The sequence below is a fragment of the Kitasatospora sp. NEAU-CNBT7 genome (assembly GCF_057220535.1).
The window spans coordinates 342,392-455,472 of the sequence record NZ_JBXQQB010000001.1 but is presented as its reverse complement, the minus strand read 5'-3'; the positions used below and the strand labels follow the sequence as shown (position 1 = coordinate 455,472).

At 72.5% G+C, this 113,081-nt stretch carries 101 protein-coding genes, 3 tRNA genes and 1 pseudogene (2 of these 105 running past the window's edge); 51 read left to right on the top strand and 54 right to left on the bottom strand.

Annotated elements, in window-relative coordinates; genetic code table 11:
- Nucleotides 1-597 carry the 3' portion of a hypothetical protein gene (locus AC2TEW_RS02060; protein ID WP_484621507.1) on the top strand. Its footprint begins 219 nt before the window's first position, so 597 of the gene's 816 nt are visible here — the last part of the coding sequence; the start codon falls outside the window, past its left edge; it ends in the stop codon at nt 595-597.
- Nucleotides 598-665: 68 nt separating this feature from the next.
- On the opposite strand, the gene AC2TEW_RS02055 is transcribed toward AC2TEW_RS02060, so the two are convergent.
- Together AC2TEW_RS02055 and AC2TEW_RS02050 are read right to left on the bottom strand one after the other, a co-directional pair.
- Nucleotides 666-1,214 (bottom strand): Uma2 family endonuclease, encoded by a 549-nt coding sequence (locus AC2TEW_RS02055; RefSeq protein WP_484621506.1) that lies wholly within the window; start codon nt 1,212-1,214, stop codon nt 666-668.
- 60 nt (nt 1,215-1,274) lie between these two features.
- On the bottom strand, nt 1,275-2,114 hold the full coding sequence (locus tag AC2TEW_RS02050) for a hypothetical protein (RefSeq protein ID WP_484621505.1): 840 nt from the start codon (nt 2,112-2,114) through the stop codon (nt 1,275-1,277).
- 151 nt (nt 2,115-2,265) lie between these two features.
- On the opposite strand from AC2TEW_RS02050, the gene AC2TEW_RS02045 reads away from it, so the two are divergent.
- Nucleotides 2,266-2,829 carry an HD domain-containing protein gene (locus tag AC2TEW_RS02045; RefSeq protein WP_484621504.1) on the top strand — a complete coding sequence of 188 codons (564 nt, stop codon included), beginning with the start codon at nt 2,266-2,268 and terminating at the stop codon, nt 2,827-2,829.
- On the opposite strand, the gene AC2TEW_RS02040 is transcribed toward AC2TEW_RS02045, so the two are convergent.
- Together AC2TEW_RS02040 and AC2TEW_RS02035 are read right to left on the bottom strand one after the other, a co-directional pair.
- On the bottom strand, nt 2,817-3,284 hold the full coding sequence (locus AC2TEW_RS02040; protein ID WP_484621503.1) for an NUDIX hydrolase: 468 nt from the start codon (nt 3,282-3,284) through the stop codon (nt 2,817-2,819). The two genes, AC2TEW_RS02045 and AC2TEW_RS02040, sit on opposite strands and share 13 nt — an antisense overlap.
- Complete coding sequence (locus AC2TEW_RS02035; RefSeq protein ID WP_484621502.1) at nt 3,271-4,044, bottom strand: DUF5919 domain-containing protein; 774 nt, start codon at nt 4,042-4,044, stop codon at nt 3,271-3,273. Before AC2TEW_RS02035 ends, AC2TEW_RS02040 begins: the two co-directional genes overlap by 14 nt.
- A 96-nt stretch (nt 4,045-4,140) precedes the next feature.
- On the opposite strand from AC2TEW_RS02035, the gene AC2TEW_RS02030 reads away from it, so the two are divergent.
- The 5 genes from AC2TEW_RS02030 to aspS all read left to right on the top strand — a co-directional run bounded on the left by AC2TEW_RS02030 (nt 4,141) and on the right by aspS (nt 9,934).
- Nucleotides 4,141-4,833: an HAD family hydrolase gene (locus AC2TEW_RS02030; protein ID WP_484621501.1), complete on the top strand. Its 693-nt coding sequence runs from the start codon at nt 4,141-4,143 to the stop codon at nt 4,831-4,833.
- A 355-nt stretch (nt 4,834-5,188) separates the two neighbouring features.
- Complete coding sequence (locus tag AC2TEW_RS02025; RefSeq protein ID WP_484621500.1) at nt 5,189-6,181, top strand: TauD/TfdA family dioxygenase; 993 nt, start codon at nt 5,189-5,191, stop codon at nt 6,179-6,181.
- 35 nt (nt 6,182-6,216) lie between these two features.
- Complete coding sequence (locus AC2TEW_RS02020; protein WP_484621499.1) at nt 6,217-7,398, top strand: amidohydrolase family protein; 1,182 nt, start codon at nt 6,217-6,219, stop codon at nt 7,396-7,398.
- Entirely contained in the window at nt 7,382-8,497 is a 1,116-nt protein-coding gene (locus tag AC2TEW_RS02015) for a radical SAM protein (RefSeq protein WP_484621498.1), read from the top strand. The genes AC2TEW_RS02020 and AC2TEW_RS02015 overlap by 17 nt, the downstream gene beginning before the upstream one ends.
- Nucleotides 8,498-8,626: 129 nt before the next feature.
- A complete protein-coding gene (gene aspS, locus AC2TEW_RS02010; RefSeq protein WP_484621497.1) occupies nt 8,627-9,934 on the top strand; it encodes an aspartate--tRNA(Asn) ligase in 1,308 nt (435 codons plus the stop codon).
- Between the two features lie 145 nt (nt 9,935-10,079).
- Here aspS and thiC read toward each other — a convergent pair whose 3' ends face one another.
- On the bottom strand, nt 10,080-11,906 hold the full coding sequence (thiC, locus tag AC2TEW_RS02005) for a phosphomethylpyrimidine synthase ThiC (protein WP_484621496.1): 1,827 nt from the start codon (nt 11,904-11,906) through the stop codon (nt 10,080-10,082).
- Nucleotides 11,907-12,198: 292 nt separating this feature from the next.
- On the opposite strand from thiC, the gene AC2TEW_RS02000 reads away from it, so the two are divergent.
- Entirely contained in the window at nt 12,199-12,411 is a 213-nt protein-coding gene (locus AC2TEW_RS02000) for an NfeD C-terminal domain-containing protein (protein WP_484621495.1), read from the top strand.
- Nucleotides 12,412-12,576: 165 nt separating this feature from the next.
- Complete coding sequence (locus tag AC2TEW_RS01995; protein ID WP_484621494.1) at nt 12,577-14,043, top strand: SPFH domain-containing protein; 1,467 nt, start codon at nt 12,577-12,579, stop codon at nt 14,041-14,043.
- A gap of 76 nt (nt 14,044-14,119) precedes the next feature.
- Here AC2TEW_RS01995 and AC2TEW_RS01990 read toward each other — a convergent pair whose 3' ends face one another.
- Nucleotides 14,120-14,803, bottom strand: a complete 684-nt coding sequence (locus tag AC2TEW_RS01990; protein WP_484621493.1) for a VC0807 family protein — start codon at nt 14,801-14,803, stop codon at nt 14,120-14,122.
- A gap of 200 nt (nt 14,804-15,003) precedes the next feature.
- Here AC2TEW_RS01990 and AC2TEW_RS01985 point away from each other — a divergent pair, with 200 nt between their 5' ends.
- From AC2TEW_RS01985 to AC2TEW_RS01965, 5 genes are read left to right on the top strand one after another with little or no spacing between them, the layout of a single operon-like run.
- Complete coding sequence (locus AC2TEW_RS01985) at nt 15,004-16,014, top strand: 3-oxoacyl-ACP synthase III family protein (RefSeq protein WP_484621492.1); 1,011 nt, start codon at nt 15,004-15,006, stop codon at nt 16,012-16,014.
- The gene (locus AC2TEW_RS01980) at nt 16,011-16,751 is read left to right on the top strand and encodes a glycosyltransferase family A protein (RefSeq protein ID WP_484621491.1); all 741 of its coding nucleotides are present in this window, start codon (nt 16,011-16,013) and stop codon (nt 16,749-16,751) included. Before AC2TEW_RS01985 ends, AC2TEW_RS01980 begins: the two co-directional genes overlap by 4 nt.
- Nucleotides 16,752-16,766: 15 nt before the next feature.
- Entirely contained in the window at nt 16,767-18,221 is a 1,455-nt protein-coding gene (locus AC2TEW_RS01975) for an AMP-binding protein (RefSeq protein WP_484621490.1), read from the top strand.
- Nucleotides 18,221-19,273: a cytochrome P450 family protein gene (locus tag AC2TEW_RS01970; protein WP_484621489.1), complete on the top strand. Its 1,053-nt coding sequence runs from the start codon at nt 18,221-18,223 to the stop codon at nt 19,271-19,273. Before AC2TEW_RS01975 ends, AC2TEW_RS01970 begins: the two co-directional genes overlap by 1 nt.
- A complete protein-coding gene (locus AC2TEW_RS01965; protein ID WP_484621488.1) occupies nt 19,273-20,169 on the top strand; it encodes an NAD-dependent epimerase/dehydratase family protein in 897 nt (298 codons plus the stop codon). Before AC2TEW_RS01970 ends, AC2TEW_RS01965 begins: the two co-directional genes overlap by 1 nt.
- Before the next feature lie 23 nt (nt 20,170-20,192).
- On the opposite strand, the gene AC2TEW_RS01960 is transcribed toward AC2TEW_RS01965, so the two are convergent.
- Together AC2TEW_RS01960 and tenA are read right to left on the bottom strand one after the other, a co-directional pair.
- On the bottom strand, nt 20,193-20,393 hold the full coding sequence (locus tag AC2TEW_RS01960) for a DUF5326 family protein (RefSeq protein ID WP_033820829.1): 201 nt from the start codon (nt 20,391-20,393) through the stop codon (nt 20,193-20,195).
- A 199-nt stretch (nt 20,394-20,592) separates the two neighbouring features.
- Nucleotides 20,593-21,255: a thiaminase II gene (gene tenA, locus AC2TEW_RS01955; RefSeq protein ID WP_484621487.1), complete on the bottom strand. Its 663-nt coding sequence runs from the start codon at nt 21,253-21,255 to the stop codon at nt 20,593-20,595.
- Nucleotides 21,256-21,499: 244 nt separating this feature from the next.
- Here tenA and AC2TEW_RS01950 point away from each other — a divergent pair, with 244 nt between their 5' ends.
- Nucleotides 21,500-21,874 carry a phage holin family protein gene (locus AC2TEW_RS01950; RefSeq protein WP_484621486.1) on the top strand — a complete coding sequence of 125 codons (375 nt, stop codon included), beginning with the start codon at nt 21,500-21,502 and terminating at the stop codon, nt 21,872-21,874.
- A gap of 18 nt (nt 21,875-21,892) precedes the next feature.
- On the opposite strand, the gene AC2TEW_RS01945 is transcribed toward AC2TEW_RS01950, so the two are convergent.
- A complete protein-coding gene (locus tag AC2TEW_RS01945) occupies nt 21,893-22,324 on the bottom strand; it encodes an SsgA family sporulation/cell division regulator (protein ID WP_484621485.1) in 432 nt (143 codons plus the stop codon).
- Between the two features lie 198 nt (nt 22,325-22,522).
- Here AC2TEW_RS01945 and AC2TEW_RS01940 point away from each other — a divergent pair, with 198 nt between their 5' ends.
- Nucleotides 22,523-23,047 (top strand): NUDIX domain-containing protein, encoded by a 525-nt coding sequence (locus AC2TEW_RS01940; RefSeq protein ID WP_033820833.1) that lies wholly within the window; start codon nt 22,523-22,525, stop codon nt 23,045-23,047.
- A 27-nt stretch (nt 23,048-23,074) separates the two neighbouring features.
- On the opposite strand, the gene AC2TEW_RS01935 is transcribed toward AC2TEW_RS01940, so the two are convergent.
- From AC2TEW_RS01935 to pdhA, 4 genes are all read right to left on the bottom strand, one after another.
- Complete coding sequence (locus AC2TEW_RS01935) at nt 23,075-24,544, bottom strand: globin domain-containing protein (protein WP_484621484.1); 1,470 nt, start codon at nt 24,542-24,544, stop codon at nt 23,075-23,077.
- A gap of 439 nt (nt 24,545-24,983) precedes the next feature.
- Nucleotides 24,984-26,288, bottom strand: coding sequence for a dihydrolipoamide acetyltransferase family protein (locus tag AC2TEW_RS01930; protein WP_484621483.1), 1,305 nt, complete (start codon nt 26,286-26,288; stop codon nt 24,984-24,986).
- Between the two features lie 4 nt (nt 26,289-26,292).
- The gene (locus tag AC2TEW_RS01925) at nt 26,293-27,297 is read right to left on the bottom strand and encodes an alpha-ketoacid dehydrogenase subunit beta (RefSeq protein ID WP_484621482.1); all 1,005 of its coding nucleotides are present in this window, start codon (nt 27,295-27,297) and stop codon (nt 26,293-26,295) included.
- Complete coding sequence (gene pdhA / locus AC2TEW_RS01920; protein ID WP_484621481.1) at nt 27,297-28,436, bottom strand: pyruvate dehydrogenase (acetyl-transferring) E1 component subunit alpha; 1,140 nt, start codon at nt 28,434-28,436, stop codon at nt 27,297-27,299. Before pdhA ends, AC2TEW_RS01925 begins: the two co-directional genes overlap by 1 nt.
- A 228-nt stretch (nt 28,437-28,664) precedes the next feature.
- On the opposite strand from pdhA, the gene AC2TEW_RS01915 reads away from it, so the two are divergent.
- Complete coding sequence (locus tag AC2TEW_RS01915; RefSeq protein WP_484621480.1) at nt 28,665-29,120, top strand: Lrp/AsnC family transcriptional regulator; 456 nt, start codon at nt 28,665-28,667, stop codon at nt 29,118-29,120.
- Between the two features lie 68 nt (nt 29,121-29,188).
- On the opposite strand, the gene AC2TEW_RS01910 is transcribed toward AC2TEW_RS01915, so the two are convergent.
- From AC2TEW_RS01910 to AC2TEW_RS01900, 3 genes are all read right to left on the bottom strand, one after another.
- The gene (locus AC2TEW_RS01910) at nt 29,189-32,131 is read right to left on the bottom strand and encodes an N-acetylmuramoyl-L-alanine amidase (RefSeq protein WP_484621479.1); all 2,943 of its coding nucleotides are present in this window, start codon (nt 32,129-32,131) and stop codon (nt 29,189-29,191) included.
- A gap of 145 nt (nt 32,132-32,276) precedes the next feature.
- The gene (locus tag AC2TEW_RS01905; protein ID WP_484621478.1) at nt 32,277-32,888 is read right to left on the bottom strand and encodes a TetR/AcrR family transcriptional regulator; all 612 of its coding nucleotides are present in this window, start codon (nt 32,886-32,888) and stop codon (nt 32,277-32,279) included.
- 48 nt (nt 32,889-32,936) lie between these two features.
- Nucleotides 32,937-33,926 (bottom strand): glycosyltransferase family 2 protein, encoded by a 990-nt coding sequence (locus tag AC2TEW_RS01900; RefSeq protein WP_484621477.1) that lies wholly within the window; start codon nt 33,924-33,926, stop codon nt 32,937-32,939.
- A 170-nt stretch (nt 33,927-34,096) separates the two neighbouring features.
- Here AC2TEW_RS01900 and AC2TEW_RS01895 point away from each other — a divergent pair, with 170 nt between their 5' ends.
- Both AC2TEW_RS01895 and paaN read left to right on the top strand, forming a co-directional pair.
- Complete coding sequence (locus AC2TEW_RS01895; protein WP_484621632.1) at nt 34,097-35,365, top strand: putative hexosyltransferase; 1,269 nt, start codon at nt 34,097-34,099, stop codon at nt 35,363-35,365.
- Between the two features lie 122 nt (nt 35,366-35,487).
- On the top strand, nt 35,488-37,188 hold the full coding sequence (gene paaN, locus AC2TEW_RS01890) for a phenylacetic acid degradation protein PaaN (protein WP_484621476.1): 1,701 nt from the start codon (nt 35,488-35,490) through the stop codon (nt 37,186-37,188).
- A gap of 67 nt (nt 37,189-37,255) precedes the next feature.
- On the opposite strand, the gene AC2TEW_RS01885 is transcribed toward paaN, so the two are convergent.
- Entirely contained in the window at nt 37,256-38,488 is a 1,233-nt protein-coding gene (locus AC2TEW_RS01885; RefSeq protein WP_484621475.1) for a glycosyltransferase, read from the bottom strand.
- Between the two features lie 145 nt (nt 38,489-38,633).
- Between AC2TEW_RS01885 and AC2TEW_RS01880 the strand changes: the two genes are divergently transcribed.
- Nucleotides 38,634-40,124: an FAD-dependent monooxygenase gene (locus tag AC2TEW_RS01880; RefSeq protein WP_484621474.1), complete on the top strand. Its 1,491-nt coding sequence runs from the start codon at nt 38,634-38,636 to the stop codon at nt 40,122-40,124.
- Between the two features lie 14 nt (nt 40,125-40,138).
- On the opposite strand, the gene AC2TEW_RS01875 is transcribed toward AC2TEW_RS01880, so the two are convergent.
- On the bottom strand, nt 40,139-40,684 hold the full coding sequence (locus tag AC2TEW_RS01875; RefSeq protein WP_484621473.1) for a CGNR zinc finger domain-containing protein: 546 nt from the start codon (nt 40,682-40,684) through the stop codon (nt 40,139-40,141).
- A gap of 200 nt (nt 40,685-40,884) precedes the next feature.
- Here AC2TEW_RS01875 and AC2TEW_RS01870 point away from each other — a divergent pair, with 200 nt between their 5' ends.
- From AC2TEW_RS01870 to AC2TEW_RS01850, 5 genes are all read left to right on the top strand, one after another.
- Nucleotides 40,885-43,035: a S53 family peptidase gene (locus AC2TEW_RS01870; protein ID WP_484621472.1), complete on the top strand. Its 2,151-nt coding sequence runs from the start codon at nt 40,885-40,887 to the stop codon at nt 43,033-43,035.
- A 259-nt stretch (nt 43,036-43,294) separates the two neighbouring features.
- On the top strand, nt 43,295-44,320 hold the full coding sequence (locus tag AC2TEW_RS01865; protein ID WP_484621471.1) for a hypothetical protein: 1,026 nt from the start codon (nt 43,295-43,297) through the stop codon (nt 44,318-44,320).
- Between the two features lie 123 nt (nt 44,321-44,443).
- Entirely contained in the window at nt 44,444-44,920 is a 477-nt protein-coding gene (locus AC2TEW_RS01860) for a VOC family protein (RefSeq protein WP_484621469.1), read from the top strand.
- The gene (locus AC2TEW_RS01855; protein ID WP_484621468.1) at nt 44,920-45,780 is read left to right on the top strand and encodes a pyridoxamine 5'-phosphate oxidase family protein; all 861 of its coding nucleotides are present in this window, start codon (nt 44,920-44,922) and stop codon (nt 45,778-45,780) included. Before AC2TEW_RS01860 ends, AC2TEW_RS01855 begins: the two co-directional genes overlap by 1 nt.
- Before the next feature lie 113 nt (nt 45,781-45,893).
- On the top strand, nt 45,894-47,228 hold the full coding sequence (locus AC2TEW_RS01850; protein ID WP_484621467.1) for a peptidoglycan-binding protein: 1,335 nt from the start codon (nt 45,894-45,896) through the stop codon (nt 47,226-47,228).
- On the opposite strand, the gene AC2TEW_RS01845 is transcribed toward AC2TEW_RS01850, so the two are convergent.
- The 5 genes from AC2TEW_RS01845 to AC2TEW_RS01825 form a co-directional block, all read right to left on the bottom strand.
- On the bottom strand, nt 47,221-47,898 hold the full coding sequence (locus AC2TEW_RS01845) for a TrmH family RNA methyltransferase (protein ID WP_484621466.1): 678 nt from the start codon (nt 47,896-47,898) through the stop codon (nt 47,221-47,223). The two genes, AC2TEW_RS01850 and AC2TEW_RS01845, sit on opposite strands and share 8 nt — an antisense overlap.
- A complete protein-coding gene (locus AC2TEW_RS01840; RefSeq protein ID WP_484621465.1) occupies nt 47,895-50,030 on the bottom strand; it encodes an FUSC family protein in 2,136 nt (711 codons plus the stop codon). Before AC2TEW_RS01840 ends, AC2TEW_RS01845 begins: the two co-directional genes overlap by 4 nt.
- 9 nt (nt 50,031-50,039) lie before the next feature.
- Nucleotides 50,040-51,137 (bottom strand): HTTM domain-containing protein, encoded by a 1,098-nt coding sequence (locus AC2TEW_RS01835; RefSeq protein ID WP_484621464.1) that lies wholly within the window; start codon nt 51,135-51,137, stop codon nt 50,040-50,042.
- On the bottom strand, nt 51,134-51,763 hold the full coding sequence (locus AC2TEW_RS01830; RefSeq protein WP_484621463.1) for a DUF5819 family protein: 630 nt from the start codon (nt 51,761-51,763) through the stop codon (nt 51,134-51,136). Before AC2TEW_RS01830 ends, AC2TEW_RS01835 begins: the two co-directional genes overlap by 4 nt.
- Nucleotides 51,764-51,891: 128 nt before the next feature.
- Nucleotides 51,892-53,040: a rhodanese-like domain-containing protein gene (locus tag AC2TEW_RS01825; protein ID WP_484621462.1), complete on the bottom strand. Its 1,149-nt coding sequence runs from the start codon at nt 53,038-53,040 to the stop codon at nt 51,892-51,894.
- Nucleotides 53,041-53,405: 365 nt separating this feature from the next.
- Between AC2TEW_RS01825 and AC2TEW_RS01820 the strand changes: the two genes are divergently transcribed.
- Entirely contained in the window at nt 53,406-56,192 is a 2,787-nt protein-coding gene (locus AC2TEW_RS01820) for a SpoIIE family protein phosphatase (RefSeq protein ID WP_484621461.1), read from the top strand.
- A 55-nt stretch (nt 56,193-56,247) separates the two neighbouring features.
- Here the strand turns inward: AC2TEW_RS01820 and AC2TEW_RS01815 are convergent, their stop codons facing one another.
- Both AC2TEW_RS01815 and AC2TEW_RS01810 read right to left on the bottom strand, forming a co-directional pair.
- Entirely contained in the window at nt 56,248-57,000 is a 753-nt protein-coding gene (locus AC2TEW_RS01815; RefSeq protein ID WP_484621460.1) for a hypothetical protein, read from the bottom strand.
- A gap of 300 nt (nt 57,001-57,300) precedes the next feature.
- A complete protein-coding gene (locus AC2TEW_RS01810) occupies nt 57,301-59,142 on the bottom strand; it encodes a phosphatidylglycerol lysyltransferase domain-containing protein (RefSeq protein ID WP_484621459.1) in 1,842 nt (613 codons plus the stop codon).
- Between the two features lie 246 nt (nt 59,143-59,388).
- Here AC2TEW_RS01810 and AC2TEW_RS01805 point away from each other — a divergent pair, with 246 nt between their 5' ends.
- On the top strand, nt 59,389-60,057 hold the full coding sequence (locus AC2TEW_RS01805) for a response regulator (protein ID WP_484621458.1): 669 nt from the start codon (nt 59,389-59,391) through the stop codon (nt 60,055-60,057).
- A complete protein-coding gene (locus AC2TEW_RS01800; protein WP_484621457.1) occupies nt 60,057-61,205 on the top strand; it encodes a sensor histidine kinase in 1,149 nt (382 codons plus the stop codon). Before AC2TEW_RS01805 ends, AC2TEW_RS01800 begins: the two co-directional genes overlap by 1 nt.
- A 105-nt stretch (nt 61,206-61,310) precedes the next feature.
- Here AC2TEW_RS01800 and AC2TEW_RS01795 read toward each other — a convergent pair.
- Nucleotides 61,311-61,397 (bottom strand) — tRNA-Leu (locus AC2TEW_RS01795).
- A 403-nt stretch (nt 61,398-61,800) separates the two neighbouring features.
- Between AC2TEW_RS01795 and AC2TEW_RS01790 the strand changes: the two genes are divergently transcribed.
- The 6 genes from AC2TEW_RS01790 to pknB all read left to right on the top strand — a co-directional run bounded on the left by AC2TEW_RS01790 (nt 61,801) and on the right by pknB (nt 70,174).
- Nucleotides 61,801-62,667: an FHA domain-containing protein gene (locus tag AC2TEW_RS01790; protein ID WP_484621456.1), complete on the top strand. Its 867-nt coding sequence runs from the start codon at nt 61,801-61,803 to the stop codon at nt 62,665-62,667.
- Nucleotides 62,668-62,679: 12 nt separating this feature from the next.
- Nucleotides 62,680-63,192: an FHA domain-containing protein FhaB/FipA gene (locus AC2TEW_RS01785; RefSeq protein WP_033820250.1), complete on the top strand. Its 513-nt coding sequence runs from the start codon at nt 62,680-62,682 to the stop codon at nt 63,190-63,192.
- Nucleotides 63,193-63,243: 51 nt separating this feature from the next.
- Nucleotides 63,244-64,746 carry a PP2C family protein-serine/threonine phosphatase gene (locus AC2TEW_RS01780; RefSeq protein WP_484621455.1) on the top strand — a complete coding sequence of 501 codons (1,503 nt, stop codon included), beginning with the start codon at nt 63,244-63,246 and terminating at the stop codon, nt 64,744-64,746.
- Nucleotides 64,747-64,788: 42 nt separating this feature from the next.
- Entirely contained in the window at nt 64,789-66,234 is a 1,446-nt protein-coding gene (locus AC2TEW_RS01775; protein ID WP_233289013.1) for an FtsW/RodA/SpoVE family cell cycle protein, read from the top strand.
- A 97-nt stretch (nt 66,235-66,331) separates the two neighbouring features.
- Nucleotides 66,332-67,792: a peptidoglycan D,D-transpeptidase FtsI family protein gene (locus tag AC2TEW_RS01770; protein ID WP_484621454.1), complete on the top strand. Its 1,461-nt coding sequence runs from the start codon at nt 66,332-66,334 to the stop codon at nt 67,790-67,792.
- Between the two features lie 318 nt (nt 67,793-68,110).
- Nucleotides 68,111-70,174 carry a Stk1 family PASTA domain-containing Ser/Thr kinase gene (pknB, locus tag AC2TEW_RS01765; RefSeq protein WP_484621453.1) on the top strand — a complete coding sequence of 688 codons (2,064 nt, stop codon included), beginning with the start codon at nt 68,111-68,113 and terminating at the stop codon, nt 70,172-70,174.
- Nucleotides 70,175-70,263: 89 nt separating this feature from the next.
- Here the strand turns inward: pknB and AC2TEW_RS01760 are convergent, their stop codons facing one another.
- Complete coding sequence (locus AC2TEW_RS01760; RefSeq protein ID WP_484621452.1) at nt 70,264-71,178, bottom strand: BRO-N domain-containing protein; 915 nt, start codon at nt 71,176-71,178, stop codon at nt 70,264-70,266.
- Nucleotides 71,179-71,348: 170 nt separating this feature from the next.
- Nucleotides 71,349-72,299: an NADP-dependent oxidoreductase gene (locus AC2TEW_RS01755; RefSeq protein ID WP_484621451.1), complete on the bottom strand. Its 951-nt coding sequence runs from the start codon at nt 72,297-72,299 to the stop codon at nt 71,349-71,351.
- 100 nt (nt 72,300-72,399) lie between these two features.
- On the opposite strand from AC2TEW_RS01755, the gene AC2TEW_RS01750 reads away from it, so the two are divergent.
- Nucleotides 72,400-73,440 (top strand): GlxA family transcriptional regulator, encoded by a 1,041-nt coding sequence (locus AC2TEW_RS01750; protein ID WP_484621450.1) that lies wholly within the window; start codon nt 72,400-72,402, stop codon nt 73,438-73,440.
- On the opposite strand, the gene AC2TEW_RS01745 is transcribed toward AC2TEW_RS01750, so the two are convergent.
- The 5 genes from AC2TEW_RS01745 to AC2TEW_RS01725 all read right to left on the bottom strand — a co-directional run bounded on the left by AC2TEW_RS01745 (nt 73,359) and on the right by AC2TEW_RS01725 (nt 77,034).
- A complete protein-coding gene (locus tag AC2TEW_RS01745; RefSeq protein WP_484621449.1) occupies nt 73,359-74,108 on the bottom strand; it encodes a class E sortase in 750 nt (249 codons plus the stop codon). The two genes, AC2TEW_RS01750 and AC2TEW_RS01745, sit on opposite strands and share 82 nt — an antisense overlap.
- A 26-nt stretch (nt 74,109-74,134) precedes the next feature.
- A complete protein-coding gene (locus AC2TEW_RS01740; RefSeq protein ID WP_484621448.1) occupies nt 74,135-75,250 on the bottom strand; it encodes a class E sortase in 1,116 nt (371 codons plus the stop codon).
- 13 nt (nt 75,251-75,263) lie between these two features.
- The gene (locus AC2TEW_RS01735) at nt 75,264-75,923 is read right to left on the bottom strand and encodes an aminodeoxychorismate/anthranilate synthase component II (RefSeq protein WP_484621447.1); all 660 of its coding nucleotides are present in this window, start codon (nt 75,921-75,923) and stop codon (nt 75,264-75,266) included.
- Between the two features lie 56 nt (nt 75,924-75,979).
- Complete coding sequence (locus AC2TEW_RS01730; RefSeq protein WP_033820433.1) at nt 75,980-76,150, bottom strand: hypothetical protein; 171 nt, start codon at nt 76,148-76,150, stop codon at nt 75,980-75,982.
- 116 nt (nt 76,151-76,266) lie between these two features.
- Entirely contained in the window at nt 76,267-77,034 is a 768-nt protein-coding gene (locus AC2TEW_RS01725; protein ID WP_484621446.1) for a DUF881 domain-containing protein, read from the bottom strand.
- 202 nt (nt 77,035-77,236) lie between these two features.
- Here AC2TEW_RS01725 and crgA point away from each other — a divergent pair, with 202 nt between their 5' ends.
- Nucleotides 77,237-77,488, top strand: coding sequence for a cell division protein CrgA (gene crgA, locus AC2TEW_RS01720; RefSeq protein WP_033820434.1), 252 nt, complete (start codon nt 77,237-77,239; stop codon nt 77,486-77,488).
- A 272-nt stretch (nt 77,489-77,760) separates the two neighbouring features.
- Here crgA and AC2TEW_RS01715 read toward each other — a convergent pair whose 3' ends face one another.
- Nucleotides 77,761-78,663 carry a rhomboid family intramembrane serine protease gene (locus AC2TEW_RS01715; RefSeq protein WP_484621445.1) on the bottom strand — a complete coding sequence of 301 codons (903 nt, stop codon included), beginning with the start codon at nt 78,661-78,663 and terminating at the stop codon, nt 77,761-77,763.
- 81 nt (nt 78,664-78,744) lie between these two features.
- Nucleotides 78,745-79,269 carry a peptidylprolyl isomerase gene (locus AC2TEW_RS01710; RefSeq protein ID WP_484621444.1) on the bottom strand — a complete coding sequence of 175 codons (525 nt, stop codon included), beginning with the start codon at nt 79,267-79,269 and terminating at the stop codon, nt 78,745-78,747.
- Between the two features lie 155 nt (nt 79,270-79,424).
- Here AC2TEW_RS01710 and AC2TEW_RS01705 point away from each other — a divergent pair, with 155 nt between their 5' ends.
- On the top strand, nt 79,425-80,330 hold the full coding sequence (locus AC2TEW_RS01705; protein WP_484621443.1) for a DUF5324 family protein: 906 nt from the start codon (nt 79,425-79,427) through the stop codon (nt 80,328-80,330).
- A gap of 88 nt (nt 80,331-80,418) precedes the next feature.
- Here the strand turns inward: AC2TEW_RS01705 and AC2TEW_RS01700 are convergent.
- The 6 genes from AC2TEW_RS01700 to AC2TEW_RS01675 form a co-directional block, all read right to left on the bottom strand.
- A tRNA-Ala gene (locus AC2TEW_RS01700) sits at nt 80,419-80,491 on the bottom strand.
- 160 nt (nt 80,492-80,651) lie between these two features.
- Nucleotides 80,652-80,780 carry a DLW-39 family protein gene (locus AC2TEW_RS01695; RefSeq protein WP_014137031.1) on the bottom strand — a complete coding sequence of 43 codons (129 nt, stop codon included), beginning with the start codon at nt 80,778-80,780 and terminating at the stop codon, nt 80,652-80,654.
- Nucleotides 80,781-81,103: 323 nt separating this feature from the next.
- Entirely contained in the window at nt 81,104-81,844 is a 741-nt protein-coding gene (locus tag AC2TEW_RS01690) for a hypothetical protein (protein WP_484621631.1), read from the bottom strand.
- A 246-nt stretch (nt 81,845-82,090) separates the two neighbouring features.
- Entirely contained in the window at nt 82,091-82,309 is a 219-nt protein-coding gene (locus AC2TEW_RS01685) for a hypothetical protein (protein ID WP_484621442.1), read from the bottom strand.
- Nucleotides 82,310-83,774: 1,465 nt separating this feature from the next.
- Nucleotides 83,775-84,458, bottom strand: a complete 684-nt coding sequence (locus AC2TEW_RS01680) for an HAD family hydrolase (protein ID WP_484621441.1) — start codon at nt 84,456-84,458, stop codon at nt 83,775-83,777.
- Nucleotides 84,448-85,314, bottom strand: coding sequence for a GntR family transcriptional regulator (locus AC2TEW_RS01675; RefSeq protein WP_484621440.1), 867 nt, complete (start codon nt 85,312-85,314; stop codon nt 84,448-84,450). Before AC2TEW_RS01675 ends, AC2TEW_RS01680 begins: the two co-directional genes overlap by 11 nt.
- A 171-nt stretch (nt 85,315-85,485) precedes the next feature.
- Between AC2TEW_RS01675 and AC2TEW_RS01670 the strand changes: the two genes are divergently transcribed.
- The 5 genes and pseudogenes from AC2TEW_RS01670 (at nt 85,486) to AC2TEW_RS01650 (ending at nt 88,820) form a co-directional block, all read left to right on the top strand.
- Nucleotides 85,486-85,677, top strand: a complete 192-nt coding sequence (locus AC2TEW_RS01670) for a hypothetical protein (protein ID WP_484621439.1) — start codon at nt 85,486-85,488, stop codon at nt 85,675-85,677.
- Between the two features lie 86 nt (nt 85,678-85,763).
- Entirely contained in the window at nt 85,764-86,081 is a 318-nt protein-coding gene (locus AC2TEW_RS01665) for a hypothetical protein (protein ID WP_484621438.1), read from the top strand.
- Nucleotides 86,078-87,499 (top strand): annotated as a pseudogene (repSA, locus tag AC2TEW_RS01660) (replication initiator protein RepSA). The gene AC2TEW_RS01665 and the pseudogene repSA overlap by 4 nt, the downstream one beginning before the upstream one ends.
- On the top strand, nt 87,481-87,660 hold the full coding sequence (locus AC2TEW_RS01655; RefSeq protein WP_484621437.1) for a helix-turn-helix domain-containing protein: 180 nt from the start codon (nt 87,481-87,483) through the stop codon (nt 87,658-87,660). The pseudogene repSA and the gene AC2TEW_RS01655 overlap by 19 nt, the downstream one beginning before the upstream one ends.
- The gene (locus AC2TEW_RS01650) at nt 87,660-88,820 is read left to right on the top strand and encodes a tyrosine-type recombinase/integrase (RefSeq protein WP_484621436.1); all 1,161 of its coding nucleotides are present in this window, start codon (nt 87,660-87,662) and stop codon (nt 88,818-88,820) included. Before AC2TEW_RS01655 ends, AC2TEW_RS01650 begins: the two co-directional genes overlap by 1 nt.
- Nucleotides 88,821-88,915: 95 nt before the next feature.
- Here the strand turns inward: AC2TEW_RS01650 and AC2TEW_RS01645 are convergent.
- The 10 genes from AC2TEW_RS01645 to dnaA all read right to left on the bottom strand — a co-directional run bounded on the left by AC2TEW_RS01645 (nt 88,916) and on the right by dnaA (nt 103,368).
- Nucleotides 88,916-88,989 (bottom strand) — tRNA-Ile (locus AC2TEW_RS01645).
- Nucleotides 88,990-89,005: 16 nt separating this feature from the next.
- Nucleotides 89,006-90,409 carry a class I SAM-dependent methyltransferase gene (locus AC2TEW_RS01640; protein WP_484621435.1) on the bottom strand — a complete coding sequence of 468 codons (1,404 nt, stop codon included), beginning with the start codon at nt 90,407-90,409 and terminating at the stop codon, nt 89,006-89,008.
- Between the two features lie 281 nt (nt 90,410-90,690).
- Complete coding sequence (locus AC2TEW_RS01635) at nt 90,691-91,383, bottom strand: DUF3566 domain-containing protein (RefSeq protein ID WP_484621434.1); 693 nt, start codon at nt 91,381-91,383, stop codon at nt 90,691-90,693.
- A gap of 142 nt (nt 91,384-91,525) precedes the next feature.
- Entirely contained in the window at nt 91,526-94,132 is a 2,607-nt protein-coding gene (gyrA, locus tag AC2TEW_RS01630; RefSeq protein ID WP_484621433.1) for a DNA gyrase subunit A, read from the bottom strand.
- Nucleotides 94,133-94,187: 55 nt separating this feature from the next.
- On the bottom strand, nt 94,188-96,188 hold the full coding sequence (gene gyrB / locus AC2TEW_RS01625) for a DNA topoisomerase (ATP-hydrolyzing) subunit B (RefSeq protein ID WP_484621432.1): 2,001 nt from the start codon (nt 96,186-96,188) through the stop codon (nt 94,188-94,190).
- 268 nt (nt 96,189-96,456) lie between these two features.
- Complete coding sequence (locus AC2TEW_RS01620; RefSeq protein ID WP_484621431.1) at nt 96,457-96,969, bottom strand: DciA family protein; 513 nt, start codon at nt 96,967-96,969, stop codon at nt 96,457-96,459.
- Between the two features lie 82 nt (nt 96,970-97,051).
- On the bottom strand, nt 97,052-98,185 hold the full coding sequence (gene recF / locus AC2TEW_RS01615; RefSeq protein ID WP_484621430.1) for a DNA replication/repair protein RecF: 1,134 nt from the start codon (nt 98,183-98,185) through the stop codon (nt 97,052-97,054).
- Between the two features lie 42 nt (nt 98,186-98,227).
- Nucleotides 98,228-99,103: a phosphogluconate dehydrogenase (NAD(+)-dependent, decarboxylating) gene (gnd, locus tag AC2TEW_RS01610; protein WP_484621429.1), complete on the bottom strand. Its 876-nt coding sequence runs from the start codon at nt 99,101-99,103 to the stop codon at nt 98,228-98,230.
- A 158-nt stretch (nt 99,104-99,261) separates the two neighbouring features.
- Nucleotides 99,262-100,392 carry a DNA polymerase III subunit beta gene (gene dnaN / locus AC2TEW_RS01605; protein ID WP_033818862.1) on the bottom strand — a complete coding sequence of 377 codons (1,131 nt, stop codon included), beginning with the start codon at nt 100,390-100,392 and terminating at the stop codon, nt 99,262-99,264.
- A gap of 1,056 nt (nt 100,393-101,448) precedes the next feature.
- The gene (gene dnaA, locus AC2TEW_RS01600) at nt 101,449-103,368 is read right to left on the bottom strand and encodes a chromosomal replication initiator protein DnaA (protein WP_498041430.1); all 1,920 of its coding nucleotides are present in this window, start codon (nt 103,366-103,368) and stop codon (nt 101,449-101,451) included.
- A gap of 520 nt (nt 103,369-103,888) precedes the next feature.
- Between dnaA and rpmH the strand changes: the two genes are divergently transcribed.
- The 9 genes from rpmH to AC2TEW_RS01555 all read left to right on the top strand — a co-directional run bounded on the left by rpmH (nt 103,889) and on the right by AC2TEW_RS01555 (nt 110,543).
- Nucleotides 103,889-104,026, top strand: a complete 138-nt coding sequence (gene rpmH, locus AC2TEW_RS01595; RefSeq protein WP_033823201.1) for a 50S ribosomal protein L34 — start codon at nt 103,889-103,891, stop codon at nt 104,024-104,026.
- A gap of 19 nt (nt 104,027-104,045) precedes the next feature.
- Entirely contained in the window at nt 104,046-104,474 is a 429-nt protein-coding gene (rnpA, locus tag AC2TEW_RS01590) for a ribonuclease P protein component (protein ID WP_082526890.1), read from the top strand.
- Complete coding sequence (gene yidD / locus AC2TEW_RS01585) at nt 104,471-104,785, top strand: membrane protein insertion efficiency factor YidD (RefSeq protein ID WP_484621427.1); 315 nt, start codon at nt 104,471-104,473, stop codon at nt 104,783-104,785. The genes rnpA and yidD overlap by 4 nt, the downstream gene beginning before the upstream one ends.
- Nucleotides 104,786-104,788: 3 nt before the next feature.
- Nucleotides 104,789-105,946, top strand: coding sequence for a membrane protein insertase YidC (gene yidC / locus AC2TEW_RS01580; protein ID WP_484621426.1), 1,158 nt, complete (start codon nt 104,789-104,791; stop codon nt 105,944-105,946).
- 79 nt (nt 105,947-106,025) lie between these two features.
- Nucleotides 106,026-106,556, top strand: a complete 531-nt coding sequence (locus tag AC2TEW_RS01575; RefSeq protein ID WP_033823198.1) for a Jag family protein — start codon at nt 106,026-106,028, stop codon at nt 106,554-106,556.
- A 156-nt stretch (nt 106,557-106,712) separates the two neighbouring features.
- Nucleotides 106,713-107,501, top strand: coding sequence for a 16S rRNA (guanine(527)-N(7))-methyltransferase RsmG (gene rsmG / locus AC2TEW_RS01570; protein WP_051813616.1), 789 nt, complete (start codon nt 106,713-106,715; stop codon nt 107,499-107,501).
- Nucleotides 107,502-107,685: 184 nt separating this feature from the next.
- Nucleotides 107,686-108,675 (top strand): ParA family protein, encoded by a 990-nt coding sequence (locus AC2TEW_RS01565; protein ID WP_484621425.1) that lies wholly within the window; start codon nt 107,686-107,688, stop codon nt 108,673-108,675.
- Entirely contained in the window at nt 108,672-109,781 is a 1,110-nt protein-coding gene (locus AC2TEW_RS01560; protein ID WP_484621424.1) for a ParB/RepB/Spo0J family partition protein, read from the top strand. Before AC2TEW_RS01565 ends, AC2TEW_RS01560 begins: the two co-directional genes overlap by 4 nt.
- A gap of 144 nt (nt 109,782-109,925) precedes the next feature.
- Nucleotides 109,926-110,543: a GNAT family N-acetyltransferase gene (locus AC2TEW_RS01555; RefSeq protein WP_484621423.1), complete on the top strand. Its 618-nt coding sequence runs from the start codon at nt 109,926-109,928 to the stop codon at nt 110,541-110,543.
- Nucleotides 110,544-110,731: 188 nt separating this feature from the next.
- Here the strand turns inward: AC2TEW_RS01555 and trxA are convergent, their stop codons facing one another.
- From trxA to AC2TEW_RS01540, 3 genes are all read right to left on the bottom strand, one after another.
- Complete coding sequence (trxA, locus tag AC2TEW_RS01550; RefSeq protein ID WP_484621422.1) at nt 110,732-111,064, bottom strand: thioredoxin; 333 nt, start codon at nt 111,062-111,064, stop codon at nt 110,732-110,734.
- A 217-nt stretch (nt 111,065-111,281) separates the two neighbouring features.
- On the bottom strand, nt 111,282-112,247 hold the full coding sequence (trxB, locus tag AC2TEW_RS01545) for a thioredoxin-disulfide reductase (RefSeq protein ID WP_484621421.1): 966 nt from the start codon (nt 112,245-112,247) through the stop codon (nt 111,282-111,284).
- A gap of 248 nt (nt 112,248-112,495) precedes the next feature.
- On the bottom strand, nt 112,496-113,081 hold the 3' portion of the coding sequence (locus tag AC2TEW_RS01540; protein WP_484621420.1) for a zf-HC2 domain-containing protein. It continues 443 nt past the right edge of the window; only the last 586 of its 1,029 coding nucleotides appear in the window; its start codon lies beyond the right edge, outside the window; its stop codon occupies nt 112,496-112,498.

Here is a 113,081-nt window from a genome sequence, read left to right as displayed (position 1 = left end):
GGCGGCCCGGCGACCACCCCCTCGGGCGGGCCCGAACCGGGGCCCGGGGCCGGCCTGCTCCCGGTCCTGACCACCCTCACCCCGGTCCTCGCCGGGGCCGGCGGCGGCATCCTGCTGCTGATCGGCTACACCGTGCGGACCGCCGAGCCGGCCGTGACGCTCGGCCGCACCCTGGTCACGGCCGGCTGGGTCGCCGTCGTGATCGCCGTCGCCGCGCTGCTGATCGGCGGCGTCGGCCTGCTCCTGACCGCCCACCGGGACGGCTCACCCACCCCGGCCGGGCAGGACCCGCACCTGCACGCCGATCTGGCCGAGGCCCGCCGCGCCTGGCTCACCGCCCTGCGCGAGCGCGCCCTGATCCCCTACCTGCTCGCCAACCTCGACTCCGAACCCGCCCTCTCGCCCCAGCCCGGCGGCCGGCCCTCCCCGCCCGACCTGCTCAGCCCCGGCTACAGCAGCGCCCGCTACTCCAGCCCCGGTTTCTCCAGCCCCGGCGTCGAAGGCGTCACCGACCCGCAGGGCCGCATCCCCCGCCCGGCCGAGTTCACCGGCCCCGGCTACACCTCCCCCGACTTCACCGGCCCGGACGAGGTCTGACGCCGGGTCGGCCGTCCGGCCGGCGCCGGTGGACTCGGCCGGTCCCCTGCCGCGGGCCGCCGGGGCGTTCAGTACGGCAGCAGGACGGTGGTGTCGAGGACGAACCCGAACGGCGCGGGAATGTGCACCGTCTCCCCGAAGGCGGCGTCCTCCCGCATCCGGTAGCGGCCGGCTTCGGGCTCCCGGAAGAGGGTGACCGTCTTCTGTGCGGCGTCCACCAGCAGGTAGAGGGGGATCTGCATCAACGGGTAGTCCCGGAGCTTGCCGACCCAGTCGTTCTCCGGGTTGGACTGCGAGACGATCTCGACGGCGATGAGGGCCAGCTCGGCAGGGACCTCGTTCGCCGTGGTGGTCATGGCGTCTTCGGGAAGGTACGTGAGGTCCGGGTTCCGCAGCTTCGCGACCTCGGGGGAGACGAGGTCCATGTTTCCGGTGGAGAGGTGGCCGGCCGGAGCGTGGGCCTCGAACTGTCGGCGGACGACAGAGAGGTTGCGCTCGTGGATGGCCGACGGCGGCGCCTGGACGATGATGACGTCGCCGGAGAATTCGATCTTGAAGTTGGACGGGGCGGACCGGCGCAACTCCCCGATCAGGGCGAGATGGCGGTCAGGGATCATCTGTCCCCCAGGGGTACGGCCTGCGGCCACGGTACCGGCCGCCGCACCGCCCGTGCGTCCTCACTCGTCGCTGCGGTCGAGGGTCAGCCGGCTGCCCCAGGCCTCGCTCCAGCGGCTGCCGCGCCAGAGCGCCAGTCCCGCGTACGTGAAGACGCAGCCGAACCCCACCCCCCAGTCGTCGCCGTCGTCGTGGCGCAGCGAGCGGTCGGCGAAGGCGGTGCGGAGGCCGTCGGGCGGTATGACCGTGAAGCCGTCGGCGGGCTCCGCGGCGAAGTGGCGGACCTCGATCCGGCCCTCGCGCACGAACGGGAGCAGCGGGGCGAGCTGCCGGTCGAGCCAGGCGGCGAGTTCGGTGCCGGTCAGTTCGGGCGGCAGGTCCTCCCAGATGCCGAACGGGCCGGTGAGCAGGCCGCTGGCCTCCGAGGCGCAGACCAGGAGCTCCCGTTGCCCGTCGGTGAGCTCGTCCCAGGCGGGCAGGCCGGTGCCGTCCTCCTCCGGGAACGCGCTCCCGTGCCACCAGGTGCGTGACTGTTCGGTGGCGTCCAGGTCGAGCGTCACCGCGGGGTGCGGGTTCCACAGCCAGTTGGCCGGCTCGGCGAGGGTGTCCCGCAGCGCCGGGCCGGTCAGGGCCGGGTCGGACGGTGCGGCGCCGAGGCCCTGCCTGGCCCGGACGGTGAGCAGGCCGCGTTCGGCGAGGCCGGTGGCGGCTGCGGCCAGCCTCGGTACCAGCGCCAGCTGTTCCTCGCGGGTGTAGCTCCGCAGCGGCGGGGCGCCCTCGGCGCCGGCCCAGCGGAGGTCGGTCCCGTACTGCTGAACGGTCCCGGCCAGGCGCGACTGCCACAGGCCGCGGCGCATCAGGGTCTGCTCGGCCGGGCTCAGGTCGTTCCAGGGCTGCTGCACGCCACGGATCATCCCAGGCTCGACCAGTCCGGCCGTCGGACGGTCTCGGAGGTTACGTCCAGTCTCGGAGGAGAGACGACCGCGATGCCTCCGGCCTCGTGAGATCCCGCGACGTCACCGAGACCGGCCCCGACTCCGACATCATCGAGGCATGACCAAGCAATTGGGGACATGGGCATGGTCGGTGGCCGAGGCGGAGCTTGCGGCTCCTCTTCCCCGTCGGTGGGTCCACTCCCGTGGGGTCGCGAATCGCGCTGCCGGGTTGGCGCCGCTACTTGGCGGCCTGACCGACCTTCTCTACGCCGCTGCTGTACTGCATGACGTGGGCTACTCGCCGAGGCTGGCGAAGACCGGCTTCCATCCACTCGACGGAGCCCGATACCTCCGTGACATCCACGGCGCCGATGAACGACTGGTCCGTCTGGTTGCGAACCACACGTTCGCGCTGCTGGAGGCGGAGGAACGAGGGCTGCGGGAGGTGCTGGAGGCGGAGTTCCCGCTGCTGGGGGACCATTTGCTGGTGGACTCGCTGGTGTGGTGCGACATGACGACGACGCCCGACGGTGAGCCGACGACCGCCGAGGCCCGGGTGGACGAGATCCTCGGTCGTTACGGGACGGAGAGCGTGGTGGGGCGGTTCATACGTCGGGCGTCGCCGGAGATCCTCGCGGCGGTCGCACGAGTGGAGACGGCGCTGGCGGCTCAGCCGAGGTAAGGGTAGGTACCGGCGAGGTAGTCGCCGATCTGCTGGCGCATGCTCGGGTGGATGTCGTAGTGATCGAGGTCGGCGGGCCGGACGAATCGGACACCGTCGGCCTCGTCGTTGACCGTGGGCTCACCGCCGATGGGGCGGCCGATGTAGGTGTTCTCGTACTGCTGGCGGATCTCACCATCGGTGTAGGCGACGATGTGCTCGGGGTTGGTGTAGACACCCAGGAAGCCGGTGACCTCGGCGACGATGCCGGTCTCTTCCAGGCACTCACGCACGGCGCATTGGGCAGCGGTCTCGCCGATGTCCTGGGCACCGCCGGGCAGGGCCCACTGGCCGGTGTCACGGCGGCGCTGCAGCAGGATGGCGCCCTGATCGTCCACGACGAGCAGGTTGCTGGCGGGAATGAGGGTGTTGGCCTTCGGGGCGTCGGGGTCGTTGTAGTACTCAGTCCTGCCCATGGGTGTCGGACCCCTCCTGGTCTGGCGTCCAAGGCCGTGCGCCGGCCCAGACGGCTTCGAAGCTACGAACGTAGTTGTCGAACCATCCTGCAGCGTCGACTCGCTTCAGGTGAAGCAGCGGATTGGCGCTGGCCGGCTGTCCGAAGACGTGCGGATTGACCAGGAGGGTGTCGTCGTACCGGAAGAGGGAGTTGTACAGGGTCGTGTCATGCAGCCTCACCTCGCAGCCGGTTTCGGGCAGGAGCGGACGGTAGTAGGTCAGCGAGGCGCGGACTTTGGCGGCGAGCGTGTTGCCGATCCCTTCTTCCCTGCCCCGTACGGCAACGGCATGGCCGGTGGGATCGCCGAAGCAGAGGCGGACGCGCACACCGGCGTGGGAACGCTCGACGAGCATCTTCGCGACGTGGGGGTTGGACTGTGCGAAGAAGGTACCGGAGAAGACAAGGACGTCGATCTGTTCCCGGGTCTCCTGCAGCAGGGTCAGCCACATCTCCCTGGGTACGCAGGCCCGGTTCGGGTAGGTGCCGACCAACTCGAGGCCTGACCCAGTGCGGGAGTGACCGGCTCGGGCCTGTGGTGCCGGCCAGAGAAACGTCTCCTCCACGCGAAGGTGCTGCGCGACACGGAAACGGTGCCGCGGATGGGGCACACGCCCACCAAGCCAACGGCCGACGGTCTTCGGGTCGACCTCGCAGACCTCGGCAAGCGACTCGGGCTCGATTCCACGCTGGGCGAGTACGGAGTGAAGTCGCTCGTTCACGGAAGCCATACAAGCCGAGCAGCAGGCGGGCGCGCAAGGGCGTTACGAGACGCTTCGACCTCTCTGGCGGTGCGCCACCGTACCTACGCTGGAGAGATGCGCCTCATTGTCCTGTGGGACATCGACCACACGCTCATCGAGAACGCGGGAGTGAGCAAGGAGATCTACGCTGCGGCCTTCACCGCTCTGGCCGGGACCGTGCCCGAAGCTCCCGCGTCGACGGAGGGCCGAACGGATCGCGCGATCATGCGAGACATGTTCCACCGGCACCGTCTCTCGGAACCGAAGTGGCCGGTGATCGAGACCGCCTTGGTCCAGGCGGGCCGGGCGCGTTTCACTGATCTCCGCGAGCGGGGCGCAGCTCTTCCAGGTGCACGAGATGCGATCAAATATGCTGCGAGTCAACGTAGTTGGACGTCCACGGTACTGACGGGGAATATCGCGGCGAACGCCGAGGTGAAGTTGTCCGCGTTCGGACTCGACGCACTGCTGGACCTGCCCGTCGGAGCGTACGGCGCCGACGCCGAGCGACGCCCCGACCTCGTCGCCGTCGCGCGCAGGCGGATCCGGGAGACTCACGGCATGCCGGACGGAACTCCCGTGGTCCTGGTCGGGGACACTCCGAGGGACATCGAGGCAGCTCTCGCCACGGGATCCGGGATCCTCGCGGTCGCGACCGGCATTCACAGCCGAGATGAGTTGGAGGCCGCCGGCGCTCCGGTCGTATTGCCCGACCTCTCGGACACTTCCGAAGTCCTCCGCCTCCTTTCGGCCTTCGAGGCTCGCTGAGAACGTCCCAGGACGTCCTCGGGCTGTCCGCGTACGCGGTGACGCCGTCCTCGCACTCTCCGCCACCATCAGGTTCTCCACCAGGGAAGTGCGCAGAGAGGGGGCTGATTGTGCTCGAGGAAGTCACCGGGATCCTCAAGCTCCGGCACACCGCTGTGGCCCCTTGCCTCCTGAGCCTCACGAGCGGGTCCGCCGCTGAGTCTCCTCAACCATGGACCGACCCGCTTGGCCCACGTCACCCATCACCGCAGTGCACCCGCCGAGCACCTGGCAGAACTGATTGAGCCAGAGCCGGCCCCGCCGGCTTGGCCTGTCCATCACTGACGTCTGGAAGGGCACCACCATGCCCATGCCCATGCCGATCACCACACTCCACCTGTCCGCTCATGCCACTGCTCAGCTCGTGCTGGCCGCAGGGCGCATCACAGCGGATCCGTACAAGGAAGCCGATGCCTTCGCTACCCAGGCCTGCGCCGCCGCCGAACTCCTCGACCACGGCCTTGCCTCCGTGCTGGACCGGTTCTCCGCCGGACAGAGCCACTCGGCGTTGCTTCTCCGTGGGGTTCCCATTCCGACCGGCTTGCCGCGGACTCCGGCAACAAGCTTCCACCGGCTCCAGGACCCGAGGCCGACGCACGCGGAGCCGCTGATCGCCACCTTGGGAGCCCGGCTCGGCAAGATCTTCGCCTACCGCGAGTGGGACGGCGGGCAGCTCGTGCAGAACCGCTACCCGATCGCCGCCCACCACGATGTCCAGACTGCTTCAGGCGCGAGCGGCCTCGTCCTCCACACCGAAGCCTGCTTCACGGCCTACCCGCCCGACCACCTCGCCCTGCTCTGCCTGCGTCCCGACCCAAAAGGCGAGGCATGCACCCTGGTTTCCGACATCCCGCATGCGCTGACGCTGCTCGCGCCGTCCGAGCGTGGAATCCTGCGGGATCCGCTGTACGTGTTCGCGACCGACCGCGGTCCCCACATCCACGAAGGCCGGCGCACAACGACACCGGCTCCGATCCTGCGCGACAGCAGGCGGGGTCCGGTGCTGGAGTACTCAACCCTGCTCTTCGCCGTCACCCCAGGTGGTGCCTCCGCCCTCGCCGCGTTGGAGGAAGCCCTGAACCGGTGCTCGGTCACGGTCGAACTCAAGGGCGGCGACCTGCTGATGATCGACAACCGCAGTGCAGTCCACGGCCGCAATGCCTTCCGACCGGCCTACGACGGCACCGACCGCTGGATCCAGCGGGTCCTGATGATGCGCCAGCTTCCTTCCAGCAGAAGGGTCGTACCGGACACCCGCCTCCGGCACTATCCGACCGACTACCTCAAGGCCCTCGCGCTGCCCGCCTGAGCACTGCCGGAATACCGACCTGGAGGACGAATCGCATGTGGAACGGACAGACCGTGGTCGACACCGACGGCCACATCATGGAACCGCTCTGGGACTGGGAGCAGTACCTCGACCCGGCCCACCGCAGTGAGCGGTTGCGTGTTCTGCGGGACTCCGCGGACGGTGACAAGCTGCTCGTCGAGGGCCGCCCCTCCACGCTCATCCGCCGTCTCGGCGGGCTTCCCGCCCCCGCGAACGGTGAGATCCGGGACTGGAACACCCTGCCCGACCAGGGGAAGTTCGCCTCATACCGAGAGTCGTGCACCCGTGCCTCGTGGAACGGCCCGGCCCGGCTGGCCTGGCTCGATGCGGCCGGCATCGATGCCACTCTGCTCTTCCCCTCACTCGGCCTGATCTGGCCCAGGGAAACCGACCCCACGAGCCCGTGGGCGGTCGCGCACTTCGACGCCTACAACCGCTGGATCTCCGAGATGACCAGTGCCGACCCGGCACGGCTGTACCCGGTCGCACAGGTGCCGCTCACCGACGACGCCCCGCAGCGGTTACGGCGCCTGGCAGCCGCCGGATTCGCTCACGCGATGATCCCTGGTGGCTTCGGCGCGGACCCGTCCCACGGCGAGGCGGTCTTCGCGGCTGCGGAGGAGTGCGAGGTGACGCTCCACCTTCACAAGGTCGCCATCCCTCATTTCCTGCCCGTCACCGAGAGCACCACCAGCCTCCGCGCGCCGGGGATGAACGCCCTCTACAACCACGTCAACGAGACACTCCCCGGGCAGCTTCACCTCGCCGCGCTCATCGGCGCCGGAGTCCTGGACCGCCACCCGCGCCTGCGCTTCGCCTTCCACGAGTGCAATGCGGGCTGGATCCCGGCCTGGCTCGACCGTGCGGACGAATCCTGGCAGACACTGCGCACGAACAAGGTCCCCAAGCTGCCGGCTCTCCCGCCCCGCGAGTACCTGATCGGCCGCGACACCCTGTTCTTCTCGGTCGGTCTGGGCGAGGACCTGGCCGGCATGCCCGGCTGGCTGGTGTCACACCTGATGCTGGCCACCGACTACCCGCACCCCGGGACGCCCAAGGACCCCGCCGCCGCCTGGGCCGAGGTCCTGCCTTCCCTACCCGCCGCAACGGTCACCGGACTGCTCGGTACCAATGCAGGTCGCATGTCCCCCAGCCTTGTGCCCCGGAAGGAGAGCAGCCGTGCCCTCACGAACTGACCGCGCCGCCCGGTTCAACCTCACCCTCACCGGCTTCGACAAGGTCTCCGTCGAGGAGGTCTTCCGCCTCGGTGTGCTCCGGGACGGCGTCCAGCTCACCACCGCCGACATCAAGTTCCCGATCCTCGGGCAGGTCATCCCCCGCATCGAGATTGAGATCAGCGGCCCCGGCTTCCTCAAGAAGGTGACCGTCCGGGTCAACCAGGAATCCCCCTTCGTCTTCGACGGCAACCAGCTCAGTGCACACATCAACAACCAGCCGTTCGTGGTGGCCTGCTCCCAGTTCGTCGACGACGGCCGCGCGCCCACCGGGATGTACAACTTCGGTCTCCTGCGCGAGAACGGGATGCGCTCCTTCGTCTTCGACTACCACACGTACTGCGCCTACTCCTGCGACTTCTGCTTCAAGGAGTCCGAGTGGGAGGTCCTGGCTGTCCAGGGCAGCGCCTCCGCCAGCTACAGCGCGAACTTCGACGCGTGCCTGGCGTACATCGACGAGCACAGCGCGGCCTTCCGCACCAAGTACGACATCGTCTGGCTCTGCACCGGCAGCATCACCAGCGAGACGCTTGAACTGAAGCGCCACCGCCGTATCGCCACCGCGCTGCGTCAGGCAGGCTACGCCGAAGGCATCTATGTATCTCAAGTCATCCCGCCCGCCCTCCGCAACGAGCCCACTCGTCGCCGCGCTTACCTCCAAGCCCTGCACGAGGCCGGCGTCAGCCGGTTCAACAGCGGCGTGGAGATCGTGCGCACCGACTTCCGGCAGCGCTACATCCACGGCTACAAGGCCACGCTGACCTTCCAGGACTACACCGATGTCTTCGCGGAGGCCGTGGAGATCTTCGGTCGCCACGAGGTCGGCAGCTGCCTGCTCGCCGGTATCGAACCCGCCGAGGACACCCTGCGCGGTCTGGAGACGATCGCGGACCTCGGCGTCGTCCCTTCCCCGACGGTGCTCACGCCCTTCGTCGTCAAGCAGCACGCGATCCCCTTCCACTACGACCTGGACGGCCTGATCGACGTACACGTGGCCTTCAACCGGCTCATCGATCGCTACCAACTCCCAGTCTTCTCGGGGGTGTTCAGCTTGGCTTGATCACGTACGGAGTAATCACCGCTCCACGGCGGGCCTGATCCGTTATGGTGAGCAGGTCCCCCCGGGCGGCCGTCTACCGCCCGACGCCTTGGCGCGACCAACGCGCCCGCAACCAGGGAGTTGCCAGCCATGACGCGCACCCTCGTCGCAGACCTTCGCTCACACCTCGACGAGACGGTCACCGTCTACGGCTGGGTGAACACGCTCCGGCTGCAACGGCGCATCCAGTTCGTTCTCGTCCGGGACCACACCGGCCTCGTCCAGGTGACCCACCTGCGCGGTGGCGCCGGTGACGTGATCGAGAACGCATTCGAGAACGTGACGGTGGAGTCCGCCGTAAGGATCACCGGGAAGGTGGTCGACAACCCCCAGGTCAAGCTCGCCGGCCTGGAGATCATCCCGGAACACGTCGAGATCGTCTCTCCCGCCGAGCCCAAGCTCCCCATCGACGAGAACACCGGACTCGACCAGCGCCTGGACTGGCGCTTCCTCGACATCCGGCGGCCCTCCCAACACCTGGTCTTCGACGTTCAGACCACAGTCGAACAGGCCATGCGCGAGGTCACCGCGGAAGAGGGCTTCACCGAGCTGCACACGCCCAAGCTCATGGGCACCGCCTCCGAGTCCGGCGCCGAGGTCTTCAAGGTCGGCTACTTCGACCGCACCGCCTACCTCGCCCAATCCCCGCAGTTCTACAAGCAGATGGCCATCGCCAGCGGAATCGACAAGGTCTTCGAGATCGGCCCTGTGTTCCGTGCCGAACCGTCCTTCACCTCACGGCACTCCACCGAGTTCACGGGCGTCGACGTCGAGATCGCCTGGATCGACGGTGTCGAGGACGTCATGGCATTCGAGGAGCGGATGCTGCAGCGGGTCCTCGCTGCCGTGGCGGAGCGGCACGGCGATGCGATCGCCGAGCACTTCGACACTCGGGTCACCGTCCCGGAACTGCCCTTCCCCCGCATCACGATGGCCGACGCACTGGCAAGACTCCGGGCTACCGGATGGGACCCGGAAGGCATCAAGGACGATCTCGACCCCGAGGGCGAACGGACACTGTGCGCCCTGATCGCCGAGGAGACCGGGCACGAGTTCGTCTTCGTCACCCGCTTCCCTGCCTCGGTCCGCCCGTTCTACCACTTGCGGCCGGACGACGACCCAACTGTCACCGAGTCCTTCGACCTCCTGTGGAAGGGCGTAGAGATCACCACCGGTGCCCAGCGCGAACACCGCTACAGCCGCCTGGTCGACCAGGCCCACGCGAAGGGCATGGACACCGAACCGCTCTCCGACTACCTCAACTGCTTCCGCTTCGGCACGCCCCCACACGGCGGCCTCGGTCTCGGTCTTGGACGGCTTCTGATGCTCGCGCTCGGCCTGCCGTCGATCCGCGAGGCCACCTTCCTGTTCCGCGGCCCGCACCGCCTCGAACCCTAGTCCGCCCCTAGTCCGCCGCCGGGCTCCATGGTTGTCCGAGCCGTCGGATCTCATGACGCCGGCACCAGTGCGGCCGTGTGGTCGGCGCCGCGCCGGGAAGCCCCCTCCTGCCTCCCGGTGCGGCGCCTGGTCAGGTGGCTGCCGGTCAGTCGGCCAGCGGCAGGTAGACCCGGTTGCCCTGGGCGGCGAACTCCTCGGACTTGGCCTGCATGCCGGCCAGGGCCTCGGCTGCGTAGCCGGAGCCGTCGACCGCGGTGGAGCCGTCGCCGTGTTCCGCGCGGATCTGCTGGGAGATCTTCATCGAGCAGAACTTGGGGCCGCACATGGAGCAGAAGTGCGCGGTCTTGGCGGGTTCGGCCGGCAGGGTCTCGTCGTGGAACTCGCGGGCCGTCTCCGGGTCGAGGGCCAGGTTGAACTGGTCCTCCCAGCGGAACTCGAAGCGGGCGTCGGACAGTGCGTCGTCCCAGGCCTGTGCGCCGGGGTGGCCCTTGGCGAGGTCGGCCGCGTGGGCGGCGATCTTGTAGGTGATGACGCCGGTCTTGACGTCGTCGCGGTTGGGCAGGCCCAGGTGTTCCTTGGGGGTGACGTAGCAGAGCATGGCGGTGCCCCACCAGGCGATCATCGCCGCGCCGATGCCCGAGGTGATGTGGTCGTACCCGGGCGCGACGTCGGTGGTGAGCGGGCCCAGGGTGTAGAACGGCGCCTCGTCGCAGATCTCCCGCTGGAGGTCCATGTTCTCGCGGATCTTGTTCATCGGGACGTGGCCCGGGCCCTCGATCATCACCTGGACGTCGCGTTCGCGGGCGATCCGGCCGAGCTCGCCGAGGGTCTGGAGCTCGGAGAACTGGGCGTCGTCGTTGGCGTCCGCGATCGAGCCGGGCCGCAGGCCGTCACCGAGCGAGAAGGTGACGTCGTAGGCGGCGAGGATGTCGCACAGCTCCGCGAAGTTGGTGTACAGGAAGTTCTCCTGGTGGTGCGCCAGGCACCAGGCCGCCATGATCGAGCCGCCGCGCGAGACGATGCCGGTCTTGCGGCGGGCGGTCAGCGGGACGTACCGCAGCAGCACGCCGGCGTGGACGGTCATGTAGTCGACGCCCTGCTCGCACTGCTCGATGACGGTGTCGCGGTAGACCTCCCAGCTCAGTTCCTCGGCCTTGCCGTCGACCTTCTCCAGTGCCTGGTAGAGCGGCACGGTGCCGATCGGCACGGGGGAGTTGCGCAGGATCCACTCGCGGGTGGTGTGGATGTTGCGGCCGGTGGAGAGGTCCATGACGGTGTCGGCGCCCCAGCGGGTGGCCCAGGTCATCTTCTCCACCTCCTCCTCGATCGAGGAGGTGACGGCGGAGTTGCCGATGTTGGCGTTGATCTTCACCAGGAAGTTGGTGCCGATGATGGCCGGCTCCACCTCGGGGTGGTTCACGTTGACCGGGATGACGGCCCGGCCGCGGGCCACCTCGTCGCGGACGAACTCCGGCTCCAGCCCCTCCCGGATGGCCACGAACTCCATCTCCGGGGTGATCACTCCCCGCTTCGCGTAGGCGAGTTGGGTGACCGCCGCGCCGGCCCGGCCGCGCAGCGGGCGGCGCGGGCGGCCGGGGAAGACGGCGTCCAGGTTGCGGAGGTTGCCGCCGCGCGGGGCGGTGTGTTTGATCCCGTCGTCCTCCGGGCGGGCCTCGCGTCCGTCGTACTCCTCGACGTCGCCGCGCTGGCGGATCCACGGATCGCGCAGCGCCGGCAGGCCGCGGCGGACGTCCGGCTCGTAGGCGGCGTCGGTGTACGGGCCGGAGGTGTCGTAGAGCGGTACGGTGCGGCCGTTGGTGAGGTGGACCTCGCGGTACGGGACCCGCAGGTCGGGGCGGGACCCCTCGCGGTAGGCCTTGCGCCAGGCCGGGGTCGGGTAGCCGGTGGCGGCGCTGCTGACCTGGCCCGACGTGCTGCGGGCAGACTCCTGCTGTGCATCAAAGATGGTCATCTGACCTTCTACTCCCTACGCCGGCATTACCCGGTCCAGGTTCCTGCGGTCGGCGCAGCGGCTGGCCCGTCGTCCGACGTGCCGGTCAGCGCCCTCTCAGCCCGGTGCTCCGAGCTCCCGTTGTTCGCAGACGGTTTGCCTGCGTAAGACGTCCAACACGGTAGCGGGCCGTCCGGTCCAGGTCCAGACGTGTTCCGGCCACCGGACGCGGGTGCGGCCGGTGCCGGGGCCTGGGCCGCGGCCGCGGCCGGGAACACCGCCCGTCGGCGGTGCCGGTGGGAGACTTGGCCGCATGGTCGGGTTGACGGGACGGGTGACGGGCCGGGTCGGGGCGGGCCTGGTCGGCGAGGTGCTGGTCCATGTGCCGCAGCGGCAGGGGTCGGAGGCGTTCCTGGCGTACCTGGCGGTGCCGGGGGACCCGCTCGCACCGGGCACGCCGGTGGTGGTGCTGGAGTACCAGCCGCCCCGCACGGTCTACGTCGCCGCGGCGTATCCGGCGTCCTGACCTGGCTCTTGACGCAATCTTGACGCCCTTGGAGCACGATCAGGACACCCGGCTCTTCCCAAGCGATCACGGCAGGCGAAGAATCGGCTGCTGCCACCGCGTTCCGCGCCGTCCTGCACAACAGCGCGCAGCCACGGAACCGGTGTGCCCGAAGGGGGAAAGCCGATGCTGATCGGCATCGCGGGGGCCGTGGTGGCCTCCATCGTGATCGTGATCGTGCTGTTCAAGCTGATGTGGCGGGTGGCGGAGCCCAACGAGGCGCTGGTCATCTCCGGGTCGAACCACCGCACCGAGGGCGTGGCGGACGGGTTGGGCTTCCGGATCGTCACCGGGCGCGGCACCTTCGTCCTGCCGGGCGTCCAGGTGGTCCGCAAGCTCTCGCTGGACCTGAACGAGGCCGACCTGGACGTCGAGTGCGTGACCTCGCAGGGGATCCCGGTGCACGTCAAGGGCGTGGTGATCTTCAAGGTGGGCGACGACACGGTGTCGATCGCCAACGCCGCCCGCCGCTTCCTGGACCAGCAGAAGATGATGGGCCAGCGGGTGCACAACGTGTTCGCCGGTCATCTGCGGTCCATCGTCGGCGGGTTGACGGTCGAGGACATGATCCGCGACCGGGAGCGGCTGACCGGGGAGACCCGGGCGGCGTCCGGGTCCGAGATGGAGAAGCTCGGCCTGATCATCGACTCGCTGCAGATCCAGGAGATCCTGGACCCGACCGGCTACATCACCAACCTGGCCGCGCCGCACGCCGCCGCCGTCCAGCGCGATGCCCGGATCGCGGCCGCCGAGGCCGACCGGCGGGCCACCGAGGCGGAGCAGGAGGCGTTCGCCCGCAAGGCCGAGGCGACCCGCAACTCCGGTATCCAGCAGGCCGGTTACCAGGCCGAGCTGGAGACGGCGACGGCCCGGGCGCTGCAGGCCGGTCCGCTGGCCCAGGCGGCCGCCCGGCAGGAGGTCGTGGTCCAGGAGACCAAGGTCGCCGAGCTGGAGGCGCACCGCAAGGAGCAGCAGCTGCAGGCGGACGTCCGCAAGCCCGCCGACGCCCGGGCGTACGAGACCCGGACCAAGGCGGAGGCCGACCGTGACGCGCGGATCTCCGCGGCCGAGGCGCTGGCCCGGGAGACCGAGCTGAAGGCGGGCGCGGAGGCGAACCGGGTGAAGATCGCGGCGACCGCGGAGGCGGAGGCGACCAGGGCGCGCGGACTGGCCGCGGCCGAGGCGACCAAGGCGACCGGTCTGGCGGAGGCGGCGTCGGCGGAGGCCCGTGGTCTGGCGCAGGCCGAGGCGGCGCGGGCGCTGGGTCTGGCGGAGGCGGAGGCGATCAAGGCCCGGGCGGCCGCGCTCGCGGAGAACCAGGAGGCGGTGGTCGCGCAGCAGCTGGCCGAGAACTGGCCGGAGATCGTCCGGGCCGGTGCGGAGGCCTTCGGCAATGTCGAGCACATGGTGCTGCTGAACGGCGCGGACGGGATGTCCGACATGTTCGCCAAGGCGCTGACCATGGGCGGTACCGGCCTCGGGCTGGCCCGGCAGCTGCTGGGTGCGATGAGCAACCCGAAGGAGGGGGTGAAGGACGGGCCCGCCGCCGAGAAGCCGGTGAGCCTGCCGATCCCGGTGCAGGACGCGTCCTGATCCTCAGAAGCCCGACGTGCCCGTCCACCGGTCGCGGTGGGCGGGCACGGGTGTGCGCGGGGTGGGGCGGGAGGGGTCAGCGGGTCTCGGTCCTCGCCTCGGCGATGACCTGCTCGGCCATCCGGCCGGCGAAGACGTTGCCGACCAGGACGCCGAGGCCGATCGCGCCGACCAGCATCACGGTGCTCAGCCAGACCATGGTCTCCAGCGGCACGGTGTAGGCGCCGACCACCTTGGCCACGCACTCGGCGACCAGCAGGGAGCCCCAGGCGAGCGAGAAGTTGCGCTCGTTGCGGCGGAAGGCGGCCGAGGTCGCCAGCAGCCGGTCCCAGGCGGCGGACCGGGCGGCGTCGCCCTTGACGATGAAGGGCCGCAGTCCGGCGGTCATCAGCGGCCGGCCGAGCAGCGCGGTGACGATCATCGAGCCGCCGATCACGCTGCTGACCGCGCCGTCCTTGGCGAGCATCAGCCGGGGGTCGCCGGCCAGCGTGGACAGGGCCAGCCCGGCCACGTTGACCAGCAGCATCAGCAGGGCGAGCGGGTTGACCGAGCGGTCCCGCACCAGGGCGCCGACGGTCCGGACGACCGGCACCGCGCTGCTGACCGCCAGCGAGGCGACCAGGCCGAGGCCGAACACCGCGTGGGCGGCGTAGTAGGCGCCGAGCGGCACCGCGACGTCGACGGCCAGCGGCCGCAGGGCGGCGAGCGCCCCGGAGTTGGCCTTGCGGCGGATGTCCGTGCTGGTGGTGATGGTGGCCATGGTCCCGTTCCCCGTTCGTCCCGGTGCTGCTCGGCTCGCTCTCTGCGATGTCCCAACTCTCTCCTGCGGCAGGGGGTCCGGGTCAGTGTGCGCTGTGCGGGAAAGGGCATGACGGATGTCACGGCCGAGCCCGATCGCCTGTCACCGGTGAGTACGGGTACTCAGGCCCGCCCCCGCGCCGACCGGCCAGGATGGCGGTCATGGACCTCCGGATACCGAAGGTCGGCATCACCGCCGTGGGCGCCTGCCTGCCGGCCGGGGTGCTGACCTCGCAGCAGCTGCAGGACGAGGTGACGGGCGGCAGCGGACTGCGGCTGCCCGAGGGGGTGTTCGAGAAGGCGACCGGCATCCGCACCCGGCACGTCGCAGCGGACGGCGAGTACGCCTCCACGCTGGCGCTGGGGGCGGCCCGGCAGGCGCTGGACGGTGCGGGGCTGGACCCGCTCGACCTCGATCTGCTGGTGTTCGCCTCGGCCAGCAGGGACGTCTGCGAGCCCGCCACCGCGCACCTGGTGCAGGCCGAACTCGGCTCCCGGGCACACGCGTTCGACCTCTCCAACGCCTGCAACAGCTTCCTCAACGGCATCGACACCGCCCGGGCGATGATCCTGGCCGGCCGGGCCCGGCGGGCCCTGGTGGTCACGGGGGAGACGCCGAGCCGGGCGATGCGGCGCGACCCGGGCGGCCTGGCCGACTTCCGGGACTCCTTCGCCGGCTACACCTTCGGCGACGCGGGGGCGGCCGTGGTGGTGGAGGAGGTGGAGCGCGGCGGCATCCTGGACGTGGAGACCGAGACCGCCTCCGAGCACTGGGAGGTCGGCGGCATCCCGGGCGGCGGCTCGCGCCATCCGCGCGGTGACGAGTACAGCTACTTCCGGGGCGGCGGAAAGGAGTTGCGCGGTGTCTTCGAGCGGATCGGCGCCGACATCCTGACCCGGACGGCCGCCCGCACCGGCTTCGGCTGGGACGCGTACGCCCGGGTCCTGGTGCACCAGGTGACGCTGCCGTACCTGGAGCGGTTCGTGGAGCTGACCGGGGTGCCGGCCGGGAAGCTGGTGGTCACGGTGGACCGGCTGGGGAACCTGGCCAGTGCCTCCATCGGCATCCAACTGGAGCTGATCAGGCCCGGGTTGCGGACCGGGGACCGGGTGCTGATGGTGGGTCTGGGCGGCGGGGTCAGCCTGACCACGATGGTCTGGGAGGTGTCGTGACCGAGCTGTGGGTGGTCGTCCCGGCGTACCAGGAGGAGGCCCGGATCGAGGGCGCGCTGCGGGCGCTGGCCGCCCAGCGGGACCTCGGCTTCACCCTGCTGGTGGTGGACAACGGCTCGACGGACCGGACGGTGGAGCTGGTCCGGGCCTTCGCCGGGCGGGCGCCGTTCCCGGTGGAGGTGCTGGTGGAGACCGAGAAGGGGGTCGGCTGCGCGGTCGACACGGGCTTTCGGCACGCCATCGCGCGGGGGGCCGTGCTGCTGGCCCGCACCGACGCGGACTGCCTGCCGCAGCCGGGCTGGACGGCCGCCGCCCGGGCCGGGATGCTCGCCGGCGGCGGCCTGGTCTGCGGGCACATCACCGCGCGCCACGACGAGCACGGGCCGGTCGGGCGGGCGGTGTTCCGGGTGCTGGTGACGCTGGGCGCCGCGTTCGGGCGGATCCGTCCGGCGCACCGCCGCCGGCACGGCTACCTGGTGCCGTACCGGATGCACGCCGGGAACAACATGGCGGTCACCGCGGAGCTGTACCGGGAGGTCGGCGGGATGCCGCGCCGGCCCTCGCCCACCGACCGGGCGTTCATCAACCGGGTGCGCCGCCGCACCACCGCGATCGTGCACCGCCGGGACATGGTGGTGCAGAACTCCACCCGCCGGATCCGCGCCTACGGCGTGCTCGGCACCGCCCGCTGGTACCTGGAGCGCGGCGCCGGGCCGCGCTCCACCGACCCGCGCTGACGAGGGGACCGGACCATGCTCGACCGGCTCGACCGCACCCTGCGCGAGGGCGCCGACCGGCCCGCCCTGCTCGGCTGCACCCGCACCGGGGCCGTCACCGTACGGGCCCGCTGCGGTGAACTCGCCGACCTGGCGGACGCCTTCGCCGCCGCCCTGCACCACCGGTACGGCCTGCGGCCCGGGGACACCCTCGGCGTCGCCGTCCGGCCGGGCCCGCGTGCGCTCGCCGTCCTGCTCGCCGCGCACCGGCTCGGCCTGCGGGCCGCCGTGCTCGACCCGTCCGCCGGGCCCGAGGTGCTGCTGGCCCGGCTCGCGCTGGCCCGGCCCGCCCTGGTGCTGGCCGACGCCGCCGCCCAGGCGGTGGCCGGCTGGGCCCGGCCGCTGGCCCGGCGGGCGCACCTCGCGCTGCCGCCGCTGGCCGAGCTCGGGCCGGTCGCCACCGTCGGCCCGCGCCGGCCGGGCTGCGCGCCCGCACTGACCGGCGGGCCGGGCGGGCCGCCGGCGCGGTACGACGGTGACGGCGACGCCGTGATCGTGTTCACCTCCGGCACCACCTCCGCGCCGCGCGCCGTGGTGCACACCCGGGCCACGCTGGCCGCCGGGATGCGCACGGTGGACGGCCTGGTGCGGCCGGGGCCGGGCGCGGCGGTGCTCGGCGGCACCTTCTTCGTGCTGGTCCCGGCGCTGGCGGCGGGGGCGTCGGTGGCGCTGCCGGCCCGCTCACCGAAGGTGCTGGGCCGTCAGCTGGCCCGGCTGCGGCCGGACGAGACCTATCTGACGCCGCCGCAGCTGCGCGGGATCGGCTCGTTCACCGGCCGGGTGTGGACCGGTTCGGCGCCGGCCGGCGCCGAACTGCTGCGCCGGGTCAAGCGGTCGGGCGCCCGGGAGGCCTGGGGGGTGTACGCGCTGACCGAGCTGTTCCCCGCGGCGGCCGTCGAGGAGGGCGAGAAGTCGGCGTTCGACGGCGACGGCGACCTGCTCGGCCATCCGCTGCCCGGGGTGCGCACCGCGCTGACCGGCGACGGCGAACTGCTGCTCGCCGGCCCGGCCGCCCGCGACCGCTACCTGGGGGAACGCCCCGACCCGTGGGTGGGGACCGGCGACCGGGCGCGGCTCACCGCGGACGGCCGGATCGTGCTGGCGGGGCGCTGCAAGGACATGGTCCTGCGGCGCGCCGAGAACATCTACCCCGGCCTGTACGAGCCCGCGCTGCACCTGCCCGGGGTGGAGCTGGCGGTGCTGGTCGGCGTCCCGGCCGGGGACGGCGACGAGCGGCTGGTCGCGCTGGTGCAGCCCGCGCCGGGTACCGACCGGCGGCGGCTGCGGGGCGCGTTGCAGGGCCCGCTGGAGCGGATGGGGTCGGCCCGGCCGGACGCCCTGCTGTTCGCGGACGTGCCGCTGGCCGGCCGCTCCCGCAAGCCCGACCGGGCCGCCGCCGCGCGGCTGTGCGCCGAGGAGCTGGGGCTGTGATGAGCGGCGTCCCGGCCGCGGCGGCGGACCGCGCGGCCCGTCGGCGGGACCGGCTGGTCTACCTGCGCAGCCACCCCGTGCTGTTCGCGCTGCTGTCCGCGACCCGGGGCCGGCCGGTGGTGCGGCTCGGCCGTACGGTGCTGGTGCACGGCCCGGACGCGTACCGCGAGGCGCTGACCTCGCTGCCGCTGGACCGGACCGCCGAGGGCACCACGGGCGGGGCGGCGGCCCGGCTGACCGGCGGCGGGCTGCTGTTCGACCAGGACGGCGCCGGGCACCGGGCCGTCCGGCGCCCGCTCGCCGCGCGGCTCGGCCGTGAAGGCGTGGAGCGGCTGCGGCCGGTGTGGCAGGAGGTGCTGGAGCACCGGCTGGCCGTGCTCGACGGGCCGGTGGACCTGGTGCCGGTGGTCCGCGAGCTGGCCGGGGCAGGCGCGGCGGCGCTGACCGGATCCGACGCCGATCCGCTGGTGCTGGCGCGGGCGGCGGCCGGAGCGGCCGCGGCCGCCGCCGGGGAGCACCTGCCCGGGCTGCTCCCCCGGCGGCGGGGCGACGGCGCCGCGGCGGCGGCCCGGCTGGCGGAGCTGCTGCCCGACCCGCTGGACGCGATGGTCGCGGTGGCCGCCGTCAACACCACCGTCGCCGCGCTGCCGCGGGCCGCCGCCTGGTGCGCCCGGGCGGGCCTGTGGCCGCAGGTCTCGCCGGAACTCGCCGTCGAGCTGCTGCGGCTGACGGCCGCTTCACCGGTCCTGCCGCGGGTCGCGGCGGCGGACGGTGCGGTCGCGGGCCGCCCGGTCCGGCGGGGCGACCGGCTGGTGCTGGTGGCCCGGCACGCCGCCGAGGCGCACCGCGCGGTGCCCGGGCGGCCGGCCGCCGCCGCGCAGGCGGTCTTCGGTGCCGGCCCGCACGCCTGCCCGGGGGCGGCGCTGGCCCGGGCGCAGCTGGCGGACTTCCTGGCGGCGCTGGCCCCGCACCGGCCGCGGGTGCTGCGGGCGCGGGTGGACCGCCGTTCGGCGCTGCCCGGGTACGCGGTGCTGCTGGTGGGGAGGGGTTGATGATGCGGATCGCGGTCACCGGGGCGAGCGGTTTCTGCGGCTCGTACGTGGCGCGGGCGGCCGCCGCGGGCGGGGCGGAGGTGCTGTGCGTGGGGCGCCGGCCGGGTCCGGTGGGCCGGCACCTGTTCTGGGACGCGGCGGCCGGGGTGCCGGAGCTGGGCGCGGCCGATCTGGTGGTGCACTGCGCCGCGGCGGTGGGCGATCATCCGGTGGGTTCCCCCGCCGAGGCCCGGCAGTACGAGGTGAACGTCGGCGGCGCCGGGCGGCTGCTGGCGGCGGCGGCCGGCCGGCCGGTGGTGTGGGTGAGCAGCGCCAGCGTGTACAGCCCCCGGCCGGGTGGCGCGCCGGTCCGCGAGAGCGACCCGACCGGGGACGGCCACCTGAACGGGTACGGGCGCAGCAAGGCGCTCGGTGAGCGGCTGGCGCTGGACGCGGGCGCGGTGGTGCTGCGGCCGCGGGCGGTGTACGGGGTGGGGGATCCGCATCTGGTGCCGCGGCTGCTGGCGCGGGTGCGCGGGGGTGTGCTGGCGCTGCCGGGCCGGGACGTGGCGCTCAGCCTGACGGCGGTGGAGAACCTGGCGCAGGCGGCGATGGCGGCGCCCGGGTGGCCGCCGGGTGCGTACAACGTGGCCGACGCGGTGGCGTACCGGCGGGACGAGGTGGTGCGCCGGGTGCTGCGGGCGTACGGGGTGCGCGCCCGGCTCGTGCAGGTGCCGCTCGCGCTGGCGCGGTTGGCGCGTTCGGCGGAGCTGACGCCGTACGCGCTGGACCAGTTGGCCCGCAGTGTGGTGCTGGACACCGGCCGGGCGCGGGCGCAGGGGTGGGTGCCGCGGTACGGCCTGGCGGACCACCTGGCGGCGGTGGTGCGGACGGCGGAAGGCGCCCGCACCCGTTGAGGGGTGCGGGCGCCGACGGCGGTTCAGCTCTTGGCGGCCTTCTTGACCAGGATCACCACGGCGGCGGCGACGCCGACCACCACCAGGACCTTGAGCAGCAGCGCGACCAGGGTGCCCACGACGCCGACCACGAACCAGATCAGGTTCCAGGCCAGCACCAGCACCAGGATCGGGACGACGATGTTGCGCACCCACGAGGGCAGCGACTTCCAGAGCTCGGCCATGTCTGTTCCTTCTCTCCCCTCGGGCTCGGCGCCGGTTCGTCCGCCGCTCTTCCCGGTTGCTTTCGGTACTTCGATCGTAGGCGGCGGCAACCGGTGAAACGAGGGCCGTCGCCCCCGAGAGAACCCGGAGATCACCCCGAGCCCCGGCCTCGGGGCAGTCCCCGAGGCCGGTCCCCGGGGCGGTCCCGGACGGCTGCCGTCACACCGGCCAGGTCTCGCCGCGCCAGGCGGCGTCCCAGAACATCCACTCGTACCGGGAGGTGGTCGAGAAGTGCTCGACCATGCGGCGGCGTTCGGCCGGGGAGATCTCCTCGCCGAGCCGGTCGGTGAGGGCGAGGACCCGCCGGACCACGGCCTGGAAGGCCTCGTCGCCGTAGGTGGAGATCCACTTGGCGTAGAGGGGCTCCGGGGAGGAGTGCGCGAGCAGCCGCTCGCCGACCCGGGCGTAGATCCAGTAGCAGGGCAGCACGGCGGCGACCGCTTCGGCGAAGGAGCCGCCGTAGACGGTGGCCAGCAGGTAGCTGGTGTAGGCGCGGGTGGTGGGCAGGACCGGTGCGGCGGCGGCCTGTTCGGCGCTCTCGCCGAAGGCGGTCAGGAACTCGGCGTGCATGCCCTGTTCGGCGGCGATGGCGCCGACGGCGTCGTCGGCGAACGCCTGGACGTCCTCCTCCGAGGGCGCCTTGGCGGCGCAGACGGCCAGGGCCCGGGCGTAGTCGCGCAGGTAGTGCGAGTCCTGGACGACGAAGTGCCGGAAGGCCTCGCGCGGCAGGGTGCCGTCGGTGAGGCCGGCGATGAAGGGGTGGTCGAGGATCTCCGCGTAGACCGGCTCGATGGCCGCCCAGAGTTCGTCGGTCAGTGCCACTGCTGTTGCTCCCTCCCCGACCCGGGCTGCGGTGGTGCCGCGCCACGGCCAGGTTCTGGCGGTCGGCGCGGCGGTGGCCGGGTGGCCGTCAGCGCCCTCTCAGCCCGCTGCGGCGGGCTCCCGCGGTGTCGTTCTCTGTCCGGCCGACCCTATCGGGTGGTCCGCCGCGGCCGGTCCGGGGCTGCGGCGGACCGGGGCACCCGGCGCTTCCCAGCGGCGCCGCGGCCTGCCACCATCCCGAGTCATGAAGAACTTCACGATCAAAACCCTGATCAACGCGGCGGCCATCTGGGTCGCCGCCTGGATCGTCGGCGGGATCACCCTGTCCGGGAACGACTGGTGGCACAAGGCGGTCACGGTGATCGCGGTCGCCCTGGTCTTCGGTGTGGTGAACTTCCTGATCAAGCCGCTGGTGAAGCTGCTCTCGCTGCCGCTGTTCATCCTGACGCTGGGCCTGATCACCTTCGTGATCAACGCGTTGATGCTCTGGCTGACCTCGTGGGCCTCGGACAAGCTCGACCTGAGCTTCCACGTCGAGGGCTTCTGGGCGGCCCTGCTGGGCTCGCTGATCATCAGCATCGTCTCCTGGGGGCTCAACCTGGCCTTCGGCGACGACTGAGGCCGGGTGCGGCGCCCGTCAGCCGGCGTCCTGCCGGCCGGGCGCCGACAGGATGCCGGCCAGCTGCGCGTCCAGGTCGCCGGCGACCTGCTCCGCACCGACCGGCACCAGGCGGTCGGTGCGGGCCAGGAAGGCGATCAGCGGCGCGGCGGGCGCCCGCAGCACCGCGTCGTGGCCGGGGGCGTGCAGCACCAGGCGGACCTCGGCGGGTCCGCCGCCCTCCGGGTGGACGTGGACGTCGCCCTCGCCGGCCGGGCGCCTGATCCCGTCGACGAGCAGGTCGCGGCCGAACACCCAGCTGACCGGCCGGTCGCCGGGCAGGTGGAAGGTGAGCCGGACGGCGCAGGGATCGGCCGCGTCGTACTCCAGGTCGACCAGGATGCGGAGGGAGAGCCGGTCCGAGGCCACCAGGTGCATGACGGTGTGGTCCTGGACTGTGGTGCTGCTCATGCGCCGGTACCTCTCGTTCGGCCCGGCCCGGGCGGGCCGGGGGTCCGCCCCGGGGTGGGGGCTGCGGTTGGCTGTGGTGGCCCGGCGTCCCGGCGCCGGCCGGCGGAACCCGATCCTCCCGATCGTGCAGCTGTACGGGTTTCGGCCCCGCCCCGGCGCGGCAGAATCCCGCACAACGCCAGCCCTCCGGAGGTGGCCATGCCCGGCCCGGCCCGCCCAGTCGTCAAACGCACCGCCCGGGCGATCCTGCTGGAGCTGGATCCCGAGCGGCCGCACGCGCAGGCCGCCATCGTGCTGATCAAACGCACCCGCCCCGGCCGCCCGCCGTACTGGATCACCCCCGGCGGCGGGGTCGAGCCGACCGACCGCACCGTGGTCGACGCCCTGCACCGCGAGGTGGACGAGGAGCTCGGCGGCAAGGTCGAGGACGTGGTGCCCGCCTTCGTCGACACGGTGTCCCACTCCCATCACGAGGACGGCACCCTGGCCCACCCGCACGGGGTCAAGGTGCAGCACTTCTTCGTCTGCCGGCTGTCGGCCATGGACCCGTCGCTGCGCCACGGTCCCGAGGTGGACGAGCCGCGCGGCGAGTACGAGATCGTCCGGCTGCCGTTCACCCGCGAGGGCGTCACCGCGGTCAACGTGGTGCCGCCCAGCCTGCGCGCCTACCTCGCGGCCAACATCGAGGGGGTCCGCGCGCTGCTCGCCCCCGACCTGGGCTGACGCCCGGCCGGGCCTGGCGGCGGCCGGTCAGCCCGCCGCCAGGTCGCCGACCAGGTCGTGCCGCACCCGCTCGGCGGGCACCCCGGCACGGGCCAGCGCCGCGGCGCCGCGCCGGACCATCGCCGCCGGTCCGCTCAGGTACGCGCAGTACCCGTGCCAGGGCGCGTAACGGGCGACCACCTCCGGCAGCTCGCCGGCCAGCGCGACACCGGGCGCCTGGGCCGGCGGGGACAGCACGGGGTGCACCGACAGCCAGCGGTGCCGCTGCTCGATCCGGCGCAGCGCGTCCAGTTCGTACAGCTCGGCCCGGCTGCGGGCGCCGTAGAACAGCTCGACCGAGCGGCCGTCCGCGCCGCGCTGCGCCAGTTCCTCGACCAGTGCGTGGACCGGGGCGATCCCGGTGCCGCCGCCGAGCAGCAGCAGGTCGCTGCCGTCGGCCTCGTCGAGCACCATCCGCCCGGCCGCCGGGCCGAGCCGCAGGACGTCGCCGGGGGCGGCGCGGTGGACCAGCGCGCCGCTCACCCAGCCGGCCTGGACGGCCTTGACGTGGAAGGTCAGCAGTCCGTCGGGCCGGGGGGCGGTGGCGAACGAGAAGTGCCGCCAGACCCGCGGCCACCAGGGTGTCTCGACCGTCGCGTACTGGCCGGCCCGGAACGGGTAGGCCTGGTCGGGGCGCAGGGTGATCACGGCGATGTCCCGGGTGCGCTGCTGGTGCGAGACCACCTCCGCCTGCCACCAGGGCGGCGAGGTGCGGGCGGAGTTCTCGGCCGCCTCGATCATGATCCGGGAGACCAGGCCGTAGACCCGGCGCCAGGCCAGTTCGGTCTCGGCGTCCCAGCGGCTGCCGCAGAACTTGGCCAGCGCGGCCACCAGGCACTCGCCGACCGGGCCGTAGTGGCCGGTCAGGGTGCCGTACTTGCGGTGGCCCTCGCCGAGCCGGGTCAGGTAGCCGGTCAGTCCGGCCGGGTCGTCGGCGCTGCGGGCCGCCAGCAGCAGGGCCCGGAACAGCCGGTCCCGCTGGACGTCCATGGCCGCCGGGAACAGCGCCCTGACCTCGGGGTGGTGCAGGAAGATCAGTGCGTAGAAGTGGGCGGTGGCCCGGTCGGCGACCGGTTCGACCACGGCCAGGCTGGCCCGGATCAGCTGGATGTCGCGCGGGGTGGGCGGCGCGGTGGCCGCCGCGTCGGGGGCGGCGGCCGCGGCGGTGACGGCGGGCGGGGCCGACGGCGGTTCGGCGGCGGGCAGCCCGGCGGGCGGGCGCGGTGGGGCGGCGGGGGCCGCGGCCACCGTCTCCAGGGCCCAGGCCCGGCTCCAGTGGTCGCCGGGGCCGGACCAGTTGAGCCCGGGGGCGTCGGTGAACAGCGGCTCGTACCGGGGTACGGGCGCGGGCGGGGCGGCGGGCGCGGGGGACCCGTCGGGTGCCTCGGGACCGGGGGCAGGCGCGGACGGCGCGGACGGCGCTGCCGGTGCGGGGATGCGCGGCGGCTCGGTGGGCATCGGCGGGGCCGCGGTGACCTGCGGGGCTCCGGGGGCCCGGGGTGCCTCGGGGGCCGGGGGGTCCTGCGCGGCCCGGGGGCCCTGCGGGCCGGGGGCGGGCGACGGGCCGGGGGCCGGTGACGGGCCGGGGGCCGGTGACGGTTCGGGGGGAGTGTGCGGGAGGCCCGGCACGGCCGCGGCCGCCGTCGATCCGTGTCCGGCCCTGACTTTCAGCGGGCGTGCCTTCACCGCGAGTTGACGAGTGCCCAAGAGAATCGTTTCGCTTCCGGTCGTCCCAACCACATCTGGTCTGTCTCTGCTGACGCCTTCAGCAGGGTGGCACGCCCGAACAGCTCATCCGACAAGACGGACGAAGGCCGGACAACCGGCCCGCCCGCACGCTACGCTCGCCCGACCTATGGCCACCGTGCGCGCCGGGCAGGGCGCGCACGGTGACGGTTCACAGCTGTCGCAGCAGCATTCCGGGCTGCTCCACGCAGTCGGCGACGAAGCGCAGGAACCCGCCCGCCGTCCCGCCGTCGCAGACCCGGTGGTCGAAGGTGAAGGACAGCTGGGTGACCTGGCGGACCGCCAGCTCCCCCTGGTGCACCCACGGCTTGGGGGTGATCCGGCCGACCCCCAGCATCGCCGCCTCCGGGTGGTTGAGGATCGGCGTCGAGCCGTCCACCCCGAACACGCCGTAGTTGTTCAGCGTGAAGGTCCCGCCGGTCAGCTCAGCAGGGGTCAGCGAGGCGGCCCGGGCCGCCTCGGTCAGCCGGGCCAGCTCGGCGCCGAGCCGCTCGGTGCCCAGCGCGTGGGCGTCCCGCACCACCGGTACCACCAGACCGCGTTCGCCCTGGGCGGCGAAGCCCAGGTGCACGGCGGCGTGCCGGCGGATCGCCGAACCGTCCGGCTCGACGCTGGAGTTGAGCTCCGGGAAGCGGGCCAGCGCGACCGTGCAGATCCGGGCCAGCAGCGCCAGCACACTGATCTTCGGGCCGGCGGCGCGGTTCAGCTGGGCGCGCAGCTCCATCAGGGCGGTGGCGTCCGCGTCGACCCAGCAGGTCGCGGCGGGGATCTCGTGGTGGCTGCGGGTGAGCTTCTCCGCGACGGTGCGGCGCAGGCCGCGCAGCGGGACGAGCTCGTCCCCGGCGGCGCCCGGCAGCACCGCCGGGACGGCCGCCGGGACGGCGGGGGCGGCGACCGCGCGGTCCACGTCGGCCCGCATGATCAGCCCGTCCGGGCCGCTGCCGGTGAGCGCGGCCAGGTCGACGCCGTGCTCCCGGGCCAGCCGCCGGACCAGCGGCGAGATCACCGCGACCACCGACGGCGCGGCGGGGGCGGCCGCCACCGGTACGGGCGGAGCCGGAGCGGTGACCTGCACGGCGGCCGGAGCGGCAGCCGAAGCGGCGGCGCCGGGGCGGACCCGGCCGCGCCGGGCGCCCTTGGGCCCGTCCGCGACCCCGTACCCGACCAGCGGGCGCTCGTCCGCGCCGCCGGTCACCCGGGGGCCCTCGCCGGGCGAGACCGCGACGGTCACCAGCGGCGCGCCGACCGGCACCTCCTCACCCACGTCGCCGAACCGGGCGGTGACCACGCCGCCGTACGGGCAGGGCACCTCCACCACGGCCTTGGCGGTCTCCACCTCGACCACCGGCTGGTCGACGGCGATGACCTCGCCGACCTCGACCATCCAGCGCACCACCTCGGCCCCGGTGAGGCCCTCACCGAGGTCCGGCAGGGTGAACTCGCGTACCACGGGCATCACGTCAGTCCTCCCACTGCAGCCGGGCGACCGCGTCCAGGATCCGGTCCACCCCGGGCAGGTGGTGGTGCTCCAGCATCGGCGGCGGGAACGGGATGTCGAAGCCGGTGACCCGCAGCACCGGCGCGGCCAGGTGGTGGAAGCACTTCTCGGTGACCCGGGCGGCGATCTCCGCGCCCGCCCCGCCGAAGCCGCTCGCCTCGTGCACCACGACGGCCCGCCCGATCGAGCGGACCACCTCGCAGACGGTCTGCTCGTCGAACGGCACCAGGCTGCGCAGGTCCAGCACCGCGAGGTCCCAGCCCTCCGCCCGGGCCGCCTCGGCGGCCTCCAGGCAGACCGGCAGCGAGGGCCCGTAGGTGATCAGCACGGCGGAGCGGCCGGTGCGGCGCAGCACCGCCCTGCCGATCGGCTCGACCGGCAGCGCCGGGTCGAACTCGGTCTTGCCCCAGTAGAGCCGCTTGGGCTCCAGGAAGACCACCGGGTCGTCGGAGGCGATCGAGGCGCGCAGCAGCCCGTACGCGTCGGCGACGGTGGCCGGGGTGACCACGTGCAGGCCGGGGGTGTGGGTGTAGTAGGCCTCGGAGGAGTCGCTGTGGTGCTCGACGCCGCCGATGCCGCCGCCGTAGGGGATCCGGATGGTGATCGGCAGCGGGAGCCGGCCGGCCGTGCGGTTGCGCATCTTGGCGACGTGCGAGAACAGCTGCTCCATCGCCGGGTAGGCGAAGGCGTCGAACTGCATCTCGACCACCGGCCGCAGGCCGTACATGGCCATGCCGACGGCGGTGCCGAGGATGCCGGCCTCGGCGAGCGGGGTGTCCAGGCAGCGGTCGGCGCCGAACTCCTCGGTCAGGCCGTCGGTGATGCGGAAGACACCGCCGAGCTGTCCGACGTCCTCGCCGAGGACGTGGACCGCCGGGTCGGCCTGCATGGCGTCGCGCAGGGCCGAGTTGAGCGCCTGCGCCATGCTGGCCGTGCGGGCGCCGCGGACGGGGGTCGCGGTGGTCATCAGTGGTGCACCTCGGCCTCGGCCGCGAGTTCGGCGGCGAGCTGGTCGGCCTGCTCGCGCAGTTGGGGGGTGGGTTCGGCGTAGACGTGGGCGAACAGCGACATCGGGTCGAGCGCGGCGTCGGCGTGGAACTCGGCGCGCATCCGGGCGGCGAGGTCCTCGGCCTGGGCGGCGCAGTCGCGGACCAGGGCGTCGTCCAGCATCCCGGCGGCGGCCAGGTGGCGCTCCATCAGCAGGATCGGGTCGTGCTCGCGCCAGGCGGCGACCTCGTCGTCCTCGCGGTAGCGGGTGGCGTCGTCGGCGTTGGTGTGCGCCTCGATGCGGTAGGTGAGTGCCTCGATCAGGGTCGGGCCGCCGCCGGAGCGGGCCCGCTCGACGGCCTCGGTGAGGACGGCGTGCAGGGCGGGGGCGTCGTTGCCGTCGACCAGCCGGCCGGGGATGCCGTAGCCGACGGCCTTGTGGGCGAGGGTCGGCGCGGCGGACTGCTGGGTGAGCGGCACGGAGATGGCGTAGCCGTTGTTCTGCACCAGGAAGACCACCGGGGCCTGCAGGACGGCGGCGAAGTTCAGTGCCTCGTGGAAGTCGCCCTCGCTGGTGCCGCCGTCGCCGAGCATGGCGAGCGCGACCACCGGGTCGCCGGCCAGCCGGGCGGCGTGGGCGAGGCCGACGGCGTGCGGGGCCTGGGTGGCCAGCGGGGTGGCGAGCGGGGCGGTCCGGGTGGCCTTGGGGTCGTAGCCGGTGTGGGCGTTGCCGCGCAGCAGGGTGAGCGCCTCGAGCGGGTCGACGCCGCGGGAGACCACCGCGAGGGTGTCGCGGTAGCTGGGGAAGAGCCAGTCCTGCTCGCCGAGCGCCATCGCGGCGGCCACCTGGCAGGCCTCCTGGCCGGTGGAGGCCGGGTAGACGGCGAGCCGGCCCTGCTTGGTGAGGGTGGTGGCCTGCTGGTTGTAGCGGCGGCCGACCACCAGCCGGCGGTAGAGCTCGTGCAGCAGCTCGGGGTCGGTCTTCTCCAGGGCGGGGGTGCCGAGCACCCGGACCGGGGCGGCGTCGGGCAGCAGCGGCGCCGGATCGCTCCGGGGTCCGGTGGCGCCGGGCAGCCAGCCGGGGACGGCGGCCGGGTGTCTGTGATCGAGAACGGTCATCTCGGGCACCTCCAAGGGTCGGGGAGGGTGCTGCAGGGGCAGTGGTGATGCCGTGGTGCGGGTGCGGCGGGCGGCGGCGTGGGGCGCCGTCGCTCCCTACCGATTGTTCGGTCGACTGGTCATTCTGGCCACAGTCGCGACAAGGTGGTGGACATTCGGCCTCAACCGGGGTCTCCTGGGATCAGCACGTCCAATCGGGGAGGGTAGGGGGCCATGTCGGCTGAACAGATGTCCAGACTCGACCGTGTCGACCGGTCGATCCTGCGGCTCCTGCAGCAGGACGGTCGCGCCTCCATCCGCTCGGTGGCCGAGCGGGTGCACGTGTCACGGGCCAACGCCTACGCCCGGATATCCAGGATGGTCGAGGACGGCATCATCCGCGGCTTCACCGCGCGGGTCGACCACGAACGGGCCGGGCAGGGGGCGTCCGCCTACATCACCCTGAAGATCGTCCAGAACTCCTGGCGGACGGTGCGCGAGCAGCTGCTGCAGCTGCCCGGGGTGGCGCACATCGCACTGGTCGGCGGCGAGTTCGACGTCCTGCTGCTGGTCCACACGGCCGACAACCGGGCGCTGCGCGAGCTGGTGCTGAACCGGATCCAGTCCATCCCGCAGGTGCTGACCACGCAGACCCTGCTGGTGTTCGAGGAGACCGACCAGGTCCCGCCGGACCCGGCGCCGTAGGCCCCGGGAACGGCCGTGTCCCGGCCGAAGGGTTCGGCCGGGACACGGGACGGGTCGTGGTCGCCGGATCAGCGGCCGGCGACCGCCAGCGAGGAGACCGCGGGGACCGGGCCGCCGGCGCCCGCCACCTCGGTGTCGTACCAGGGGGACCAGCGGCCGGCGGAGTAGTCGCCGTTCGCGTTGTGGATCCGGCCGTCGATCACGCCGTACAGGCGCAGGCTGTTGCCGGTGGCGGCGGCGGCGATCGCGGTGATCGACCCGGACTGGCCGGTCGCCGCGGAGACGTCGCCCCACGGGTACCAGCGGCCGGCCGTGTAGTCGGCGGTCGCCTCGCTCAGCCGGCCGCCGGACAGCGCGACCACGTGCAGCTTGTTGCCCATCGGGGCGACGGCCAGGGCGGTGATCCCGGTCAGCGGGCCGACCTGGGCGGTCACGTCGCCGTAGCTCCAGCGGCCGGCGCCGTAGTCCCCGTCGGCCATCCGGACCCGGCCGTCGGCGCTCAGCCCGACGACGTGCAGGACGTTGCCGGTGGTGGCGGCGGCGATCCCGGTCAGCGCCCCGGTGGTCAGCCCGAGCGCGCCGGAGACGTCGCCCCACTGCTGCCAGGTGCCGGCGGTGTAGTCGCCCGAGGCCTCGTAGAGCCGGCCGCCGGACAGCGCGACCACGTGCAGCCGGTTCCCCCGGGCGGCCACCGTCACCTCGCCGACCGTGCCCAGGGCGCCCGCGGCGCCGGCGCCCTGCAGGTCGTACCAGCCGCTCCACAGACCGGTCGAGACGTTGCGGTCCGCGGTGTAGAGGTGGCCGCCGGCGAGTGCCACGGCGTGCAGCTGGCCGTCCGCGGTGAACGCCTCGGCGAAGGTCCCGGCCGGGTCGGCGGTGCCGCCGGCCGGCGCGATCGGGCGGTACTGCTCCCAGGCGCCCCGGGTGTAGTTGGCCGCCGCGGCCACCGGGCCGTCCGCGCTCCGGGCCAGCAGCTGGACCCGCTCCCCGTCGGCCACCAGGTTGGTCGCCGCCGGGGTCCACTGGACGTCGTCGGCCCGCAGGTAGGCGAGCCGGTGGTTGTAGCGGATCGGGTAGTAGCGGCTGCCGTCCGAGACCGTGGTGCGGTCGTGCGGGGCGTCGCCGTTGATGTTGCTGGTGTAGTAGAAGTCGCCGGGCAGCGGGTCGGCGGTGACCGGGACGTACGCCTGGCCGGCCTCGACGGTGGCGTCCAGGGGCACCACGTTCGGGCTCGGGACGGGCACGCCGGCCGCCGTGAACGCGGCGTCCTGCGGGTACGTCCTGCCGTACACCGGGATGCTGCCGAGCCCCGCTCTGGGGGTCAGCACGCTCTGGCCGGGCCGGTTGTCCGCCGTGACGTTGCCGGCGCCGTAGAACCAGGCCTTGCGGCCGTTGTACCAGATCGCCGTCCACGGGTACTGCTGGTCGGCGACCACGTAGCTGCCGCCCGCGACGGCCTTGTCGGACCAGTCGGCGGCGTTCATCGTCCCGTTGCCGATCAGCGGACCGCCGGGGGAGCTGTACAGGTAGACGAAGTTGGCCGGCTGCGGCGTCACACCGTTGATCTGCGGCCGGTAGGCGTTGGAGAACGGCGGGCTGACGGTCACCCGGCCGCCGACCGCGACGGCCTGGTCGGCCGGGGGCTGCACGCCGAGCAGCGCCATGTAGTGGTTCCAGTCCCAGAACGTGCCCGGGTCCCAGTGCATGCCCGCCACGCTGCTCTGCACCGGAGCGGGAACCTCGTCGTGGCCGATCACGTGCTGCCGGTCGAGCGGGATGCCGAAGCGGCCGGACAGGTAGCGGGTCAGGGTGGCCGAGGACTGGTACAGCTGCTCGGAGTACCAGCTCGCCCCGCTGAGCGCGAAGCCCTCGTGCTCGATCCCGATGCTGTGCGTGTTGACCGTCTTGTTGCCCGCGTGCCAGGCCACGTCCTTGGTCGCGACCAGCTGGCTGACATGGCCGTCCGAGGACCGCACGATGTAGTGCGCGCTGGCCTGCGTCGCGGGCTTCTGGAAGGTCGCGACGGCGCCGGCGAAGCCGCCCTCGGTGTCGTGGATGACGATGTACTGGATGTCCCCGGGGCCGCGCGAGGCCACCGAGTAGTTGCCGTACGAGGTCGGGTCGGACGGGTCGGTCAGCGCGTACGCGGCCGGCTGGACGTCGCAGCCCAGCGCGGCCGGGCACTCGGGCGTCGCGCCGGGCGCGAGGGCCGGCCGGACGGCCGAACGGGACGCCGCCTCCGGCAGGGTGCCGCGGTCCACGGCCGGGCTGTGCGCGACGGCGGCCGGAGCGGCCGGCAGTGCGACCTGCTGCCCCTCGGAGGTGGTGCGGGCGGCGCCGGCCCGGATGGTCCCGAACACCCGGTCGGCGAACTCCTTGCCCTCGGCCGCGGCCGCCGGGTCCTGGCCGCCGCTGCTGAACCGGGCCACCGCGTCGTACCACTGGGCCGGGTCCTTGGGCAGGCCGCCGGAGACCCGCTTCTGCTGGTCCGCCAGCAGCGCGGCACCGCCCCGGATGCTCTGCAGGGTGTCCGAGCGCAGGTCGCCGGCGGGCCGGCCGAGCAGCTTGGCGGCGGCGTCCAGGGTGTGCAGGGCGGGGCTGTCCACGGGGGGCTCGGGCCGCGGGGCGGGCCGGCGGTTCTTCGGCGCGTCCTCGCCCCGCAGGTCGGCCTCGGGCTGCGCGGCGGCCTGGGCGGCGGCGACGGCCGCCAGGTCGACCTGGGTGAGGCCCATCACGTTGTAGTTGCCGGTGGTGCTGGGCAGTCCCTGGTGCGACTCCCACCGGGTCTCCTGGTAGGAGACCGCGAGCAGGATGCTCTCCGGGACCTGGAACTCCTTGGCGGCGGCCGCGAACTGACCCTGCAGGGCCGGCGCGGTGGCCGCGGCCGGCGCGGGAGCCGCGACCGCGGGCGGGCCGCCGGCCGTCAGGCCCAGCAGGGCCGCGGCGGCGAGTCCCGCGGTGGCGGCGACGGGTCTGCGGCGCCGGTCTACGGCGTCGTGGTACTGACTCAAGGGGGTGTCCGGCCTTTCCCTTCGCGGGTGGTCCAGCGCTGCTGCGCTGCACCCGCCGCGACATGCCGGGAGCGGCCTGCGGCGGCCGGGACGACCCGCTTCCCCCAGGGCCCTCCGGGCGGGGGCGCGGCAGGCTGAGCAGACGTTAGCAGCCCTGCGGGCCCGCTCCGCGGCCGGTGGCCCGCAGGCCGTCGAAGGCGAGGTGGACCACCGCGTCGGCGACCCCGTCGGCGCTGCGGCTGCCCGGGCGGTACCACTCCACGATCGAGTTGATCATGCCGAACAGCAGCCGGGTGGCCAGCCTCGGCTCGACGTCGGAGCGCAGCGAACCCTCGGCCACGGCGGCGCGCAGCAGCTCGGCCACCCGGTGGTCGAAGTCGCGCCGGCGCTCCAGCGCCCACTGCTCGGTCCCGGTGTTGCCGCGCACCCGCAGCAGCAGGGTCACGTAGGGGAGTTCGGCGAGCAGGACCTCGGCGGTGCGGCGCACCACGTGCTCCAGCCGGTCCACCGAGCGGCCGGTGGCCGCCGCGGGCTCGTCGAGGATGCCGAACAGGGCGTCCAGGGCCCGTCCGACGGCCAGCCTGAGCAGCTCCTCCTTGCCCCGGACGTGGTGGTAGATCGAGGACTTGGAGATGCCGGCCGCCCGCGACAGGTCCTCCATGGAGGTGCCGTCGTAGCCCCGCTCGTTGAAGACCTCCACCGTGACGGCGAGCAGCGAGTCGACGGTGTAGGCGGTGCGGGTGGAGTTCTCGGCCATGTGCACGAGTATCCCCGGCGTCCGCGGGCCCGGGGAGCCGGGGCCGGGTCAGAACTCCCGGACCGGCCCGCCGGCGGGGCCGTCCGCGCAGGCGTCCGCGGAGTCGTCGGCGATGAAGTAGGTGGGCCGCCGCTGCACCGCGGTGTAGATCCGCCCGATGTACTCGCCGAGCAGGCCGACGCAGATGAGCTGCACCCCGCCGATGAACAGGATGCCGGTGAACAGCGAGGTCCAGCCGGGCACGGTGTGGCCGGCCAGGTAGGCGGTCATGGTGAAGACCAGCATCGCCAGGCAGGTGAAGAAGCTCACCACCCCCAGCCAGGTGGCGATCCGCAGCGGCGCCGCGGAGAAGCCGGTGACGCTGTCCAGCGCGAGCCGGACCATCTTGCTGAGCGGGTACTTGGTCTCCCCCGCCACCCGCTCGTCGCGGTGGTAGTGCACCTCGCCGCTGGGGAAGCCCAGCCACGGCACCAGCAGGCGGTAGACCTGCTGCTGGTCGGGCAGCGACTTCAGGGCGTCGACGGCCTCCCGGCTGAGCAGCCGGAAGTCCCCGGCCTGGGCGGGCACCTGCTTTCCGGCCAGCCGCCGCATCAGCCAGTAGTAGGCGCCCGCGGTGCGGCGCTTGAAGCCGCTGTCGGTGCTGCGGTCGCCGCGTACGCCGTAGACCACGTCGAGCTGCCGGGTGCGGGCCAGCTCCAGCATCTCGGGGATCTTCTCGGGCGGGTCCTGGAGGTCGGCGTCGATGCTGGCGACGTAGGCGCCGGCCGAGCGGTGCAGGCCGGCGGTGAGGGCGGCCTGGTGGCCGCTGTTGCGGCGCAGCCTGATCACCCTGAGCTCGGGCCACGCGGCCCGGGCGTCCCGGAGCAGGGCCGGGGTCTTGTCGGCGCTGCCGTCGTCGACGGCGACCACCTCGTAGCGCACGCCGATGCCGTCGAGGACCGGCCGCAGCCGCTCGACCAGGGCGGGCAGCGCCTCCTGCTCGTTGAACATCGGCACGACCACGGAGAGTGTGACGGCGGGCGGCGGCACTGAAGTCATCGGACCCTCCCGGTTCGGGGCCTCGGCCCGGCGGTGCTGGGAGTTTACCCGCGCCCTCCGGCACACCGGCAGGACGGATTGGTACGGACCACTGTTCGGCCTTGGGGGCGCACGGCACACTGGGGGATCATCTCCGGGTGACCACCAGCGGAAGTCAGGACCACATCCCCATGGACGTGATGGCCGAAGCGGACGTCGAGGGACCTCCGCACACCGACGGACCGGGCCCCGCCCCGGCCGGGCGCCCCGGGCGGCTGCGCGCCGGGGCCCGTGCCGCGGCGCGGGAGTACGGCCCGGCGCTGGCGCTGTACGGCGCGGTGAAGCTGATCGGCTTCGCGGTGTTCATGCGGTTGCTGGAGTGGTCCGGCGAGTACCTCACCAAGGACCCCCGGTTCGGCGGCGGCAGGCACCCGTGGGACGTGCTCGGCGGCTGGGACGGCTGGTGGTACCAGCAGGTGGCGCAGAACGGCTACCACCCGCACCTGGTGCCGCTGGTCGACCAGGTCTGGTCGTACCAGCAGGACTCCTCGGCGTTCTTCCCGCTCTACCCCGGCCTGATCAGGATGGTCTCGGCCGCCACCGGCCTCGGCCTGTACGGCGCGGGGATGCTGGTCTCGGTGGTGGCCTCGTTCGTCGCGGCGGCGGGGATCTACCGGCTCACGGCGGCGCTGACCGACCGCCGCACCGGGGTGATCGCGGCGGCGCTGTGGGGCGTGTTCCCCGGCTCCGGGGCCGAGTGGGCGGTCTACTCGGACTCGCTGTTCGTCGCGCTGGCGGTCTGGGCCTGCTGGTTCGTGCTGGACCGCAACTGGCTCGCGGCCGGGGTGACCACCTTCGTCGCCGGGCTCAACCGGCCGACCGCCGCGGCCCTGGTGGCCGCGCTCGGGGTGGCCGCGCTGATCGCCCTGTACCGCCGCCGGGACGGCGTGCTCGGCCCGCTGGCGGCCGGGGCGGTGGCCCCGCTCGGCCTGTTCGGCTACATCACCTGGGTCGGCTGGCAGATGGGCGACCTGACCGGCTACTTCAAGCTGCAGCGCGGCGCCTGGCTGCACTACTTCGACAGCGGCGCGCACACCCTGAACGTCTTCGAGGGCGTGCTGCTCGGCCACAACAACTACCTGTTCGCCTACCCGACCGAGGACCTGATCGGCGTCCTGCTGGTGATCGCCCTGCCGATCCTGCTGACCCTGCTGGTCCGGCTGCGCCTGCCGGTGTACCTGCTCGTCTACACGGCGGTCACCATCGTCCTGGTGCTGGGCAGCCAGCAGATCTTCGGCAACACCTCCCGCTACCTGCTCCCCGCCTTCCCGCTGTTCATCCCGGTCGCGGTGGCCCTGCGCCGGCTTTCGCGCACCTCGCTGGCCGTGGTGCTCGGCACCGCGGCCGTCGCCTCCGGCTGGTACGCGGGGTACGTGCTGTTCGAGCTCGGCATCCCGTAGGCCGCGGACGGGCGGGCGCCGCGGATGCGACCCCCGGGGGGTCTTGCCCCGACCGATCGTTCGGTTACGCTGAGGTGTACCCTGCACCGCCTCACCGAGCCCGCCCCTATGAGGAGCGCACCATGGCTGCTGCGACCCCGACCCCTCCGGTCGCCGAACTGATCGAACGCCACCAGGAGACCCTCGACCGCGCCCTCGCCGCGATCGGGAGCCGCGACTACTGGTCCCCGTACCCGGAGTTCCCGAAGGCCTACGGCGAGAGCGGCCCGGCGGACGGCAAGGCCGCCTTCGAGGCCCGCCTCGGCCGGCTGTTCGAGATCGCGGGCCAGCCGGCCGGCGGCGACCCGGTCAGCGGCGAGGCCTCGCCGTACGGGATCGAGCTCGGCGTCAGCTACCCGCACGCCGACCCGGACGCGCTGATCGCCGCGCTGGAGGCGGCCCGCCCCGGCTGGGCGGCGGCCGGCCCGGCGGCCCGGGCGGCGGTCTGCCTGGAGATCCTGGCCCGGATCAACGCCCGCTCGCACGAGTTCGCGCACGCGGTGATGCACACCACCGGCCAGGCGTACGGGATGGCCTTCCAGGCCGGCGGCCCGCACGCCCAGGACCGCGGCCTGGAGGCCGTCGCCTACGCGTACGCCGAGCAGACCCGGCTGCCGCAGAGCGCGCCGTGGACCAAGCCGCAGGGCAAGCGCGACCCGCTCACCATGGTCAAGGAGTTCACCGTGGTGCCGCGCGGCCTGGCGCTGCTGATCGGCTGCAACACCTTCCCGACCTGGAACGGCTACCCGGGCCTGTTCGCCTCGCTGGCCACCGGCAACCCGGTCCTGGTCAAGCCGCACCCGCGGGCCGTCCTCCCGCTCGCGATGACCGTCGAGGTGGCCCGCGAGGTGCTCGCCGAGGCCGGCTTCGACCCCAACCTGGTCTGCCTGGCCGCCGAGCACGAGGGCGGCACCATCGCCAAGGTGCTGGCCGTCCGCCCCGAGATCAAGCTGATCGACTACACCGGCTCCACCGCCTTCGGCGACTGGCTGGAGGACAACGCCCGCCAGGCCCTGGTCTACACCGAGAAGGCCGGCCTCAACACGGTGGTGGTCGACTCCACCGACAACTACCGCGGCATGCTCGGCAACCTGGCCTTCGCGCTGTCCCTGTACAGCGGCCAGATGTGCACCACCCCGCAGAACCTGCTGATCCCGCGCACCGGCATCCGCACCGACGAGGGCTCCAAGTCCTACGACGAGGTGGTCGCGGACCTCGCCGCCGCCGTCCAGGGCCTGCTCCGCGACGACGCCAAGGCCGCCGCCATCCTCGGCGCCGTGGTCAACCCGGGCGTGCTGGCCCGCACGGTCGCCGCCGCCGGCGGCGAGTACGGCGACCCGGTGCTGGCCCCGCGGGTGGTGGAGTCGGCCGAGTTCCCCGGCGCGACCATCCGCACCCCCGCGCTGATCACGGTCGACGCGGACAAGCCGGACGACCGGGCGGCGTTCCTCGGCGAGTGCTTCGGCCCGGTGGCGTTCGCGGTCGCGGTGGACTCCACCGAGGCGGCGGTCGAGCTGCTGCGCCGCACCGTCAAGGAGCACGGCGCGATGACCGCCGGGGCGTACACGGTCTCCGAGGAGGTCGAGGCCGCGCTGGTCGACGCCTGCCTGGACGCCGGTGTCTCGCTCTCGCTGAACCTCACCGGCGGGGTCTTCGTCAACCAGACCGCGGCCTTCTCCGACCTGCACGGCACCGGCGCCAACCCGGCGGCCAACGCGGCCTACTGCGACGGCGCCTTCGTCGCCAACCGGTTCCGCACCGTCGAGATCCGCCGGCACGTCTGACACCGGTCCGGTGGCCCGCTCCCGGGGGGAGTCGGAGCGGGCCACCGGAGCCTCGCGCGGCGGGGCGTCAGGACCGCCGGGCCCGGCGCGGGTTGAACACCCACACCCGCAGCAGCAGGAACCGCACCACCGTGGCGAGCGCGTTCGCCGCCACCAGCGCGGCCAGTTCCGCCGGGTGCGCCGAGCCCGGCGCCAGCAGGTGCAGCAGACCGATCGCGGCGCTGCTCAGCACCAGGCCCAGCAGGAACGCGATACCGCCCTCCACCTGGTGTTTCAGCGCGTCCCGGCGGCCGGTCACGCCGAACGTGAAACGCCGGTTGGCCGCCGTGTTGACCACCGCCGTCGCCGCCAGGGCCAGCGCGTTGGCGAGCAGCGCCGGCACCGCCTGGCGCAGCATCAGGAACAGCAGCACGTAGGCCAGCGTGGACAGGGTCCCGATCACCGCGAAGCTGGCCAGCTGCCAGCCGAGGCCCGGCGGCAGCTGTGCCTGCCGGACCCGCTCCGGCAGCTCCACCCGGCCGGTGCCGGCCAGTGAGCGGCGGGCCACCCGGGCCATCCCCCGCAGGTCGTCCAGCGCGGTGCGGACGATGTCCACCCGGCTGTCCGGGTCGTCCACCCAGTCCACCGGCACCTCGTGGATCCGCAGCCCGGACCGTTCGGCCAGCAGCAGCAGCTCGGTGTCGAAGAACCAGGCGTTGTCCTCCACCTCGTCCAGCAGCCGGCGGACCACCTCGGTGCGCCCGGCCTTGAACCCGCACTGCGCGTCCGAGAACTTGGCCGCCATGGTGGCCCGCAGCAGCAGGTTGTAGGTGCGCGAGATGAACTCCCGCTTGGGCCCGCGCACCACCGCCGAGCCGCGGTGCAGCCGGCTGCCGATGGCCAGGTCGCTGTGGCCGGACAGCAGCGGCGCGACCAGCGGCAGGAACGCCTCCAGGCCGGTCGACAGGTCGACGTCCATGTAGGCCACCACGTCGGCCTCGCTGGCACCCCAGACCTGGCGCAGCGCCCGGCCGCGGCCCTTGAGGTCCAGGTGGACGGCGTTCACCCGGGGGAACTCGGCGGCCAGCGCGGTGGCCACCGCCCAGGTGCCGTCGGTGCTGGCGTTGTCGGCGACGGTGATCCGGTACGGGTAGGGGAAGGTCTCGTCGAGGTAGGCGTGCAGGCGGCGGACGCACCGCTCGACGGTGTGCTCCTCGTTGAAGACGGGGACGACCACCTCGACGGTGCCCACGCGCGGCTTGCGCCGGTCCGTGGACGCCGGATCGACCAGGGCCGTGCCGTGCGTCAGGGGCTGAGTCATGGGAAGGACATTCACAGCCCCGGATGGGGCCGCGATGATGGGAGGCTGAGAGCACCCTGAGAAGCCGGACCGCGCCGCCCGCCCGCTCGCACCGCGTTCCGACGCGCAGCCCTGAAGTGCCGTGCCGACCACCGGGAGATGGCCCATGTCAGACAAGCAGATCGGCTCCGACGTGCTGGTCGTGGGAGCCGGCCCGACCGGCCTCCTGCTGGCCGGCGACCTCGCCGCGGCCGGGCTGCGGGTGACGGTGCTGGAGAAGCGCGACACCGAGTCCGACCTGACCCGGGCCTTCGCCGTGCACGCCCGCACCCTGGAGCTGCTGGACGCCCGCGGGCTGGCCGACGACCTGGTGGCGACCGGGACGGCGCTGCGCTCGCTGCGGCTGTTCGGCCGGCTGCGGATCGAGCTGGGGCAGCTGCGCAGCCGCTTCCCGTTCGTGCTGATCACCCCGCAGTCCAACACCGAACGCCTGCTGCAGGAGCGGGCGTTGAAGGCCGGCGCGACGATCCTGCGGGGCGCCGAGGTGACCGGGCTGCGGCAGGACGGCCGGTCGGTGACGGTGACCTGCCGCCGGGGCGGCGCCGGCGGGCCGGTGGAGGAGCACCGGGCGCGGTACGCGGTCGGCGCGGACGGGGTGCGCAGCGCCGTCCGGGACCTGCTGGGCATCCCGTTCCCCGGTGAGTCGGTGGTGGACTCGGTGCTGCTGGCCGACGTGCGGCTGGAGCGCGAGCCCGAGGAGGTGCTGACGGTCGGCGCCACCGAGGCGGGGTTCGCCTTCCTGGTGCCGTTCGGCGACGGCTGGTACCGGGTGATCGCCTGGGACCGGCACCGGCGGCTGCCGGACGACGCCCGGCCCGGCCTGCCCGAGCTGGCCGAGCTCACCCGTACGGTGCTCGGTCGGGACCTCGGTCTGCACGACGCGCGCTGGCTGTCGCGCTTCCACAGCGACGAACGCCAGGTGCCCAGCTACCGCTCGGGCCGGGTGTTCCTGGCCGGGGACGCGGCGCACTGCCACTCCCCGGCCGGCGGCCAGGGCATGAACACCGGCCTGCAGGACGCCGCCAACCTGAGCTGGAAGCTGGTCGCGGCCTGCCGGGGCGAGGCCACCGACGCCCTGCTGGACAGCTACCAGCAGGAGCGCCACCCGGTCGGCCGGGCGGTGCTGCGCAGCTCGGGCGCGCTGATCCGGGCCGCGCTCGCGCAGTCCGCGCCGACCCGGGCGCTGCGGTCGGTGGTGGTCTCGGCGGCCGACCGGCTCGGGCCGCTGGCCCGGCTCGGTGCCCGGCAGGTGTCGGGCCTCGCGATCCGCTACCCGGCGCCGGCCGACGCGCACCCGCTGGCCGGGCGGCGGGTGCCGGACCTGCGGCTGGCGGTGGACCGGCCGGGCGGTCCGGCGCGGCTGTACGAGGCGCTGCGGGCCGGCCGGGCGGTGCTGGTCGCCAACGACGAGCTGCCGGTGGCGGCGCCGTGGGCGCAGCGGCTGGTGACGGCGGCCCCGGCCGACCCGCACGGCAAGCTGCGGGACACCGTGCTGCTGGTGCGGCCGGACGGCTACGCGGCCTGGGCGGCCGTCGACCCGACCGAGGGGGAGCTGCGGGCGGCGCTGACCGAGTGGCTGGGCGGCGCGTCCGAGTAGCGTTCCCCCACCGGTCAGCGGGTGGCCTTCTCGTAGTGTCTGGCGGCTTTCGCCCGATTTCCGCAGACGGCCATCGAGCACCACCGGCGGCGGCCGTTCTGGGATGTGTCGAAGAAGTGAAGAATGCAGTTGGGGTGGGCGCAGGGCTTGATGCGGTGCGCGCCCCGGCCGAGGAGTTCGAGGTAATTGTCGGCGGCGAGCCAGGCGGCCAGCCACTGCTCGCCGTCCACCTCGACGTGCTGCTCGGGACCGTCCGGGGTCAGGCTGTGGCGCAGCCGGCCGTGGGCCAGGATCCCGTTGAGCGCCCGCGGGTCGGCGGCCCGGCCGGCCGCGGCGTCGTCGAGGAGCGACTGCAGCGCGTCGCGGGTGGTCCGGACGGCGTCGAGGCCCTGCTGGTCGGCGGGGCAGCGGTCGGCCAGGCCGTTGGAGGAGAGCCAGGTACGGTAGCCGTCGAGGTCGGCGAGCAGGTCGTTGACGGGGGTGCCGGCCCAGCGCGTGTTGAGCAGATCGAGCGAGAGCGGTTCGCCGGTCAGCGGGCGCGGGTCGCGGGGGTCAGCCATGGGGCCGAGTGTAACTCCGTTCTGCTCGGCCACTATTCACTGTATTCATCGGCGCCCATTCTGTTCATGAATTCACCGTCCACACTTGACTGTTCTTTAGTAAGCAATTGCCGGGCCATGGGCCCATTCGCTCGAATTCTCTGCGAGGGTCTGGAAAGCGTTTTCGAACCCGGAACGCCCCACACTTTCCGGAGGAGCCCGTGCGACCCCGCTCGCTCGCCCTTTCCGCGGCTATCGCCGTCCTGCCGCTCACCGCCTTCTCCTTGGGCGTCTCCACCGCCCAGGCCGCGCCGGTCCCCAACGCCAGCGCCCGTGTGTCCCTGCCCAACACCGTCACCCCCGCGGTGGCCCGCTCGCAGAAGCAGGGCGACGTCCCCGCCGCGCAGCAGCTCTCGGTGTCGGTCAGCCTCAAGCTGCGCAACACCGCCGATCTGGACCGCTTCCTGGCCGCGGTGTCCACCCCGGGCACCCCGGAGTACGGCCGCTACCTGACGCCGGAGCAGTTCACCGCCGCGTACGGCCCGACCCAGGCCGACGTGGAGCAGGTCCGCGCGTTCCTCACCTCGCAGGGGCTGTCCGTCTCCTCGGTCAGCGCCAACCGCCAGGTGGTCAACGCCCAGGGCACCGCCGACCAGCTGGCCAAGGCCTTCGGCACCCACGAGAGCTCCTACGCCGACCCGGCCCAGGGCGGCCGGACCTTCTTCGCCAACGACTCCGCCGCCTCGGTGCCGGCCGCGCTGGCCGGTGTGGTCGACGGCGTGCTCGGCCTGAACAACCACACCGTGCGCAAGGCCCAGCTGGCGAAGCCGAACGGCTCGACCCCGAAGGCCGCGCCCAGCGGCTTCGGCCCGGCGCAGTACGACGGCGCCTACAACCTGGGCAAGGTCGGCGCCGACGGTACCGGGGTGACCGTCGCGCTCTGGGAGTTCGACGGCTACAAGTCCTCGAACCTGACCACCTACGACGGCCAGTACGGCCTGTCCGGCCCGGCGGTCTCCACCGTCTCGGTGGACGGCGCGAGCTACGACAGCAAGCCGGGCGAGGGCCAGGGCGAGGTCGAGCTGGACAGCGAGATCGTCCGCGGCGTCGCCCCGAAGGCCACCCAGCTGGTCTACGAGGCCCCCAACAGCGACCAGGGCGAGATCGACATGGCCGCCAAGATCGTGGCGGACAACCGGGCCTCGGTCATCTCGATCTCCTGGGGCTCCTGCGAGCCGGACACCACCGCGGCCTCGATGACCGCGGTGAACAACTCCTTCAAGCAGGCCGCCGCCCAGGGCATATCGATCTTCTCGGCCTCCGGTGACGACGGCTCGCGCGACTGCACCCGCTCGGACAGCGGCTCGAGCGTCAAGGCGGTCGACTTCCCGGCGTCCAGCCCGTACAACACCGGCGTCGGCGGCACCAACCTCAAGGTGAGCGGCAACGCCTACTCCTCGGAGAGCGCCTGGTCCACCGCGGGCGGCGGCGTCTCCACCCAGTTCGCCAAGCCGTCCTGGCAGACCGGCACCGGGGTGAGCGGCACCATGCGCACCGTCCCGGACGTCTCCTCCAACGCCGACCCGGCGAGCGGGTTCGCGATCTACACGGTGGGCGGCTGGCAGACCTACGGCGGCACCTCGGCGGCCGCGCCGCTGTGGTCCGGCTACACCGCGCTGTACAACCAGAAGGCCAAGGCGGCCGGCCAGACGGTGCTCGGCGAGGCCAACCCCAAGCTGTACGCGCTGGCCAACTCCAGCAGCTACGGCTCGGTCTTCCACGACGTCACCTCCGGCAAGAACCAGGACTTCTCCACCAAGGCCGGCTACGACCAGGTCACCGGCTGGGGCACCCCGGTCGCCGACCAGCTGACCAGCGCGCTGCTCGGCGGCGGCACCACCACCCCGCCCACCGGCGGCTGCACGGCCGCCCAGCTGATCGGCAACGGCGGCTTCGAGACCGGCACCGCCGCCCCGTGGACCGCCTCCAGCGGCGTGGTCGACAACGCCTCCGGCGAGGCCGCGCACGCGGGTTCCTGGAAGGCGTGGATGGACGGCTACGGCTCCTCGCACACCGACACCCTGTCGCAGACCGTGTCGATCCCGGCCGGCTGCAAGGCCTCGTTCAGCTTCTGGGTGCACATCGACACCGCGGAGACCGGTTCGACCGCGTACGACAAGCTGACCGTCCAGGCGGGTTCGACCACGCTGGCGACCTACTCCAACGCCAACGCGGCCACCGGGTTCGTGCAGAAGACCTTCGACCTGTCGGCCTTCGCCGGGCAGACCGTGACGCTGAAGTTCACCGGCGTCGAGGACTCCTCGCTGAAGACCAGCTTTGTCGTCGACGACGCCGCACTGACCATTTCCTGACTTCCGCTCAGCGGGTCAATGTGGTTTAGACCTCAGCACCTGCCCGGACCTGCAAGGGTCCGGGTGGGTGCTGTTGTTTCCGCAATGTTTCAAGATCGATTGATTTTCCGATTCCTTGTCGTGACCACTGTCATATGTCCAAGTTGATGACGTAACCTCTGGCCGTGCGTAGGGTTCCCACAGCTCGGTGGCACAACTCCCGGCGCAGGTGCGCGCCGGGCTGAACCCGCCGAACTCACCTGGTGGGGAAGGTGTCGGGATGGGCTCACAGCAACCGCAGCAGGCCGGTCGCCTCCGGCTGGTAGGCCGACGGGACAACGGGGCGGCAGCCCCGCCCGGCCCGGCACCGGCCGTCCCGGGGCAGCCGGCCCCCAGAACGCCGCCCGCCGCCCCGCCGAGCGGCTTCGCCGAGACCCTCAACCTCGCGATCGAGGCCAGCGGCCTCAGCCTCGACCGGATCCGGGCCGCCCTCGCCAAACAGGGCGTCAGGGTCAGCGTCACCACGCTCAGTTACTGGCGCCGCGGCCGCAGCCAGCCCGAACGGGCCACCTCGCTGCGCGCCGTCCTGCTGCTGGAACAGCTGCTCGGCCTGCCCGCGGACGCGCTCACCGCGCAGCTCGGGCCGCCCCGGCCGCGCGGGCGCTGGGTCACCCCGGCCTGCCCGGACGCCCTGCGGGTGGAGGACGTCTGGCCCGGCGAGCAGGAGATCAGCGAGGTCTTCGTGGAGCTCGACGCGCCGCCCACCGGACAGCTGGAGCGGCTGTCCATCCACGACTCCTACTTCGTCGACGCCGGCCGGCGCGGCTACCTGCTGCGGATGCGCCAGGTGGTCCGGGCGACGGTGGCCGACGTGGCCCGCCTGGTGGTGGTGCACAAGGCGGACGAGGGTGCGGCCGGCTGCCCGGAGATCACCTCGGTGCGGCACGCCCGGCTCGGCCGGGTGCGGCGCCGCCCGGACAACGGCCTGCTGGTCGCCGAGCTGCTGCTGGACCGGCCGCTCGGCCTCGGCGACTCCACCGTCTTCGAGTACGAGGTGGCGATCCCCGACACCGGGCCGACCACCGACTACGGGCGGTTCTTCGCCGCGCCGGTGCGGGAGTACGTGCTGCAGGTGCACTTCGACCCGGCTGCGGTACCGGCCCACTGCGAGCGCTTCGACCGCGATCCGGGCGCCGAGGTGGACCGCCACCACCAGCAGCTGTGGATCGGCGCCTCGGCCAGCGCCCACGTGCTCTCGCCGGACCAGCAGCCCGGCCAGGTGGGGATCCGCTGGCAGTGGGAGTGACCGGGAGCGACCACCTAACCGGTATACAACTCCAGAACGGTTTGACGCCCGACCGGCCTAACCCCTACTGTCATCAGTAATGGTTAGCACGGTCGAGCCGGCCCGTCCTGGGAGTGTGTCCGCATGTCCGGTACCGCAGCACCCGTCCTCCCCACCCTGCAGACCGGCCACGTCGGTCTCAACGTCACCGATCTCGACCGCTCCACCGCCTTCTACCGGCGGCTGCTCGGCCTGGAGGTGACCGCCGAGGGCACCGACCCCGAGCGCCGGTACGCCATGCTCGGCCGCGACGGACGGCTGGTCCTGACGCTCTGGCAGCAGTCCACCGGCGACTTCGGGACGGACCGCCCCGGGCTGCACCACCTGTCGTTCCAGGTCGACTCGCTCGACGAGGTCCGGGCCGCCGAGCGGACCCTGCGGGAGCTGGGCGCGGCGTTCGCCCACGACGGCGTGGTGCCGCACCGCGAGGGCTCGGCCTCCGGCGGGGTGTTCTTCACCGACCCGGACGGCATCCGGCTGGAGGTCTACACCCCCGCGGGCGTCGCCGACACCGCCGCCGAGGCACCCCACGGCACCGCCCCGACCTGCGGGTTCTTCTAATGGCCGGGCCAGGGGCGCGCTACCACCGGGGCGAGCGGGCGGTCCAGCGGCGCACCGGGCAGCTGGAGCGGGCCGACCACGTGGGGCGGTCCATCGGCGCGGCCATCCCTCCGGTGGCCGCCCGGTTCCTCACCGAGCGCCGCACCCTGGTGGTGGGCGCAGCCGACCGCGCGGGCCGGCTCTGGGCGACCACGCTCAGCGGCCCGGCGGGCTTCCTGCGGGCCCCCGACGAGCACACCCTGGCCGTCGCCGCCGGGCCGGTGGCCGGGGACCCGCTCGCCGAGACCCTGGCCCGCGGCGCCGAGGTCGGCACCATCGCGCTCGACCCGGCCGGCCGCCGCCGGATGCGGGTCAACGGGCGCGCCGTCCCGGACGGCCGGGGCGGCCTGCTGATCGCCACCGAGCAGGTGTACGCCAACTGCCCGAAGCACATCCGCCGCCGCAGCCCGCACGACGCGCCCGCCCAGGCGGCCGCCGCCACCACCGGCACCGCCCTGACGCTCCCCCAGCAGCTCGCGGTGGGCTGCGCCGACACCTTCTTCGTGGCCACCGCCGACCCGGACGGCAAGGTCGACGCCTCGCACCGCGGCGGCGCGCCCGGCGTGCTCACCGTGCACGGCCCGGACCGGCTGAGCTGGCCCGAGTACCCCGGCAACACCATGTTCATGACCCTGGGGAACCTGGAACTGAACCCCGCCGCCGGCCTGCTGGTCCCCGACTGGGAGACCGGGGCCGCACTCCTGCTGACCGGGCGCGCCACCGTCGACTGGGCCGACCCCGACGCCCCGGTCGTCCACTACACGGTCGCCGCGGTGGTCGACCTCCCCCACGCGACCGCACTGACCTGGACCGATCACTGAGGCCCGCCGCCGGACACCCGGAGCGATGTCCTATTTGTTATATCTTCAGGTGATATTCCCTCAATCCGGCGTGGAATGAATGCCCACTCCCACGACGGAAGGGCAGGCTCACCGTGCTGATCGAGTTCACCGAGGCCGCACCGGACGACGGCTGCGCCTGCCGGGGCTGCGGCGCCCGCCGGCTCGCCCGGCTGCACGCCGCCCGGGCCGAGGACGGCGGCCACCCCGCCGCCCGCGGCGCCCGCCGGGCCGCCGTCCTGCTGGCCGCCCTGGGCACCGTACTCGGCGGCCCCGCCGCCACCGCGGGCGCCGTCGGGGCCCCGATACCCGGGGACGGCACCGACGCGCCGATACCCGACGCCCCGCAGGGCGAGGTCAGCGGGCTCTACGGCGGCCAGGGCGCCACCCCCCGGCTGCGCGCCGCCACCCCCGCCACCACCCGGACCGAGATCCTCGCCCGGGCCCGCCGCTGGGTCGACCAGCACGTGCCGTACAGCATGAGCAGCTACTGGACCGACGGCTACCGCCAGGACTGCTCCGGCTTCGTCTCGATGGCCTGGGGCCTGGGGACCAGTCAGACCACCTGGACCCTGCCGGACTTCGCCGACCGGATCACCAAGGACGACCTCCAGCCCGGCGACATCCTGCTGTACAACAACCCCGCCGACCCCGAGGGCGGCTCGCACGCCGTCCTGTTCGGCGGCTGGACGGACGCCACCCGCACCCGGTACACCGCGTACGAGCAGACCAGCCCGGCCACCGTGACCCGCGCGACGCCGTACGCCTACTGGAGCAACTCCGCCTCGTACCTGCCGTACCGCTACCGGGGCCTGTCGGCACCCGTCCCCGACCCCGCGCCCGCACCGGCGCCCGCCCCGGCCCCCGCTCCCGACCCCGACGCCTTCCCGGGCGCGGGCCTGTTCGGGCCCGGGCAGTCCAACGCCTACGTCCAGCGGCTCGGCGAGATGCTGACCGCCCGCGGCGGCGGCCGGTTCTACCGGGTCGGGCCGGGCCCGCAGTGGGGCGAGGCCGACCGGCTGGCCACCCAGGCCTTCCAGCTGGCCCAGGGCTGGTCGGGCACCGAGGCCGACGGCTACCCGGGCCGGGACACCTGGGGCCTGCTGGTGCACGGCCTGGGCAAGGACATCCCGCCGGCCGGTGCCCCCGCCCCGGCGCCCGCACCCGGGCCGCCGCCGCCCGGACCGGCCGTCCCGGCCTTCCCCGGCGCCGCCGCGTTCGGTCCCGGCCGGGTCTCCGCGGCCGTGCAGCAGCTCGGTGAGCAGCTGGTCCGCAAGGGCTTCGGCCGCTATTACACCGAGGGTCCGAGTCCCGACTGGGGCGAGGCGGACCGGCTCAACGTGCAGGCGTTCCAGCGGGCGCAGGGCTGGTCCGGCGCGGACGCCGACGGGTACCCGGGCCCGGAGACCTGGCGGCTGCTGTTCAGCTGACGGCCGGGGCCGCCGCGCCGTGCACCCGCACCCAGGCGTGCATGGCGATGGCGGCCGCCGCGCCCGCGTTGATCGAGCGGGTCGAGCCGTACTGGGCGATCGAGCAGACCGCCGTGGCGTGCTCCCAGGCGGCCTCGGTCAGGCCGGGGCCCTCCTGGCCGAACAGCAGGACGCAGCGCTCGGGCAGCTCGAAGGTCTCGATCGGCACGGCGCCGGGCAGGTTGTCGATGCCGATCAGCGGCAGGCCTTCGGCGGCGGCGAAGGCGGCCAGCGAGGCGACGTCCTCGTGGTGGCGCAGGTGCTGGTAGCGGTCGGTGACCATGGCGCCGCGCCGGTTCCAGCGCCGGCGGCCGACGATGTGCACCTGCTCGGCCAGGAAGGCGTTGGCGGTCCGCACCACCGAGCCGATGTTGAAGTCGTGCTGCCAGTTCTCCACCGCGACGTGGAAGCCGTGCCGGCGGGTGTCCAGGTCGGCGACGATCGCCTCGTGCGTCCAGTACCGGTAGCGGTCGGTCACGTTGCGCCGGTCGCCGGCGGCCAGCAGCTCCGGGTCGTAGTGCGCTCCGGCCGGCCACGGCCCGGGGTGCGGGCCCACGCCGATCTCGCGCTCGTCCGGCGTGAAGGCCTCGTCGTACTGCTCGCCCGTCAGGGGCACACCCGTCTTCGTCACGCCTTCGAGGGTACGGGCCCGGGCGCCCGGCGCGGCCGGACAGCCTTCTCCAGGTCGGCGACGGCCTGCATCAGCAGCCTGGCCCCGCCGCGGGCGACCGCGACCCGGTCCTCGGCCCCGGTCTCCGGCGGCAGGGTGGCGAGCACCTCGTCCCAGGTCTCGTGCGCGGCCCGGAGGGCGGAGAAGTCCGCCGGCTGCCCGAGCAGGATGGCGGCCGCCGCGATGGCGGTGGAGTCCCGCAGTTCCTCGGCGAACGCGGTGGTACCGGGCAGCGGCGGGCTGCCGGCGGCCGGCAGGTGGGCCTCCATCAGCACGGTGGAGCGGCCGAGCAGGCCGACGGCGGCCCGCGCCCGGTCGAGCTGCTTGCGCGGCAGCTCGGTCAGCCGGTCGGGGTCCCGGTGCGGCTCGGCGTCGGCCCGCTGCTGGGCCTCGAGCATCTCGGAGCGGGCCTCGCGGACGTCCAGCAGGGTGTCCCGGACCATCCGGGTGTGCCGCTCGTCCGGATCGCCGAGGGCGGAGACCACCGCGGCCGCGTACCGGCCGACGGCGGCCAGCCACTCGGCCAGCCGCTCCGGCAGCCGGGCGGTCTGCCAGGTGGGGAACAGCGCGTAGGCGCCGAGCGCGAGGGCGCCGCCGAGCAGGGTCATGGCGATCCGGTCCACCGCGGTCTGGGTCGGGTCGACGTCCTCCAGGCCGAGCAGGAACACCACGTACCCGGAGATGCAGGCGGTGGCCAGCGCGTAGCCGGTGCGCAGGGTCAGGTAGGCGCCGGCGATGAAGACCACGGCCAGCGCCGCCGACAGCCACTCGCCCGGGTCGAACAGCCGGACCACCAGGGTGGCGACCAGCACCCCGGCGACCGTGCCGGCCAGCCGGGCGACGCCCCGGCTGTAGGTCTGCGCGAAGTCCGGCCGCATCACCATGCCGGCGGTCAGCGGCGCCCAGTAGCCGTGCCGCACGCCCAGCAGCCGGGCCGCCAGGTAGGCGCCGGTGACCACGCAGGACAGCCGGACGGCGTGCTGGAAGACGGCGGCGTGCGGGTCGAGCTGGCGGCGCACCGTGCGCAGCGCGGAGGGCACCACCCGCAGCAGCGGCGGCCGGTGCAGTCCGGGGCCGCGGGCCGGGCCGGTCACGGTCGAGCGGTCCTGCTTGTCCAGGTTGTCGACGGCCTTGCCGAGCAGGCCGGACAGCCGCCGGGCGGAGCGGCGGGCCGCGCCGCGCAGGCCGGGCCCCTCGTCCGGGCGCAGCAGGGCCAGGGCGGGGGTGGAGCGCGGCGGCCGGTACGGATCGCCGGAGCGGATCGCGCGGGCCAAGGCGTCCAGGACCTCGGCGGCGGCGGCCAGGATCTCGCGCGTCCGGTCGCGTTCGGGTCCTTCGGCGGCCGCGCCGACCCGGGGGTCGGCGAGGGCGGCCAGCGCCGGGCGGACCCGTTCGGCGATGCCGCGCAGCCCGCGCATCTCGGGCGGCCGGTGGCGGGCCTGCCAGGGGGTCAGGGCGGCGGCCTGCCGGGCGAGGATGAAGGGCTCCGGGTCGACGTGGGCGGTGGGGTCCTGGCGCAGCCGCCGGGCGTAGTCGGCGAGCGCGGCGTAGGTGTCGGCGAGGGCGTCGCGCTGGGCGCCCCAGCTGTCGACCGGCCAGACGGTGACGACCAGGGCCTGGGCGGCGCCGCCGACGGCGCAGAGGGCGCCGTGGCCGAGGGCGGTCTCCACGCTGACGGGCAGTTGGACGACGACCAGCATCACCGAGACGGTGGTCGCGGCGACCACCCCGCCGGTCGGGCCGACCGCCCACATCATGCCGGCGCCGAACGACCAGAGCGCGAGCAGCACCGGGAAGGCGCCGGGGATGCCGACCGCCAGGTAGCCGAGGAAGGTGCTGACCCCGAGGCCCAGGCCGGCGGCGACGGCGAGCGAGGTGCGCGGCCGGAAGCTGCGCTGGAAGGTGGCGGTGCCGGCGATGAAGGCGCCCATCGCGGCGGAGGTGGCGAGCGAGGGTCCGGCCAGCGCCAGGGTCGGGAAGACCACCAGGGCGACCGCGACGGCGCCGCGGACGGCTCGCCGGGGGTCGGACAGGGTCCGGTCCAGGGTCAGTCCGGCCTTCGCGGTGTCACGAAGCGAGGCAAACCAGGACATGACGGGAGCTTAGCCGCTGGCCGGGCCCGGCTCCTCGCTCCCGCGCTCGGCGGCCGGGGCGTCCGTCCGTCCGGTCGCCCGCCGGGCCGCCGTCCAGGCCGCGAGCCGGCGCTCGGTCCACAGCAGTGCGGAGGTCGGCAGGAAGACCGCGTCCGCCGCGATCATCGCGAGCGAGAAGAACGGCAGCCCGAGCACGACCGCGATCGCCAGGTGCTCGGCCATCATCAGCGCCAGCAGCGCGTTCTTCAGCCGCCGGTTGGCCAGGGTGAAGGGGAACCCGACCTGGAGGATCACCGTGCCGTAGGAGAGCAGCACGGTCAGCAGCAGGCTGGAGCCGAGCAGGCCGGACAGCGCCGGCCAGGGGGTGAAGTAGTCCAGGTGCAGCGGGTAGTGCAGGGCGGTGCCGTCCTGCCAGCGGGTGCCCTGCACCTTGTACCAGCCGGCCGTGGAGTAGATCAGCACCACCTGGACGGCGATCACCGCCATGCCGCAGTTGTGCACCATGGTGGCCAGCGCGTCGAGCACCGCCCGCGGCTCTCCCACCGGGCCGCGCGGCGGGCGGCGCCGGGCCCGGCGGGCGTCCAGTGACCAGTACCGGCCGCAGCGCACCAGCACCAGGTAGAGCGCCATCAGGTGGACCACGTTGTCGCCGCCGTCGCCGACCAGGACGTTGCGGTTCTGCAGCGAGACGGCGGTGACGGCGAACAGCACGCCGGTCGCCCTGGTCCGCCAGCCGAGCGCCAGCAGTACGGCGGCCAGCAGGGCCAGGTGGTAGACCAGTTCAAACCAGAGCCTGCTGTCGGACCAGGTGAGCACGGTGAAGGCGTGGGTCTCGCCGATCAGCCGGCCGGCCAGCTCGGCCGACCAGGGGGAGCGGTCGCCGTACAGCTCGCGCCGGTTCGGCCACTCGCGCAGCAGGAAGCCGCCCCAGGCCAGCGCGATGCCGATCCGCACCACGGCCGCCTGGCGGGTGAGCCAGCTGCGCGCGGTGAAGGCGTCGAAGAGCCGCTCGAAGCGGGTCGGCGGGGCGGGCGCCGACGGTTCCGGTGCCGGTCCGGCGTCGGCGGGCCGGGGATCCGCCGTGCCCGGCGCTATCGGGCCGCTCACCCCAGCCCCCGGTAGTCGGCCTCGTCCACCGGCCACCACGGCAGCTCCTGGTACTGGACCGCGGTGTCGGTCTGCTCCGGGCTCCAGGCCGGCGGGGCGATGGCCGCCGAGCCGAACCGGAACTGGATCTGCACGACCCGCTCACCGCCGACGGTCCGGCCGAACCGCTGCAGCGCGATCCGCTCGAGGTACTCCTCGGCGAGCCTGCCGCGGGTCCCGACCAGGGCGCCGTCCTGCTCGGGGTGGGTGGTCCGGTAGAAGTCCAGCGCCCGGCGCAGCATGTTCTGGTCCAGGTGGCTGGGGGCCGGGTTGCCGCGGATCGCGGCGACGTCCTCGGCGGTCAGGCCGACCCAGTCGCGGGTGGTCACCCGGCTGTCCCCGTCGATGGTCTGCACCCGGGCGTCCACCGTGAGGTTCTGCTGCAGCGGGTTGGGCGCGAACAGCTTCCAGTTCTGCTCGAACTCCGGGTAGACCACCGCGTCGATCTCCCGCTGGTACTGGCGGGAGACCGCATTGGCCGGCGCGACGTGCAGGAACAGCGCCCCGAGGAAGAGCCCGGTACCGCCGAGCAGCCCGGCCCCGGACAGGCAGATCACCAGCAGGGCGGGGGTGGACCAGACGCGCACACCGCCTCCTCCCACTGACTCCCCAACGGATCACCGGTGCTGTCGCCCGGTCATCCTGCCCCACCCGGGGCCGCCCGCGACAGGGGGATCCTCCCGTCACCGCCGCGGCGGCCCGGCCCGACGGACCGTCACAGGACGTAGGCGTCCCGGCCCCCGGTGCCGGTCATCGGACGGCCGGCCGCCTCCCAGGCGTACATGCCGCCGTCCACGTTGACCGCCTCGCGGCCCTGCGCCACCAGGTACTGGACGACCTGCGCGGAGCGGCCGCCGACCCGGCAGAGCACGTAGAGCTTCTCGTCGGGCAGCTCGTCGAGGCGGGCGATCACCTCGCCGATCGGGATGTGCAGCGCGCCGTCGACGTGCCCGGCGTCCCACTCGTCCTGCTCGCGGACGTCGAGCAGGGCGGCGTCGGCGGGCACCGAGGCCGCGTCGGTGGTGGGGATCTGCTGAGCGAACATCGTCCGGTTCTCCTGGGGTTCACGGGGTTGGCCATCACCATTGTGACCGGGGTCGCCGAGCAGCCGCTCCAACTCGGCCCGCTGCCCGGCGGCCCGGGCGAGCAGGCTGTCGGCCAGCTCCTCCAGCAGCCGCTCCGGCTCCTGCGGGGCGAGCAGCAGCAGTTCGCCCATCGGGGTGCGCTCCAGCCGGACCTGCTCGGCGGCCAGCCGGCCGATCTTGCCGGTCAGCCACTCCAGCCGCTGGCGCAGCCAGTCGGGCCGGTCGGGCGCGTCGGCGGCCGGGGCCGTCTCGGGGTCGGTGGACCACTCCTCGGCGAGCTGCTCCAGGGCTGCGGTGTCGCCGTGCGCGTAGGCCTCGTTGACCCGGGCGATGAACGCCGAGCGGCGTTCCTGCTCGGCCGGGTCGGTGGCCAGGTCGGGATGGGCGCGGCGGGCCAGCTCGCGGTAGACCCGCTGGGCCTCCCGGTCCGGCCGGACCTTGCGGGTGGGCTCCGGCTCCAGCTCGCGCAGCAGGTCGTCGGTGGGTTCGGGGGCGGCCGGGGGCTCGACCCGGGCCCGGGCCTCGGCGGCCCGGCGCAGGTCCTCGGGGTCGCCGCTGCGGGCGGCGACCGCCTCGGCGATCAGCGCGTCCAGCTCGTCCAGGCTCGCGTAGAGCGGGCCGAGCAGCTGGTGGTGGACCAGCGCGAAGTTGTCGATCTCGACCCGCAGGGTCTCCACATCGACCTCGAGGGTCAGCCAGGCCAGCTCGGTCGCGGCGACCTGCTCCTCCAGCCGCTCCCGCTCGGGGTCACTCCACCGTGCCGGGCTCTCCGTGCTCACCTGCTCGCCTTCGTCCGGTCGACCTGGGTCCGGCCTGCCACCCTACCCAAGCACCCGCAGCGGTGAACCGCCCACGCGAACGGGTGAACCAGAGGCGCGCTCCGGCGCACGCGGGGTGACACGCAACTGATACTTACGAATCTCCTCGATTCGCTGTTGGACCCGGCCCGGTCCGTGCTTCGCTGGAGGGCGCACCAGGTTGCACCGCACGTACGGACGAGTGCCGAACGGCCAGCTGCACGGCACACCCCGGTACGGGCGGAACAGGACAGGCAGGAGCGGCCGGAGACGAGGAAGCCCAGCACGCCGCCCCGACGACGGGTCCGTCGCACGGCACGGCGGCCAGGCGGGAGCAGACCGGATCCATGGTGGACGAGCCCAACTCCACACCGCGGCCAGGAGCCGACCCACCGCTGCCACCCGGCGGCCCGGCGCCGGCCGGCGCCCACCCCGCGGGGGTGGTGGCGCTGCTGCGGGTCGCCTCCGTCCTGGTCGACCCGGACGGCCGGATCGCCCAGTGGGACCGCACCGCGGAGGAGCTGTTCGGACACCGCGCCGAGGTCACCTTCGGGCGCACCGCGATCGGCCTGCTGCCCGCCGTCGAGCCGCGCGCCGAGACCGCCGCGCCGCTGCCGCCCGGCGCCGGGCACCGCTGCGACGCCTTCTCCACCCTGGACGACCTGACCCAGCTGGACACCCCGTGGGCCGGCGCGATGGCCGTCTGCGACCGCGAGGACCGGCTGCGCGACATCCTCTGGTGGGCCTACCCGCTGATCGAGCCGGCCGGCCGCGGACTGCTGGTGCTGGCCGCCGACGCCCGGCCGCTGCGCACCACCGGCCTGCGGATCGCGCTGGGCGAGCGCCTGCTGCCGTACGCGCAGGCGCCCACCGCGGCCGGGCGCCCGCTGCGGGTGGCGGCCGCGCTGGCCCCCGCCGCCGCCGGGGGCGCCGCGGCCCTGGAGCCGCTGCTGCCCAAGGGCTCGCCCGAGCGCCGGCAGCGGCTGATGGCCCAGCTGGTCGCCGCCGGGCTGCCCGCCCTGTGGGTCGACTCGGCCACCCTGCTGCCGGTGCTGCCGTACCAGTCCTCCCCCAGCGGTACGGCCCGGCTGGCCGCCGGCATCGGCCGCCGCTACCCGACCCCGCAGCAGCGCGCCGACCGCCCGCGCGCCGGGCGCCGGCCCCCCGAAGCGGACAGACCCGGGGCCGGCCGCGGCCCCGGCGGCCCGGCCGCGGACGGCGCGGTGGCCGGCCGCGCACCCGCCGCCGGCCCGGCCACCGCCGAAGGTCCCGGCCCCGACGGCCGGCGGGCCCTCGGCAGCACCATCCCCGGCCAGCGCGAAGCGGCCGGCACCGGCGAAGACAGCGATCCCGGAGGCCCCACCATCGAGTCCGCAGCCAACGGCCACACGTCACTCCGCGACGGCGGCCTGCCCGCCCCCGCCACCGCGACACCCCCGCCGGTCGAGGGCGTCGAGGTGGTCCGCGGCACCCCGGACGGCGACCAGCTGGCCCTGCTGAGCGAGGTCGGCGGGCGGGTCGGCACCACCCTGGACCTGGACACCACCGCCCGCGAGCTGTGCGACGTCCTGGTCCCGCGGGTGGCCGACTTCGCCTGCGTCGACCTGCTGGACGGCCTGATCTCCGACTCCGAGCTCCCCCGCGACCGGCCGGACGACTCGACGATGCTGCGCCGGGTCGCCCGGGTCTTCAACGCCGGCTCCGGGACCTGGAGCCACGTGCTGGACGAGGGCCGGCTGCTGGCGATGCCCCGCTCGACCCCGCCGGGCCTGGCCCTGCAGGAGAACAAGCCGGTCCTGGTCCCGGTGATCACCCCGGACGTCGCGGTGGAGTACGCGGCCTCGCTCGGCGGGCCCGAGCTGGTGCCGCTGGTGGTCGACCGCTCGATGCTGGTGCTGCCGCTGTCCGCCCGGGGCACCGTGCTGGGCATCCTCAAGCTGCTGCGGCTCGCCGACCGCGGCCCGTTCACCAAGGCCGACGCCGACACCCTCAAGGAGCTGGCCGCCCGGGCCGCCCTCTCGCTGGACAACGCCCGGCTGCACCGCGCCGAGTCCAAGGTCGCCACCACCCTGCAGCGCTCGATGATCCCGACCCGGCCGCCGAAGATCCCCGGCGTCCAGGTCGCCCACCGCTACCTGCCGGGCGACCCGAAGGCCGAGGTCGGCGGCGACTGGTTCGACGCGATCCAGCTGCCCGGCAGCCGGGTCGCCCTGGTGGTCGGCGACGTGATGGGCCACGGCCTGCACTCGGCGGCGGCGATGGGCCGCTTCCGTACGGCCATGCAGACCCTGGCCGCGCTCGACCTGCCGCCGGGCCAGCTGCTGCGGCACCTGGACAACCTGGCCCACAAGCTCGGCGACGACCACCTGGCGACCTGCCTCTACGCGGTCTACGACCCGATCGACCGCACCTGCGAGCTGGCCAGCGCCGGCCACGTCCCGCCGGTGCTGGTCCACCCGGACGGGCGCGGCGAACTGCTGGAGATCCCCGAGGGCGCGCCGATCGGGGTCGGCGGGGTGCCGTTCGTGGCCAAGAAGATCAGCGTCCGGGACGGCTCGATGCTGGTGCTGTGCACCGACGGCCTGGTCGAGGTCCGGGGCGGTGACATAGGGGAGGGGCTGGCCGCGCTCTGCGGCAACCTGATCGACCCGAAGAAGACCCCGGAGGAGGCCTGCGACACGGTCCTGGAGCGGCTGCACACCGACGACCGCAAGGACGACGTCGCCCTGCTGGTGGCCCGGTTCGACGGGGTGGCGCCGAGCGAGGTGGCGACCTGGCGGCTCACCGTGGAGCAGTCGGAGGTCCGGCACGCCCGGCGCCTGGTCCGCGAGCAGCTCGCCGCCTGGCGGCTGACCGCGCTGACCGACACGGTCGAGCTGCTGGTCAGCGAGCTGGTCACGAACGCCGTCCGGGTGGCCCGCGCCGACGTCCAGCTGCAGCTGATCCGGGTCGACAAGCTGCTGGTCGAGGTCAGCGACGACAACCACAACCTGCCGTCGCTGGAGCCCGCCGAGTCGATGGACGAGAACGGGCGCGGCCTCAACCTGGTGAGCAAACTCGCCGAGCGCTGGGGGACCGCCCGCAAGGCGGTCGGCAAGGTGGTCTGGTTCGAGCTGGCCCTGCCGCGCGGCTGAACCGCGGACCCGCGGACCGGGCCCAGGGAGAGCCCTGGGCCGTGTCAGAGACGGCCTAGCGGATCAGGGCGCCCGCGGGGGTGCGGCGGGCCGCCTCGGTGGCGACCGAGGCGGCGGCGCCGACCCCGGCCAGCACCCGCGGCCAGTAGTCGCCGAACACCTCGACCGCCGCGGCGATCAGCACCGCCGTCAGCAGCGCCACCACGTGCTCCAGACCGGCCAGGTTGGGCAGGACCACCGCCTCCCCCACCATCACCAGCGCCACCGCCCCGCCCGTCCACCAGGCCCGGGTGCGGAAGGCGACGCAGACCGCCAGCGCGACCACCGCGGCCGACGGCCCGGTGTCGCGGACGTGCGCCACCCACTGCGGGAAGCCGAACAGGTGCTGCGGGCCGATCGCCACCCCGACCCGGGCGAACAGCGTGCCGGCCAGCGTGCAGACGTACGCGACGACCAGGGTCAGCCGGCGGCCCAGCACCATCTCGGCCAGCCCGAACACCACGAAGACCTGCGCCAGCGCCCCCCAGACCGGCAGGTCCAGCGCGGGCACGTAGAGCGAGAGCGGGGTGCGCAGCAGCGAGACGTCCAGCGGCAGGGAGGCCTTGACCACCCCGATCACGGTGACCACCTTCGCGCCGCCCGGCAGGTGCTGGACGACGCTGAAGAGCAGGATCAGCAGGGTGGCGGCCGTGGCCAGCGGAACCGAGGCGAATCGTTTACGCGCCACATGGTCCCTGACCACCGCGTACAGGAGTCCCCACTCGGCGACGGCGGCCCGGGCGGCAATCGCCGGAACACCCTTTCGCACGCCCCCCACCTGGGCAATTTCCTTCACAGCCGACCCGCTCCCCGTTCGCGTTCCAGAAAAACCCGGCCCTGAGGTTCCCGCACTCGAGCCAGTCTTCGTTCGAGCACTACATCTACGGTAGGCAGCGGCTAAACGGGAGGCATCAGCACAGGTGGCGAACCACTGTCATCCTCAGGTTGGAGAGCATCCCCCATTCGCCCCCCGATCGGACCCCCGACGGAGTACGCCCCGGGGTGGTCCGGGCTGGATTCCCTCCGCCCCCCGGCGGAGGGACAACCCATTCCCGTCCTGCCCGGCCGGCTACGCCTTCGGCGCGGCCGGAGCGGCCGCCCGCACGTGCCGACGCCGGAACAGCGCGGGAAGACTCGGTACGGTGATGAAACCCTCGGCGCGCGCACTGGCGATGCCGATCCGCGGGATCTCACTGCTCTTCTCGAACAGCAGATAGCGCGGTTCCCAAATCGGGCGGTACTTCGCATTGGCCCGGTAGAGGGACTCGATCTGCCACCAGCGGGAGAAGAATCCCAGCACCGAACGCCACAGCCGCAGAACCGGCCCCGCCCCCAGCCTCGAACCGCGCTCGAATACCGATCGGAACATCGCGAAGTTCAGCGACACCCGGGCGAGCTCCACCTCCCCGGCCCGCTGCAGGAGCTCAATCACCATGAATTCCATCAGGCCGTTCTCGCTGTCGCGGTCCCGGCGCATCAGGTCCAGCGAGAGACCGTCCCGGCCCCAGGGCACGAAGCTCAGCAGGGCCCGCAGTTCACCGTCGCCGTCGTGGCACTCCAGCATCACGCAGCGGCCGTCGTCCGGGTCGCCCAGACGCCCGAGCGCCATCGAGAAGCCGCGCTCGGTGGCACCGTCCCGCCAGTGGTCGGCCCGGTCGACCAGCGCGGCCATCTCCGCCTCGGGGATGTCCTCGTGCCGGCGGATCCGGACCGTATAGCCGGCCCGCTTGACCCGGTTGTACGCCTGGCGGACCACCCGCATCGCCCGGCCGTCCAGCGAGAACTCGTCCAGCTCGACGATGGCCTCGTCACCGAGCTCCAGCGCGTCCAGCCCGTGCCGGGCGTAGATCACCCCGGCCTCCTCGGAGGCCCCCATCACCGCGGGCACCCAGGCGTGCTCCCGGGCCTCGCCCAGCCACGCCTCGATCGCCCCCGGCCAGGCCTCCGGGTCACCGATCGGGTCCCCCGACGCCAGCGAGACCCCGCCGAGCACCCGGTAGGCGACCGCCGCCTTGCCGCTCGGCGAGAACACCACCGCCTTGTCCCGGCGCAGCGCGAAGTAGCCCAGCGAGTCCCGCTCGCCCTGCCGCTCCAGCAGCGCCCGCAGCCGGGTCTCGTCCTCCTCGGTGAGCAGCTCCTGGCCGCGCGGGCTGCGGAAGGCCACGTAGATGACCAGCAGGAACAGCCCGGCGCTCATCACGTTGATGGAGGCGTCCACCCAGGTCGGGACCGAGATCACGCCGGCCACCCGCTCGGACGGGGTGACCGTGACCATCCGGGCCACCGCGTACAGGAAGCGGTCCCCGAAGTCGTCCCCGGGAATGGTGTTGGTCGCCGAGACCAGCACCGAACCGATCCCGCCGCCGACCAGCAGGCCGGCGAAGAAGGTGGCGACCGCGGTCTTGGGGTTCGACCGGTCGCCCTTGGAGGTGAACTCCCGCCGGCCGACCACCAGCGCCACCACGAACAGACCGGTGATCACCGTGGAGAAGTAGTTCAGCGGGTGGTGCGCGAAGCTCTCGCCCGGCAGCACCATCAGCACCAGGTAGGCGAGGAAGAACAGCCCGGCCAGCGCGGTGTTGAAGATCCACGCGGCCCGCTTGCGCCGCCGCATCGCCACCGCCAGGAAGACCGACAGCACGACCGTGCTCAGACCCCCCGTCACCAGGTACGGGGTGAAGTACTCACCCTCGTTGTGGGTGCGCACCTGCTCGCGGAACGGCACGGCCAGCACCGCCACCAGGTTCAGCAGGGCCATCAGCCGCAGGTACCACACCGTCAGGGACGCGGCGCGCGAACGCCACCGCGACGGCGGCCCGGCGTCGGCGGCGGGAGCGGCGGAATGGGCGGACGGGGCCGTCTTCACAGTGGACACAGCTCCAATTCCAGGGGATCGGACCGGGGCACGCATCCGCACGGCCCCCACCGGGGCGCCGCCCGGCGTCCGAATGGCCGGGTCCCGTCGGCCCGCGACGGGGGCCTGTCTCCTTCCATGGTTGCCCACCCAGGATGAGAATGACGTGAAACCGGTAGCGGATTTGCACCCCCGCCGATCGGCGGGGGTACCATCCGCCCGGCCGCCGCGTCACCGCCCGCCGCCTGCGCCTACGCTCGAAGCAGGCTGCGCCGGGCAGCGCACCGAGACTGAGGAGAGACCATGCCGCCGATCCGCGTCCTGATCGTGGACGACGAGGTCCTGGTCCGCTCCGGTCTCGGACTGATCGTCGGCTCGGCGCCCGACCTCGAAGTGGTCGGCAGCTGCTCCGGCGGCCAGGCCGAGGAGCAGGCCGCCGCGCTCGCCCCGCAGGTGGTGCTGCTCGACATCCGGATGCCCGACCTCGACGGCATCACGGTGCTGCGCCGGCTGCGCGCGCTGCCCGACCCGCCCGCCGTGGCGATGCTCACCACCTTCGACACCGACGAGTACATCGGCACCGCGCTGCGCACCGGGGCGGCCGGCTTCCTGCTCAAGGACACCGCCCCCGAACAGCTGGTGCACGCCGTCCGGGTGCTGGCGGCCGGCGGCAGCGTGCTCTCCCCCACCGTCACCCGCAGCGTGATCAGCGGCTACGTCGAGGGCGGGGTGCCCGACACCGAGGCCGCCTCGCTGGCCCGCCAGCTCACCGGCCGGGAGCTGGACGTGCTCGCGCTGCTCGGCGAGGGCCTGTCCAACGCCGAGATCGCCGACCGGCTGTTCCTGGGCACCGGCACGGTCAAGGACCACATCAGCGCCATCCTCGGCAAGCTCGGCGCCGCCAACCGGGTCCAGGCCGCGGTGATCGCCCACCGGGCCGGCCTGGTCCGCACCCCGGGGCAGAGCGGCTGATGGGCGCCGGCGGCAGAACCCTGCCCGGGTGGGCGACCGGACGGTGCACGGCCCTGCTGCTGCCGGTCCTGCTGGCCGGCGTGGACGCCGCACTGGTCGGCAAGGACGGCACCTGGTGGGAGCTGATGCTCTCGGCCGTGGCCTGCCTCGCCCTGCTGATGCGCCGCCGCTTCCCGGTCCTGACGCTGCTGCTCACGCTGCCCGGGACGTACGTCGAGTACATCTGGATCGCGCCGATCACGGCGGTGTACTCGGTCGCCGCGCACCGCGCCGAGATCCGGGCGACCACCGTCTGCGCCACCCTGTTCGCCCTGGTCGAGTACTTCCACTGGCCCGTGACGGCCTCGATGTTCGAGATCAGCCGGGAGACCGCGCTGGACGCCATCGAGAGCGTCATGCTGGCCGCGGCGCCGGCCGCGCTCGGACTGCTCGCCCGCACCCGGCGCGAACTGGCCGAACGGATCGTCGAGCTGACCGAGGGGCAGCAGCGGGAGAGCCGGCTGCTGGCCGAGCGGGTGCTCGGCCAGGAACGCGCCAGGCTGGCCCGCGAGATGCACGACGTGGTCTCGCACCAGGTCAGCCTGATCTCCATCCAGGCCGGCGCGCTCCAGGTGTCCACCTCGGACCCGGCGGCCAAGGACACCGCCCGGACCATCCGGGAGCTGTCCGTGCGCACCCTGGAGGAGCTGCGCCAGATGGTCGGCGTCCTGCGGGCCGCGAGCCTGCGGCGGGACGAGCCGCTCGCCCCGCAGCCCCGGCTGGCCGACCTGCCCAAACTGATCGAGGGCAGCGGGCTCCCGGTCACCGCCCGGCTGGCCACCGGCGACCGGGACTGGCCGGAGGCGGTGGAGCGGGCGGCGTACCGCACCGTCCAGGAGGCGCTCACCAACATCCGCAAGCACGCCCCGGGCGCCCCGGTCAGCGTCAGCCTCGCGGCGCGCGGCACCCGGCTGCTGGTCGAGGTGCGCAACGGGCCGGCCCCGCTCGGCGCCCCCGGCGCGCTGCCCGACCACCTGCCGGGCGGCGGCCACGGCCTGGTCGGGCTGCGCGAACGCGCCCAGCTGCTCGGCGGCAGCCTGACCGCCGACCCCGGACCGGACGGCGGCTTCACGGTGCGCGCGGAGCTCCCGGCGGCCGGCGGGGAGTGAACGGCGGCGCGTGCGGCGCCTCCGAACGTGGGCGCACGACGGCGCGGGGCACGACGGCGCGGGCGCAACAAAGAGGCCGGTCGGATAAAATCCGACCGGCCTCAGTGGTGCGCGAGGGGGGAGTTGAACCCCCACGCCCTTTCGGGCACTGGAACCTGAATCCAGCGCGTCTGCCTATTCCGCCACCCGCGCATGGGTGATGTCGTAGATGCTACCTGATCTTCGGACCGGTCCGAGCCTCTCGGCCCTTCCCCGGTCTTCCGGTCCGGCTCCCTTGCGGGGCGCCCCTTCCGACGTGGAAAACATTAGCACGGCGTGCGCGGTAGTCCGAAATCCCTTGTCCCGGACCGCCCGGACGGCCGCCGACGAACGGGTGATCGAGGGGTTGGCCGGACGCGAAGGGGGTAGCCCTGGCTTGCCGGGAGCACCGATGGATGCGTGTGCCCGGGCTCACCAAGGGGCACCACATGCCGGGGGAACCGTACGGATGGGCCCGGCGTGGATACGATCAGTACGGAAAACCCGCCATCGGACCGAGGCGACACGCCGCAGACGGCGCGCCCGGCCGGATCAACGCCCTGGAAGGGGGTGCCCCGTGGGAGTCCTGAAGAAGTTCGAGCAGCGGCTCGAGGGTCTCGTGAACGGCACCTTCGCCAAGGTGTTCAAGTCCGAGGTCCAGCCGGTCGAGATCGCCGGAGCGCTACAGCGCGAGTGCGACAACAACGCGACCATCTGGAACCGCGACCGCACCGTCGTGCCCAACGATTTCATCGTCGAGCTCAGCCCGCACGACCATGAGCGACTCAGCCCGTACGCCGGACAGCTCGGCAAGGAGCTGGCCGGCATGGTGCGCGAGTACGCGGAGGCGCAGCGGTACAGCTTCATGGGCCCGCTCCAGGTGACCCTGGAGAAGGCCGACGACCTGGACACCGGCCTGTACCGGGTGCGCAGCCGCACCCTCGCCTCCGAGGAGCCGGCCCAGCAGGCCGCGCCGCAGCAGCCGCAGGGCTACGGCCGCCCGCCGACGCCGCCGGCCCCCGGCGCGCCCTGGCAGCAGCCGGGCGCGGCCCCGTACGGTGCGCCGCCCCCGCCGGCCGCGCCCCCGGTGATGCCCACCGCCCCGCCCGCCCCGGGCGGCGGCAACGTGCGCCCGTTCCCGGGCGCCGGCCACAGCGGCGCGGGTACCCGGCGCTGGATCGAGGTCAACGGCAACCGGCACCAGATCACCGGGAACGCCATGGTGCTCGGCCGCTCCACCGAGGCGGACGTGCGGATCGACGACCCCGGGGTGTCCCGCAAGCACGCCGAGATCCGGCCCGGGACGCCCGCGATGGTGCTCGACCTGGGGTCGACCAACGGCATCGTGGTGGACGGACAGCACACCCAGCGCGCTACGCTCCGCGACGGCTCCCGAATCGTTCTGGGGTCCACCACCATCGTCTACCGACAGGTCGAAGGGTAGAGCGGGCCTCCTATGTCAGATCTGACCCTGACGGTCATGCGGCTTGGCTTCCTCGCCGTGCTGTGGCTGTTCGTCATCGTCGCGGTGCAGGTGATCCGCAGCGATCTGTTCGGCACCAAGGTCAATCCGCGCTCGGCGCGGCGGGCCGCCGCCGCCCCGGCGGGTGCCCCGAACCGGCCGCCGCAGACCCAGCAGAGCGCCGCCCCCGCGCAGCCGAGGCAGCGCCGGGGCGCCCCCACCCACCTGGTGGTGGTGCAGGGTTCGCTGGCCGGCACCACGGTCGCGCTGCAGGGCCAGACCATCACCCTGGGCCGGGCGCACGACTCCACCATCGTGCTCGACGACGACTACGCGTCCTCCCGGCATGCCAGGATCTACCCGGACCAGACTGGGCAGTGGACGGTCGAGGATCTAGGCTCCACCAACGGCACCTATCTGGACCGGCAGCGGCTGACCACGCCGCAGCCGCTCCAGCCCGGGATGCCGATCCGTATCGGCCGGACCGTCATCGAGCTGCGGAAGTAGTCAGCGCATGAGGGACAGCACCCCGTCCACCCAGAGGAGGGTAGGGACCGCATGAGTCTCGTGCTGCGCTTCGCCGCCGGGTCCCACAAGGGCTTGATCCGGGAGGGGAACGAGGACTCCGGCTACGCCGGTCCGCGCCTCCTGGCCGTGGCCGACGGCATGGGCGGGGCAGCGGCCGGTGAGGTCGCCTCCTCCGAGGTGCTCGGCTCGATCGTCCGGCTGGACGAGGACGTGCCCGGTGCCGACCTGCTGACGCTGCTGAACGACGCGGTGCAGACCGCCAACGACCGGCTGCGGCAGATGGTCGAGGAGGACCCGCAGCTCGAAGGCATGGGCTGCACCCTCACCGCGATGCTGTGGACCGGCCAGCGGATGGGCCTGGTGCACATCGGGGACTCCCGGGCGTACCTGCTGCGGGACGGCTCGCTCAGCCAGATCACCCAGGACCACACCTGGGTGCAGCGGCTGGTCGACGAGGGCCGGATCACCCCGGAGGAGGCCGAGACCCACCCGCAGCGCTCCCTGCTGATGCGGGCGCTGGACGGGCGCGGCCAGGTCGAGCCGGACCTGTCGATCCGCGAGGTCCGGGCCGGCGACCGCTACCTGATCTGCTCGGACGGCCTGTCCGGGCCGGTCAGCCACCAGACCCTGGAGGAGACGCTCGGGAGCTTCTACGCCCCGCAGCAGACCGTCCAGGCGCTGATCGAGCTGGCCCTGCGCGGCGGCGGTCCCGACAACATCACCTGCATCGTCGCGGACGTCATCGACGTCGGCGCCACCGACACCCTGAGCGGCCAGCTGGCGGACTACCCGGTGGTGGTCGGCGCGGTCGCCGACGCGCCGCCGCACCCGAGCAGCGACCAGGGCATGCTGAACACCCCGGCCGGCCGCGCCGCCGGCCTCGGCCGCCCGCAGGCCCCGCAGGGCGCCTTCGGCCCGGCCAACGGCTACGACGCGCCCGCGCCCGGCTTCGGCCCGGCGGAGGGCTATCCGGAGACCGGGTACGGCGAGTCCGCCGAGGGGGGCTTCGGCGAGCCCTACGGCGCGTACGAGGACTCCGAGCAGCCTGTCCAGGAGGGCCGGCGGCGCGCGCGCCGCAAGCGCCGCGGGCTGAAGGTGTCGATCGCCGTGGTGGTCGTCCTCGGTGCGCTGGGCGCGGCCGGCTGGTTCGGCTACCAGTGGACCCAGGACCAGTACTACGTGGGAGCCGACGGCGACTCGGTCGCGGTCTACCAGGGCATCAACCAGAACCTGGCCGGCCTGGGGCTGTCCTCGGTGCACCAGAAGTACGGCGACATCGAACTCAAGTACCTGCCGACCTACCAGCGCACCCAGGTCACCAAGACCATCCAGGCCAAGAGCCTGGGGGACGCCGAGGACCAGGTGAAGCGGCTCGGTGAGCAGGCCGCGGCCTGCAAGCGGGTCGCCGACGGCGCCAAGCCGGCCGCCCCGCCGACCACCGACCCCGCCACCACCGGCACGACCACCCCGGGGGGTGTCGCCCCCCTCACCGAGCGGGAGCAGCAGCTGGCCACCTCCTGCCCGACCCAGTAGGGGCCCTTCCGGGGTCCAGCAGCCGTCGGGAGCGGCCGTCACGTGAGCACCTTTGACCTGAGCAGCAACAGCAACACCGAACCCGCGCGGCGGCGCGCCAACACCACCATCACGCCGCAGGGCACGCCGAACCGGCGCAACACCGAGCTGGTGATGCTGGCCTTCGCGGTGCTGGTGCCGATGGCGGCGTACGCCAACGTGGGCCTCGCGATCGACAAGAAGCTGCCGGCCGGCATGCTGGAGTACGGCCTCGGCATGGGCGCGCTGGCGCTGATCGCGCACCTGGTGATGCGCCGCTTCGCGCCGTACGCCGATCCGCTGCTGCTGCCGCTGGCGACGCTGCTGAACGGGCTCGGGCTGGTGATGATCTGGCGGCTGGACAAGGCGGGCAGTCTGCTCGCGTCCAACTACCCGGCGGCGGCCAACCAGCTGATGTGGTCGGGCCTTGGGATCGCCTTCTTCATCGGTGTGATGCTGCTGCTGAAGGACCACCGGATCCTGCAGCGCTACACCTACATCTCGATGGTGGTGGCGCTGGTGCTGCTGGCCGCGCCGGCCTTCTTCCCGGCCCGGGCCGGGGACTTCGGCGCCAAGATCTGGATCCACATCGGCTCGTTCTCGATCCAGCCGGGCGAGTTCGCGAAGATCATCCTGACGGTCTTCTTCGCCGGCTTCCTGATGGTCAAGCGGGACGCGCTGGCGCTGGCCAGCCGCCGCTTCATGGGCCTGTACCTGCCGCGCGGCCGCGACCTCGGGCCGATCATCGTGGTCTGGCTGCTGTCCATCCTGATCCTGGTGTTCGAGACCGACCTCGGCTCGTCCTTCCTGTTCTTCGGCCTCTTCGTGGTGATGCTCTACGTCGCCACCGAGCGGACCAGCTGGATCGTCTTCGGTCTGGTGATGTCGATCGGCGGCGCGGCGGTGGTCGCGATGGCCGAGCCGCACGTCAAGACCCGCATCAACTCCTGGCTGGACCCGATGGCAGCCTTCCAGGACCCGCCGCCGCCCGGCACCAGCGAGCAGATCGGCCAGACCCTGATGTCCTTCGGGACCGGCGGGGTCACCGGTACCGGCCTCGGCCAGGGCCGCTCCTGGCTGATCCAGTTCGCCGCCAAGAGCGACTTCATCCTCGGCTCCTTCGGCGAGGAGCTCGGGCTCACCGGCATGATGGCGCTGTTCGTGCTGTACGGGCTGATCGTGCAGCGCGGCCTGCGCACCGCGGTGGCCGCCCGTGACCCGTTCGGCAAGCTGCTGGCGGTCGGGCTGTCCTCCGCCTTCGCGCTGCAGGTCTTCGTGGTGGCCGGCGGTGTCACCGGCCTGATCCCGCTGACCGGTATGACGATGCCGTTCCTGGCCCAGGGCGGTTCGTCGGTGGTCGCCAACTGGGCGCTGATCGCGATCCTGCTGAAGATCAGCGACACCGCGCGCCGCCCGGCCGCCGAGCCGACCCCGGAACCCGCGCCCGGAGCGGAACCGACCCGGACCTGAAACCCGTGGTGATCCATGCGGTTGAATCTCAGATAGCTGTGCCACCATCGGCCGTGCCAGGCCCACCGACACCGGAGAACCGGAGGGGATCCGTCCCGTGAACAAGCCGATCCGCCGGGTCTCGATCTTCTGTCTGGTCCTGATCCTGGCCCTGATGGTCCGCGTCAACTGGGTGCAGGGTGTCCAGGCCGAGGCGTGGGCGAGCAACAAGCACAACGACCGCAACAAGTACGACCGGTACGCCTACCCGCGCGGCAACATCATCGCGGGCGGCCAGCCGGTCACCAACTCCGACTTCGTCAACGGCCTGCGCTACAAGTACAAGCGCAGCTGGATCGACGGCCCGATGTACGCGCCGATCACCGGCTACTCCTCGCAGTCCTTCGGCACCAGCCAGCTGGAGCAGCTGGAGGACGGCGTGCTGGCCGGCACCGACTCCCGGCTGTTCTTCCGCAACACCCTCGACATGCTCACCGGTGAGCAGAAGAAGGGCGGGGACGTCGTCACCACGATCGACCCGAAGGCGCAGAAGGCCGCGTTCGAGGGGCTGGGCGACAAGAAGGGCGCCGCGGTCGCGATCGACCCGCGCACCGGCGCGATCCTGGCGCTGGTCTCCACGCCGTCCTACGACCCGGGCACCTTCTCGGGCGGCGGCAAGGAGGACTCCAAGGCCTGGACGGACCTCAACAACGACCCGAACAAGCCGATGCTGAACCGGGCGCTGCGCGAGACCTACCCGCCCGGCTCGACCTTCAAGCTGATCACCGCCGCCACCGCGTTCGAGACCGGGCTGTACAAGAACGTCGACGACGCCACCCAGACCCCGAAGCCGTACATCCTGCCCGGCACCAGCACCGAGCTGAAGAACGCCAGCGCCACCGAGGACTGCGAGAACGCCACGGTGGAGCACGGGATGGACCTGTCCTGCAACACCGTCTTCGGCAAGATGGGTGCCGACCTCGGCAAGGACAAGCTGCGGGCGCAGGCGGAGAAGTTCGGCTTCAACAACGGCAAGATCGACACCCCGATCCGGGCCGTCACCAGCGTCTTCCCGTCCAACTCCAGCCCGGACGGCACCGCGATGGACGCCATCGGGCAGCACGACACCCGGGCGACCCCGCTGCAGATGGCCATGGTCGCCGCCGCGATCTGCAACAACGGCAGCCTGATGCAGCCCTACCTGATCGCCCAGGAGCGCTCGGCCAACCTCGACGTGATCTCCAACCACACCGAGCACCAGCTCAGCCAGGCGGTCAGCCCGGCCACCGCGCAGAAGCTCCAGCAGCTGATGGAGAGCGTGGTGCAGAACGGCACCGGCACCAAGGCGAAGATCAACGGCGCCACGGTCGGCGGCAAGACCGGCACCGCGCAGCACGGCCAGGACAACAGCGGTCTGCCGTTCGCCTGGTTCATGTCCTACGCCAAGGGCGCCGACGGCAAGCAGGTCGCGGTCGCGGTGGTGGTCGAGGACGGCGCGGCCGAGCGGAACGAGATCAGCGGCGGCTCGATCGCCGCGCCGATCGCCAAGTCGGTCATGGAGGCCGTGGTCAACAAGTAACGGCCCGGCCGGCCGGACGGCTCAAAAAAAGTCGTGTGACGATCGACCAAGTCCGACCCCGCCCGCTTTTACCCGGAGATTGTCACAATGGGACGGTCCCGGTCGATACCGGTCTGGTCTCAGCTGGCGGGCTCGCCCGGCTCACCGAGGTTGGCCCGGTAGCGTATCCGCAAGCAGCGGGTCTGCCCGCCGCACACCCACGGCCCGGGCCGTGGGCCGGGACCGCGAAACCAGCGCGGGCTCCGGATGCGTCTTACAGAGCGTGCGGGGACACCTACGTCACATCCTCACCGACCGGTGGGGGAGAGGGTCGGAACTATGGAAGAGCCTCGTCGCCTCGGCGGCAGGTACGAGCTCGGCGGCGTCCTCGGGCGCGGCGGCATGGCCGAGGTCTACCTCGCCCATGACACCCGGCTCGGCCGTACGGTCGCCGTGAAGACCCTCCGTGCCGACATGGCCCGAGACCCGTCCTTCCAGGCCAGGTTCCGCCGCGAGGCACAGTCCGCGGCCTCCCTCAACCACCCCGCGATCGTCGCCGTGTACGACACCGGCGAGGACTACATCGACGGCATCTCCATCCCGTACATCGTGATGGAGTACGTCGAGGGGTCCACCCTGCGCGAGCTGCTGCACTCCGGGCGGCGGCTGCTGCCCGAGCGCGCGCTCGAGATGACCATCGGCATCCTCCAGGCGCTGGAGTACTCGCACCGGGCCGGCATCGTCCACCGCGACATCAAGCCCGCCAACGTGATGCTCACCCGCCAGGGCAACGTCAAGGTCATGGACTTCGGCATCGCCCGGGCGATGGGCGACGCCGGCATGACGATGACCCAGACCTCGGCCGTCATCGGCACCGCCCAGTACCTCTCCCCGGAGCAGGCCAAGGGCGAGACCGTCGACGCCCGCTCCGACCTGTACTCCACCGGCTGCCTGCTCTACGAGCTGCTGACCGTGCGGCCGCCGTTCGTCGGCGACTCCCCGGTCGCGGTCGCGTACCAGCACGTCCGCGAGGAGGCCCAGCCGCCGTCCGCGTACGACCCCGAGGTCCGCCCGGAGATCGACGCGATCGTGCTCAAGGCGCTCGCCAAGGAGCGGGACTACCGCTACCAGAGCGCCGACGAGATGCGCGACGACATCGAGCGCTTCCTCGACGGCCTCCCGGTCGCCGCCGCCCAGCAGGCCGCCTACGGCATGGGCGCCGCGGGCTACGGCTACGACCAGGGCGGCGCCCAGTACGACCCGTACGGCCAGACCAACCTGCTCCCCCAGCACGGCGCGGCCGGTCCGACCACCATGCTGCCGCAGGTCGGCAACGCGCAGGGCGGCTACGGCTACCCGCCGCAGCAGGACGGCTACGACGGCGGGAACGGCGGCGGCTACGACGACGGCTACAGCGGCGGCGGGCGCCGCCGCGAGGAGCCGCCGAAGAAGAACAACACCTCGTGGATCATCCTCGCCGTGGCGGCGGTGCTGGTCCTGGTCGGTGCCTTCTTCGTGGTCCAGGCGATGGTGAAGACCGGCGACAGCGCGGGCGGCAAGACCACCTCCCCGACCCTGGTCGGCAAGACCCTGGCCGAGGCCCAGAACGCGGCCAAGGCGCAGAGCTCGACCCTGACCGTCCAGGCCGGGGACCCGGTCGCCTGCCCGGACACCAAGATCCAGAAGGATCAGGTCTGCACCCAGGACCCGCCGGCCGGCACCTCCGTCGCCACCAACACGGTGATCAAGGTCCAGCTCTCCTCCGGCCCGGCCGCGGTCGACCTGGCCGACTTCAGCGGCAAGTCGCTCGCCGAGGCCACCGCCGCCCTGCAGAAGGCCGGCTTCGTGGTCGCCAACCCGGTCTACAAGACCGACGACAGCGTCCCGCAGGACAGCGTCATCTCGCAGAGCCCGGCCGCCGGCAAGGCGCCCGCCGGGGCGACCGTCACGCTGACGGTCTCCCAGGGCCAGGGCAAGATCGCGGTGCCGGGTGTCACCGGTCAGCCCCAGGACGCGGCGACGGCCGCGCTGGAGGCGCAGAACTTCACGGTCGACGTGAAGACCACCCCGACCACCGACCCGACCAAGATCGGCATGGTGGCCAGCCAGAACCCGCCGGCCAACACCAAGGCGGCCAAGGGCTCCAAGGTGACGCTGACGGTCTTCAAGGCTCCCGACAAGGTCAACGTCCCGATCCTGCAGGGCAAGACCTACAAGCAGGCGTTCGACGCACTGAAGGCCGTCGGTCTGACGCCGAGCGTGGTGGCCGGCCCGCAGGACGACAACGCGGTCGTGATCAACAGCGACCCGCAGTCCGGCACCCCGGTCGACCCGAACACCGTGGTCAGGCTCTGGACCCGTCCCGGTGACAAGGGCGGCCAGACGCCGGGCGGCAACAACTGACGATCCGCCACCGAGGGGGCCGTGCACCGCGCACGGCCCCCTCGGGCGTGTCCGGACACCCGTGCCGACGACGCCGCTCGGTCGCGGCACTACCGCGCGTCCCGGCCGATCTCCTGCAGCGCCAGCTGCCGCATGATGGCGACACCCTGCGGCAGCACCAGCGGCTGGTGGTGCTGGACGCTCGGCCACCCGTACACGGCTCCGCCGATCCGGCGGACCCGGATCAGCGCGGCGAGCCGGGCGTCGGTGAGGGTGTACCCGCTGTACGGGCCGGAGAGCTGACGCAGCAGGCCCGCGTCGCACGCGGTCCGCAGCAGTCCGCTGCGGCTCAGCTCCTGGTGTCCGGTCTCCAGGGCCAGCAGCTCCGCCAGGGCGTCGAAGGTGAGCGCGTCCTCGGGGATGACGCCGTGCCGGATCGGCTCCTCCTCCGAAGCCGGCCGGGCCGCCGCGCGCTGCGGCGGCACGCGGTGGCCGCCGTCCGACCGCTCCACCACGTCGATCAGCCGGGTGATCCGCTCGTCCAGCCCCTCGACGGCTCGGGTGCTGGCGCCCATCGCCGCCGTGACCGCGGCCCGGGCCTCGGCGCCGAAGGCGGCCGCCGCGGCCTGCGCGACCAGCCGGAAGAACTGGACCGCCTCCGGGGAGGCCTGCGGGCCGGGGTCCGCGTCCACCGTGTAGCGGCCGGTGCGGCGGATCGCCGGGATCACCTCGTGGGTGATCCACCGCTTGAAGGCCCGCGCCTGCGGCTTGCGGGAGCGGAGCACCAGTGAGTACAGCCCGGGCTCGTTGATCACGGAAACCTGCTGGTCACCACCGGGGGTCGTCACAGTGTGACGGCCCTTCTCATCATCGTCGAGGGCAGCCAGGGCACGGTGGGCAAGCGTGATCTCCAGGACCGCGCAGACATCCGCCGCCACCCACCACGGCTCGCCGTCGACCGTGACCACCCTGACCCCGTGCCCCTGGAAGTCGAACCGGGCCGGGGCTTCGTTCGCGTTCGTCATATCAGGCACAACGACTGCGCCGGACGGCGGAGACTCGAATCCCCGCCGGAACGTCAGTTCGGCCCGGGGCGGCCTCGATCGGGCCGCCCCGGGCCGTCCCGGGCCGTCCCGGGCCGGATCCGACCGGGCGTCAGCCGGTCACGCAGTCACCGGAGCACCGGGCCACCCGGTCACCCGGTCACGTCCAGCACGATCTTGCCGACCGTCCGGCCGGACTCCAGCAGTTCGTGCGCCTTGGCGGCCTCCGCCAGCGGCAGCACGGTGGCCACCTCCGCCCTGAGCCGTCCGGTGGCGGCCAGGTCGGCGACGGCCAGCAGGGCGGCCCGGTCCGGTTCGACCAGCAGGAAGCCGGCCCTGATGCCGCGTTCGGCCGCGGCCGGCTTCAGCGCGTCGGCGGCCGGGGTGGTGAGCGAGACCAGCGTGCCGCCGTCGCGGACGACCGGCAGCGAGCGCTCGCTGTAGTCGCCGCCGACCGCGTCGATGACCACGTCGACCTCACCGACCGCGGTGGCGAAGTCGACGGCGGTGTAGTCGATCACCTCGTCGGCGCCGAGCCCGCGGACGAACTCGTGCTTGGCGGCGCCGGCCGTCCCGATCACGTACCCGCCGAGCGCCTTGGCGATCTGGACGGCCACGTGGCCCACGCCGCCGGCCGCCGCGTGCACCAGGACCCGCTGTCCGGGCCGCAGACCGGCCCGGTCCACCAGTGCCTGCCAGGCGGTCAGCGCGACCAGCGGCAGCGCGGCGGCCTGCGGGTGGGAGAGGGCCGCCGGCTTGGGGACGAAGCGGCGCGCGGGGGCGGTCACGTACTGGCCGTAGCCGCCGTGCAGGTGCGGGTAGTCGAGCATCCCGTAGACCTCGTCGCCGGGCTCGAACAGCGTGACGCCCCAGCCGACCGCCTCCACCACGCCCGAGACGTCGTGCCCGAGCACGAACGGCGGCTCGGGCCGCAGCAGGCCGCCCATCGCCCGGGTCTTGAAGTCGGTCGGATTGGTCCCGGCCGCGTGCACCCGGACCAGCACCTCGGTGGCGCCGGGCACCGGGCGTTCCCGCTCGGCCAGGTGCAGCACCTCCGGGCCGCCCAGCCCGTCCTGGGTGACCACCGTCATCATCTGAGCCATTGCCCCGCTCCTACGTTCGGTTCGCTGTCGCTCACCATCCTGCGACCGGGGATTCAGCGGAACGAGTGGCCACATGGACACCAAGTGAGAGGATCTGGCCATGCACTCAGTCGTGGTTCTCGCCCTGGACGGCGTCATCCCCTTCGAGCTCGGCATCCCCGCCAAGGTGTTCGGCCTGGCCTACGGCCTGGACGGCCGGCCCCTGTACCGGGTCAGCACCTGCAGCCTGGACGGCAGTCCGGTGCCCACCAACGCCGACTTCTCGATCGCCGTCGAGCACGACGCCGGCGTGCTGGCGACCGCGGACACCGTCGTGGTGGCGCCCAGCTACCACCCCTCGGTGCTGAACGGGGTCCTGCCGCCCGGTCTCGCCGAGGCCTTCGCCCTGGTCCGCCCGGGCACCCGCTGGGTGTCGATCTGCACCGGCTCGTTCGTCCTGGCCGCCGCCGGCCTGCTGGACGGCCGCCCGTCCACCACCCACTGGTTCCACACCGAGCGCTACCGGGAGCTGTTCCCGGCCACCCGGCTCGACCCCGGGGTGCTGTTCACCGACGACGGCGACGTGCTGACCTCGGCCGGCGCCGCCGCCGGGCTCGACCTGTGCCTGCACCTGATCCGCCGGGACCACGGCAGCGAGGTCGCCGGCCGGGCCGCCCGCCGCTGCGTGGTGCCCGCCTGGCGGGAGGGCGGGCAGGCCCAGTTCGTCGAGCGTCCGGTGCCGCCGCCGACCGGCTCCGACACCGCGGCCGCCCGCGACTGGGCCCTGCGCGAGCTGCACCGGCCGATCCAGCTGGCCGAGCTGGCGGCGCAGGCCCGGATGAGCGTGCGCACCTTCAGCCGGCGCTTCCTGGCCGAGACCGGCCAGACCCCGGGCCAGTGGCTGACCGCCCAGCGGCTGGGCCTGGCCACCGGGCTGCTGGAGAGCAGCGACCTGCCGGTCGACCAGGTCGCCGAACGCTCGGGCTTCGGCAGCGCCGCCTCGCTGCGCCAGCACCTGACCGCCTCGCTCGGGGTCTCCCCCGCCGCCTACCGGCGCACCTTCCGCGGCTCGGCGCGCACTCAGCGCAGCTCCGGCGGCGGGGTCCGGCGGGAGTCCACCGGGTCCACCCGGACCAGGGCGCCCCACACCGCCATCCGGTAGCGCGAGGTGTAGACCGGCGTGCAGGTGGTGAGGGTGATGTAGCGGCCGGCGGTGGTGAACGGGGACCGCTCGGGGACCGGCGCGATGATCCCGGTGTCGTACTTGGAGGTCTGCGCCAGGGTCCCGGCCACCCGGTAGACGTACCAGCTGTCCCTGGTCTCCACCACGACAGCGTCGCCGACCGCCACCTTGTCGAGGTCGTGGAACCTGGCGCCGTGGCCGTCGCGGTGGGCGGCCAGGGCGAAGTTGCCGCTGTCCGCCCACGGCATCGCCGCCCGGTAGGGCTCCTGGTAGACCCCGGCGACGCCCTCGTCCAGGGTCCCGGGGTCGGTGCCCGGCCGGATCAGCACCTGGTAGTCCCGGCCCATCGCGGGCACGTGCAGGAAGCCGAGGCCGTCCCCCGCCCCGTAGCGGGGCTCGGCGGGGTCCGGCGCGGGCGCGGGCGCGGACCAGCTCTGCCGCAGCCGGCCGGCGGCCTGACCGGCCTCCCGGTCGGCGACCAGGTCGGTCCACCACAGCGAGTACCCGAGGAACAGCGCCAGCACCAGGCCGGCGGTGATCAGCAGCTCACCCGCCACCCCGAGCGCCCTGGCCCCGCGGCTGCGGCGGCGGCCGCCGACCGGCCGCAGCCGGCTGAGGGCGTCCGCATCCCTGAACGCAGAACCCATCGGTACCGGCCTCCGCCCGTCGGTGGCTAGCCGGTGAGCGCGGCGGGCTGGCCCTGGCTCCTCGGCTGTTCCCCCGTCATCTTGCCAAAGACGATCAGCCGTCCCCGGGCACTGAACTCCGGCGTGCATGTCGTCAGCGTGATGTAGCGGCCCGGCTGGGTGAACGGCGACCCCTTGGGGACCGGCTGGAGCACCGTGACGTTGTTCGGCGGGGTCTCCGGGATACCGCCCGCGACCTCGTACGTGTAGTACGTGGTGGAGGTCTCCACCACGATCTTGTCACCCGGCTTGAGCTGGCCGATCTTGCGGAACGGCTGCCCGTGGGTGGTCCGGTGCGCGGCGATGGCGAAGTTGCCGGCCTTGTCGGCCGGCATCGCGGTGCCGGTGTAGTGGCCGACCAGGCCCTTGTCCAGCACCTGCTGCTTCTGGGTGCCCTCGGCGATCGGGTACTTCAGGTCCAGCTTGGGGATGTAGACGATGGCGAAGCCCTGGCCCGGTTCGAACTTGCCCGGGTCCTTGGGCGCCTCGGCGCCGGTGGCGGGCTGCTGGGGCTGGGCCCACTGCTGCTCCAGCTGGCTGCGGGTGCCGTCGGCGGCCGCGTCGGCCTCCACGTTGGTCCACCAGAGCTGGTACGCGACGAAGAGCAGCATCACCAGGCCGAGCGTGATGAACAGCTCCCCGACCATCCGGGAGGCCACCACCAGCTTGGACTCCTTGGGCCGCGGCTTGGGGCCGCGGCGCGGACCGGTCGCCCGGCGCCGGCCGGTGCCCGGGCCCAGCGCTCCCCGGCCGTCGGCGCGACGGCCCGCCTGGCGGTCGCCGTCCTCGTCCGCGGCGCCGTCGGCGGGCGCCCCGGGCGGGACCACCCGGAGGTTCATGGTCCGCTCGGCCGCCGGCACCTGGCCGTGGCCCGCGCTCGCGGCCTTCAGGTTCATGGTCCGCTCGGCGGCCGGCACCTGGCCGCCGTCCGGCTCCGCGGGCTGCCGCCCCCGGGGGCGCGCCGGCGCGTCCGGCCCCGCCGGACCGGGCCCGGCCTGCCAGTACCGCTCGGTCGAGCCGTAGCCGTCGGGGGCCTCGTAGACGCCCCAGTCCCCCGGCTCCCCGCCGTCGCCGGCCCGCTGCGTGTTCCCCTCCGGGCGCACCGCCGTCACCCGCTCAGCCCCGTCCGATCACCGGCGCGAGGCCGGCCGACCGGCCCACCGCCTCGGCGAAGCCGCACTCGGCGAGCCAGTTCGCCAGCATCCGGTGGCCGCCCTCGGTGAGGACCGACTCCGGGTGGAACTGCACGCCTTCGACCAGCAGGTCGCGGTGGCGCAGGCCCATGATGACGCCGCTGTCGGTGCGGGCGGTGACCACCAGGGTGTCCGGGACGGTGGCCGGGTCGACCGCCAGCGAGTGGTACCGGGTGGCGGTCATCGGCGAGGGCAGCCCCTCGAAGACCCCGCCGTCCTCGTGGGTCACCTCGGAGGTCTTGCCGTGCAGCAGCTCCGGTGCCCGTCCGACCACCGCGCCGTACGCGACCGCGATCGACTGCAGGCCCAGGCAGACCCCGAAGACCGGCAGTCCGATCCGCGCGCAGCGGTGCACCATGTCGACGCAGATCCCGGCCTCCTCCGGGGTCCCGGGTCCGGGGGAGAGCAGCACCCCGTCGAAGCCGCGGTCGCCGTCGCGGAGCACCGCGTGGTCGGCCGTCACCTCGTCGTTGCGGACCACCTCGCAGGTGGCGCCGAGCTGGTAGAGGTACTGGACGAGGTTGAAGACGAAGCTGTCGTAGTTGTCGACCACGAGGATCCGGGGCGGGCGGCCGGAGGTCATCGCACTACTCCTGATGCAGAGTCGGGCAGGCAGGGGTGACGGTGTGTGGCCCGGCGTCAGCCGGTACCGCCCTCATCGACGGTGACGTTACCGAACGGGAGCAGCGGCTCGGCCCACGGGAAGACGTACCGGAACAGGACGTAGACGATCCCGAGCACCAGCAGCAGCGTGATGACCGCCCGGATCAGGGTGTTGCCCGGCAGGTGCCGCCAGATCCAGCCGTACATGGTGCTCCTCGCGAGGTTCAGGTCGGGAACCAGAGTAGACCGCCGCCCGGTTCCGTATCGCGCTTATACCGGGGTGGACAGCGGCGGGGCGGGCTCCGGTTCCCGGCGGCCGGGGACTACTGGCCCTCGGCCGAGCGCAGGTCGGCGGAGCCCGCGTAGCCGGGCAGGGTCAGGTCGGTGTTCTCCTGCACCTTCCAGCCGAGGCCGTACGCCACCACGTACTGCAGGTAGCGGCGGATCGCCGGGTCGGTGTCGACGGCGGAGCGCAGCGCGTCGGTCTTCCCGACCGCCTTGATCACGTACGGCGGGGAGTAGACCCGGCCCTGGAGCAGCAGGGTGTTGCCGACGCAGCGCACCGCGCTGGTGGAGATCAGCCGCTGGTCCATCACCTGGATGCCCTCGGCGCCGCCCCGCCACAGCGCGTTGACCACGGCCTGGATGTCCTGCTGGTGGATGACCAGGTCGTTGACGTCCGGCTCGGGGACGCCGGGGATCCGGGCCGTGGCGTTCGGCGGGGCGTCGTTGAGGGTGACCGTCAGCCCGGGGCCGCGCAGCGTCTCGAGGGCGGCGGCCTGCTGGAGCGCGTCGAGCCGCTGGGTGTCGGCGGGCCCGCCCTGCTGCTGGGCGAAGGCGTCGGTGCGGTCCTGGAGCTCGCCGACCTGGGCCTGCAGCTGCTGGTTCTGCGCGCTGCGCTCGCGTATCACGTCGCTGAGCTTGAGCAACGAGTTGTCGGTGCGCAGATCGGTGCCCTGGGCGGTCTGGGCGCTGATGTAGAAGAGCAGTCCGGCGAGTGCGAAGACGGCGCAGGTCAGGGCACGTCCGACAATTCGGGTCCGGCCGGGGCGCACGGAGCCGGGCTCTGGGGGAATCGTGGAATTCGGCACCGTACCCTTATCTCCTTAAGACCCGGCGAGCCACTACGCTAACGGACGCCGGTGGCATGTGCGGAGTGCTGGTCCCGGCACGACGACGGGATTCCCCGCGTGCGTGCCGGCCGACGGCCTCCCGTACGGATCCGGCTCCCACAGCCGCCCGCTTTCCCGCTGCACCCCGCGCGGTCACAGCGCATCGACAGGAGAGTCCCTCGTGCCGAAGTCCCGAGTCCGCAAGAAGGACGAGTACACCCCGCCGTCCTCGGCGACCGCGGTGAAGATCAGCTCAGGCCGGAGCTGGGTCGCGCCGCTCATGCTGGCGTTCTTCCTGATCGGCCTGGTCTGGATCGTCACGTACTACGTGACCAGTGGTGGCTGGCCGGTGGCGAGCTGGGGCAACTGGAACATTCTGGCCGGTTTCGGCTTCATCGCAGCGGGCTTCGGCGTCTCCACCCAGTGGAAGTAGGCCACGGCCGCTCTCCCGTCCGGCCCGGCACCGCCTCGGAGTGATCCCGGGGCGGTGTTTCGGCACGCCCAGCCGTAACCCGACCATCTGTTTATCCACACAGTTATCCACACTGGGGAAAAGTCCGCCTCGCCTGTGGATAACTCATCCGGGGCACCCCGCTCGAACAGCTCGAACCGACTGTCGAATTCCCTGCTGGACGCGCGTAGACCAAGCTCCTCCGGCCCGCTGTGCACACCCACTGTGCACAGCCGCACGCCCACTGTGGACAACTACCCGCCGAGCCGGGCCGTCCCCACCACCAGGGTGACCAGCACCAGCGCCAGCAGGCCCGCCGCCGTCAACCCCTGGACCAGCGCGCGGTGCCCCCGTGGGGCGTACACCAGCCCTGCCGCCATGACGCCGCCCGCCACCAGGCCGCCGATGTGCGCCCGCCAGTCGATCCAGCTCAGCGAGAACGTCACCACCAGGTTGAACACCAGCAGCGCGACCACCGGACCCATCGGCGCCCGGTTGCGGCGCACCAGCACCACCGTCGCCCCCAGCAGCCCGAAGATCGCGCCGGAGGCCCCCACCGAGTAGAGCGCGCCGCCCGACACCAGGAACGCCAGCGCGTTGCCGGCCAGCCCGGACAGCAGGTACAGGCCGAGGAACCGCCACCGGCCCAGCGCCCGCTCCAGCGGCGGTCCGAGCACCAGCAGGCTGACCATGTTGGTCGCCAGGTGCGCGAAGCCCGCGTGCACGAACATCGCGGTCAGCAGCCGGTACCACTGGTCGGGGCCCTCGGCCACGCCGATCGACAGCCCGGGCACCGGCACGTAGCTGTACAGCCCGAGCCGCTGCTGCCACGCCGGCGCCAGGTACTGGGTGAACAGGAAGACCAGGACGTTCAGCCCGGCCAGCGCGGCCGTCACCGGCGCACCCGCCACCAGGGCCCGCCCGCCGGACCGGACGGGGACCGGCCGCTGCGACCGCCCCCCGGCACCCACGCACTCCGGGCACTGGAAGCCCACCGCGGCCGCGGTCATGCACTCCGGGCAGACCGGCCGTCCGCAGCGCGTGCAGGCCACGCCGGTCTCCCGCTCCGGATGCCGGTAGCAGCCGCGCAGGCCGCCACCGCTGCCGGACCCCGGCCCCTGACCGGGCTCCGGGCCTTCGGACGAGCCGGAAAGCATCCGGTACCTCCACCTCATGACGGATCCCGGCCGCCCACCGCGAAGGGGGCGCCGGGACCGTCCAGGCTACGCCGTACCGGCTCAGCCGCGGGTGATGACCACGGACTCGATCACGACGTCCTCCAGCGGGCGGTCGCCCGGGCGGGTGGGCGCCTTGGAGATCTGCTCGACGACGGCCTGGCTGGCCGGGTCGACGACCTCGCCGAAGATGGTGTGCTTGTTGGTCAGCCAGGTGGTCGGCGTGACCGTGATGAAGAACTGCGAACCGTTGGTGCCCGGGCCGGCGTTGGCCATGGCGAGCAGGAACGGCTTGGTGAACGCGAGGTCCGGGTGGAACTCGTCGGCGAACTTGTAGCCCGGGCCACCGGTACCGGTGCCCAGCGGGTCACCGCCCTGGATCATGAAGTCGCCGATGACGCGGTGGAAGATCGTGCCGTTGTACAGCGGCGCGTTCGACTTCTGGCCGGTGTTGGGGTCGACCCACTCGCGAGCGCCCTCGGCCAGCTCCACGAAGTTCGCCACCGTCTTCGGGGCGTGGTTCGGGAAGAGCTTGACCACGATGTCACCGCGGTTGGTCTTCAGGGTGGCGGTCAGGTCCTCGGCCACGGAATGCCTTCCTCTCTCCAGTGTCACTAACACCATGAATCATCCCACGCGACCCGCGGACGGCTCAGCCCGGCGTGCTCGGCGACAGAACAGCATGCATGATCTCCAAACAGGTGGAAAGGTGCATAAAGGATGCCACCGAGGAGGAGAAGCTCGTGACCCGTTTGGACTCAGCGCGCGACACCGCCGGCCGGACGAAGGAAACCCTCACGCCGTACGCCGTCACCGCCAAGGAGACCGCCCTGTACTACGCCGACGGGGCCAAGCAGCTGCTCGCGCCCCGGATCGAGGCGCTCGGTCCGATGGCGGCGGCCGCCGGCGCGCAGGCCAGGGCCGGCGCCGCCGACGCCGCGCACGCCGCCCGCACCCAGTACACCAAGCACCTCGCACCGCAGCTGGAGCACGCCTTCGCCGGTCTCCCCCCGGGCGCCCAGCAGACCACGCTCAAGGCCGTCCACCGCGCCCAGGAGGCCGCGCTGGCGGCCAAGCTGGCGGCGGCCAGGACCGGCCAGCAGGCCAGGACCACGCTGGTCCCCAAGGTCACCGAGGCGGTCGGTACGGCCAAGGCCACCGTCACCCCGCTGGCCCAGGAGGCCCACACCCGGGGCACCGCGGCGCTGACCGCCCTGCAGGGGCACGTGACGGCATCCGAGATCAGCGACCTGGCCGCCAAGAACATCAAGAAGGAGAACCGGCACGGCTGGGCCACCGGTCTCGCGGTGGCCGGCACCGTGGCCATCGGCAGCGGCGTGCTGATCTGGCAGTGGTACCGCAAGCAGAGCAACCCGGAGTGGCTGGTCGAGCCCCCGGCGCCGCAGTCCGGCGCGGCCGCCGGCGTGGCCGGCTCCGCCCCCGCCCCGGCCGACGGCGACGCCACCCTGGTCAACGGCTCCACCCCGACCGGCTCCACCCCGACGGGCTCCGCGGCGGGCAGTCCGGGCGGTCCGCACCACCGGCCGGCCGACCCGCCGGCCGCCGACGGCACCCCGCACCCCGGCCAGGCCGAACCGAAGCACGACGACGACCGCCCGAAGCCGCACGACCCGCGCAAGCCGCACTGAGCCACCGCCTCCGGCCCGGCGCCCCGCACCAGGGCGAAAACGGAACGGCCGCCGACCTGACAGACAGGTCGGCGGCCGTTCCGGGTTGTGGAGCTTAGGAGATTCGAACTCCTGACATCTGCCATGCAAAGACAGCGCTCTACCAACTGAGCTAAAGCCCCGGGCACTGGGCATAAGCGTACCTGCTCCCGCGGCGAATCCCGCGCGGGAGGGCGGCGCCGCCCGGTGTGCGCTCCGAGGAGCGCGGACCGGCCCCGGCGGGAGTGCCGGGACCGACCCGAGGGAGGCCGCCGGGCGGCCTCCGGAAGATCGTCTGCGGCCTCAGCGGCCGGCCGGGACCGGGTCGGTGGCCTCGGTCCACAGGTCCTGCTCGGCGCGGTCCGCCTGGACCTGACGGTAGACAAAGAAGCCGCCGAGGGCGACCAGGGCGACCAGGAGGAGCTTCTTCACCGCGGGACCTCGTCCTTCTTGCTTGCAGTATCGGAACGCCGGCCCGCCTTCCCGAGCGGGAGGCGCCACCCACGAACCCTTTGGGGTACGAGCACGAACCAGCGGTCGGGCTGGAGACCGCCTTGCGGCCGATGATACACACCGGTAACCCGTTCAAGAGCTGCCGGTGCCCGGTCCAACCGGCCGATCCGAACCCATGATTGACGCCGCGCCTTCTGTCGTACGGTGTGCCCGGCCGGCCGGCGGACCGGGCCCACGGTGGACAGGCCCACGGCGGACGGGGCCGGTGCGGCGGCCGCGCACCGCACCGACCCGGTGACGGCCTACCGCCGTCGGCGCCCGCGCTGGGCGGCCACGTCCAGTCGCAGGACCCGCAGGTCGTCGCGGACCGCCCGCAGGTCGTCACCGTGCCGGCAGAGCCGCTGCCCGATCGCCGCGATCACCCGGTCCCCGGCGTCGAGCCGGCGCTCGATCGAGAGCAGCCGCAGCTCCACCGGGTCGAACGGGTGTTCCCCGTCGATCCGCCGCTGCCACTCCCGCACCGCCGGGTCGGCCTGGGTGCGCTCGTACTCGTCCCAGCGCAGCCCGCTCCACGGCCGCGGCCGGGCCCGGAACGCGTGGACCCACGGGCCGGCCTCCCCGGCCCGCCAGTAGCCCTCGGCAGCGCCCAGCAGCTCCTGCCGCACGGTCCGGGCGACCTCGCTGTCCCGCAGCAGCATCGCCACGTTCAGCACGGCCCGCCGGGGCAGGACGGTGAGCCCCGAACGGGCCTGTGGATAACTTCCGGAAAAGAGTGACAGCGTGTCCCTCTTAAAAGTTTCCAGGTCAGCGCCGCGGAGCACGCGCGCCCCGCTGGCCACCAGCTCCTTGCGGTGGCGGACCAGCAGCTGCCGGATGACCTCCTCGCCGACCTCGAAGTAGTCGGCGGCCATCCGGACGGTCACGTGCAGACCGTCCGGGAGCAGGGTGAGCGCCTTGACCTTGTCGAGCGCCTCGGTGCGGCCCTCGAGCTGCCGGCCGAGGTCGCGGCGCAGCGTCGGGGATTCGAGCATGACGGATTCCATGGACACGGGAATGCCCTCCATGGTCGGAGTGGATCGTGGACCGCCACGTCACCCGGGGCGTACGGGGCCGGACTTCCGCCAGCCGGAGCAGAGGTCGCACACGTCCACAGATCCAATGACCGGTCGCGTCGACCGGCTATCCCCGACTTCACAGGAGTTTCGAGTCGCCCATTCCAATATGCCTCTGCGCATCCGGTCCAACGAGCCACCGCGCCCGAGGTCACGCCCCGGGACGGACCGGCGCGGCTACCGGTCGACGAAGACCAGCACGCCGCCGACCACCACGACGAACACCAGCAGGGCGGCCAGCAGCACGGCTCCGGCGATCAGCGCGGCCACCGCGCCGCTCACCGCGAGGCCCCAGCGGGCCACCCGCTCGCCCCGTTCGACCTCGGCCGCGTAGTCGCGGTCCTCCTGAGCGGTACCGGCGACCCCCGTCGGCTCCGCATCCATCGGCGTACCCATCGACCCGACCCCTCCCCTGGCCATCGGCGGCCCGGCGCCCGGCCCGACCATGTGACGAGCGCCACTGGGGGTCCGCACGGCGGGCCGCGCACCGCGGCCGATCCCGGCGCGCGAACATCAGAAGGCCCCGGTCACTGGGTGACCGGGGCCTTCTTTGCAGGTGGGCCTAACAGGACTTGAACCTGTGGCCTCTTCCTTATCAGTTCGATCTACCGCGCACCCGCCAGCTGTGACCCGCTTCGCTGCTAAGACAACGCTCCGCGTGGGGCCGCCACTGTTCCCGGATGTCCGCTGCTGTTGTTGTCGACTGCTGCTGTCAGTCGGCGCTCTACTCCCAGCATCAACGCCGCGATGCCGGCCACGGCAGATAGCGCGGCAGGCACCGCATCCGACGGCACGCGGAGCACCACCACGATGACGATCACGGCCACTGGCCAGATCTGGGGTAGGCCAGTTGACACAGGAGGTGGGGTACGGGTCAGACTCACGACGGTGTCTCCTAGACATCGACCCGCTTGTACCCGATGCCGCCAAGCTGGAGGGTACAAGCGGGATTCCTGCTTCTGGTAGGGCGATTGCTCCTACCGACGACGGACGTTAGCAAGGGCCGAGGTCGGGGCTCTAAGCGTGCGATGGAATCCGGCTTGCGCCAGCATGGGGCACCGTTGCGCAGCACTTCACTCTTCGTAGAAGGCGCTACCCAACCCCTGTCTACCTCGGTCTACCCCTGTCTAGCCCCCTGACGTGCCATGTTGCAGGAGGGAGACAAATCGTCCCCGTACGGGGACGGGGACAAGGTCGAGGATGAGATCCCATGGTGAGAATCCCACTGCACATCATCAACGAATCGGACATCCCAAACTAGGCCTGATCTCGGCTACGCGGGTGGTGGAGCGGTTTTGGCCGGTGTCCTGTCTGGTCTGGGTCCGAGCATGATCGGGGGGCCGTAAGCTGCTGCGACTCGGTCAGGGCTCTTTGGGCCTGACCGCAATTTGGCCGAGTGGCCCCCCGGTCTTGCTCGGTGCGGGTCCCGGTCCTGGCAGGTGGGTAAAACCGTGGAGCCGCCCGCCCCGGCCCCGGTGGGGTTGGTTCTGACCTGTTTTCCTGGTCCGCTGCCGTCGCCGGGGAGGGTGTCAGTCTGGACGTTGTCCGTTTCCGCCCCGGCCTTAGCTTTCCGCCCATCGGGCGCGGCCGGTCGACGGCGAAGCCCCAGCCGGGGCGAAGACAGGAGGCGGGGCGCGCGCCGGCGGACGGCCGGCGTCGCCGCGCATCGCGCGGCACCACGAACCTTGTGTGAGGCTGCTTACCAGTCAGTTCAGGAGGCCGGGAATCTTCGCCGGTATCTCCGATGCCGCCGTGATGTGCCTTGCCCCTCCGGCTCCGCCCCTCGCCTGCGTCGCGGTACGCGGCGCCTTGATGAAGTAGCGAAACTCGTAACAGCTTCACCGAACCGAGCAGACCCGCCCTACTGGCGAAGGGCTTCCGGGATCTCCGCCATGCTGTCCACGATCGCCTCGGCCCCTGCCTCGGTGAAGGTCGAGCGCTTGTGGGGCTTGTTCGCGTAGCCGACCGCGGTGGCCCCGGCAGCATGGGCAGCCTCAATGTCGGTCAGTGAGTCGCCGATCAGAGTGCACTTTGCGGGCTCTACCCCGAGCACCTCGGCCGCCTTGAGCAAGGAGTAGGGCTGGGGCTTCATCAGGTCTGGGCGTCCTGCTGGGCGACCGATGATCTCTTCGACGTACTCCGTGAGCCCGTGACGATCCAGGAATGCCCGGACACAGCTCGTCGAGTTGTTGCTGACCACCGCGACGCGGCGTCCCAGGCTCTTCGCACCACGCAGAGCTGCGACTGCACCAGGCGTCGGGTCGCCGGCCACCGCCACTGCGACTTCCTCGGCCTCTGTCAGAGCCTGCTCGATCCGCTGGCCCAAGTCCTGGTCGACCCCGTAAGCGATGCGCATGATGACCAGCGGATCGTCCGTGGCAGCAGTCTCATGGATCAGGGATGGCTCCTGAGCGACCACCAACTGTTCGAGCTTCCTGGCTACCTCCGGGGCTGGCACGCCAGCGAAAACGTCGCACACTGGTCCGTCGAAGTCGAAGAGGATGCCGGGGACGGCCAGCGTCCGGATGAGATCGTCACTGGGCATCGAGATCGAAGTCCCTTCCGATGGTGTCCCAGATGCTGTCGAACCACATGCGGCCCTGCTCGACCTGCTGCAAGCCCGAGGAGGAGTCGCCCTCGTTGACCGAGTGGTGGAAGAGAACCGTGTCCTTGCCCACCAGGTCATATATCTCGATGGCCTCGCCCTGAGCCACCACCTTGTTCGGCTTGATCGGGTAGTAGCCGAAGAAGGCGTCAGTCTTGTTGATGACGTACAGCTTGAAGAACTGGGTGCCGCTGTGGACCCGCACTTCTACCCGGGTCTCCGGGACCAGGCCCAGGTGGCTCAGCTCGGCGACGGAATCCCGGATGCTGCGTGCATAGCCGACCATGATGTCGTGCATTCGGTCACGTAGCCGCACGTCGTCCGCACAGTCTTCGCGCCGGACCGGGGCTGCCTGCGGCACGCTCATGTCCGGTACGAGGATGCGGATGCTGATGCTCCTCGGCGTCAGTCGACCGATGCGGATCTTGTCCAACGGCTCCTGCAATGCGCCGTGCAGCGTCTCGCTGGAGAAGCCTGCGAAGTCGATGGTGACGGTGTCGCTGGCGAATGCCTGCTCCACGTACGGCCGAAGCCCCGCCGGCCGCTCGGTGCGATTGCGGACGTAGACCCCGCTGCCCTTGCGAGAGACCACGAGACCTTCGTCCTCAAGATCCCGTAGCGCGCGCTGGATCGTCGCCCTGGCGAAGCCATACATCTCCGTCAGGTCTTTGTGCGACGGCAGCTTCTCCCCCGGGGCGAGCCTCCGTGTGCGGATGGCAGCGCCGAGACTGCTGGCCACCTGCTCATACGGCGGACGGCTGTCGTCCGGATCAAGTCGGTCGGGGACAAAGGTCATATCGCGATGGTACGCGGCCTGCCGACATTGGGACAGTCAAGTTAGCCAGGGTGTTGACCTGGCTAGCCATGTGACCTACTTTAAAGACCTGGCCAACCAGGCTAGTCAGGTTGGGGCAGCGCACCTACCGCCAAGCAGAGCCGCGGCCCCGCGCTCGAAGGGAAGTTGCACATGTTCTTCAAGGACGGCAACGGCAAGGACGACAAGTACGAGATCACCTGCAACGACTTCTCGTGCGACTGGAGCGACACCACCAGCGCCAGCACCTACGAGGACGCGTCCCGTATCCACGCCGACCACAAGACGAGCCACAAGCCCGAGAGCCGGGGCATCACCTCGAAGCTCTTCGGCCGCCGCAAGTAGTCACCTCGTCCGAACAGTGCCCGGGACGGCGCACCTACCGCCAAGCAGAGCCGCCGCCCCGGGCTTCCCTCGAAGGGGGCTCCATCATGCCTGCAAAGCTCCTCGCTCCGCTGCCTTCCCCCGCCGCCAACTCCTGCCCGGACTGCTTCGGGGAACTCAAGGTCGTCGACTCCGACGGGTCTCTGACCGGCGTCGCCGGGGTTCTCGTGCCGTGCGACTGCGTCGGTCGCCTGTACGGGCTGAACGGCGCCTGCCCGTGCCACCTGCCGGTCTGGGACGAGAACGACGGTCACACCGGCTGGGTCGTGGTCCCGCTCGCCGAGGCCACCGACAATGGCCCCTACTTCCGCCGCTGCACCGCGCACACCCCGAACCTGGCCGTCGCGCTGGCGGTGGCCGCATGACCAACCCGGTCATCTCTCCGGGAGGACTTGACCGCCTGGCCGTAGCCGACCTGGCGCGTCTGGCCTCCCGGGGTGACCTTCCCGAGCTTCACGAGCAGATCCGCCGCACGGGCGGCTGCTCGAACCCGGTCCACCTCAAGGGCTTCCGCACTCTGGTGCACGCCCCGACCGGCGCCGTCTGGCACCGGTTCTCCACCGACCAGGCACCCGGACAGCGGCTAAAGGTCGCCTGCGGCAACCGCCGGGCCTCCCGCTGCACCTAGTGCGCCCGCACCTACGCGGCCGACACCTTCCACCTGATCCGCGCGGGCCTCGCCGGGGACGAGAACAAGGGCGTCCCCGTCACCGTCCGCGAGCACCCCCGGGTCTTCGCGACCCTGACCGCTCCGTCCTTCGGCCCGGTCCACAACCGGCCCGACTCCGGCCGGTGCCGCTGCGGCCTGGCGCACCCGGCCGGGGCCGCCGTGCTGGGCACCCCGCTAGACCCCGAGCGCTACGACTACGCACACGCCGTGCTGTGGAACAACCACGCCCCCGACCTGTGGCGGCGCTTCACGATCTACCTGTTCCGGGTGATGGCCAAGCTGGCCGGGGTCACACAGCGGGAGTTCAAGGAACAGGCCCGGGTCTCGTTCGGGAAGGTCGCCGAATTTCAGCGCCGGGGCGCGGTCCACTTCCACGCGGTGATCCGTATCGACGGACTCGACGGTGCAGGCTCCCCGCCCCCGGGCTGGGCAACGGTGGCCCTCCTGGACAGCGCGATCCGCCAGGCTGCCCGCCGCGCCGGCGTCCCCGTGGCCGCCGCCGGACCGCATCCGGCCCGGGTCCTCGGCTGGGGCGCTCAGGTCGACGTCCGGCCGATCGGCGCGTTCGCATCGGGGGAGATCAGTGAACAGGCCGTGGCCTCGTACGTGGCGAAGTACGCGACCAAGTCGGCCGAGAGCACCGAGAGCGTGGACCGCCGGATCCTGGAGCGGCAGGAGCTGGACAAGCACGACCTGCCCGACCACACCCGCCGCCTGATCGACGCGTGCTGGGACCTGGACGCCCTGTACCCGGATCGGCTGCTGGCGCACTGGTCGCACATGCTCGGCTTCCGCGGCCACTTCTCCAGCAAGTCGCCGACCTACTCGACCACCCTCGGGGCGCTCCGCCAGGTCCGGGCCGACTTCCGCGCCGACCAGGCCCGCCAGGACTTACGGGAACGGCTCCTGGCCGCCGGTCTGCCCGACCTGGACGACCTCCCCGAGGCCGAGACCCTGGTGCTCGCCCACTGGGCCTACGCCGGGTCCGGCAACACCCCGGGCGAATCCATCCTCGCCGCGAGCATCGCGAGCGAACTGGAGCACAACCAGGCCATCCGCAGAGAGCTGATCGCCCTGGACCAGGAGGAGCAGGCATGGCTGACGAACTGCTGACCGTCCCCGAAGTCATGGCGCGCCTCAAGCTCGGGCGCTCGGCGGTCTACGACCTGATCCGGACGCGGCAGCTCGCGTCCATCACCATCGGCCGGGCCCGCCGGGTGCCGGCCGACTCGATCCGGGCCTTCGTGGCCCTGCGACTGGAGGAAGCGGCCTGATGGCCAGGAAGAACCCGAACGGTGCCGGAACGATCGTGAAGCGATCCGATGGCCGGTACATGGGCGCGGTCTACGTGACCGACACGCTGGGGCGGCGGGTCCGAAAGAGCGTCTACGGCAGGACGTATGACGAGGCGGCCGAGAAGGTCGCGCTGCTGCAGGCCCAGGAGCGTAAGGGCGTGCCGGTGCCGGATAAGGCGTGGACCGTCGCGGCGTACCTCGCTCACTGGCTGGCCGAGATCGTGCAGCCCAACCAGCGGCCGACCACGTACAGCAAGTACGAGACCATGGTGCGGCTCTATCTGGCCCCCAAGCTGGGGACGAAGAAGCTCACCAAGCTGGGCGTCGAGGACATCCGACGCTTCCTCCGCCAGCTGAAAAACGACAAGGTCGGCGGGGCCACTCAGCAGGAGTGCCTGAAGACCCTCCGGAACGCGCTCAACCGGGCCATGCGGGAGGAACTGCTTCTGCGGAACGTCGCCCAGCTGGTCGACATGCCGAAGGCCGAGTCACGGGAGGTCATCCCGTGGCGAGCACAGGAGGCAATCACCTTTCTGCGGTCGACCAGGTCGCATCGGCTGCACGCAGCCTTCGTCTTCGCCATCGTGCTCGGACTGCGCCGCGGCGAACTGCTCGGCCTTCGGTGGATCGACCTGGACCTGGCGGAGGGCGTCGCCCATCCCCGGAAGCAGGTCCAGCGGCGTAAGGGCGCCGGTCTGGTGCTGACCGATCTCAAGACGGAGCACTCGAAGGGCGCACTCCCGCTGCCGCGGCTCTGCCTCGAAGCGCTGGGGGAGCGTCGTCAGCTCCAGAAGCTGGAGCGGGCAAAGGCCGGCGGGACCTGGACCGAGATGGACCTCGTCTTCACCAGCGAGTCGGGCGGGATGATCGATCCGGACGGCTTCTCCGGAAGCTTCGAACGTCGGGTGATCCGCTCGGGCGTGCGCCGCATTCCGCTGCACCACACTCGGCACACGACCGGGAGCCTGCTCGCCTATCTGGGCGTGCATCCGAATGACGCGCAGAAGATCCTTCGGCACAGTCGGATCACGACCACCCTGGAGATCTACACCCATGTGACAACCGACACACAGAGGGCTGCGGCGGCCAGGCTGAGCAGCAGGCTCCGGGACGGGATGAACGGATCTTCGCTCGACTGATCGCAGATCGCCCGAGATCCGGCCGCTGCCGTTGCTGTCAGACCGCAGATGTCAAAGGACCCCGGTCACTAGGTGACCGGGGTCCTTCTTGCAGGTGGGCCTAACAGGACTTGAACCTGTGGCCTCTTCCTTATCAGGGAAGCGCTCTAACCGTCTGAGCTATAGGCCCTTGCCGCACTGAAAGATTAGCGGACCGAGCGCCGATCTCCCAAATCCGTATCCGCGGCCCCCTCGGCGGCGGCTGCGGAGCGGTGCAGCTCAGGGTCGCCGGCCGGGCCGGGCGCGGCGGTCAGCCACTGGCCGCGGGTGGCCGGCAGGCCGCTGCGGCCGGCGGAGGTGGTGCGGACGGCGAGCACCTGGTTGATCCCGATCCGGTTCTGCTCGAAGGCCAGCGCCGAGGCCGCCATGTAGAGCCGCCAGACCCGGGCCCGGCCCCGGCCGACCAGCCGGACCGCCTCCGGCCAGTGCGCCTCCAGGTTGGCCACCCACTCGCGCAGCGTCAGGCCGTAGTGCTCGCGCAGCGACTCCACGTCCCGTACCTCGAAGCCCGCGTCCTCCAGCAGCCCGACCGTGCTGCCCACCGGGGACAGCTCGCCGTCGGGGAAGACGTACCGGTCGATGAACGGGCTCGGGCGGTACCGCTCGCCGGGCAGCTCCGGGCGCCGGGCGATCTGGTGGTTGAGCAGCCGGCCGCCGGGGGCCAGCAGGCCGTACAGGCCGGTGGCGTAGGTCAGGTACTGGGCGGACCCGACGTGCTCGGCCATGCCGACGCTGGAGATCGCGTCGAAGGGCCCGTCGGGGATCTCCCGGTAGTCCTGCAGCCGGATCTCGATCCGGTCGCCCAGCCCGGCCTCGGCGACCCGGCTGCGGGCCAGCTCGACCTGTTCGACGGAGATGGACACCCCGACCGCCGTGACGCCGTAGTGCCGGGCCGCGTGCAGCACCAGCGAGCCCCAGCCGCAGCCCACGTCCAGCAGCCGCATCCCGGGCCGCAGGCCCAGCTTGCGGCAGATCAGGTCGAGCTTGGCCTCCTGGGCGTCCTCCAGGCTCTTCGCCTCGGGCGTCCAGTAGGCGCACGAGTAGACCATGCTGGAGCCCAGCACGAGGCGGTAGAAGTCGTTCCCGACGTCGTAGTGGTGGCTGATCGCGGCCCGGTCCCGGCGGCGGCTGTGCAGCCGGCCGCGGCGGCGGACGGCCTCCTCGGGCGGCGGGGCGGGCTGCGGCCCGACGGCGCCGATCCGGACCAGGGTGGCGAGCAGGTCGCGGCCGTGCGGCCCGAGCACGTCGGTGACGCCGAGGTCGAGCTGGCGGATCCGGGGGTGCTCGGCGAGCTCCGCGACGACGGACAGCACCTCGTAGAGGTCGGTGTCCGGGGCGAGTTCGAGGTCGCCGGAGACGTAGGCGCGGGCCAGGCCCAGCTCGCCGGGCTGCCAGAGCAGCCGTCTGGCGGCCCGGCGGCTGCGCAGCACCAGGGTGGGCGCACCCGGCGGGCCGGCGACGCTGCCGTCCCAGCCCTGGATCCGCAGCGGGAGCCGCACCCCGAGCAGCCCCTCCACCGCACCGATCAGTTGTGTTGCGACCTCAGCCATGACGGGCCTCCGACCAGCCGTAACAGCTCCACCGCTTGGGTTCTCCACCGTGCCGCCGTGCCGGCGCGACGCTGCGCCGGTGACAATGGCTGCCCGGTCGGCGCGAGGGCTAATCCCCGTGTCCGCCAACCCGGTCCACTTATCCACGGGCGCCCGCGGGCGGGCCCGGCGGCACGCTGGCCGGGCCGCCGCCGTCACCCGAACGCGGGTACCGACGCCGACGGGCCCCGAAGGCCGGCACAGCCTTCGGGGCCCGTCGATTCCGCGCGGGTGACCGGGTGTCAGTCCTCCTCGGCGAGGGTCAGCTCGATGCCGCCGGTGAAGCCGGCCGCGGTGTTGTAGATGAACGCCGACAGCGTGGCCAGTGCGGTCATCAGGACCACGTCCACCACCGAGATCAGGACGGTGAACATCATGACCCGGCCGAAGCCGATGTAGTCCATCAGGTTGAAGCTGCCGGAGCTGTCGTTGCCGGTGACGTCGCTCAGGGTGCTGCTCAGCGAGTCGAAGACGCCGAGGCCGTCCAGCGTCATCCAGAGCACCGCGGCCGCGACGATCATGATCACGCCGACCGCCAGCGACAGCAGGAAGCTGACCTTCATCACCGACCAGGGGTCGGCCTTGGTGATCCGCAGCCGCGCCTTGCGGGTGCGGACGCCGCCCTGCGCCGCCGGGGGAGTGCCGGGACGGCGTGCGGCGCCGGGCGGGACCCGGGTGCCGCGGGCCGGGGTCGGCTGCCCCTTGGCGTACGTGGTCGGCGTGGAGAAGCCGTCCGAGGCGGCGCCGCCCTGCGGGGCCGCCGCCGGCTGGCCGCCGTACCCCGCGGTGCCGGCCTGCCCGGCCGCACCGACCGGCGGCATCAGCGAGGTGGAGGCCGCCGCCGGGTGCTCGGTCGGACGGGGCGGCACTCCGCCGTACGGCGTGCCGCCCGGCAGCCCGCCCGTGGCACCTCCAGCACCCGTGGCTCCACTCACCCTGGTCCTCCTGCAGTTCCCGCCAGGTCGGCGGTCCGCCCTGGTCATCGCTTCCGGTCCGGCCGCGGCCGTCTGGCCGCCGCCGGTGCGCGGTCCGGTGCCCGTCCCCGACCGGGGCCGGCACCGGACCGCGGGTGGGAGGTCAGGCCTGGTCGGCCGCGCCACCCTCCGTCGTCGTCCCGTCCTCGGCGGCAGGCGCCTGGGCCACGGCCCCGGCTGCCTCGTCCTCCGAGGTCTCCTCGTCCTCCGCCTCCGCGTTGCGGGCCATGCCCACCACCGCGTCGCGCTTTCCGAGGTTGATCAGTTGGACGCCCATCGTGTCACGTCCGGTTTCACGGACTTCGGAAACCCGGGTCCGAATCACGCCACCGGAGAGCGTGATGGCCATGATCTCGTCGGTCTCCTCGACGACCAGTGCCCCGACCAGCGAGCCCCGGCCCTCGACGATCTTCGCCGCCTTGATACCGAATCCACCACGCCCCTGCACACGGTACTCGTCGACCGAGGTCCGCTTGGCGTAGCCGCCGTCGGTGGCGGTGAAGACGAAGGTGTCCGGCCGGATCGAGTTCATCGACAGCAGCTCGTCGTCCTCGCGGAACGACATGCCCTTCACGCCCGAGGTGGCGCGGCTCATCGGCCGCAGCGCCTCGTCGGTGGCGGTGAAGCGGATCGACTGCGCCTTCTTGGAGATCAGCAGCAGGTCGTCCTCGGAGGAGACCAGCTCGGCACCGATCAGCTCGTCGTCCCGGCCCTCCTCGTCCTGCCGCAGGTTGATCGCGATCAGGCCGCCGGAGCGCGGCGAGTCGTAGTCCTTCAGCCGGGACTTCTTGACCAGGCCGTTGCGGGTGGCGAGCACCAGGTACGGCTTGTCCTCGTAGGTGCGCACCGCCATCACCTGGGCGATGTGCTCCTCCGGCTGGAAGGCCAGCAGGTTGGCGACGTGCTGGCCGCGGGCGTCGCGGCCGGCGTCCGGCAGCTCGTAGCCCTTGGCGCGGTAGACCCGGCCCTTGTTGGTGAGGAACAGGATCCAGTTGTGCGTGGTGGTCACGAAGAAGTGGTCGACGATGTCGTCCTGCTTCAGCTGCGCACCGCGCACGCCCTTGCCTCCGCGCTTCTGCGAGCGGTAGAGGTCGGAACGGGTGCGCTTGACGTAGCCGCCGCGGGTGATGGTGACGACGATGTTCTCCTCCGCGATCAGGTCCTCGATCGAGAGGTCGCCGTCGGAGGGGATCAGGGTGGAGCGCCGCTCGTCGCCGTACTTCTCGACGATGGCGGTGAGCTCCTCGGAGATGATCTCCCGCTGGCGGGCGGGGGAGGCGAGGATCGCGTTGTACTCGTTGATCTTCGCCTGCAGCTCGTCGTGCTCGCTCAGGATGCGCGCGCTCTCCAGGGCGGCGAGCCGGCGCAGCTGCATCTCCAGGATCGCGTTGGCCTGCAGCTCGTCGATCTGGAGCAGGTTCATCAGGCCGCTGCGGGCGGCGTCGGCGCTCTCCGAGGCCCGGATCAGCGCGATCACCGCGTCGATCTGGTCCAGCGCCTTGAGCAGGGCGCGCAGGATGTGCGCGCGCTCCTCGGCCTTGCGCAGCCGGAAGGTGGTCCGGCGGACGATGACCTCGACCTGGTGGTTGACCCAGTGCCGGATGAAGGCGTCCAGCGAGAGCGTGCGCGGCACGCCGTCGACCAGGGCCAGCATGTTGGCGCCGAAGTTGGTCTGCAGGTCGGTGTGCTTGTAGAGGTTGTTCAGCACGACCTTGGCGACGGCGTCGCGCTTGAGCACGACGACCAGGCGCTGGCCGGTCCGCGACGAGGACTCGTCGCGGACGTCGGCGATGCCGGCCACCCGGCCGTCCTTGACCAGGTCCGCGATCTTGAGCGCCAGGTTGTCCGGGTTCACCTGGTACGGCAGCTCGGTGACCACCAGGCACTGGCGGCCCTGGATCTCCTCGACCTCGACCACCGCGCGCATGGTGATCGAGCCGCGGCCGGTCCGGTAGGCCTCCTCGATGCCGCGGCGGCCGACGATCAGGGCACCGGTCGGGAAGTCCGGGCCCTTGATCCGCTCGACCAGGGCCTCCAGCAGCTCCTCGTTGGAGGCCTCGGGGTTCTCCAGCGCCCACAGCGCGCCGGAGGCGACCTCGCGCAGGTTGTGCGGCGGGATGTTGGTGGCCATGCCGACCGCGATGCCGGTGGCACCGTTGATCAGCAGGTTGGGGATGCGGGCCGGCAGGACGGTCGGCTCCTGCTGGCGGCCGTCGTAGTTGGCGGCGAAGTCGACGGTCTCCTCGTCGATGTCCCGCATCATCTCCATGGCCAGCGGCATCATCTTGCACTCGGTGTACCGCATGGCGGCGGCCGGGTCGTTGCCCGGGGAACCGAAGTTGCCGTTGCCGTCGACCAGCGGCATCCGCATCGACCAGGGCTGGGCGAGCCGGACCAGGGTGTCGTAGATCGAGGTGTCGCCGTGCGGGTGGTAGTTGCCCATCACGTCGCCGACCACGCGGGCGCACTTGTAGTAGCCCTTCTCGGGCCGGTAGCCGCCGTCGTACATCGCGTACAGCACCCGGCGGTGCACCGGCTTGAGGCCGTCGCGGACCTCGGGCAGCGCGCGGCTGACGATCACGCTCATCGCGTAGTCGAGGTAGGAGCGCTGCATCTCGGTCTCGAGCTCGATCGGCTCGATCCGGACGGTGCCCTGGCTGGTGGTGTCCTCGGACTGCTCGTCGCCGTCAGGACGGTTGTCGTCGACCACTGCTGGTCAGTTTCCTTTCACGCGGGGCCTGGGACGTGGATGACCGCGGGGGTCGTCACACGTCCAGGAACCGGACGTCCTTGGCGTTGCGCTGGATGAAGGACCGGCGGGCCTCCACGTCCTCGCCCATCAGGACGGAGAACAGGTCGTCGGCCCGGGCCGCGTCCTCCAGGGTGACCTGGAGCAGCAGGCGGTGGGCGACGTCCATGGTGGTGACGCGCAGCTCCTCGGCGTTCATCTCGCCGAGACCCTTGAAGCGCTGGATCGCGTCGTCCTTCGGCAGCCGGCGGCCGGCCTCGACCCCGGCCGCGATGAGCGCGTCGCGCTCGCGGTCCGAGTAGGCGTACTCGAAGTCGTCCCGGCCCCACTTGATCTTGTACAGCGGCGGCATCGCCAGGTAGACGTACCCGGCCTCCACCAGCGGCCGCATGAAGCGGAACAGCAGGGTGAGCAGCAGCGTCCGGATGTGCTGTCCGTCGACGTCGGCGTCGGCCATCAGCACGATCTTGTGATACCGCAGCTTGGACTCGTCGTAGTCCTCCTGGATGCCGCAGCCGAAGGCCGAGATCAGCGCCTGGACCTCGGTGTTCTGCAGCACCTTGTCGATCCGGGCCTTCTCGACGTTCAGGATCTTGCCGCGGATCGGGAGGATCGCCTGGGTGCGGGGGTCACGGCCCTGCTTGGCGGAGCCGCCGGCCGAGTCACCCTCGACGATGAAGATCTCGCACTCGGCCGGGTCCTTGGACTGGCAGTCGCTCAGCTTGCCGGGGAGCGAGGCGCTCTCCAGCAGGCCCTTGCGGCGGGTGAGGTCCCGGGCCTTGCGGGCCGCGACCCGGGCGGTGGCCGCCTGGATCGACTTGCGGATGATGTCCGAGGCCTCGTTGGGGTTGCGGTCCAGCCAGTCGTTCAGCTGCTCGTGCACCACCCGCTGGACGAAGGTCTTGGCCTCCGTGTTGCCCAGCTTGTCCTTGGTCTGGCCCTCGAACTGCGGCTCGCCGAGCTTGACCGAGATGATCGCGGTCAGACCCTCGCGGATGTCCTCGCCGGAGAGGTTGTCGTCCTTCTCGCGGAGCAGCTTCTTGTCCCGCGCGTAACGGTTGACCAGGCCGGTCAGCGCCGCGCGGAAGCCCTCCTCGTGGGTGCCGCCGCCGTGGGTGTGGATGGTGTTGGCGAACGAGTAGACCCCCTCGGTGTAGGAGGAGTTCCACTGCATCGCGATCTCCACCGAGATCGCCTTGTCCTTGTCCTCCGCCTCGAAGTCGATCACCGAGGGGTGGATCGGGTCGCCCTTGCGGGAGTTGAGGTGGGCGACGAAGTCCGCGATGCCGCCGTCGTACTTGTACGTGACGGTGAGCGGGCGGCCCTCCTCGTCGGCGTGCTCGGCCCGCTCGTCGGTCAGCGAGATGGTCAGGCCCTTGTTCAGGAACGCCATCTCCTGGAAGCGCCGGGAGAGCGTCTCGAAGGAGTAGACCGTGGTCTCGAAGATGTCCGGGTCGGCCCAGAACGTGACGCTGGTGCCGGTCTGCTCGGTCGCCTCGTGGCGGTCGAGCGCGGCGGTCGGCGCACCCGCCTTGTAGTCCTGGGTCCAGCGGTGGCCGTCGCGGTGGATCTCGATCGCCAGCCGGGTGGAGAGCGCGTTCACCACCGAGACGCCGACGCCGTGCAGGCCGCCGGAGACGGCGTACCCGCCGTTGCCGAACTTGCCGCCGGCGTGCAGCACCGTCAGCACGACCTCGACCGCGGGCTTCCCCTGGCCGGGGACGATGTCCACCGGGATGCCGCGGCCGTTGTCGTCGACGCGGACCGCGCCGTCGGCCAGGATGGTCACGTCGATCGTGTCGGCGTACCCCGCCAGCGCCTCGTCGACGGAGTTGTCCACGACCTCGTACACCAGGTGGTGCAGGCCGCGCTCACCGGTCGAGCCGATGTACATGCCGGGGCGCTTGCGGACGGCTTCGAGGCCCTCCAGCACCGTGATGTTGCTGGCGTCGTACGACTTCTCGCCGGACTGGTCGGTGGGGTCTTGGTTCTGGCTGGGGTTGCCGGAATCGGCCACGAAGCGCCCTCTCTGGCACAGCGCGGGTCGCACGCCATCCGCTGATTCGGAGGGCCTGCGACCACGGCGTTTCGACTCGGTTGCTACGAGCAACAGTGTTTGGCTTCCAGTCTACCGGTACGACTGACAGAGAGGGGCGTTTGGCAGCCCCTGAGGGCAGATGTGCCGCCCTGAATCCCCTCTGCACATGTCCCGATACTCGACCAGGGGGCTCAGAGCCCTCACGCAGGCCGCCAGCGGTTCCGGACGACCCAGCTCCGCTCGGACCTCACCCCCAGGTGTCGCCCGGCCCCTTGCTCCCCGGTGCCCGCAGGCGCCCGTACCCCCGAACCGGGGCGTCAGGCCCCAGGACCTTGATCACCTTCACCGTGCCGTGCCCCAGCTCGTGGTTGAGCCTGGCCACCAGCTGCCGGGCCAGCAGCCGCAGCTGGGTCGCCCACGCCGTCGAGTCGCACTGGACGGTGAGCACCGCCTCCGACTCGGCGTAGGTCTTGGGCACACAGTGGGCCGAGATGTCCGGCCCGACGATCTGCGGCCAGCGGCCCATCACCCCGCCGACCGCGGCCGGCGCCTCCCAGCCCCGTTCGGTGATCAAACGATTCAGCGCCGCCCCGAGCGGCACCGGGTCGCGCCCGTCCGCCCGGGCGCCGCTGCGCAGACCGTGCCGCTTCGCCTCGCGCTTCTCCCGCACCTGCTCACCGCGCTGCCTGGCCTGCTCCTTCGCCGCCCGCAGCGCCACCCGCGCCAGGTCCACACCCGACAGCTCAGGCGTCTCGCTCATGCGTCCCGCACCTTTCCCCAGGCTGTGGATGATCGCCCGGGTTCCAGGCGGTGGACCGTCCAGCGTACGAGGTCCGCGGGACTCACGGGGCGAGACGGGACACCGTGCCGTCCGAGACGGCGTACCGCGCCCCCGCCAGCGCCCCGGGCACGTCCTCCGGGACCGCCGCAGTCACCAGCACCTGCTCGCCCCCGGCCACCAGCTCCGCCAGCCGGTCCCGGCGCCGGGCGTCCAGCTCGGCGAACACGTCGTCCAGGATCAGCACCGGCTCCCCGCCGTCCGCCTTGAGCAGCTCGTACGAGGCCAGCCGCAGCGCCAGCGCGAACGACCAGGACTCCCCGTGGCTGGCGTAGCCCTTCGCGGGCAGCGGCCCCAGCCGCAGGGTCAGCTCGTCGCGGTGCGGGCCGACCAGGGTCAGCCCGCGCGCCACCTCCTGCCCACGGGCCGCCCGCAGCGCCGCCAGCAGCTGTTCCTCGGCCTGCTCCCGGCTGGTGGGCAGCTCGCCCTCGAAGGAGCTGCGGTACTCCAGCAGGGTCTCCCCGCCACCGGGCGCGAGCTGCCGGTACGCCTGCGCCACCAGCGGCTGCAGGGCCGCCACCAGGTGGATCCGGAAGGCCGTCAACTCGGCGCCGGCCCGCGCCAGATGACCGTCCCAGACCTCCAGGGTGGACAGGTCCGCCGCCTTGCCGCCGCCGGCCCGGCGGGCCGTCGCCGCGGTCTTCAGCAGCGCGTTGCGCTGCTTGAGCACCCGCTCGTAGTCCTGCCGCACCCCGGCCAGCCGGGGCGCCCGCGCGGTCAGCAGCTCGTCCAGGAAGCGCCGGCGCTCACCCGGGTCACCCTTCACCAGGGCCAGGTCCTCGGGGGCGAACAGCACCGTCCGCAGCAGGCCCAGCACGTCGCGCGGGCGGACGTTGTCGGAGCGGTTGATCCGGGCCCGGTTGGCCTTGCCCGGGGTCAGCTCCAGCTCGACCAGGGTGGTCCGGGCGTCGCGCACGATGCTGGTGCGCACCACCGCCCGCTCGGCGCCCAGGCGCACCAGCGGGGCGTCGGTGGCGACCCGGTGGCTGCCCAGGGTGGCCACGTAGCCGATGGCCTCCACCAGGTTGGTCTTGCCCTGGCCGTTGGGCCCCACGAACGCCGTGACGCCCGGGTCGAGCGGAACCTCGACCCGGGCGTAGGAGCGGAAGTCGGCGAGCGACAGGTGCGCGACATGCATGGCTGGGTACTGCGCTCGCCTTCTGCGGGGATGAGCCGACGGCTACTTGGACTCGACCGCGTGGCCGCCGAACTGGTTGCGCAGCGCGGCGATCATCTTCATCTGCGGGGAGTCGTCCTGCCGGGAGGCGAAGCGGGCGAACAGCGAGGCGGTGATGGCCGGCAGCGGCACCGCGTGGTCGATCGCGGCCTCGACCGTCCAGCGGCCCTCGCCGGAGTCCGCGGCCCAGCCCTTGAGCTTGGCCAGGTGCTCGTCGTCGTCCAGCGCCCGCACGGCCAGGTCGAGCAGCCAGGAACGGATCACCGTGCCCTCCTGCCAGCTGCGGAACACCTCGCGGACGTCGGTGACCTCGGGGGCCGCCTCCAGCAGCTCCCAGCCCTCGGCGAAGGCCTGCATCATCGCGTACTCGATGCCGTTGTGGACCATCTTCGCGAAGTGGCCGGCGCCGACCTTGCCGGCGTGCACGGCGCCGAAGTCGCCCTCGGGCTTGAGCGCGTCGAAGACCGGCTGGACCTTGGCGACGTGCTCGGCCTCGCCGCCGTACATCAGCGCGTAGCCGTTCTCCAGGCCCCAGACGCCGCCGGAGACGCCGCAGTCGACGAAGCCGATGCCCTTGGCCGCCAGCAGCTCGGCGTGCTTGATGTCGTCCGTCCAGCGGGAGTTGCCGCCGTCGACGACCACGTCGCCGGGGGCCAGCAGCTCGCCGAGCTGCTCGACGGTCTCCTGGGTCGGCCCGCCGGCCGGGACCATCACCCACACCACGCGCGGCGCCTGCAGCTTGCTGACGAGCTCCTCGAGGCTTTCGACGTCGGCGAGTTCCGGGTTGCGGTCGAAACCGATGACGGTGTGGCCGGCGCGGCGGATGCGCTCGCGCATGTTGCCGCCCATCTTGCCGAGACCGATGAGGCCGAGCTCCATGACTAGTCCTTCACTGTGGTGTCGTGCCTGATGGCGGCGCCGTTGCCGCGCTGTCCCGAGCCTACGCCGCGAACGGAGCCAGGCCTCTCCCGGCACAGTCTGTCCGGGGGAGGCCTGGGCTCACGTCCACAGCCTGTGGACGGCGGTGTGTACGAGCGTCAGCCGGAGAGCCGCACCGGCATGATCAGGTACTGGTAGGCCTCGTCGGCCTCCGCGTCCACCGCGACCTTGCCGCTCAGCAGGGCGGGCTTGGTGGGCGTGGTGAAGCTCAGCTGGGCGTAGGCGGAGTCGATGGCCTTCAGGCCCTCCTCCAGGTAGCCCGGGTTGAACGCGATCGAGATGTCGTCGCCCTCGAGGTCGGCGTCGATCCGCTCGGTGGCCTGGGCGTCGTCGCCCGAGCCCGCCTCCAGGGTCAGCACGCCCTGCTCGAAGTTGAGCCGGACCGGGGTGTTGCGCTCGGCGACCAGCGAGACGCGCTTGAGCGCCTCCAGGAACGGCTGGGTCTGGATCGCGGCGACCGCGCTGAACTCGGTCGGGAAGAGGCTGCGGAACTTCGGGAACTCGCCCTCCAGCAGCCGCGTGGTGGTCCGGCGGCCGGCTCCCTCGAAGCCGATCAGGCCCTCGCCCGCGCCGCCCGAGGACAGCGCGATGGAGACCGTGTCGCCGCTGCCCAGCGACTTGGCGATGTCCTGGAGGGTCTTGGCGGGCACCAGGGCGACCGCGGAGATGTCCGCCTGCTCCGGCTTCCACAGCAGGTCGCGGACGGCGAACCGGTACCGGTCGGTGGCGGCCAGGGTGATCCGGTCGCCCTCGATCTCGACCCGCACACCGGTGAGCACCGGCAGGGTGTCGTCCCGGCCGGCGGCGACGGCGGCCTGGCTGACCGCGGCGGCGAACACCTCGCCGGCGACGGTGCCGGTGGCGCTCGGCATCGCCGGCAGGCTCGGGTACTCGTCCACCGGCAGCGTCGGCAGGGTGAACCGCGAGCTGCCGCAGACCACGCTGACCCGCATGCCGTCGGTGGAGATCTCCACCGGCCGGTTCGGCAGGTTGCGGGAGATGTCGTTGAGCAGGCGGCCGGAGACCAGCACCGTGCCCGGCTCCTCGACGTCCGCCTCGAGCTCGACCCGGGCCGAGACCTCGTAGTCGAACCCGGAGAGGGCCAGCGAGCCCTCCTGTGCCGTCAGCAGCAGGCCGGCCAGGACCGGCACCGGCGGCCGCGCCGGGAGGCTGCGAGCAGCCCAGGCCACCGCCTCCGCGAGGACATCACGCTCCACCCGGAACTTCACCGGTAACCGCCTCCTGGCTCCTGCTGTCGCTGTACGCGCTCTGGTCTTCGTCGGTCTTCGTCGTCCGGCTCCCGGCCCACCGGGGAGAACCCCGGCTTCCAGTTGCCGGAGAACAGTCTGACGTACTCCACCGACAGACGGAGCAGATGGGCGGAAGCAAGCCGAACAAGTGTCGGGGAGCGGTTGTCCACAGATTTCGGCCCGCCCCACTGTTGATCAAGCTCAGGGGTCTCTAAGGGTAGTAGTAGTAGTAGGGCCTGTGGATACCGTGGATAACCTCGTTTCCGCAGGTCAGACCCGGTTTTTTGTCCACAGGACCTGTGGATGGCGACTGTGGAAAACCAGGCCCTGCTGTGGACAACGGAGAGTTACCCACAGGCCACCCTGAGTATCCACAGGTTATCCCCAGCTCTGTCCCCAGATCATGGCCGGGTTATCCACGGGCCCCGGGCAACATCACGTGACGCCTTTCACACCTGGGTATGAACGACCAGCCAATGTTGTCGAACTGTGGATGCAGCTGTGGAGAACCTGGGGATAACCCGTCCGGCCCTGGGGACAACCGGTGGATAACCCGGACGGCCCTCTGACGGGCCGCCAATTGTCCACAGGCTGTGGATAACTGTTGTGCACAAGTCCACAGGCACCTGACCTGCGCAGAAGAGCGTAGCGTCGGCGCCCCTGTGGACGAATTCTGGATAACTCGGAGCCATCGCGGGGTGTGGACGGGGAAAACTCACCCGACCTGTGGATGACGGGGCCTCGGGCCGGTCCTGTTCGAATTGCTGGTCAGATGTTCGGCCCGCGCCGGGAGTCGGGGACGGCGCCGGCAGCGGGATTCCTGCCCGGCCGACCCGGCCGGCACACCTCGGGTTCGGACCTCGTAGGACCGGGGCACGGGCCTCTCGGGGATGCCCGGCGGTCCGCCCGGCCGCCGGTACGGTGCCAGGGCGGCCTTACGGCACCAGGACGGCCTTACGGGGGCGCCGGAACAGGCCGAAGGGGAGCCGGGACGGTTCCCGACTCCCCTTCAACAGCCGCTGCAGCGCGGCACGTTCAGCTCTTGATGCGGTTGGTCAGCTCGGTGACCTGGTTGTAGATGGAGCGGCGCTCGGCCATCAGCGAGCGGATCTTCCGGTCGGCGTGCATCACCGTGGTGTGGTCCCGGCCGCCGAACTGCGCGCCGATCTTCGGCAGCGAGAGGTCGGTCAGCTCCCGGCAGAGGTACATGGCGATCTGGCGGGCCGTCACCAGCACCCGGCTGCGCGAGGAGCCGCACAGGTCGTCCACCCCCAGGCCGAAGTAGGCGGCCGTCTGCTGCATGATCACCTGCGCGGTGATCTCCGGGCCCGCGTCCTCGTCGCCGCCGGGGATCAGGTCCTTGAGGACGATCCCGGCCAGCTCCAGGTCGACCGGCGCCCGGTTCAGGTTGGCGAACGCGGTCACCCGGATCAGCGCGCCCTCCAACTCCCGGATGTTGCGGGTGATCCGGGAGGCGATGAACTCCAGCACGTCGGCGGGGGCGTTGAGCTGCTCCTGGATCGCCTTCTTGCGCAGGATCGCGATCCGGGTCTCCAACTCCGGCGGGGTGACGTCGGTGATCAGGCCCCACTCGAAGCGGTTGCGCAGCCGGTCCTCCAGGGTGATCAGCTGCTTGGGCGGCCGGTCCGAGGAGAGCACGATCTGCTTGTTGGCGTTGTGCAGGGTGTTGAAGGTGTGGAAGAACTCCTCCTGGGTCGACTCCTTGCTCGCCAGGAACTGGACGTCGTCGACCAGCAGGATGTCGATGTCCCGGTAGCGCTTGCGGAAGGCGTCGGCCTTGCCGTCCCGGATGGAGTTGATGAACTCGTTGGTGAACTCCTCCGAGCTCACGTACCGCACCCTGGTCCCCGGGAAGAGGCTGCGCGAGTAGTGCCCGATCGCGTGCAGCAGGTGGGTCTTGCCGAGGCCGGACTCGCCGTAGATGAAGAGCGGGTTGTAGGCCTTGGCGGGGGCCTCGGCCACCGCCACCGCGGCGGCGTGCGCGAACCGGTTGCTGGCGCCGATCACGAAGGTGTCGAACAGGTACTTCGGGTTCAGCCGGGCGTTCGGTTCGTCCTTGCGGGAGCCACCGGCCGGGGGCGCACCGGGGGGTGCGGGCACGCCGGGCGCCGGGGTGCGCTCCACCACGCCGCCGCCGGAGCGCGCCGCCGCCGCGGCCCCGCCGCGTCGGGCCGGGGAGCCCGGACGCTGGCGCCCGGGGGCCGGGGAGTGCTCCAGCACACCGCCGAACAGGTCGCCCTGGGACGGGGTGGCCGGCGGCAGGCTCTTCGGCCGCTCGGCGGCCGCCGGCTCGGGAGCGGACTCCCAGCCGTCCTCGGAGCCGCCGCCCTGCGATCGCCAGGCCGGCGGTTCCTCGCCGTAGCCGGGCCGGCGCTGGGGGTAGCCCTGGGGCTGCTCGTACCGGTCCGGCGGGTAGCCCTGGCCGTACGGCTGCTGCTGGTAGCCGCGCTGGTAGTCCTGGGCCGGGGGGTAGTCCTGGGCCGGCGGGTACTCCTGCGGGGCGGGGTAGTTCTCGGAACGCGGCCAGCTGCCCGGGGCGTCCTGGCGGCCGCCGTACTCGGGGTCCTGCCGGTGCGCGGGCTGCTGCTGGGGGTGGGCCGCGATCGGGTGCGCGGACTGCGGGTGGCCGGACTGCTGCTGCGGGTGGTCCGGTCGGTGCGGCCAGTCCTCGCCGGTGCGGCCCTGGTCGGGGTCCTGGCCGGAGTGCGGGTCGCCCTGGGGGGCCGGCTCGGCGCCCTGCCCGCCCGCCGCCGGGCCCGCGTTGGCGTCCACCATCACCGCGATCCGCACCGGGCGGCCGAACTCCCGCGACAGCGCGTCGCTCAGCTGCGGCAGCAGCCGGCCCTCCAGCACCTGCTTCGCGCGCTCGTTCGGTGCGGCCAGCAGGGCGGTGTCGTGCATCATCCACATGGGCTGGGTGCGCCGGAGCCACATCTTGTCGCTGTCCCCGACACTCGCGTCGTTGACCAGCCGCTCGACGACCGACGCCCAGACCGGGACGAGATCGCTGTTGACATCAGCCACTGGTGCACGCCTTCTCGTTCCCCGTCAGGGGGGTGTCAAGGGACTTCGGGGGAGGGTGGTCCGCCCCGAAGAACAAACCAGACAAGTCCTGCAACGGTAGTCAGCGGACAGAGCTGATTCAAGTTGTTGTCCACAGGCTGTGGGTATCGTGGAGGAGCGGCCCGGGCACAGGCCCGGGACCACCAGGTTTGACCCTCCACCCCTGGTCCGCGTACCGTAACCAGGTCGAGTTGTCGATGGCCGCTGCCGCATGTCCGCGGGTCCGCCCGCTTCCATGACGCGCGCAGCACGGGCGCCGTGGATTGCCTCAAACCCCAGCAGATCTGGGTCTTTGGGGCCGGATTTCCCATAGATGGGGGAGATCACGCGGACGCACGGTGACGGCCAAGCGAGACCCGGTCACCCTACGATTCACCTCAGGAGCCCCCGAGTGAGCAAGCGCACCTTCCAGCCGAACAACCGCCGTCGTGCCAAGACCCACGGCTTCCGGCTGCGGATGCGGACGCGTGCCGGCCGCGCCATCCTGGCCGCGCGCCGTGGCAAGGGCCGTTCCGCCCTGTCCGCCTGATTCACGCCAAGGGTCTGCAGTGCTGCCCTCCGAGCATCGGCTGCGGCGGCGCCAGGACTTCTCGATCGCAGTGAAACGCGGTCGTCGGGCCGGCCGGCCCCTGCTGGTCGTCCATCTCAGTAGAGATGGCGCCGTGACGGGACCGGCCGGCACGTTGAACGACTCCAGCCCGCACGTCGCCGAGGGGCTTCCTCCGGCGCGTGCGGGTTTCGTCGTCAGCAAGGCCGTCGGCCCCGCCGTGGTCCGCAATCTGGTCAAGCGCCGACTGCGGCATCTGGTCGGCGCACGTCTGTCCCGGCTGCCCGCAGGTAGCCTGGTGGTGGTACGCGCGCTGCCCGCTGCGGCAGCGGCCTCGTATCTCGAACTTGAGCACGACCTGGACGCGGCGCTCCGGCGCCTGCTCAGGGCGGAGCCGAGCGGCGGAGCGCCGACAGGAGCAGGGCGATGAAGTACCTGCTGATGGGGCTGATCAGGCTCTATCAGTGGACGATCAGTCCGCTGTTGGGCCCGGTCTGCCGTTATTACCCCTCGTGTTCGCACTACGGGTACGAGGCTGTGCGGCTGCACGGTGCGGTCAAGGGCACTGGCCTGACCGCCTGGCGCATTCTGCGCTGCAATCCCTGGTCCCCCGGTGGGGTCGACCACGTTCCGCCGCGCAAGCACCCGGTGTGGCACCGCCGGCTGCGCAATCTGCTGAGCCCCACGAGCGGGACCGCCGGGCCTGAGCCGGTGGCGAAGCCCGATGCCCAAGGAGTCTGACCGGTGACTTTCGGTTTTCTGAGTCCCCTCTACACAGCGGTGTCCTGGATCATCGTCCAGTTCCACTCGCTGTACAGCCACATCTTCGATCCCGACGGTGGCTGGGCCTGGGGCCTGTCGATCGTCTCCATGGTGGTCATCATCCGGATCTGCCTGATCCCGCTCTTCGTGAAGCAGATCAAGGCGACCCGGGCCATGCAGGCGATCCAGCCGAAGATGAAGGCCATCCAGGAGCGCTACAAGAACGACCGGCAGCGCCAGTCGGAAGAGATGATGAAGCTCTACAAGGAGGCGGGTACCAACCCCTTCTCGAGCTGCCTTCCGATCCTGGTCCAGGCCCCCTTCTTCACCGCGCTCTACGGCGTGCTGGCCTCGGTGGCCAAGGACAAGCCGATCGGCGTCATCAACGAGAGCCTCCTGGACAGCGCCCAGCAGGCGCACATCTTCGGTGCTCCGCTGTCGGCCACCTTCCTCGGGTCGGACGAACTCAGCGTCAAGATCGTCGTTGCGATCATGATCGTTCTGATGTCGCTGTCGCAGTTCATCACCCAGCGCCAGCTGATGACCAAGAACATGGACCTCACGGTCAAGACGCCGTTCATGCAGCAGCAGAAGATGCTGATGTACGTCTTCCCGATCATGTTCGCCGTGATGGGCATCAACTTCCCGGTCGGTGTGCTGGTCTACTGGCTCACCACCAACGTCTGGTCGATGGGCCAGCAGCTGATCGTCATCCACAACAACCCGACCCCGGGCAGCAAGGCCTTCGCGGAGCGCCAGGCGCGGCTGAAGAAGCAGGGCCGGCTCAACCCGGACGGCTCGGTGAAGAAGGTCGGCCTGCTCGCGACCATCTCGGGCGGCGGCGGCAAGACCGCCTCGGCGGCGGTCAGTGCCGAGAACGTGGTCGAGGACACCGTGCACGTGCGCCGGCAGCAGCCGCGCAAGCAGACCAAGGCCCAGCGGCAGGCCGCGGCCGGTCACACCGCCGGCACCGGGACCAGCCTGACCAAGGCGGACGAGCCCGCGGAGACCGCCGAGACCCCGGCCGCGACCGAGAGCAAGACCCCGGCGGCCCGGGCGGCCACGGCCAAGCCCGCGGGCCAGCGCCAGCAGCCGAAGCGCAGCGGACAGGGCGGCCAGCGGCCGAAGAAGAGGTCCTGACCGGTCCGGTCCGGGGACACCGGCCCCAGATCTTCGTTCTCGGCCCCATCCGAGGGCCCATTCCCGAAGGAGTCCAGCAGTGACGGAAGGCACCATCTCCGCGGTCGACACCGAGGCCGACGCCGAGGGCGGAAAGGGCACGCTCGCCCGCCTGGAGCAGGAGGGTGACATCGCGGCCGACTACCTGGAGGGTCTGCTCGACATCGCGGACCTCGACGGGGACATCGACATGGACGTGGAGGGCGACCGCGCCCTGGTCTCCATCGTCGGCGACGGCGCCGACCGTTCGCTGCAGCGTCTGGTCGGCCACGACGGCGAGGTGCTGGAGGCACTGCAGGAGCTGACCCGGCTGGCGGTCCACCGGGAGACCGGCGAGCGCAGCCGGCTGATGCTGGACATCGCCGGGTTCCGGGCGCGCAAGCGCACCGAGCTGGCCACCCTGGGCGCCGAGGCCGCCGAGCGGGTGAAGAGCTCGGGCGAGCAGGAGAAGCTGCGTCCGATGACCCCGTTCGAGCGCAAGGTGGTGCACGACGCCGTGGCCGCCGCGGGTCTGCGCAGCGAGTCCGAGGGCGAGGAGCCCGAGCGTTGCGTGGTCGTGCTGCCGCGCTGACGCCGGTGGCGGTCTGCTGATCGGCCCCGTCCGCTTCGCGCGGGCGGGGTCGTCCCCGTTGTGGCGAGCTTTCGGGCGGCCGGGTGGGGGCTGGATGTTTCACGTGAAACAGTGCTTGTACGGGTGGGGTGGATTTCGGTGAGCGGAGAGGTCGAGATGGACAGGGACGGCGTGGGCGCGGAGGACGACGTGGCGGAGGCCGCCGCGGCAGCGGACCTCGCCCAGGCTCCGGCGGTGGCGGCGGAGATCTTCGGCGACCGCTACCCGGTGGCCGTGCGGTACACCGAGCTGCTGGCCACGGCCGGGGTCCAGCGCGGGCTGATCGGTCCGCGGGAGGTGCCCCGGCTCTGGGACCGGCACGTGCTGAACTGCGCCGTGCTGGCCGAGCTGCTGCCCGAGGGAGCGACCCTCTGCGACGTCGGCTCCGGCGCCGGCCTGCCGGGCATCCCGGTCGCGATGGCCCGCCCCGACGTCTCGGTGACCCTGCTGGAGCCGCTGCTGCGGCGGACCACCTTCCTGGAGGAGGTGGTGCGGCTGCTCGGTCTGGAGAACGTCACGGTGCTGCGCGGCCGGGCCGAGGAGATGGTCGGCAAGCTGGCGGTCGACGTGGTGACCGCGCGCGCGGTCGCGCCGCTGGACCGGCTGGCGGGCTGGGGGATGCCGCTGCTGCGGCCGTACGGGCAGATGCTGGCGCTCAAGGGTGACACGGCGGAGCAGGAGCTGACCGACTCGCGGGCGGCGCTGACGCGGCTGGGTGCGGTCGGCTGGTCGGTGCTGGCGGTCGGTGAGGGCACCCTGGAGACCTCCACCCGGGTGGTCCGGGTGGAGGCGGGGGAGAGCCCCGGCGGGGTCAAGGCCGCCACCCGGCGGGCCAAGGCGGCCCGGGCGGGACGCGGCGGCCGGCCCGGTGAGGGCGGTCGCGGCGGGGCGCGCCGCCGCCGCTGAACATCGAACGGACGCCGTGCGGACTGCCGGCGTCGCCCGGGTGCCCGGAGTGTCGGTCCGTCAGATTTCCGACATTCCGGGCATCGTGTTTCACGTGAAACGTCGCTCCCTGCTTTCCGGAATCCTCGGCCGCAGCCGGGCGGTGACTGTTGCCGCTCCGGTTTCACGTGAAACACTGACCCCCATGCAGGACTCGGAGACCATCGACCTGATCGATGACACCCCCATCGCGCGGGCCGCGCAGGCGGCCGTCCAGGCCGTGGGGCGCACGGGAGAAGGGCTGCCCAGGCCGGCCGCCACCAGAGTGATGGTGGTGGCCAACCAGAAGGGCGGGGTGGGCAAGACCACCACCACCGTCAACCTGGCCGCCTCGCTGGCGCTGCACGGGCTGCGCGTGCTGGTGATCGACCTCGACCCGCAGGGCAACGCCTCCACCGCGCTGGGCATCGACCACCACGCCGAGGTGCCGTCCATCTACGACGTGCTGGTGGAGGGCAAGCCGCTGGCCGACGTGGTCCAGCCGGTGGTGGACGTGGAAGGGCTGTTCTGCTGCCCCGCCACCATCGACCTGGCCGGCGCGGAGATCGAGCTGGTCTCGCTGGTGGCCCGGGAGAGCCGGCTGCAGCGGGCCATCGCCGCGTACGAGCAGCCGCTGGACTACATCCTGATCGACTGCCCGCCCTCGCTGGGCCTGCTGACGGTCAACGCCCTGGTGGCCGGCCAGGAGGTGCTGATCCCGATCCAGTGCGAGTACTACGCGCTGGAGGGGCTCGGGCAGCTGCTGCGCAACGTCGAGCTGGTGCGCGCGCACCTCAACCCGGTGCTGCACGTCTCCACCATCCTGCTCACCATGTACGACGCCCGGACCCGGCTCGCCTCGCAGGTGGCCGAGGAGGTCCGGACCCACTTCGAGCGCGAGGTGCTGAGCACCGCGATCCCGCGCTCGGTGCGGATCTCGGAGGCGCCGAGCTACGGGCAGACCGTCCTCACCTACGACCCCGGCTCGACCGGTGCGCTGTCGTACCTGGAGGCCGCCCGCGAGCTCGCGCTCCGCGGCGCGCCCGGGGCCGCGGACGCACCGGCCGCCGGCTTCGGCGGGGTGGGCCAGCAGCGGAACGGCGCGGGCGGGCAGCCGGCGCCGGTGGCACAGCACAGCACGGAGGAGAACCGGTGAGCACGCGCAGAGGGCTGGGACGGGGGCTGGGCGCACTGATCCCGGCCACCTCGCCGGCCGCAGGGACCGCGGCAGGGCAGGCCTCGGGCCAGGAGACCGCCACGGTGGCCCCGGCCCGGACGCCCGGGACCGACGGACCCGCCGCCGTGCCGGCCGGCCGCGGCACGGTGGCGGCCAAGGCCGCCGCGGAGAGCCTGCGGGAGCTGGCGGCGGAGGCGCTTCCGCGCAGCACCATGGAGGCCGTGCTGGCTCCGGTGCACGGCGCCCGGTTCGTCGAGCTGCCGCTGGACGACATCCGGCCGAACCCGCGCCAGCCCCGTGAGTACTTCGACGAGGACAAGCTGGCCGAGCTGGTCGCCTCGATCAAGGAGGTGGGCCTGCTCCAGCCGGTGGTGGTCCGCCAGGTCGGTGCGGACCGCTACGAGCTGATCATGGGTGAGCGTCGCTGGCGGGCCTCGCGGGAGGCCGGCCTCGACCTGATCCCGGCGATCGTGCGGGCCACCGAGGACGACAAGCTGCTGCTGGACGCGCTGCTGGAGAACCTGCACCGCGCCGAGCTCAACCCGCTGGAGGAGGCGGCCGCCTACGACCAGCTGCTGCGGGACTTCTCCTGCACCCACGACGAGCTGGCGGACCGGATCGGCCGCTCCCGCTCGCACGTCTCCAACACCCTGCGGCTGCTGAAGCTGCCGCCGCCGGTGCAGAGCCGGGTGGCGGGCGGGATCCTGAGCGCGGGCCACGCACGGGCGCTGCTCGCCCTGCACGACCCCGAGCAGCAGGAGCGGCTGGCCACCCGGATCAACGCGGAGGGGCTCTCGGTGCGGACCACCGAGGAGATCGTCCAGCTGATGAACCGGCCGGAGGAGCAGGACCGGGCCCGTCCGGCCGCGCCCAAGGCGGGCAAGCTGCTGTCGCCCGCCTTCAACGAGCTGGCCGGCCGGCTCTCGGACCGCTTCGACACCCGGGTCAAGGTCGAGGTCTCGCAGCGGAACGGCAAGCTGGGCAAGGGCAAGGTGGTCCTGGAGTTCGCCTCGGTCGAGGACCTGAACCGGATCCTGGACGGGCTGGCGCCCGGCGAGGAAGGGCTGCGGCTGTCGCAGGGCTGAGCCGCGCGCCGGTGGTGATGGCTGGTTGTGGGTGCATGTTTCACGTGAAACGTGCACCCACTTCGTCTGGGTAGGAAGCTCGGAGGTGGGCGGCCGTCCCCGGGGGGATCCGGCCTGCCCGGGCTGACGAGGAGGTGTGGGGGAGTGGGACGCAGGATCGCTCCGCTGACGCTGGACAATCTCCCGGACCTGCCGGTGGGGTGCCGGTCCTGTGTCTTCTGGGAGCTGGACCCGGTGAGCGCGCGGGTGGCGGTGGAGGCGGGCAAGGCCGAGCAGGAGAAGGAGACCTGGATCTCGGCCGTGCTGCTGGAGTGGGGGACCTGCGGCCGGGTGGCTTACGTCGACGGCCGGCCGGCCGGGTTCGTGCTGTACGCGCCGCCGGCCTACGTGCCGCGGTCGCAGTCCTTCCCGACCAGTCCGGTCTCGCCGGACGCCGTCCAGCTGATGGTCAGCCGGGTGCTGCCCGGCTACCAGGACCAGGGGCTGGGGCGGGTGCTGGTCCAGACGGCCGCGAAGGACCTGATCGCCCGGGGGTTCAGGGCGATCGAGGCGTTCGGTGCCGGCAGCGGGGAGACCCCCAGCTGCCTCCTGCCCGCCGAGCACCTGCTCGCGGTCGGGTTCAGGACGGTGCGTCCGCACCACCGCTATCCGCGGCTCCGGCTGGAGGCGCGTACCACGCTCTCCTGGAAGGGCGACGTGGAGGGCGCGATCGAGCGGCTGCTGGGCGGAGCGCGCAAGGAGCCGGCCCTCAGGCCGTTCTGAGCCGTCCGTACGCTCGGGCCGTTCCGAGCCGTCCGCGCTCTCGGGCCTGGCGCGTGGAGCCGCGGGGCACCGCGGACCACGAGGTACGGCGCCGAGGAGCACGAGGAGACGGCGGAGGGCTGTCCCCCACGCTCGGGGGACAGCCCTCCGCCGTACCGGCCGCGCCCGCGGGGGTGCGGCCCGGGTGCTCAGAGCCCGAGGAACTCCGACAGCTCGCGGAGCAGCGCCACCTTGGGACGCGCGCCGGTGATGGTCTTCACCAGCTCGCCGTTCTGGTAGACGTTGAGCGTCGGGATGGAGATCACGTTGTAGCGGGCCGCGGTCTCCTGGTTGGCGTCGACGTCCAGCTTGGCGATGGTGATCGCGTCGCCGTGCTCGGCCGCGATCTCCTCCAGGACGGGGGCGACCTGACGGCACGGGCCGCACCAGGTGGCCCAGAAGTCGACCAGGACGGGCTTGTCGCTCTTGAGGACGTCGGCGTCGAAGGTCGCGTCGGTCACGGTGATGGTGGCGCCGGCCACGGGAACTCCTAAGGGTCACGTACGGGTGGTGCCGGACCGGGTGTGGGACGGCTCGGCACCTTCGAGAGGGACAACAACGGCGGGTGCCGTTCTGTTTCTCGGGTGGGGGGCTGGTCCTGCGGCGCCCTTCCGCAGGGGTGTTTCACGTGGAACGTCGGGCGCCGGGGAGGACCGGGGCGCCCGGACCGAGTGGTCCGGGCGCGTCGGGATCGCTGCCTCAGACCGCGACGGCGGCGGCCTGGGCCTCCAGGTCGGCGAGCGAGGCGAGGTAGCGCTCCGCGTCCAGCGCGGCGGCGCAGCCGGTGCCGGCCGCGGTGATGGCCTGGCGGTAGGTGTGGTCGACCACGTCGCCGGCGGCGAAGACACCGGGGATGTTGGTCCGGGTCGAGGGGGCCTCGACCTTGAGGTAGCCCTCGGCGTCCAGGTCGAGCTGGCCGGTGAACAGGTCCGTCCGCGGGTCGTGGCCGATGGCGATGAACAGGCCGGTGACGGCCAGCTCGCGGGTGTCGCCGGTGGTGGTGTCGCGCAGGGTCAGGCCAGTGAGCTTCGGGTCGCCGTGGATCTCCTCGACCGCGCTGTCCCAGGCGAAGCTGATCTTCGGGTCGGCGAAGGCGCGCTCCTGCATGGCCTTGGAGGCGCGCAGGCTGTCCCGGCGGTGGACGACGGTGACGCTGCGGGCGAACCGGGAGAGGAACGTCGCCTCCTCCAGCGCGGTGTCGCCGCCGCCGACCACGGCGATGTCCTGGTCACGGAAGAAGAAGCCGTCACAGGTGGCGCACCACGAGACGCCGCGGCCGGACAGCGCGTCCTCCCGGGGCAGGCCGAGCTTGCGGTGCTGCGAGCCGGTGGCGACGATCACCGTGCGGGCGCGGTGCACGGTGCCCTCGGAGTCGGTGACGGTCTTGATGTCGCCGGTCAGGTCGACCGCGACGATGTCGTCCGGGACGAGCTCGGCGCCGAACTTCTCGGCCTGGGCCCGCATGCCGTCCATGAGCTCGGGGCCCATGATGCCGTCGCGGAAGCCGGGGAAGTTCTCCACCTCGGTGGTGTTCATCAGGGCGCCGCCGGCCGTCACGGCACCCTCGAAGACGAGGGGCTTGAGGGAGGCTCGGGCGGTGTAGAGCGCAGCGGTGTACCCGGAGGGCCCGGAACCGATGATGATCACATTACGGACGTCGCTCACTGCATCTCCTGGTTCGCATCGCGACCCGCGCATCTGCGGGGAGGGCGGTCCTGCTCCGCCGCCCGGGACAACGACTGACCAGTCTCCCGCATTCCCAGGCGCCGGCGCACCAGCCGCCCGCAGTGCGGGCATGTCGGGCGGTGGAACGGCTCGATCCTGAGGTCAGGGCCAGGATATCCCTTTTGTCCGCAGGTCCACCGGAGGGCGGCTCCCGGCGGACGTTCGAGGGGCAGCCCTCAGGGGGCAGCTCAGGGGGCCGGGACGCTCCGGTGCAGCAGGACCGTCGCACCGGGGCAGTCGGGGGTCACCAGGTAGACGTCGACCTGGTCGGTGCGGCCGGGCAGCGGATAGACCAGGGCCGTGACGGCGGTCGTGCCGTAGCGGCCCGCTCCGGCCGCCAGCGGGGCCTGGCCGGGGTGGCCGGCCGCCAGCGCGACACAGGCGGGCAGGCGGGTCGCCGCGTCCTGGCCTCCGTCGTCGGGACTGCCGGCGTTGGGACCGGTGCCGGGGGCCTTGGACGGAACGGGCGCGGTGGAGCCGGTCCCGTTGTCGGGCTGAAGAGCATGGGGAGATGCGGGGGCAGGCCCGGTGGCCCGGCCGAGCAGCTGGCGTACCTGGGCGGCCAACTGGTCCTCGCGGTACTCCGGCAGGGCGTCGGCGGCCTTCGGGGAACGGACACCGGGGGCGAGCGCGGCAGTGTGACCGCTGTCCGAGCCGGCGGCGGAGGTCGCCGCGCTGCTGCCGCTGTCCCAGGGCCGGGCGTACAGCAGCGAGCCGAGGGTCACCGCGGCGGCGAGTACGGCGGTGCCCAGCAGGATCCGCCCGGTCCGGCGG

Excerpts from the sequence above, each read along its gene's own strand:
- AC2TEW_RS01885 (WP_484621475.1), bottom strand. The coding sequence starts at position 38,488 with ATGACTCAGCCCCTGACGCACGGCACGGCCCTGGTCGATCCGGCGTCC.
- AC2TEW_RS01860 (WP_484621469.1), top strand. The coding sequence starts at position 44,444 with ATGTCCGGTACCGCAGCACCCGTCCTCCCCACCCTGCAGACCGGCCAC.
- AC2TEW_RS01785 (WP_033820250.1), top strand. The coding sequence starts at position 62,680 with ATGTCAGATCTGACCCTGACGGTCATGCGGCTTGGCTTCCTCGCCGTG.
- AC2TEW_RS01800 (WP_484621457.1), top strand. The coding sequence starts at position 60,057 with ATGGGCGCCGGCGGCAGAACCCTGCCCGGGTGGGCGACCGGACGGTGC.
- AC2TEW_RS01735 (WP_484621447.1), bottom strand. The coding sequence starts at position 75,923 with ATGACCTCCGGCCGCCCGCCCCGGATCCTCGTGGTCGACAACTACGAC.
- AC2TEW_RS01715 (WP_484621445.1), bottom strand. The coding sequence starts at position 78,663 with ATGCTTTCCGGCTCGTCCGAAGGCCCGGAGCCCGGTCAGGGGCCGGGG.
- AC2TEW_RS01975 (WP_484621490.1), top strand. The coding sequence starts at position 16,767 with ATGCTCGACCGGCTCGACCGCACCCTGCGCGAGGGCGCCGACCGGCCC.
- AC2TEW_RS01805 (WP_484621458.1), top strand. The coding sequence starts at position 59,389 with ATGCCGCCGATCCGCGTCCTGATCGTGGACGACGAGGTCCTGGTCCGC.
- AC2TEW_RS01895 (WP_484621632.1), top strand. The coding sequence starts at position 34,097 with ATGGACGTGATGGCCGAAGCGGACGTCGAGGGACCTCCGCACACCGAC.
- AC2TEW_RS02030 (WP_484621501.1), top strand. The coding sequence starts at position 4,141 with ATGCGCCTCATTGTCCTGTGGGACATCGACCACACGCTCATCGAGAAC.
- AC2TEW_RS01925 (WP_484621482.1), bottom strand. The coding sequence starts at position 27,297 with ATGACCACCGCGACCCCCGTCCGCGGCGCCCGCACGGCCAGCATGGCG.
- AC2TEW_RS01945 (WP_484621485.1), bottom strand. The coding sequence starts at position 22,324 with ATGAGCAGCACCACAGTCCAGGACCACACCGTCATGCACCTGGTGGCC.
- AC2TEW_RS01970 (WP_484621489.1), top strand. The coding sequence starts at position 18,221 with ATGAGCGGCGTCCCGGCCGCGGCGGCGGACCGCGCGGCCCGTCGGCGG.
- AC2TEW_RS01935 (WP_484621484.1), bottom strand. The coding sequence starts at position 24,544 with ATGCCCACCGAGCCGCCGCGCATCCCCGCACCGGCAGCGCCGTCCGCG.
- AC2TEW_RS01820 (WP_484621461.1), top strand. The coding sequence starts at position 53,406 with ATGGTGGACGAGCCCAACTCCACACCGCGGCCAGGAGCCGACCCACCG.
- AC2TEW_RS01730 (WP_033820433.1), bottom strand. The coding sequence starts at position 76,150 with ATGTACGGCTGGATCTGGCGGCACCTGCCGGGCAACACCCTGATCCGG.
- AC2TEW_RS01930 (WP_484621483.1), bottom strand. The coding sequence starts at position 26,288 with ATGCCCGTGGTACGCGAGTTCACCCTGCCGGACCTCGGTGAGGGCCTC.
- AC2TEW_RS01565 (WP_484621425.1), top strand. The coding sequence starts at position 107,686 with ATGCAGGACTCGGAGACCATCGACCTGATCGATGACACCCCCATCGCG.
- AC2TEW_RS01900 (WP_484621477.1), bottom strand. The coding sequence starts at position 33,926 with ATGACTTCAGTGCCGCCGCCCGCCGTCACACTCTCCGTGGTCGTGCCG.
- pdhA (WP_484621481.1), bottom strand. The coding sequence starts at position 28,436 with ATGACCGTTCTCGATCACAGACACCCGGCCGCCGTCCCCGGCTGGCTG.
- AC2TEW_RS01950 (WP_484621486.1), top strand. The coding sequence starts at position 21,500 with ATGAAGAACTTCACGATCAAAACCCTGATCAACGCGGCGGCCATCTGG.
- AC2TEW_RS01685 (WP_484621442.1), bottom strand. The coding sequence starts at position 82,309 with ATGGGTACGCCGATGGATGCGGAGCCGACGGGGGTCGCCGGTACCGCT.
- aspS (WP_484621497.1), top strand. The coding sequence starts at position 8,627 with ATGACGCGCACCCTCGTCGCAGACCTTCGCTCACACCTCGACGAGACG.
- AC2TEW_RS01640 (WP_484621435.1), bottom strand. The coding sequence starts at position 90,409 with ATGGCTGAGGTCGCAACACAACTGATCGGTGCGGTGGAGGGGCTGCTC.
- AC2TEW_RS01780 (WP_484621455.1), top strand. The coding sequence starts at position 63,244 with ATGAGTCTCGTGCTGCGCTTCGCCGCCGGGTCCCACAAGGGCTTGATC.
- AC2TEW_RS01745 (WP_484621449.1), bottom strand. The coding sequence starts at position 74,108 with ATGGGTTCTGCGTTCAGGGATGCGGACGCCCTCAGCCGGCTGCGGCCG.
- AC2TEW_RS01840 (WP_484621465.1), bottom strand. The coding sequence starts at position 50,030 with ATGTCCTGGTTTGCCTCGCTTCGTGACACCGCGAAGGCCGGACTGACC.
- AC2TEW_RS01750 (WP_484621450.1), top strand. The coding sequence starts at position 72,400 with ATGCACTCAGTCGTGGTTCTCGCCCTGGACGGCGTCATCCCCTTCGAG.
- AC2TEW_RS01915 (WP_484621480.1), top strand. The coding sequence starts at position 28,665 with ATGTCCAGACTCGACCGTGTCGACCGGTCGATCCTGCGGCTCCTGCAG.
- AC2TEW_RS01760 (WP_484621452.1), bottom strand. The coding sequence starts at position 71,178 with ATGACGAACGCGAACGAAGCCCCGGCCCGGTTCGACTTCCAGGGGCAC.
- AC2TEW_RS01880 (WP_484621474.1), top strand. The coding sequence starts at position 38,634 with ATGTCAGACAAGCAGATCGGCTCCGACGTGCTGGTCGTGGGAGCCGGC.
- AC2TEW_RS01755 (WP_484621451.1), bottom strand. The coding sequence starts at position 72,299 with ATGGCTCAGATGATGACGGTGGTCACCCAGGACGGGCTGGGCGGCCCG.
- gnd (WP_484621429.1), bottom strand. The coding sequence starts at position 99,103 with ATGGAGCTCGGCCTCATCGGTCTCGGCAAGATGGGCGGCAACATGCGC.
- AC2TEW_RS01690 (WP_484621631.1), bottom strand. The coding sequence starts at position 81,844 with ATGGAATCCGTCATGCTCGAATCCCCGACGCTGCGCCGCGACCTCGGC.
- AC2TEW_RS02045 (WP_484621504.1), top strand. The coding sequence starts at position 2,266 with ATGACCAAGCAATTGGGGACATGGGCATGGTCGGTGGCCGAGGCGGAG.
- AC2TEW_RS02020 (WP_484621499.1), top strand. The coding sequence starts at position 6,217 with ATGTGGAACGGACAGACCGTGGTCGACACCGACGGCCACATCATGGAA.
- recF (WP_484621430.1), bottom strand. The coding sequence starts at position 98,185 with ATGCATGTCGCGCACCTGTCGCTCGCCGACTTCCGCTCCTACGCCCGG.
- yidD (WP_484621427.1), top strand. The coding sequence starts at position 104,471 with ATGAAGTACCTGCTGATGGGGCTGATCAGGCTCTATCAGTGGACGATC.
- AC2TEW_RS01810 (WP_484621459.1), bottom strand. The coding sequence starts at position 59,142 with ATGCGTGCCCCGGTCCGATCCCCTGGAATTGGAGCTGTGTCCACTGTG.
- AC2TEW_RS01650 (WP_484621436.1), top strand. The coding sequence starts at position 87,660 with ATGGCCAGGAAGAACCCGAACGGTGCCGGAACGATCGTGAAGCGATCC.
- AC2TEW_RS01620 (WP_484621431.1), bottom strand. The coding sequence starts at position 96,969 with ATGAGCGAGACGCCTGAGCTGTCGGGTGTGGACCTGGCGCGGGTGGCG.
- AC2TEW_RS02000 (WP_484621495.1), top strand. The coding sequence starts at position 12,199 with ATGGTCGGGTTGACGGGACGGGTGACGGGCCGGGTCGGGGCGGGCCTG.
- AC2TEW_RS01655 (WP_484621437.1), top strand. The coding sequence starts at position 87,481 with ATGGCTGACGAACTGCTGACCGTCCCCGAAGTCATGGCGCGCCTCAAG.
- AC2TEW_RS01995 (WP_484621494.1), top strand. The coding sequence starts at position 12,577 with ATGCTGATCGGCATCGCGGGGGCCGTGGTGGCCTCCATCGTGATCGTG.
- AC2TEW_RS02040 (WP_484621503.1), bottom strand. The coding sequence starts at position 3,284 with ATGGGCAGGACTGAGTACTACAACGACCCCGACGCCCCGAAGGCCAAC.
- rsmG (WP_051813616.1), top strand. The coding sequence starts at position 106,713 with ATGGACAGGGACGGCGTGGGCGCGGAGGACGACGTGGCGGAGGCCGCC.
- paaN (WP_484621476.1), top strand. The coding sequence starts at position 35,488 with ATGGCTGCTGCGACCCCGACCCCTCCGGTCGCCGAACTGATCGAACGC.
- AC2TEW_RS01670 (WP_484621439.1), top strand. The coding sequence starts at position 85,486 with ATGTTCTTCAAGGACGGCAACGGCAAGGACGACAAGTACGAGATCACC.
- AC2TEW_RS01875 (WP_484621473.1), bottom strand. The coding sequence starts at position 40,684 with ATGGCTGACCCCCGCGACCCGCGCCCGCTGACCGGCGAACCGCTCTCG.
- AC2TEW_RS01855 (WP_484621468.1), top strand. The coding sequence starts at position 44,920 with ATGGCCGGGCCAGGGGCGCGCTACCACCGGGGCGAGCGGGCGGTCCAG.
- pknB (WP_484621453.1), top strand. The coding sequence starts at position 68,111 with ATGGAAGAGCCTCGTCGCCTCGGCGGCAGGTACGAGCTCGGCGGCGTC.
- AC2TEW_RS01665 (WP_484621438.1), top strand. The coding sequence starts at position 85,764 with ATGCCTGCAAAGCTCCTCGCTCCGCTGCCTTCCCCCGCCGCCAACTCC.
- AC2TEW_RS01960 (WP_033820829.1), bottom strand. The coding sequence starts at position 20,393 with ATGGCCGAGCTCTGGAAGTCGCTGCCCTCGTGGGTGCGCAACATCGTC.
- AC2TEW_RS01985 (WP_484621492.1), top strand. The coding sequence starts at position 15,004 with ATGGACCTCCGGATACCGAAGGTCGGCATCACCGCCGTGGGCGCCTGC.
- AC2TEW_RS01905 (WP_484621478.1), bottom strand. The coding sequence starts at position 32,888 with ATGGCCGAGAACTCCACCCGCACCGCCTACACCGTCGACTCGCTGCTC.
- AC2TEW_RS02055 (WP_484621506.1), bottom strand. The coding sequence starts at position 1,214 with ATGATCCCTGACCGCCATCTCGCCCTGATCGGGGAGTTGCGCCGGTCC.
- thiC (WP_484621496.1), bottom strand. The coding sequence starts at position 11,906 with ATGACCATCTTTGATGCACAGCAGGAGTCTGCCCGCAGCACGTCGGGC.
- dnaA (WP_498041430.1), bottom strand. The coding sequence starts at position 103,368 with ATGTGGCTCCGGCGCACCCAGCCCATGTGGATGATGCACGACACCGCC.
- AC2TEW_RS01965 (WP_484621488.1), top strand. The coding sequence starts at position 19,273 with ATGATGCGGATCGCGGTCACCGGGGCGAGCGGTTTCTGCGGCTCGTAC.
- AC2TEW_RS01940 (WP_033820833.1), top strand. The coding sequence starts at position 22,523 with ATGCCCGGCCCGGCCCGCCCAGTCGTCAAACGCACCGCCCGGGCGATC.
- AC2TEW_RS01865 (WP_484621471.1), top strand. The coding sequence starts at position 43,295 with ATGGGCTCACAGCAACCGCAGCAGGCCGGTCGCCTCCGGCTGGTAGGC.
- AC2TEW_RS01990 (WP_484621493.1), bottom strand. The coding sequence starts at position 14,803 with ATGGCCACCATCACCACCAGCACGGACATCCGCCGCAAGGCCAACTCC.
- AC2TEW_RS02025 (WP_484621500.1), top strand. The coding sequence starts at position 5,189 with ATGCCGATCACCACACTCCACCTGTCCGCTCATGCCACTGCTCAGCTC.
- AC2TEW_RS01675 (WP_484621440.1), bottom strand. The coding sequence starts at position 85,314 with ATGACCTTTGTCCCCGACCGACTTGATCCGGACGACAGCCGTCCGCCG.
- AC2TEW_RS01680 (WP_484621441.1), bottom strand. The coding sequence starts at position 84,458 with ATGCCCAGTGACGATCTCATCCGGACGCTGGCCGTCCCCGGCATCCTC.